The 115343-nt window shown below is 60.7% G+C and carries 105 protein-coding genes and 1 pseudogene (2 of these 106 only partly in view); 67 read left to right on the forward strand and 39 right to left on the reverse strand.

Going from position 1 to position 115343, the window contains the following annotated elements; genetic code table 11:
* The 4 genes from Tel_01595 to Tel_01610 form a co-directional block, all read right to left on the reverse strand.
* A protein-coding gene (locus Tel_01595; protein ID ALP51932.1) for a hypothetical protein crosses the window boundary here: on the reverse strand, positions 1 to 1327 show its 5' portion. Its footprint begins 203 nt before the window's first position; the window shows 1327 of its 1530 coding nt (coding positions 1-1327); it begins with the start codon at positions 1325 to 1327; its stop codon lies beyond the left edge, outside the window.
* A 221-nt stretch (positions 1328 to 1548) separates the two neighbouring features.
* Positions 1549 to 3102: a hypothetical protein gene (locus Tel_01600; GenBank protein ID ALP51933.1), complete on the reverse strand. Its 1554-nt coding sequence runs from the start codon at positions 3100 to 3102 to the stop codon at positions 1549 to 1551.
* Between the two features lie 70 nt (positions 3103 to 3172).
* On the reverse strand, positions 3173 to 5368 hold the full coding sequence (locus Tel_01605; GenBank protein ALP51934.1) for a hypothetical protein: 2196 nt from the start codon (positions 5366 to 5368) through the stop codon (positions 3173 to 3175).
* 260 nt (positions 5369 to 5628) lie between these two features.
* On the reverse strand, positions 5629 to 6519 hold the full coding sequence (locus Tel_01610) for a 2-hydroxy-3-oxopropionate reductase (GenBank protein ALP51935.1): 891 nt from the start codon (positions 6517 to 6519) through the stop codon (positions 5629 to 5631).
* Positions 6520 to 6610: 91 nt separating this feature from the next.
* Between Tel_01610 and Tel_01615 the strand changes: the two genes are divergently transcribed.
* The 5 genes from Tel_01615 to Tel_01635 all read left to right on the forward strand — a co-directional run bounded on the left by Tel_01615 (position 6611) and on the right by Tel_01635 (position 11867).
* Positions 6611 to 8677 carry a hypothetical protein gene (locus Tel_01615; GenBank protein ID ALP51936.1) on the forward strand — a complete coding sequence of 689 codons (2067 nt, stop codon included), beginning with the start codon at positions 6611 to 6613 and terminating at the stop codon, positions 8675 to 8677.
* 55 nt (positions 8678 to 8732) lie between these two features.
* Complete coding sequence (locus tag Tel_01620) at positions 8733 to 9212, forward strand: hypothetical protein (GenBank protein ALP51937.1); 480 nt, start codon at positions 8733 to 8735, stop codon at positions 9210 to 9212.
* Positions 9209 to 10069, forward strand: coding sequence for a hypothetical protein (locus Tel_01625; protein ID ALP51938.1), 861 nt, complete (start codon positions 9209 to 9211; stop codon positions 10067 to 10069). Before Tel_01620 ends, Tel_01625 begins: the two co-directional genes overlap by 4 nt.
* A gap of 19 nt (positions 10070 to 10088) precedes the next feature.
* On the forward strand, positions 10089 to 11315 hold the full coding sequence (locus Tel_01630) for a hypothetical protein (GenBank protein ALP51939.1): 1227 nt from the start codon (positions 10089 to 10091) through the stop codon (positions 11313 to 11315).
* Positions 11316 to 11465: 150 nt separating this feature from the next.
* Positions 11466 to 11867, forward strand: a complete 402-nt coding sequence (locus tag Tel_01635) for a hypothetical protein (GenBank protein ALP51940.1) — start codon at positions 11466 to 11468, stop codon at positions 11865 to 11867.
* Here the strand turns inward: Tel_01635 and Tel_01640 are convergent.
* Complete coding sequence (locus Tel_01640) at positions 11859 to 12299, reverse strand: hypothetical protein (protein ID ALP51941.1); 441 nt, start codon at positions 12297 to 12299, stop codon at positions 11859 to 11861. The genes Tel_01635 and Tel_01640 overlap by 9 nt on opposite strands.
* A gap of 135 nt (positions 12300 to 12434) precedes the next feature.
* Positions 12435 to 13307, reverse strand: a complete 873-nt coding sequence (locus Tel_01645) for a hypothetical protein (protein ID ALP51942.1) — start codon at positions 13305 to 13307, stop codon at positions 12435 to 12437.
* 429 nt (positions 13308 to 13736) lie between these two features.
* On the opposite strand from Tel_01645, the gene Tel_01650 reads away from it, so the two are divergent.
* The 3 genes from Tel_01650 (at position 13737) to Tel_01660 (ending at position 16622) form a co-directional block, all read left to right on the forward strand.
* On the forward strand, positions 13737 to 14237 hold the full coding sequence (locus tag Tel_01650; GenBank protein ALP51943.1) for a hypothetical protein: 501 nt from the start codon (positions 13737 to 13739) through the stop codon (positions 14235 to 14237).
* A gap of 341 nt (positions 14238 to 14578) precedes the next feature.
* Positions 14579 to 15556 carry a hypothetical protein gene (locus Tel_01655; GenBank protein ID ALP51944.1) on the forward strand — a complete coding sequence of 326 codons (978 nt, stop codon included), beginning with the start codon at positions 14579 to 14581 and terminating at the stop codon, positions 15554 to 15556.
* Positions 15513 to 16622, forward strand: coding sequence for a hypothetical protein (locus Tel_01660; GenBank protein ALP51945.1), 1110 nt, complete (start codon positions 15513 to 15515; stop codon positions 16620 to 16622). Before Tel_01655 ends, Tel_01660 begins: the two co-directional genes overlap by 44 nt.
* Before the next feature lie 155 nt (positions 16623 to 16777).
* On the opposite strand, the gene Tel_01665 is transcribed toward Tel_01660, so the two are convergent.
* The gene (locus Tel_01665; GenBank protein ID ALP51946.1) at positions 16778 to 20455 is read right to left on the reverse strand and encodes a methionine synthase; all 3678 of its coding nucleotides are present in this window, start codon (positions 20453 to 20455) and stop codon (positions 16778 to 16780) included.
* Between the two features lie 207 nt (positions 20456 to 20662).
* Positions 20663 to 21283 (reverse strand): MarC family transcriptional regulator, encoded by a 621-nt coding sequence (locus Tel_01670; GenBank protein ALP51947.1) that lies wholly within the window; start codon positions 21281 to 21283, stop codon positions 20663 to 20665.
* Positions 21284 to 21450: 167 nt separating this feature from the next.
* Between Tel_01670 and Tel_01675 the strand changes: the two genes are divergently transcribed.
* Positions 21451 to 22113 (forward strand): hypothetical protein, encoded by a 663-nt coding sequence (locus Tel_01675; protein ALP51948.1) that lies wholly within the window; start codon positions 21451 to 21453, stop codon positions 22111 to 22113.
* Positions 22114 to 22132: 19 nt separating this feature from the next.
* Here the strand turns inward: Tel_01675 and Tel_01680 are convergent, their stop codons facing one another.
* The 3 genes and pseudogenes from Tel_01680 to Tel_01690 form a co-directional block, all read right to left on the reverse strand.
* Entirely contained in the window at positions 22133 to 23329 is a 1197-nt protein-coding gene (locus Tel_01680) for an MFS transporter permease (GenBank protein ID ALP51949.1), read from the reverse strand.
* A gap of 51 nt (positions 23330 to 23380) precedes the next feature.
* Positions 23381 to 24385, reverse strand: coding sequence for a glyceraldehyde-3-phosphate dehydrogenase (locus tag Tel_01685; GenBank protein ALP51950.1), 1005 nt, complete (start codon positions 24383 to 24385; stop codon positions 23381 to 23383).
* A 23-nt stretch (positions 24386 to 24408) separates the two neighbouring features.
* Positions 24409 to 24752 (reverse strand): annotated as a pseudogene (locus Tel_01690) (ArsR family transcriptional regulator).
* A gap of 119 nt (positions 24753 to 24871) precedes the next feature.
* On the opposite strand from Tel_01690, the gene Tel_01695 reads away from it, so the two are divergent.
* Positions 24872 to 26767: an ABC transporter ATP-binding protein gene (locus tag Tel_01695; protein ALP51951.1), complete on the forward strand. Its 1896-nt coding sequence runs from the start codon at positions 24872 to 24874 to the stop codon at positions 26765 to 26767.
* A 5-nt stretch (positions 26768 to 26772) separates the two neighbouring features.
* On the forward strand, positions 26773 to 27549 hold the full coding sequence (locus Tel_01700; protein ALP51952.1) for a hypothetical protein: 777 nt from the start codon (positions 26773 to 26775) through the stop codon (positions 27547 to 27549).
* Here Tel_01700 and Tel_01705 read toward each other — a convergent pair.
* From Tel_01705 to Tel_01715, 3 genes are all read right to left on the reverse strand, one after another.
* The gene (locus Tel_01705; GenBank protein ALP51953.1) at positions 27544 to 28629 is read right to left on the reverse strand and encodes a hypothetical protein; all 1086 of its coding nucleotides are present in this window, start codon (positions 28627 to 28629) and stop codon (positions 27544 to 27546) included. The genes Tel_01700 and Tel_01705 overlap by 6 nt on opposite strands.
* 143 nt (positions 28630 to 28772) lie before the next feature.
* Positions 28773 to 30050 (reverse strand): pyridine nucleotide-disulfide oxidoreductase, encoded by a 1278-nt coding sequence (locus Tel_01710; protein ID ALP51954.1) that lies wholly within the window; start codon positions 30048 to 30050, stop codon positions 28773 to 28775.
* A 378-nt stretch (positions 30051 to 30428) separates the two neighbouring features.
* A complete protein-coding gene (locus Tel_01715) occupies positions 30429 to 30899 on the reverse strand; it encodes a hypothetical protein (GenBank protein ID ALP51955.1) in 471 nt (156 codons plus the stop codon).
* A 442-nt stretch (positions 30900 to 31341) separates the two neighbouring features.
* On the opposite strand from Tel_01715, the gene Tel_01720 reads away from it, so the two are divergent.
* Positions 31342 to 32658, forward strand: a complete 1317-nt coding sequence (locus tag Tel_01720) for a Fis family transcriptional regulator (GenBank protein ID ALP51956.1) — start codon at positions 31342 to 31344, stop codon at positions 32656 to 32658.
* 29 nt (positions 32659 to 32687) lie between these two features.
* Complete coding sequence (locus Tel_01725; protein ID ALP51957.1) at positions 32688 to 32927, forward strand: GTP-binding protein; 240 nt, start codon at positions 32688 to 32690, stop codon at positions 32925 to 32927.
* Between the two features lie 6 nt (positions 32928 to 32933).
* Here the strand turns inward: Tel_01725 and Tel_01730 are convergent, their stop codons facing one another.
* Both Tel_01730 and Tel_01735 read right to left on the reverse strand, forming a co-directional pair.
* Positions 32934 to 33137, reverse strand: coding sequence for a hypothetical protein (locus tag Tel_01730; protein ID ALP51958.1), 204 nt, complete (start codon positions 33135 to 33137; stop codon positions 32934 to 32936).
* Between the two features lie 53 nt (positions 33138 to 33190).
* Entirely contained in the window at positions 33191 to 33853 is a 663-nt protein-coding gene (locus Tel_01735; protein ID ALP51959.1) for a ribose 5-phosphate isomerase, read from the reverse strand.
* Between the two features lie 101 nt (positions 33854 to 33954).
* Here Tel_01735 and Tel_01740 point away from each other — a divergent pair, with 101 nt between their 5' ends.
* From Tel_01740 to Tel_01750, 3 genes are all read left to right on the forward strand, one after another.
* Entirely contained in the window at positions 33955 to 35466 is a 1512-nt protein-coding gene (locus Tel_01740; protein ALP51960.1) for a threonine dehydratase, read from the forward strand.
* Positions 35467 to 35491: 25 nt separating this feature from the next.
* A complete protein-coding gene (locus Tel_01745; protein ALP51961.1) occupies positions 35492 to 35782 on the forward strand; it encodes a hypothetical protein in 291 nt (96 codons plus the stop codon).
* 93 nt (positions 35783 to 35875) lie between these two features.
* Positions 35876 to 36781, forward strand: a complete 906-nt coding sequence (locus Tel_01750) for a hypothetical protein (GenBank protein ID ALP51962.1) — start codon at positions 35876 to 35878, stop codon at positions 36779 to 36781.
* Positions 36782 to 36784: 3 nt separating this feature from the next.
* Here Tel_01750 and Tel_01755 read toward each other — a convergent pair whose 3' ends face one another.
* Together Tel_01755 and Tel_01760 are read right to left on the reverse strand one after the other, a co-directional pair.
* Complete coding sequence (locus tag Tel_01755) at positions 36785 to 37243, reverse strand: EVE domain-containing protein (protein ALP51963.1); 459 nt, start codon at positions 37241 to 37243, stop codon at positions 36785 to 36787.
* Between the two features lie 20 nt (positions 37244 to 37263).
* On the reverse strand, positions 37264 to 37866 hold the full coding sequence (locus Tel_01760; protein ID ALP51964.1) for a hypothetical protein: 603 nt from the start codon (positions 37864 to 37866) through the stop codon (positions 37264 to 37266).
* Positions 37867 to 38429: 563 nt separating this feature from the next.
* Here Tel_01760 and Tel_01765 point away from each other — a divergent pair.
* A complete protein-coding gene (locus Tel_01765; GenBank protein ALP51965.1) occupies positions 38430 to 38843 on the forward strand; it encodes a hypothetical protein in 414 nt (137 codons plus the stop codon).
* A gap of 212 nt (positions 38844 to 39055) precedes the next feature.
* On the opposite strand, the gene Tel_01770 is transcribed toward Tel_01765, so the two are convergent.
* Both Tel_01770 and Tel_01775 read right to left on the reverse strand, forming a co-directional pair.
* Positions 39056 to 39370: a Z-ring-associated protein ZapA gene (locus Tel_01770; protein ID ALP51966.1), complete on the reverse strand. Its 315-nt coding sequence runs from the start codon at positions 39368 to 39370 to the stop codon at positions 39056 to 39058.
* Entirely contained in the window at positions 39360 to 39596 is a 237-nt protein-coding gene (locus Tel_01775; GenBank protein ID ALP51967.1) for a hypothetical protein, read from the reverse strand. Before Tel_01775 ends, Tel_01770 begins: the two co-directional genes overlap by 11 nt.
* 90 nt (positions 39597 to 39686) lie before the next feature.
* Between Tel_01775 and Tel_01780 the strand changes: the two genes are divergently transcribed.
* The 7 genes from Tel_01780 to Tel_01810 all read left to right on the forward strand — a co-directional run bounded on the left by Tel_01780 (position 39687) and on the right by Tel_01810 (position 46989).
* Positions 39687 to 40304, forward strand: a complete 618-nt coding sequence (locus Tel_01780) for a hypothetical protein (protein ID ALP51968.1) — start codon at positions 39687 to 39689, stop codon at positions 40302 to 40304.
* Positions 40304 to 41641, forward strand: coding sequence for a Xaa-Pro aminopeptidase (locus Tel_01785; protein ALP51969.1), 1338 nt, complete (start codon positions 40304 to 40306; stop codon positions 41639 to 41641). The genes Tel_01780 and Tel_01785 overlap by 1 nt, the downstream gene beginning before the upstream one ends.
* On the forward strand, positions 41638 to 42894 hold the full coding sequence (locus Tel_01790) for a 2-octaprenyl-6-methoxyphenyl hydroxylase (GenBank protein ALP51970.1): 1257 nt from the start codon (positions 41638 to 41640) through the stop codon (positions 42892 to 42894). Before Tel_01785 ends, Tel_01790 begins: the two co-directional genes overlap by 4 nt.
* 441 nt (positions 42895 to 43335) lie before the next feature.
* Positions 43336 to 44541, forward strand: coding sequence for a hypothetical protein (locus Tel_01795; GenBank protein ID ALP51971.1), 1206 nt, complete (start codon positions 43336 to 43338; stop codon positions 44539 to 44541).
* Positions 44542 to 44591: 50 nt separating this feature from the next.
* Entirely contained in the window at positions 44592 to 44993 is a 402-nt protein-coding gene (locus tag Tel_01800) for a hypothetical protein (GenBank protein ALP51972.1), read from the forward strand.
* A 74-nt stretch (positions 44994 to 45067) separates the two neighbouring features.
* Positions 45068 to 46486 carry a hypothetical protein gene (locus Tel_01805; protein ID ALP51973.1) on the forward strand — a complete coding sequence of 473 codons (1419 nt, stop codon included), beginning with the start codon at positions 45068 to 45070 and terminating at the stop codon, positions 46484 to 46486.
* Between the two features lie 71 nt (positions 46487 to 46557).
* On the forward strand, positions 46558 to 46989 hold the full coding sequence (locus Tel_01810; protein ALP51974.1) for a globin: 432 nt from the start codon (positions 46558 to 46560) through the stop codon (positions 46987 to 46989).
* Here the strand turns inward: Tel_01810 and Tel_01815 are convergent.
* The 4 genes from Tel_01815 to Tel_01830 all read right to left on the reverse strand — a co-directional run bounded on the left by Tel_01815 (position 46986) and on the right by Tel_01830 (position 50514).
* Positions 46986 to 47633: a hypothetical protein gene (locus tag Tel_01815; GenBank protein ID ALP51975.1), complete on the reverse strand. Its 648-nt coding sequence runs from the start codon at positions 47631 to 47633 to the stop codon at positions 46986 to 46988. The two genes, Tel_01810 and Tel_01815, sit on opposite strands and share 4 nt — an antisense overlap.
* A 139-nt stretch (positions 47634 to 47772) precedes the next feature.
* Positions 47773 to 48270, reverse strand: a complete 498-nt coding sequence (locus tag Tel_01820) for a hypothetical protein (protein ID ALP51976.1) — start codon at positions 48268 to 48270, stop codon at positions 47773 to 47775.
* Between the two features lie 82 nt (positions 48271 to 48352).
* Positions 48353 to 49816 (reverse strand): hypothetical protein, encoded by a 1464-nt coding sequence (locus tag Tel_01825; protein ID ALP51977.1) that lies wholly within the window; start codon positions 49814 to 49816, stop codon positions 48353 to 48355.
* On the reverse strand, positions 49816 to 50514 hold the full coding sequence (locus Tel_01830) for a two-component system response regulator (GenBank protein ALP51978.1): 699 nt from the start codon (positions 50512 to 50514) through the stop codon (positions 49816 to 49818). Before Tel_01830 ends, Tel_01825 begins: the two co-directional genes overlap by 1 nt.
* 262 nt (positions 50515 to 50776) lie before the next feature.
* Between Tel_01830 and Tel_01835 the strand changes: the two genes are divergently transcribed.
* The 3 genes from Tel_01835 to Tel_01845 all read left to right on the forward strand — a co-directional run bounded on the left by Tel_01835 (position 50777) and on the right by Tel_01845 (position 53910).
* On the forward strand, positions 50777 to 51781 hold the full coding sequence (locus tag Tel_01835) for a hypothetical protein (GenBank protein ALP51979.1): 1005 nt from the start codon (positions 50777 to 50779) through the stop codon (positions 51779 to 51781).
* An 88-nt stretch (positions 51782 to 51869) separates the two neighbouring features.
* Positions 51870 to 53405, forward strand: coding sequence for a hypothetical protein (locus Tel_01840; GenBank protein ALP51980.1), 1536 nt, complete (start codon positions 51870 to 51872; stop codon positions 53403 to 53405).
* 175 nt (positions 53406 to 53580) lie between these two features.
* Positions 53581 to 53910 carry a hypothetical protein gene (locus Tel_01845; protein ID ALP51981.1) on the forward strand — a complete coding sequence of 110 codons (330 nt, stop codon included), beginning with the start codon at positions 53581 to 53583 and terminating at the stop codon, positions 53908 to 53910.
* 68 nt (positions 53911 to 53978) lie between these two features.
* Here the strand turns inward: Tel_01845 and Tel_01850 are convergent, their stop codons facing one another.
* Entirely contained in the window at positions 53979 to 55244 is a 1266-nt protein-coding gene (locus tag Tel_01850) for a hypothetical protein (protein ID ALP51982.1), read from the reverse strand.
* A gap of 178 nt (positions 55245 to 55422) precedes the next feature.
* On the opposite strand from Tel_01850, the gene Tel_01855 reads away from it, so the two are divergent.
* From Tel_01855 to Tel_01895, 9 genes are all read left to right on the forward strand, one after another.
* On the forward strand, positions 55423 to 55950 hold the full coding sequence (locus Tel_01855) for a hypothetical protein (protein ID ALP54696.1): 528 nt from the start codon (positions 55423 to 55425) through the stop codon (positions 55948 to 55950).
* A gap of 335 nt (positions 55951 to 56285) precedes the next feature.
* Positions 56286 to 57230 (forward strand): hypothetical protein, encoded by a 945-nt coding sequence (locus tag Tel_01860; GenBank protein ALP51983.1) that lies wholly within the window; start codon positions 56286 to 56288, stop codon positions 57228 to 57230.
* The gene (gene gcvT / locus Tel_01865; GenBank protein ID ALP51984.1) at positions 57220 to 58314 is read left to right on the forward strand and encodes a glycine cleavage system protein T; all 1095 of its coding nucleotides are present in this window, start codon (positions 57220 to 57222) and stop codon (positions 58312 to 58314) included. The genes Tel_01860 and gcvT overlap by 11 nt, the downstream gene beginning before the upstream one ends.
* Positions 58315 to 58377: 63 nt before the next feature.
* The gene (locus Tel_01870; protein ALP51985.1) at positions 58378 to 58773 is read left to right on the forward strand and encodes a glycine cleavage system protein H; all 396 of its coding nucleotides are present in this window, start codon (positions 58378 to 58380) and stop codon (positions 58771 to 58773) included.
* Between the two features lie 92 nt (positions 58774 to 58865).
* The gene (locus tag Tel_01875; GenBank protein ID ALP51986.1) at positions 58866 to 60230 is read left to right on the forward strand and encodes a glycine dehydrogenase; all 1365 of its coding nucleotides are present in this window, start codon (positions 58866 to 58868) and stop codon (positions 60228 to 60230) included.
* A 2-nt stretch (positions 60231 to 60232) separates the two neighbouring features.
* Positions 60233 to 60730 (forward strand): thiol peroxidase, encoded by a 498-nt coding sequence (locus tag Tel_01880; protein ALP51987.1) that lies wholly within the window; start codon positions 60233 to 60235, stop codon positions 60728 to 60730.
* A 178-nt stretch (positions 60731 to 60908) separates the two neighbouring features.
* Positions 60909 to 62363: a glycine dehydrogenase gene (locus tag Tel_01885; GenBank protein ALP51988.1), complete on the forward strand. Its 1455-nt coding sequence runs from the start codon at positions 60909 to 60911 to the stop codon at positions 62361 to 62363.
* The gene (locus Tel_01890; GenBank protein ALP51989.1) at positions 62356 to 62718 is read left to right on the forward strand and encodes a diacylglycerol kinase; all 363 of its coding nucleotides are present in this window, start codon (positions 62356 to 62358) and stop codon (positions 62716 to 62718) included. Before Tel_01885 ends, Tel_01890 begins: the two co-directional genes overlap by 8 nt.
* Positions 62719 to 62732: 14 nt before the next feature.
* Complete coding sequence (locus Tel_01895) at positions 62733 to 63665, forward strand: sugar kinase (protein ID ALP51990.1); 933 nt, start codon at positions 62733 to 62735, stop codon at positions 63663 to 63665.
* Here Tel_01895 and Tel_01900 read toward each other — a convergent pair.
* Positions 63656 to 65614 carry a hypothetical protein gene (locus tag Tel_01900; protein ID ALP51991.1) on the reverse strand — a complete coding sequence of 653 codons (1959 nt, stop codon included), beginning with the start codon at positions 65612 to 65614 and terminating at the stop codon, positions 63656 to 63658. The two genes, Tel_01895 and Tel_01900, sit on opposite strands and share 10 nt — an antisense overlap.
* A gap of 69 nt (positions 65615 to 65683) precedes the next feature.
* On the opposite strand from Tel_01900, the gene Tel_01905 reads away from it, so the two are divergent.
* The gene (locus Tel_01905) at positions 65684 to 65875 is read left to right on the forward strand and encodes a hypothetical protein (protein ID ALP51992.1); all 192 of its coding nucleotides are present in this window, start codon (positions 65684 to 65686) and stop codon (positions 65873 to 65875) included.
* On the opposite strand, the gene Tel_01910 is transcribed toward Tel_01905, so the two are convergent.
* The 3 genes from Tel_01910 to Tel_01920 form a co-directional block, all read right to left on the reverse strand.
* Complete coding sequence (locus Tel_01910) at positions 65863 to 66489, reverse strand: hypothetical protein (GenBank protein ID ALP51993.1); 627 nt, start codon at positions 66487 to 66489, stop codon at positions 65863 to 65865. The genes Tel_01905 and Tel_01910 overlap by 13 nt on opposite strands.
* Entirely contained in the window at positions 66489 to 67088 is a 600-nt protein-coding gene (locus Tel_01915; GenBank protein ID ALP51994.1) for a LexA repressor, read from the reverse strand. The genes Tel_01910 and Tel_01915 overlap by 1 nt, the downstream gene beginning before the upstream one ends.
* Before the next feature lie 96 nt (positions 67089 to 67184).
* On the reverse strand, positions 67185 to 69023 hold the full coding sequence (locus Tel_01920) for a hypothetical protein (protein ALP51995.1): 1839 nt from the start codon (positions 69021 to 69023) through the stop codon (positions 67185 to 67187).
* A gap of 308 nt (positions 69024 to 69331) precedes the next feature.
* On the opposite strand from Tel_01920, the gene Tel_01925 reads away from it, so the two are divergent.
* The 8 genes from Tel_01925 to Tel_01960 all read left to right on the forward strand — a co-directional run bounded on the left by Tel_01925 (position 69332) and on the right by Tel_01960 (position 75016).
* The gene (locus Tel_01925; protein ID ALP51996.1) at positions 69332 to 69637 is read left to right on the forward strand and encodes a hypothetical protein; all 306 of its coding nucleotides are present in this window, start codon (positions 69332 to 69334) and stop codon (positions 69635 to 69637) included.
* Between the two features lie 9 nt (positions 69638 to 69646).
* Positions 69647 to 70324 carry a protein-L-isoaspartate O-methyltransferase gene (locus tag Tel_01930; protein ID ALP51997.1) on the forward strand — a complete coding sequence of 226 codons (678 nt, stop codon included), beginning with the start codon at positions 69647 to 69649 and terminating at the stop codon, positions 70322 to 70324.
* 99 nt (positions 70325 to 70423) lie between these two features.
* Positions 70424 to 70942, forward strand: coding sequence for a hypothetical protein (locus Tel_01935; protein ID ALP51998.1), 519 nt, complete (start codon positions 70424 to 70426; stop codon positions 70940 to 70942).
* A gap of 18 nt (positions 70943 to 70960) precedes the next feature.
* Entirely contained in the window at positions 70961 to 71188 is a 228-nt protein-coding gene (locus Tel_01940; protein ID ALP54697.1) for a hypothetical protein, read from the forward strand.
* A 26-nt stretch (positions 71189 to 71214) separates the two neighbouring features.
* Complete coding sequence (locus tag Tel_01945) at positions 71215 to 72018, forward strand: nucleoside triphosphate hydrolase (GenBank protein ID ALP54698.1); 804 nt, start codon at positions 71215 to 71217, stop codon at positions 72016 to 72018.
* A gap of 4 nt (positions 72019 to 72022) precedes the next feature.
* A complete protein-coding gene (locus Tel_01950; protein ID ALP51999.1) occupies positions 72023 to 73309 on the forward strand; it encodes a hypothetical protein in 1287 nt (428 codons plus the stop codon).
* Between the two features lie 240 nt (positions 73310 to 73549).
* Entirely contained in the window at positions 73550 to 74437 is an 888-nt protein-coding gene (locus Tel_01955; GenBank protein ALP52000.1) for a multidrug DMT transporter, read from the forward strand.
* 66 nt (positions 74438 to 74503) lie between these two features.
* Positions 74504 to 75016: a heat-shock protein Hsp20 gene (locus Tel_01960; protein ALP52001.1), complete on the forward strand. Its 513-nt coding sequence runs from the start codon at positions 74504 to 74506 to the stop codon at positions 75014 to 75016.
* A gap of 12 nt (positions 75017 to 75028) precedes the next feature.
* On the opposite strand, the gene Tel_01965 is transcribed toward Tel_01960, so the two are convergent.
* Positions 75029 to 75949 (reverse strand): hypothetical protein, encoded by a 921-nt coding sequence (locus Tel_01965; GenBank protein ALP52002.1) that lies wholly within the window; start codon positions 75947 to 75949, stop codon positions 75029 to 75031.
* A gap of 99 nt (positions 75950 to 76048) precedes the next feature.
* Here Tel_01965 and Tel_01970 point away from each other — a divergent pair, with 99 nt between their 5' ends.
* The gene (locus Tel_01970) at positions 76049 to 79861 is read left to right on the forward strand and encodes an ATP-dependent RNA helicase HrpA (GenBank protein ID ALP54699.1); all 3813 of its coding nucleotides are present in this window, start codon (positions 76049 to 76051) and stop codon (positions 79859 to 79861) included.
* Between the two features lie 259 nt (positions 79862 to 80120).
* Complete coding sequence (locus tag Tel_01975) at positions 80121 to 80972, forward strand: hypothetical protein (protein ID ALP52003.1); 852 nt, start codon at positions 80121 to 80123, stop codon at positions 80970 to 80972.
* 72 nt (positions 80973 to 81044) lie between these two features.
* Here Tel_01975 and Tel_01980 read toward each other — a convergent pair whose 3' ends face one another.
* Positions 81045 to 81428: a Co2+/Mg2+ efflux protein ApaG gene (locus tag Tel_01980; GenBank protein ALP52004.1), complete on the reverse strand. Its 384-nt coding sequence runs from the start codon at positions 81426 to 81428 to the stop codon at positions 81045 to 81047.
* A 129-nt stretch (positions 81429 to 81557) separates the two neighbouring features.
* Here Tel_01980 and Tel_01985 point away from each other — a divergent pair, with 129 nt between their 5' ends.
* From Tel_01985 to Tel_02000, 4 genes are all read left to right on the forward strand, one after another.
* Positions 81558 to 81905, forward strand: coding sequence for an arsenate reductase (locus tag Tel_01985; GenBank protein ALP52005.1), 348 nt, complete (start codon positions 81558 to 81560; stop codon positions 81903 to 81905).
* A gap of 2 nt (positions 81906 to 81907) precedes the next feature.
* A complete protein-coding gene (locus tag Tel_01990) occupies positions 81908 to 82996 on the forward strand; it encodes a hypothetical protein (GenBank protein ALP52006.1) in 1089 nt (362 codons plus the stop codon).
* An 18-nt stretch (positions 82997 to 83014) separates the two neighbouring features.
* Positions 83015 to 84004, forward strand: coding sequence for a serine/threonine protein kinase (locus Tel_01995; GenBank protein ID ALP52007.1), 990 nt, complete (start codon positions 83015 to 83017; stop codon positions 84002 to 84004).
* 279 nt (positions 84005 to 84283) lie between these two features.
* Positions 84284 to 84904 carry a hypothetical protein gene (locus Tel_02000; protein ALP52008.1) on the forward strand — a complete coding sequence of 207 codons (621 nt, stop codon included), beginning with the start codon at positions 84284 to 84286 and terminating at the stop codon, positions 84902 to 84904.
* A gap of 62 nt (positions 84905 to 84966) precedes the next feature.
* Here Tel_02000 and Tel_02005 read toward each other — a convergent pair whose 3' ends face one another.
* On the reverse strand, positions 84967 to 85779 hold the full coding sequence (locus tag Tel_02005; protein ALP52009.1) for a hypothetical protein: 813 nt from the start codon (positions 85777 to 85779) through the stop codon (positions 84967 to 84969).
* Positions 85780 to 85933: 154 nt separating this feature from the next.
* Here Tel_02005 and Tel_02010 point away from each other — a divergent pair, with 154 nt between their 5' ends.
* The 3 genes from Tel_02010 (at position 85934) to Tel_02020 (ending at position 88518) form a co-directional block, all read left to right on the forward strand.
* Entirely contained in the window at positions 85934 to 86233 is a 300-nt protein-coding gene (locus Tel_02010) for a glutaredoxin (GenBank protein ALP52010.1), read from the forward strand.
* A gap of 22 nt (positions 86234 to 86255) precedes the next feature.
* Complete coding sequence (locus Tel_02015; GenBank protein ID ALP54700.1) at positions 86256 to 87455, forward strand: phosphoribosylglycinamide formyltransferase; 1200 nt, start codon at positions 86256 to 86258, stop codon at positions 87453 to 87455.
* Positions 87456 to 87657: 202 nt separating this feature from the next.
* Positions 87658 to 88518: a hypothetical protein gene (locus Tel_02020; GenBank protein ID ALP52011.1), complete on the forward strand. Its 861-nt coding sequence runs from the start codon at positions 87658 to 87660 to the stop codon at positions 88516 to 88518.
* A 62-nt stretch (positions 88519 to 88580) separates the two neighbouring features.
* On the opposite strand, the gene Tel_02025 is transcribed toward Tel_02020, so the two are convergent.
* Complete coding sequence (locus Tel_02025) at positions 88581 to 89537, reverse strand: cysteine synthase (protein ID ALP52012.1); 957 nt, start codon at positions 89535 to 89537, stop codon at positions 88581 to 88583.
* 132 nt (positions 89538 to 89669) lie between these two features.
* Here Tel_02025 and Tel_02030 point away from each other — a divergent pair, with 132 nt between their 5' ends.
* Positions 89670 to 90359 (forward strand): hypothetical protein, encoded by a 690-nt coding sequence (locus Tel_02030; protein ALP52013.1) that lies wholly within the window; start codon positions 89670 to 89672, stop codon positions 90357 to 90359.
* A gap of 13 nt (positions 90360 to 90372) precedes the next feature.
* Here Tel_02030 and Tel_02035 read toward each other — a convergent pair whose 3' ends face one another.
* The gene (locus tag Tel_02035) at positions 90373 to 91053 is read right to left on the reverse strand and encodes a hypothetical protein (GenBank protein ALP52014.1); all 681 of its coding nucleotides are present in this window, start codon (positions 91051 to 91053) and stop codon (positions 90373 to 90375) included.
* A 6-nt stretch (positions 91054 to 91059) separates the two neighbouring features.
* On the reverse strand, positions 91060 to 91980 hold the full coding sequence (locus Tel_02040) for a transporter (GenBank protein ALP52015.1): 921 nt from the start codon (positions 91978 to 91980) through the stop codon (positions 91060 to 91062).
* 187 nt (positions 91981 to 92167) lie between these two features.
* On the opposite strand from Tel_02040, the gene Tel_02045 reads away from it, so the two are divergent.
* From Tel_02045 to Tel_02055, 3 genes are all read left to right on the forward strand, one after another.
* Complete coding sequence (locus tag Tel_02045) at positions 92168 to 93433, forward strand: hypothetical protein (protein ALP52016.1); 1266 nt, start codon at positions 92168 to 92170, stop codon at positions 93431 to 93433.
* A gap of 16 nt (positions 93434 to 93449) precedes the next feature.
* Entirely contained in the window at positions 93450 to 97427 is a 3978-nt protein-coding gene (locus Tel_02050) for a hypothetical protein (GenBank protein ALP52017.1), read from the forward strand.
* A 147-nt stretch (positions 97428 to 97574) separates the two neighbouring features.
* Positions 97575 to 100697, forward strand: coding sequence for a hypothetical protein (locus Tel_02055; GenBank protein ALP52018.1), 3123 nt, complete (start codon positions 97575 to 97577; stop codon positions 100695 to 100697).
* A gap of 3 nt (positions 100698 to 100700) precedes the next feature.
* On the opposite strand, the gene Tel_02060 is transcribed toward Tel_02055, so the two are convergent.
* Positions 100701 to 102923 (reverse strand): hypothetical protein, encoded by a 2223-nt coding sequence (locus Tel_02060; protein ID ALP54701.1) that lies wholly within the window; start codon positions 102921 to 102923, stop codon positions 100701 to 100703.
* Between the two features lie 183 nt (positions 102924 to 103106).
* On the opposite strand from Tel_02060, the gene Tel_02065 reads away from it, so the two are divergent.
* From Tel_02065 to Tel_02105, 9 genes are all read left to right on the forward strand, one after another.
* A complete protein-coding gene (locus Tel_02065; GenBank protein ALP52019.1) occupies positions 103107 to 103382 on the forward strand; it encodes a hypothetical protein in 276 nt (91 codons plus the stop codon).
* A gap of 193 nt (positions 103383 to 103575) precedes the next feature.
* Complete coding sequence (locus Tel_02070) at positions 103576 to 104769, forward strand: ammonium transporter (GenBank protein ID ALP52020.1); 1194 nt, start codon at positions 103576 to 103578, stop codon at positions 104767 to 104769.
* A 111-nt stretch (positions 104770 to 104880) separates the two neighbouring features.
* The gene (locus Tel_02075) at positions 104881 to 106242 is read left to right on the forward strand and encodes a hypothetical protein (GenBank protein ALP52021.1); all 1362 of its coding nucleotides are present in this window, start codon (positions 104881 to 104883) and stop codon (positions 106240 to 106242) included.
* Between the two features lie 73 nt (positions 106243 to 106315).
* Positions 106316 to 107335: a phosphate starvation-inducible protein PhoH gene (locus Tel_02080; protein ID ALP52022.1), complete on the forward strand. Its 1020-nt coding sequence runs from the start codon at positions 106316 to 106318 to the stop codon at positions 107333 to 107335.
* Positions 107325 to 107807 carry a hypothetical protein gene (locus Tel_02085; protein ALP52023.1) on the forward strand — a complete coding sequence of 161 codons (483 nt, stop codon included), beginning with the start codon at positions 107325 to 107327 and terminating at the stop codon, positions 107805 to 107807. The genes Tel_02080 and Tel_02085 overlap by 11 nt, the downstream gene beginning before the upstream one ends.
* Positions 107808 to 107840: 33 nt before the next feature.
* Positions 107841 to 108731, forward strand: a complete 891-nt coding sequence (locus Tel_02090) for a magnesium/cobalt efflux protein (GenBank protein ALP52024.1) — start codon at positions 107841 to 107843, stop codon at positions 108729 to 108731.
* Positions 108732 to 108863: 132 nt separating this feature from the next.
* Positions 108864 to 110378, forward strand: a complete 1515-nt coding sequence (locus Tel_02095) for a hypothetical protein (GenBank protein ID ALP52025.1) — start codon at positions 108864 to 108866, stop codon at positions 110376 to 110378.
* Positions 110379 to 110427: 49 nt separating this feature from the next.
* A complete protein-coding gene (locus Tel_02100) occupies positions 110428 to 110832 on the forward strand; it encodes a hypothetical protein (GenBank protein ID ALP52026.1) in 405 nt (134 codons plus the stop codon).
* 72 nt (positions 110833 to 110904) lie between these two features.
* Positions 110905 to 112977 (forward strand): polyphosphate kinase, encoded by a 2073-nt coding sequence (locus tag Tel_02105; GenBank protein ALP52027.1) that lies wholly within the window; start codon positions 110905 to 110907, stop codon positions 112975 to 112977.
* A 7-nt stretch (positions 112978 to 112984) separates the two neighbouring features.
* On the opposite strand, the gene Tel_02110 is transcribed toward Tel_02105, so the two are convergent.
* The 3 genes from Tel_02110 to Tel_02120 form a co-directional block, all read right to left on the reverse strand.
* Positions 112985 to 114505: a hypothetical protein gene (locus Tel_02110; GenBank protein ID ALP52028.1), complete on the reverse strand. Its 1521-nt coding sequence runs from the start codon at positions 114503 to 114505 to the stop codon at positions 112985 to 112987.
* 79 nt (positions 114506 to 114584) lie between these two features.
* Positions 114585 to 115325: a hypothetical protein gene (locus Tel_02115; protein ALP52029.1), complete on the reverse strand. Its 741-nt coding sequence runs from the start codon at positions 115323 to 115325 to the stop codon at positions 114585 to 114587.
* Positions 115322 to 115343, reverse strand: the end of a protein-coding gene (locus Tel_02120; GenBank protein ID ALP52030.1) for a hypothetical protein. It continues 1514 nt past the right edge of the window; 22 of the gene's 1536 nt are visible here — the last part of the coding sequence; its start codon lies off the right edge, out of view — the gene reads right to left on this strand; its stop codon occupies positions 115322 to 115324. Before Tel_02120 ends, Tel_02115 begins: the two co-directional genes overlap by 4 nt.

Consider the following 115343-nt stretch of genomic DNA (forward strand, 5'->3'; position numbering starts at 1 on the left):
GCAGTAACAGCGCGCCGGCTACGAGCAGGCCCATGCCGCTATCGACGGGAGAGTGGGAGACAGGCAATTCGGGCGCGTATTGCGCCAATGAGGCAGGTGCCGCGATGCCGTTGTTACCCGCCATGGCGCTCAGGATGCCCATGGCCGAATCGACATCCGCGGCACGGAAGAAGACCCAGGCCACCACCACCGCCAGGAAGGTGATCAACTGGGCCAGCTTGCGGCCCCAGAAACTGTGCGCTTCAACAGACAGTCCCAGGCGGCGGCGCAGCTCGCGCCAGCCGTGATTGATGATGAGATAGACGCCGTGCAGTGCACCCCAAATGGCGAATGTCCAGCCGGCCCCGTGCCAGATGCCCCCCAGCAGCATGGTGAGGAACAGATTGATAAAGCGTCGCCCTCTGCCCTTGCGATTGCCGCCCAGCGGGATGTAGAGATAATCGCGCAAAAAACGCGACAGGGTCATGTGCCAGCGGCGCCAGAAATCGATAATGCTGTTGGCCTTGTAAGGGGAGGCGAAGTTGAGCGGCAGACGGATGCCGAACAGCAGACCGATACCCATGGCCATGTCTGAATAGGCGGAGAAGTCGAAATAGAGCTGGACAGTATAGGCTAGTGCGCCACTCCAGGCCGCCAGCAGATCCAGCGAGGCACCGGCAGCCGCCGCGTCGAACTGAGGCGAGGCGTAGGCGGCCGCACTGTCGGCCAGCAATACCTTCTTGGCCAGGCCGATGCTGAAAATGGTCAGGCCCAGAGCGATGTAGCCGGCCTCAATTCTGCCGAGTTTGCTGAACTGCGGCATCATCTCGCTGTGATGCACAATCGGCCCGGCGATCAATTGCGGAAAGAAAGTAACAAACAGTGAATAGTCCAGCAGATTGAAGCGCTCCACCTTGCCGTAATAGACATCGATCAAAAAGGCGATTTTCTGGAAGGTGAAAAAAGAGATGCCGATGGGCAGTACGATGGTGGCCAGAAACAGCTCTGTATTAAATAGTGTATTGGCGTTATCGACGAAAAAATTGGCGTACTTGTAATAGCCCAGAGCGCCGAGATTTATACAGACGCCCAGGATCAAGAGTAGTTTGATACCGGTGCGTTTCTGTCTGCGCAAACGAACCATGCGGCTGGCGATGACAAAGTCGATCAGCATCAGCGGAATCAGCAACAACAAATACTGGGCGCTCCACCAGCCGTAAAAGGTCAACGATGCCAGGGTCAGCAGCAGGATAGAGCCGCGTTCCAGTCCCCGGCGGCGCAGCAGATGAAACAGCACCACCGTCAGGGGCAGGAACAGGCAAATGAATACATAGGAGTTGAATAACATTCTAGCCCACCATGATGCGCAAACGCCGGCTGATGTGCCGTGGCCAATCGCTGGGGCAGGACGATAATCGGCCATAGCCAAAGCACGCGCTGCGCTCGCGGGGCAGGCTCTTTGCGGTGGTGCGCGCGCTTGAATTGGCGACGGCCGGTCTAACGCGCGCGCGCCTGGCGGCTGACCGCTTCTGGACCCGCTGATAACTGCAATCTATGCCATACACTGCACTAGAAATAGACATAGACCTTGAGCTTGGTTTGGTTGTAGCGATAGGCCTTTGCTTCGCCAAGGCCCAGGTTGGCGCCTTCCAAGGTCAGTTCGAGCTGGGCATGTTCGATAAGCTGATAGCGGAGGGCGGTATAACCGCCCGCAATGTTGTTTTCCTGGACGGTCCCGAACCGGTCGATGGTTTGGTTGCCGGCAAATAACTCCAGTACGCCGGAAAAGCGGTCCTGCGATTGGCTGATGACGAACAGCAGCTTGTTGGTTGTGACGCGATCCGGATCGAAATAGCCGCCGCCGCTCTGTCGGTCGAAGCTCAGCGCCTCCCGCTTCAGCCCGACGCTCATCTTCGGCGGGCCGAAATAAAAGGTGTACAGCCCGGCCAGTTTGGCTTCGAGCGATTGGTTGTCATCGGAATAATCGGTGTGTTTGCCCTGCAACCGCAGACCCCATCTATCCGAAAACTGATAGCTGAGGGCCAGCTCGTGCGAAGTGCGCAGGACGGACGTCTCCAGCGCCCGTGGGGAATCATCGACCAGCTCACGCGTGGCGTTCAATACCAGCCAGGTTTGGGGCAGGTTTGCCGTGATGCTGATATTTCCCGTGGTGACAGGATCAATCAGATCAGCAGGGTGCGAGGCGCGGCCGATGCTTGCGCGCAGTTGTGCGCGGTCATGCAGGCGCATCAGCCCTCCCAGCGAGTGGTGTGTAACCTCGACATCACGCAGGCCGTCACTGCTGCTGATGCGGCCGGTCCTGAACCAAAGCCACGAAGTGGCAAAGGGGATGTCTACGCCAAGATAACTGCGTCGGTATCCTGCATGGTAGACATCCCGGTACTGTTCGCTGCTGAGCCAGACTCTTGGCCTGGCTTCGCGGCGCATCTGCCAGTCGAGATCATCGATGACGCTCTGTTCGAATTCACTTTCGGCCCGCAACTGGCTGCGGGCGGTACGGGCCGCCTCATAATTGGCGGTGGCGAGCAAGGAGCGGGCATAGCTCAGCTTGATGTCGAAGCTGTTATCAGTGCTCGCCACTTGTTGGTATAGGCCAAGCGCGCCTGCGTCGTCCCCCTGCCAGCTCAGGGCGTTGGCCTGGGTAATCAATACCTCCTTGTTGCTGTCTTCATGCTGCAGGAGTTCACGGCCGACTTTTGATGCTGCGATGGGTTGATTGTTCCAGGAAAGATACCGTGCCAACAACAGGCATGACTCACGCGTATTTTGTCGGCCGTCACACTGAGACTGAAGATTGCCGATGGCCGGGGTGATATCATTGACATTGGCCAGACGTCGGCTGATATCGGTCTGCGTTGCCGGCGGTAGATACACTTTCGCCAGCTCCGCGGCCTGTCGGTAGGCATTCGCCGCCTTTTGGTTTTCCTGGCGGCTGGCGTAATAGTCGCCGACCTGGACATAGAGCTTGGCGCGTAATGCGAAGACCGACGCGTTACTGTCCGCAGCCGTTGCAAGCGGCGCACACAAGAGCAGTGCAAAGGCAATACCGCAAATTCGCAGCCAGGGCGCTTGCATCCTGGCGCTGGTCACGACATCAGTCATGGTCTAGGTGCTGAACTGTCTAGGCTGCCTTTCCCTGCAGTTGGTCAGCGCATGAGAGGGCCTGAACTGTTTAGCCATACTTGCGTTCCTCGGTCGGAATCGCGCTGTCACCCTGTGCTGAGACCTCCGGCATCCGGGCCGCAGGTTCGGAAGATAGCGGCACCGGTCTGGTCAACCCCACCGTGAGGTCTTGCCAGCTTTCCCGATAGCCTACAAAGCTGCGTATGGCATAAAGCAGAAAGCTTGCATTAAGCGCGGCGAATAGGGCGTGCGTGATGTAGCCTTCATTGATATCGAAGGCTGCACCGAGGGTCCATTGCAGAAACAGCCCATAGGCGCAGACGATATATAGAGGCGCGGTGGCCGTGCGGCCCTGAATTTTCGGGGTGCGACCAAAGGGAATCTTTTTCTTAGTCAGGCCCTGCTGGATAGATTTGAATACGCCTGCCAGATTGACGGGGATCATCAGCAGGTTGAGCGCATAGACCTTAAACAAATCACGGTTGCGGTAACCGCACAGCACCAGGTCGCGGCCGTAGAGGAAAAAGTAGGGCGCGGCAGCCAGCGGTAACCAGATACTTTGGATGCTTTCGCTGAATGGAAAGGTCAGCATGACAATCAAGCCGATATTGACCGCTGCGATCGAGACCAGGTAGTGAATGCGCAGCAGGCCTTCATTGAGTTTGCCGAAGGGCTTGCGGGCGAGATAGCCCAGCAGCTTGGGCAGGATGATCAGGCCGCCGTTGGCCCAGCGTTGGCGTTGGATGCACAGGGAGCCGAAGTCGGGCGGCGTGGCGCTGTAGGCCAGGCGTTGCGGGTGGTTGTACAACGACCAGCCTTTGGCGGCGAGGTCGACGCTGGACTCCGTGTCTTCAATGACGGTGCGGTCTTGGATAAAGCGCTTTACCGTGTGCCCCCGTTCTTGCTCCAGTGTGACAATATCGTCGAGCGCTTCGCGGCGCAGCAGGGCATTGGCGCCGACCCAATAGGTGGCGTTGTATTGGGTAAAGCCCTGATGAATGATGTATTGCATATCGGTGGTGGCGCCGGCGATACGTTCCAGTTCGGACGGCGCGCCGGGGATGGCGCTGTACGGCGTTTGGGCCACGGCGATGCGTTCGTTGCCCGGTTGTTCCATGATGTGAATCAACTTGAGAGCGTATTCGGGCAACAACAGGCTGTCGGCGTCGAGGGTGATGAAGTAATCCGCGACGGGAACTGACAGCGTAGCGTGCTCGGCGGTGGTTTCTTCCAGGTGCAAGCCGTCTGCCGTCCGGACTTCGCGATAATGTTTCCCGTTCAGCCCGATGTAGCTGTTCAGGTTCATGGCCTTATTGGGCTCGTGGGACAGATTCTCGTAACGTTTGCGTTCGAAGCTGGTGATATCGCAACTGAATAGGCAGGCCAGGCGCTGATAATCATCAACGATTTGCTCTTCACTCAGTGGTGCCTCGGCTTCCAGCAATTGCTTGAGCTGTGCGCTGCGCGCCTGATGTTGTGCGGCCCGATCGACAAATATCTTTTCCACGAACAAGCGATCGGTATGATCGGTGATGTCATAGGCGCTCGCCTGAGCCTCAAACCAGTCGGCGGCTTCCTGCCAGAGAGTGACGAGCAGTCGGGTTTCGGCCTTGCCGTTCAAGCGGGCACGCTGGCGACGGGCACGGAAGGTCTTGATCGACGAGTTGAACATGAAGGCCGGACGCTGCAGCATGGCCATGATATGGGCGGGCAGTTCGCGCGCCTCGGCCAGATGCGCCGCATCGCCGGCGGTGTTGGGTTTGGGCGGATCATCGAGCAACAGGGTGACGCGACGCTTGGGATGTTCTTGCAAGGCAGCGGAGAGCAGTGTCTGGAAAATCACACGGCGTTCTTCTTTGTAGGACGGCACGAGAATGCTGAGCGCTTTGTCCGCGCTGCGTCGATAGCTGTGGTTGAGCGCCTGGGGCGGGATATCGGCCTGACATCGCAAGCGCTTCAGGTAACCCAGACGTGTGCTTTGATATACCAGACTGCCGTAAATCAAAAAGCAGACGATGAGCAAAAAGCCTGAATGTCCCGCCAGTTGCGCCCATTGTTGCTGTTCGAGCTGGGCAATGAAGACGGGGTATTGTTCCCAGGTCGCCATGCCCACGGCGAACAAGGTGAAGGTGACACATAACCATGAGAGAAAGATTTCCTTGCCTGCCTTCCACCGCTCTTCCTGAATGGTGGACAATACACTGTCAGGCGAATCAGCATGCGCCTGAAAGAACTGCTTGGACATCTCTTCTACCTACCTTCGGGTGGACCCGGTTAATATTTTTTTGTTAGCGCACTTCCCCCTTGGCGCACGCCGAGGGGGGGGCAAATTATAACAGTATTAATGTTGAATATTAATGAATACTGATATATGGCCTGGGAGATTGTGCGGGTATTCGCCGGCGGGGAATTACGCGCGCCCTGAGGTCAAGGCATAAGTCATTGAAACTAAACGGGTCGCGTGGGTTTGGGGTACCGGCTGAGGGCAGGTGACGCGGCGCGAGTCTAGGGTTTTATTTTCACTCGATTGGCGTTTTCCAATGGTTTCACCAGCGCCGCCGAATCGATTTCACCCAAGTCCGCATCCAGCAAGGCATCGAGATAACGGCTTACCTGTTCCGATCCCGGCAGTTTCAGGCCCAGCTGATGTGCCGTGTCGAGCACGATAGCCATGTCCTTTTGATGCAAGCGCGCCTTGAAGCCGGGTCGATAGTCTTCCGCCAGCATGCGTTGGCCGTGCGCTTCGAGGATCTTGCTGCCGGCGAATCCGCCCAGCAGCGCTTCCCTGACCTTGGCGGGATCGACACCGGCGGCGCGGGCGAGGATGAAGGCCTCGCCGATGGCGGCCATGGTCTGGGCCACCACCAGCTGGTTGCAGGCCTTGGCGATCTGGCCGGCGCCGTGGTCGCCGACGTGGACGATATTCGTGCCGATGCGCTGCAGCACGGGGAGCACGCGCGCAAAGACCTCGCCCTTACCGCCGACCATGATGGACAGGGTGCCGGCCTCGGCCCCTGCCGTTCCGCCGGAGACCGGGGCATCGAGCATGTCGATACCCTTTTCGTCAAGCTGGGCCGCAATGCCGCGTGTTACGTCCGGTGAGATGGTACTCATGTCGATGACGATGGTGCGGCGCGCGGCCCCTTCTATTACGCCGTCGGCGCCGAGGATCACATCTTCCACATCGCCGCTGGCGGAGACATTGGTGATGATGATATCGCAGTGACGCGCCAGTTCACGCGGACTGGAATAGGTGGTGGCGCCGGCCTCAATGAACGGCGTCAGCGCGGCCTCGCGTCGGGCATAAACCGAAACCTCATAGCCGGCCTTGATCAGATTGAAGGCGATGGGGCGGCCCATCAGGCCGAGTCCGATGTATCCAATCCTGCAGCTCATACGCATCCTCTGTCCGGCCCGGCGCCTCAGGTCCGATGGGCGCCGTCCGATAGTTATTACACATTTATATAGTGACTCAACTGCCACCCCAATGTCGAAACAGACGCGCACATTCCGCCCCGGCGGCCTACTGGCACTTGCCGCCATTCTCCTCACGCTTGGCCTGTATGCGCTCGGCAGTCTGACCACGCTGGAAAATATCACTTATGACTGGCGTATGAAAACCGTGCGTGGTGACACGGTCGCCCCCGAGGATGTGGCCGTGGTGTTGATCGACGAGGCCTCGCTGCGCGCCTTGGATCCCTTGGTCGGGCGTTGGCCCTGGCCGCGTTCACTGCATGCCGAGGTGATCGAGTTTCTCGCCTTGGGTAATCCGCGCGCCATTGTCTTCGATATCCTGTTCAGCGAGGCGGATGCCGGCATGGACGATCGGCGCCTGGCGACGGCGACTGCGACAGCGGGTAATGTGTTTCACGCCATGCAGCTGTATCGCGACAGTGAGGATGAGATCAACAGCGCCATGCGTGATCGGACACTGCCGGCGGCGGTGTTGCCGCATGCCATCGGCAGGGCGGAGGGCGGCGCTTACGACAACAATGCCTATACATTGCCCATCCCAGCGCTGTGGCCCGCCAGTGCCGGCCTCGGGACGGTGACCATGGAGCCCGATGACGACGGCATTTATCGCCGCGGTCGCCTGTGGCATGACTACCACGGCCGGCGCTTCGCTGCGTTGAGCGGTGTCGCCTTGCCGCCGGCCTTATATGAACAGCGCCCTGCGGCGATGCGCCTGAACTACTACGGCTATCTCGACAGCTATTCCATGAGCGGTGTGTTGGCCTCGGCGCAGCAACTACTCAACGGCGAGGTGGATGATCTTATCGTCGACCCCTTTGAGTTCGCGGGCAAGATCGTCTTCATCGGTGCCAGCGCGGTGGGCCTGGAGGACTTGAAGGCCACGCCCTTGGCAGCCAACACGCCGGGTGTGATGCTGCACGCCACGGCCGCCGCCAATCTACTGAGTGGCGATGTGCTTACACAGGTGCCGCCGAGCCTGACCGTGTTCATCGCTATGCTGGCGGCGGCGTTGGTGTGCTTCTGGGTACTGTACTTCAATGCCCTGTTGATTAAGGTTCTGTTACCCCTGCTTGGTGCCGCGCTTTACGTAGGGATTGCTGTGATTGCCTTTCGCCACAACCTGGTGCTGGAGATGGCCGCCCCCCTGCTGGCGATCGTGTTGGCGGCCGTATTCAGCTCGACCTATCTGCTGTTTACCGAAGGACGCGACAAGCGCCGCGTGCGCACCATGTTGAGCCAGTATGTGTCGCCGGCGGTATTGAGCAGCGTGGTGGATTCCTATGAGGAGCATCTCAGCGCCGAAGTGGGTAGCGACGAGGAGCTATCCATTTTGTTTTCCGATATTCGTGGTTTCACCAGTCTGTCGGAGGCCATGCCGCCGCACAGGGTGGTGGAGATGTTGAACCACTATTTTTCCGTCATGACCGAGGCCATCTTCGAGCAACGGGGCACCATTGATAAGTTCATCGGCGACGCCATTATGGCCTTTTGGGGGGCGCCGCTGCCCGAGCCGCGCCACGCCGAACTCGCCTTACAGGCGGCCATGGAGATGCATCGCCGCCTGGCATCGGTCAACCAATGGCTGGCGGCGCGGGATTATCCCGCCATCCAGATCGGTATCGGCATTCACACGGGCAGGGTGATCCTGGGCAATATCGGTTCGGTGCAAAAGCTGGATTACACCATCATCGGCGATAACGTCAATCTGGCCTCGCGTTTGGAGGGGCTGACCAAACAGTACGGTGCCGCCATCGTGATTTCCGAATTCACCTACCGCCAATTGCGCCAGCCCTTACCGTGCTACGTGCTGGATCTGGTGCGGGTCAAGGGCAAGCATGTCCCGATCCGCATCTTGGCCCCCATTCTCGAGCTTGACCCGGACTCGGCGGCACATCAGGCCGAGCTGTGTCGGCGCGCCTTCGATGCCTATGTGCAGCAACAGTGGGCGAGCGCCATCGAGTTGTACCAACAACTGAGCCAGGAAGTATTGGCCGACATCTTCATCCGGCGTTGCCGGGCCTACCAAGAACAGCCGCCGGCGCACGGCTGGGACGGCGTGTTTATCATGACCAGCAAATAAAGAAATTGTTGGCTGGGCCGATTTGTATCAACAGAATCAAAGTGGGAGTTCGGTGATGCGAAGCAGACTCATTCTGGCCCTGATGGCCCTCATCCTGGTCGGCAATCTGGCCCAGGCCGAGAGCGGCTATATTCGCGCCCGTGAGGCCAAGGTGGTCAGCGCGCCTTCGGCGGCCGCTGAATTGGTGATGGCGCTACCTAAGGGCACCGAAGTGGACATCCTGCAGCGCCAGGGGCGTTGGCTGGAGGTGCAGTCAGGTGGGCGGCAGGGTTGGGTGTCCGGTCTGCTGGTGGGCGATGAGCCGCCCATGAACAAGATCAATGTGCTCGGCGGGGAAGACGCCGGGACCTTGGGACAGTCGGCGCGCCGGCGCGCCTCGGTGGCGATTTCGGCCGCCGCCGCCCGCGGCCTGCGCAGTGACGAGCGTGCCCGGCAAAGCGACGCCGGCGTGGCGGATTTCGGCGCCGTACGCCAATTGGAGTCTATGGGTGTCTCGGAGGATGAGGCGGTGGAATTTATGGAACAACCGCATTGAAACATCATATCTTGCAGCCAGGGACGGCGGCCCTCGTGCTGTTTGCATTCACCAGCCTGATATCGGCGTGTGCGTCTGCCCCGCAAGGCGACGGCCAGGCGTTCCGTCATCGTGTCCACACGCACATGCTACGTAACACCAGCGCCGAGGATGTCCGTGCCGAAATCAACTTCGGTCGTGATGTGGCGGCGCGCGTGCTGGGGCGTTTTCCCCTGCTGAGAGACGCGCCGCTGACGCGCTATGTCAACCTGGTGGGCACTGCCCTCGCAGTCCAAGCCGGGCGGCCTGAATTGACGTTCCACTTCGCCGTGCTCGACAGTGACAGCGTCAATGCCTATTCCGCTCCCGGCGGCTATATCTTCATCACCCGCGGCGCCCTGGCCATGGCCGAGGACGAGGCCGAACTGGCCGCCGTGTTGGCCCATGAGATCGCCCATGTCAGTCAGCGCCACATCGTCGCGGCCTTGAATATCCGCGCCGGTGACGACAGCGGCGCCGCCGGCATGGGCAGGATGCTCAGCGCCGGCACCGATACCGCCCGGGTTGCCTTCATGCAGGCGCTGGATCAGGCGGTGAAGATTTTGTTTGAAAGCGGTTACAGCCAACAGGACGAATTGGAATCCGATCGCATCGCCACCTTGTTGCTCAGCGATAGCGGGCTTGATCCACTGGCACTGCGCCGCTATCTGGCGCGTGTCCACAGTCACAGCGATGAAGACCCGGCGCTCAATACCACCCATCCACCTTCGCAACAGCGCCTGCAGCGTCTTGATCGCCTGATCACGGAAGAAGGCTTGGCCGAGCTCGAGCTGGCCACAAACACAACAAGGTTTGAACGCTATGTCAAAATTCAATAGTACATGGACGTGGGTCGCCTTGGTGGCGGCGGGCGTGGCGCAGGCGGATGACAATCACTATATCAACATGCTGGTGGGCGACCGCGCCGCGGGCATGGGCGGCGCCTACACCGCGGTGGCGGATGACACCGCCGGACTGTTCTACAATCCGGCCGGCATCGTCTACGCGCCGGGCTCCAGCCTATCGGGCAGCATGAACGCCTATCAGGAAACCACTACCCGTTATGCGGCGGTGCTGGGCGGTGAATACGATTGGGAGCGCAGTTCCGGCACCTTGTTGCCCAATTTCTTCGGCATCGTCCAGCCCCTGGGCAAGGGCATGTTCGGCTTTTCCTATGCCGTGCCCAATTCCATCGAGGAGGATCAGGACCAGATCTTTCCCAATATCGCCACCAGCCTGGGTACCGCCCAGAGTTTCATCATCAATTTCAATAACAGCGACAACACCTATCAGTTCGGACCGTCCTATGCCTATCCGATTAGTGAGCGCCTGTCCGTCGGCGCGACGCTGTATTTTCACTATCGCCAGCAGCAGCGTATCAGTAACACCATCCTGACCTACTCGGGGGACCGGCTGTGGAGCAACGCCTATTACGAGCTGGAAGAGACGGGTGTCAGGCCGGTGCTGGGGATAAGCTGGTCGCCGCTGGAACAGCTCGCCCTGGGCGCCAGTGTCAGTCAGATCGATGTCTTCGACAGTGAAATCACCATGCATCAGGCCTGCCTGGGTGCCAACGGCGCAACGTATAGCGCCAGCAGTTTGTGTCAGTCGGGCGACATCCTGAACCATCAGGTCATCCATTCCACCCTTCAGGGTGAGTATCCCTTGAATATCAACGTGGGGGCGGCCTGGTTTGCCAGCGATGCCCTGCTGTTTGCCGCTGATCTCAAATACTTCGGCAGTGCCGGCAGTGGTGTCGAGGCCCGTGTCAGTGTGACTAATCTGGCCTTGGGCGTGGAATATTATCTAACCCCGCGTTGGGCCCTGCGCGGCGGCTTATATAGCGATTTTGCCAATACGCCTGATTTGCAAAGTGGATTTAGCGCCTATAATCAAGCGGAACATATCGATCTCTATGGGGTGGCGCTGAGTGTCGGCCACTTTACCCGTAACTCCTCTTTAAGCGTCGGCTTCAACTACGCCAGCGGCAGCGGTAAGGCCCAAATCGTCTCCGGCTCCGCCGTGCTGCAGGATGTGGAAATGGAAAGCCTGGGCATCTTTATGGCCGCTTCCTATACCTATTAAGCCGATCCGCCCGCCTTTCCCAGCTTTGTCTATGTTATGCGACTATTGGTCGCTGATGTTTATTTACGAACTTTATAATATGATTACACGGGTATCGGCGTCGGGTGGAACGCAGCGCAAACAGCAGGCAGGGCTGCCAGGAGTATCAGTATGGCGATTCAGGTTAATTATATCGACGGTGGCGTGGGCGTAGAGATTCTATTCTCCGGGTTTGTCAGTGGCACGGACATTCTGCGCTATCGTGGCGATTTGTATACACCGGAACGGCTCGACAAACAGCGCTACCAGCTCATAGACCGCTCGCAGTGCCAGAAATATTTCGTCAGCAACGGCGATATCAAACGTATCGCCGAGATCGATGCGCAAGCGGCCGCCATCAAACCGGGCATTGTCATCGCCATTGTGTCGCCCAGCGAGATGTTGCAGCGCGCCGCGGAGATATGGAAGTCCTACCTGGACAAGGCTGGTTTTGTCGTGGCGCTGTTCGACGATCGCAACGCCGCCATCGCCTGGATCGAATCCCGCCTGGGCGCAAAGATCCCGCTAGACTGAGGCCATTCTGATCCGGCTTGTCGCCTTGCTGATTTCCACCAGGCGTTGGCCGAGCAATACGATGCCGACAAACCCGCCTACCGAGGCCAAGGCCATGGCGGTGCCGACGGTGGTGCTGCCCTGGGTGAACAGATGGTAGCTCTGCACCCCGCATAAAAAGCCTATGAACAGGGCGATACCCAGGGCGAGGATGTGGTTGCTGCTGTCGAGTTGCGCCGCCTTGTGCTGGGTTAGGTTCTTCACCGCGTCGGCCAGTAAGATATCGTTCTGCAGTCTGCCGGCAACGATCACTTCGTCACCGTGGGCGACCTTGTCGGCCAGATCACGGTGTAGCCTTAGCTTGCCATCGCCCAGGAGGCACTCCACCGCGCCGCGTTGATCATCTACTGGCTGCAATCCGCTGACCTGCCCCCGTTTTATTTCAATGTGCATTCGATGTCCCGCTTTTATTGGTTATTCATTAGTGAGAGTATGGATCTAAAGACAGTCGCAGGGCGAATTAGTTCCCGCCGATAAAAAGGCGTCTGTCGGATTTAGTACAGATCCGGCGCTGCCGGCGGCGCGGGCTTAGGGCCGGTTTTCCAGGTAGGACCAGGGGTTATCGGCGGATTGGTCGAACAAGGCCTCCCAGTTGACGTCGCGATGGTCATAGCCACCGTCGAAGTATTGGTAGCTGCCGTTGGAGCCGCCCGGGCCGTCGCCGTCGGCGTAGGTGTAGCGGCCGCCGCTGACGGCGCTGGTCTGGACATCGGTGGCCATGTCGAAAGCGCCCACGTTCACGCCGTTGGCGTCGGTAACATCCATGCTGTTACTGATCAGGCCCGCCGTGGAGGCGTCGTCATAACCGCTGTTGCGCATATCGATGGAAAACGCCGCGGTGATCTCGCTGGTGCTGAGGGATTGGGTGATAAGAGCCTTGCGGTCGTAGCGGTCTTTCAGGTATTCCATGCGAATTTCACCGTCGCTGACGATCTGGCGAACCAGTACCCGCCTGGGATTGGCTTCGGCATTGGCGGTGTTGATGCCGGGGTCGCGGTTAAGTGGGTCGCGGCCGTTGCCGCCGGAGGTGCCGGCGAAGCCCAATACGCCGCCGTCGCCGCCGACCGCCGAACCCGAGCCGCCGGGAAAGGCGCGGTAGCCGGCCTCAATGAAGGTTTCTTGTATGAATCCGTCCGCCTCGTCACCGATAATCATATGGTAGAACACGTCGCCGGACTCCGGGTCGGCGACCAACTCGGGAAGCTGAAAGATACCCTCCGTCAGATACGGGGTCTGGCCCTCTACGAAGGAGGCGCCGTGAACACTATGGGTGACCATGATGGCACGGTCGCCCACGGGTTGAAAATTCAGACTGAATTCGGCCGTGGCCGGCGCCGCGACTGAGGTCAGCAGGACGCCGACAGCTAGATTGAATGATGCTTTGTAAGCGTTTCTTGTCATTTAATCTCGCTCACTGAATATGCGCGAGTAACACGACAACTCGCCCGGCATAAAAATGAATTCTATTTCATCCGCATAATTAACTGTAGCCCCGTTGTCCGTAAAATCAATTTTGTAACGCGACTTTCCATTTGACGGCAAGCTATATAACGCAGAGTTTGGGACAATGAGGCGGCGTTATTGTTCTAATATTGTTTCGATACCGTTAACCCCACGCAGTTAAAGTTACCATTCAATATGCGATAGATAAAGTGCTATTTGGCCGTGCAATTTCTTAACAGTATCGCGAGTATGGTAAAACAATGCGTATATCGCCAAGCCGCCGGCAGAGCCCTTGAATACAGTGCGCAGGCGCTGCGACGGGGGCCTCTATGGGGCCTGGCGTTGTTTGTCCTGTGTATAGGGCAGGCCGGCGCGACGGATAGGCATTTGGCGCTATATGTCGGCAAATACAGCGATGATCGCCTGGGCGACGTGCTGGTGAGCAAGCCCATTGATTATCTGGATTCTTATATGGTTACAGTCGCCCTGGGGCGCGCCTTTGCGTTTGCCAGCCCAAGCCACCAATGGGAATGGGAGGCCCAGCTGGTCAAGCATTTTAGCCGTCAGCATCATTGGGAGTTGAATGCCCTGGTGATTTATCGTTGGCAGCGTTTCCCCTGGCACAGGGTATTGCGTACCACGCTGGCGCTTGGTGACGGCCTGTCCTATGCCAGCGAAGTGCCGCCGCTGGAGGCGGCCAGCCATACAAATGAAGGCGCCACCCGCCTGCTCAACTACATCCTGGTCGAGATGACCGCTGCGCCGCCACAGGTCACGGATTGGAGCCTGGTCGTGCGGGTGCATCATCGTTCCGGTGTATACGGCCTGTTTGACGATGTGGAAGGTGGCTCCAACGTGATCGGTGTCGGCATCAAATTTCACTTCTGAGCATAATCGCAGACGCCTTGCGGGAAGGTCTCGCGCAGGCGCCGAATTTGAGGGACGTCAAAGCGGACCGTGCTAAAGGTCCCGTCCTGCAAGGCCCGGGCAACGGGCTGCACATACTGCACCCCCCGGCTGCTTAAACGCGCACCCGGCCAATACCAATAGGGCGCTCAACCAAAGCGTCAAAGCTATTCTTCCCATGGCGTCACAATAGCGCATCTATTATCAGCATTCCCGCATCGACACATGCGTATGTTCTGAATTACTTTCCGGCCCTTTGTCCCCGCGGTTGCGACCACGGCCCCTGGACTTGTCTTTCCGAAACCTCATCTATACTGAAACGTATGGAACCGAAGATTCGTATCGGGGTCATTGGCGTAGGCCGCTTCGGCATGAATCACGCCAACACCTATCGATCGATGCCCAACGTCGAACTGGTTGGCGTCGCCGACACTGATGCTCAGGCCGTCAGTCGTATCACTTCCCGGCTCGGGTGTGAGGGCTTCACCGAGCCTGAAAAACTGTTGCCACGGGTCGAGGCGGTCAGCATCGCCGTGCCGGCCATATTTCACCGCGCCATCGCCCTGCCCTTTATTCATGCCGGTATCCACATCTTGATGGAAAAGCCGCTGGCGGTGACCTATGAGGAGTCGCTGGATCTAGTGGCGCAGGCAGAGCGGGCGGGAATCGTATTTCAGGTAGGCCATCTCGAACGCTTCAGCGCCGGGGTCATGGCCTTGAGCCAGCGCCTACAACGACCACGCTTCTTCGAGGTCCATCGCTTGTGCAAGTTTGCCGAGCGGGCCATGGATGTGGATGTGATCCTGGATCTCATGATCCACGACATTGATATCGTACTGTCTTTGACCAAATCCCCGGTCACCAGCGTCTCTGCGTCAGGCACGCCGGTGGTGACCAATCATCTCGATATCGCCAACGCACGTCTGGAATTCGCCAACGGCTGCGTTGCCAATGTGACGGCCAGTCGCGTCTCCAACAAGAATCATCGCCGGATTCGGGCATTCGATCAGGCACACTACTATGCCCTGGACTATGGCGGCGAGGCGTTGGAAGTCGTGTCCGCCAGGCGCCAGGTGCGTGGCGGCGAGGATCTGTCATTCCAGACCGAACGCATTGCGATTCGCGCCCATCCCCCCTTGCTGGCCGAACTGCAGGCCTTCATCGATGCGGTGCGCCACGACAAAACACCCGTAGTGAGCGGGCGCGACGGCCTGGAGGCGGTGCGGGTGGCCGGCATCATCAAGCAGAAGATCGGCAATGAGCACTTCACAGCCCATTCCGTTTTTCCAGCTCACCCATGAATTCAAGGCCCTGGAGGCGGAATGGTTTGCCGCCATCCGCGCCAGTGGTGAGTGTGGCCAGTTCATCCTGGGGCCTCAGGTAGAGGCCTTCGAAAGGCGCGTCGCGACCCGGCTGGAGACGCCCTATGCCATCGGCGTGGCCAATGGCACCGATGCCCTGGTGCTGGCCCTGCGGGCATTGGCGATCGGGCCGGGTGACGAAGTCATCACCACCCCCTATACCTTTTTCGCCACGGTAGAGGCCATCCTCCAGGCGGGCGCTACCCCCGTGTTCGTGGACATCCAGGCCGATACCTTCAACCTGGACGCAAGCCAGATCCCCGCTCATATCAGCGCCAGGACCCGTGCCATCCTGCCGGTCCACCTGTTCGGCCACCCGGCCGATATGGAACACATCATGGATCTCGCCCGCGAGTATGATCTCAAGGTCATCGAGGATGCCGCCCAGGCCTTCGGCGCCACACTGGCCGACCGGCCGGTGGGCAGCTGGGGCCATGCCGGCTGTTTCAGCTTCTACCCCACCAAGGTGTTGGGTTGTTATGGTGATGGGGGGCTGGTCACGAGCCACCATGAGGTCCTGAACCAGGGTGTCCGACACCTGCGCACCCATGGCGCCAGCGCTCCCTTCATCCATGACGCGGTCGGTTACAACAGCCGTCTGGACGAGATCCAGGCGGCGCTGCTGAACATCAAACTGCGCCAGGTCGACCAAGCCATCGCGCAACGCCGATGGGTTGCGGAACGCTATGAGGCCTTGCTCGCCGATACGAATGTCATCTGTCCGAGCCGCGCGCTTGCCGGCACGCACGTCTTTAATCTCTACACCATCCGCAGTTCGAACCGCGCTGCCGTGCGCAGCGCCTTGAGCGAGAACCACATCGGCTCAGCGGTCTGTTATCCCCAACCGCTCCATTTACAAGCTGTGTGCCGAGCGCTGGGTTATGCAGCCGGCGATCTGCCGGTGGCGGAACGGGTCGCCACCGAGGCGCTCTCCCTGCCCATCTTTCCGGGCATGACAGGGGTGCAGATCGAACGGGTCTGCGAGGTGATTCGTCAGGTGGTATAGGCCCTAGTGGTTTTGTCCGCGCATGAACACCGATAAAACGCGAATAAAACATCGGCCTGCGCCGCGTCTTGATTGTGCCCGGCACAGGCACGCCGGCCTGCCTGACTGGCGTTTACACATCATCCGCGTTTATTGGCGTTCATTTGCGGACTATTTTAGTCGGCCTCGTAACCCAGGTTGGGCGCCAGCCAGTATTCCGCATCCTTCACGCTCATGCCCTTGCGCTGGGCATAGTCTTCCACCTGTTCGCGATTGATTTTGCCGACCGCGAAATAGCTCGATTCGGGATGACCATAATAGATGCCGCTGACCGCCGCGGTGGGCACCATGGCCATGGCCTCGGTGAGCCAGATGCCGGTGCTTTCCTTGACGTCCATCAGGTTCCAGAGCAGGTCCTTCTCGGTGTGATCCGGACAGGCCGGATAGCCGGCAGCGGGACGAATACCCTTGTATTGTTCCTTGATCAACGCTTCGTTGCTGAGCTGCTCGTCGGCGGCATAGCCCCAGAACTCCTTGCGCACCCGCTCGTGCATGCGCTCGGCGAAGGCCTCGGCCAGACGATCGGCCAGGGCCTTGAGCATGATGGCGTGGTAATCGTCGTGCTCCTTTTCATACTCGGCCACCCGTTCGTCGATACCGATGCCGGTGGTGACGGCGAAGCTGCCGATGTAGTCCTTTACACCGCTCTCCTTGGGCGCGACATAATCGCTCAGGCAGCGGTTGGGCTTACCCTCGGGCTTCTGCTGCTGCTGACGCAGGTTATGCAGGGTGGTCAGCACTTCCTCGCGGCTGTCGTCCGTGTAGACTTCAATGTCATCGCCGACGGCGTTGGCGGGATACAGCCCGATCACCGCCTTGGCGGTGAGCCATTTCTCTTTGACGATCTGACTCAGCATGGTCTGGGCGTCATCGAATAGCTTGCGTGCCTCCACGCCCTTGTGGGCGTCGTCGAGGATCTTGGGATAGCTGCCCTTCATCTCCCAGCTGTGGAAGAAAGGCGTCCAGTCGATGTAGTCCACCAGTTCGTCCAGCGGATAATCATCGAACACCTTGGTGCCGGTGAAGGCGGGTGCCTTGGGCTGGTAATCGGACCAGTCGATGGGCGTCTTATTGGCGCGCGCCTGTTCCAGCTTGAGCCATTTGGCAGCGGCCTGACGACCGGCATGACGTTCGCGCACGTCGTCGTAGTCCTGCTTCAGTTCGGCGGCGAACGCTTCGCGCAGATCGGTGGAGATGAGGCGCTGGGCCACACCTACCGCACGCGAGGCATCCTTGACCCAGACCACCGGCTGTTCATAGTGCGGGTCGATCTTGACCGCGGTATGCGCCTTGGAGGTGGTGGCGCCGCCTATCATCAGCGGGGTCTTCATGCCCAGGCGCTGCATCTCCTTGGCGATGTGGCTCATCTCTTCCAGCGACGGGGTGATCAGGCCGGACAGGCCGATGACGTCCACTTCGTGCTCCTTGGCCTTTTCCAGGATGGTGGCGGTGGGCACCATGACGCCGATATCGAACACCTCGAAGTTATTGCACTGCAACACCACGCCGACGATGTTCTTGCCGATGTCGTGCACGTCGCCCTTGACCGTGGCCATGAGGATGCGGCCGTTGCTCTTATTGGCGCCCTCGGCCTTCTCCGCCTCGATGTAGGGGATCAGGTGGGCCACCGCCTTTTTCATGACACGGGCCGATTTCACCACCTGGGGCAGGAACATCTTGCCTTCGCCGAACAGGTCGCCGACCACGTTCATGCCGTCCATCAAGGGCCCTTCGATGACATGGATGGGGCGGTCGAAGGCCTGGCGCGCTTCTTCGGTATCCTCCACCACGTAGGCATCGATGCCCTTCACCAGGGCATGTTCCAGGCGCTTGGCCACCGGCCAGCTGCGCCATTCCAGGTCCTCTTTCTTGGCCTCTTTGCCGTCGCCTTTGTACTTTTCGGCGATCTCCAGCAGGCGGTCGGTGGCGTCATCGCGGCGATTCAGGATCACGTCCTCGACGCCCTCGCGCAGCTCCTCCGGCAGGTCGTCATAGACCGCCAACTGACCGGCGTTGACGATGCCCATATCCATGCCCGCCTTGATGGCGTGATACAGGAATACGGCATGGATGGCCTCGCGCACCGTGTTATTGCCGCGAAAGGAGAAGGAGACGTTGGAGACCCCGCCCGAGATCATGGCGTGGGGCAGATTCTGTTTGATCCAGCGCGTCGCCTCGATGAAGTCGACGGCGTAGTTGTTGTGCTCCTCGATGCCGGTGGCGACGGCGAAGATGTTGGGGTCGAAGATGATGTCTTGCGGCGGCAAGCCCACCTGGTTCACCAGGATGTCGTAGGAGCGCTTGCAGATCTCGGTCTTGCGCTCGAAGGTGTCGGCCTGACCCGTTTCGTCGAAGGCCATCACCACGGTGGCGGCGCCGTAGCGCTGCACCAGTTTGGCGTGGCGGATGAATTCCTCCTCGCCCTCTTTCAGCGAGATGGAGTTGACGATGCCCTTGCCCTGGATGCGCTTCAGGCCGGCCTCGATGATCTCCCACTTGGAGGAGTCCACCATCACCGGCACCTTGGAGATGTCGGGCTCGGAGGCGGCCAGGTTGAGATACTTGATCATGGCGGCCTTGCCGTCGAGCATGGCCTCGTCCATGTTGACGTCGATGACCTGGGCGCCGTTCTCCACCTGTTCGCGGCAGACGTCCAGGCCGGTGTCGTAGTCGCCGTCCAGGATCAGGCGCTTGAACTTGGCCGAGCCGGTGACATTGGCGCGTTCGCCGACGTTGACGAACAGCGACTCGGGGCCGATGTTGCAGGGCTCAAGGCCCGACAGACGGCACTCCACCGGGATCTCGGGGAGCTGGCGCGGTGCGATGTCCTGCACCGCCTCGGCGATGGCCGCGATGAATTCGGGTGAGGTGCCGCAGCAGCCGCCGATGATGTTGAGAAAGCCGCTCTCGGCCCATTCTTTAATATGGCCCGCCATGTTCTCAGGGGTGTCGTCGTAACCGGTCTCGGCCAGCGGGTTGGGCAGGCCGGCGTTGGGGTGTGCGGACACGTAGCAATCGGCCACCCGCGACAGTTCTTCAACATACTGGCGCAGCTCTTCCGCACCCAGGGCGCAGTTGAGGCCGATGGAAATGGGCTTGGCATGGGCCAGGGAATTGTAGAAGGCCTCGGTCACCTGGCCGGACAGGGTGCGGCCCGAGGCATCGGTGATGGTGCCCGAGATCATGATGGGCAGTTCCTGGCCCACTTCATCGAAGACATTCTGCACCGCGAAGATGGCGGCCTTGGCATTGAGGGTGTCAAAGATGGTCTCGATCAGGATCAGGTCGGCGCCGCCCTCGATCAGGCCGCGGGTGGCCTCGCTATAGGCCTCCACCAGCTCGTCAAAATTGGTATTGCGCGCGCCCGGATCGTTGACGTCGGGCGAGATGGAGGCGGTGCGGTTGGTCGGGCCGAGCACCCCGGCGACAAAGCGCGGCTTATCCGGTGTGGCGACTTCGTCGCAGGCCGCGCGCGCCAGGCGCGCCCCGGCCACGTTCATCTCATAGGCCAGATCCTGCATGTCGTAATCGGCCATGGCGATGGTGGTGGCGCCGAAGGTGTTGGTCTCGATGATATCGGCGCCGGCCTTCAGATAATCGGTGTGAATCTCTTTGATGATGCCGGGCTGGCTCAGCACCAACAGGTCGTTATTGCCCTTCAGATCCGAAGGCCAATCTGCGAAGCGCTCGCCGCGATAGTCTTTTTCGTCCAGTTTATAGCGCTGGATCACGGTGCCCATGGCGCCGTCCAGGACCAAAATACGTTGTTTTAATAGGGATTCTATATTCGACATTATTCCGCCATAGTTTTTTGAAACGGTGCTTAGTCTAACACGGCCGTCAAGTGCCCCTGGTGTGCATTGGTGGCGCGGGGGGTATGATAACCGTGAAATTCGCTATATCGGGTGGGGAATCAGGTGCTGTTTTTGCCTGGTTTTAGCTGAGTGGTGGGGCTGATGCGTCCGCCGCCAGGGGGAAAGGGCGTCTGCCGCTTGGGCGCATCAGGACAGCAGTCCCTGCTTGATGCCGTCGAGGATGTACTGCACCGCCAAGGCCGCCAGGATCAGCCCCAGCAGACGGGTGACGACGTTGGCGCCCGTCTCGCCCAGGCGGTGGGCGATGTTGGCGGCGGCCAACAGGCAGGCCAGCATCAGCGCCATCACCAGGCAAATCACACCCGCCAGGCCGAAGCCGGCGGGGAAACCGCTGCTGTGCGAGGACATGAGCAAGACCGTGGTCATGGCCCCCGGCCCGGCGATCAGGGGGAAGGCCAACGGGAAGACGCTCAGATCCTCCTTATGTTCGGCCTCGGACTGTTCGCCGGAGGTGGTGGCGCGCAGGCCCGACTGACGCACCATGACCATGTCGATGGCGATCAGGAACAGCATCACCCCGCCGGCGATGCGAAAGGCCGGCAGGGTGATGCCCAAGACCTCGAGCAGGCGGGCGCCGACGAGGAAAAAGACCAGCAGGATGGTGCTGGCGAGCAGGGTGGCGGCCAGGGCCATGCGCCGCCGCGCCGCGTCGGAGTGGCGACGGCTGAGGGCGGCGAAGATCACCGCCACGCCGATGGGATCGGTGACGATGAACAGCACGACAAAGGTATTGGTCAGGGTTTCCATGGAGTTATTGTCGGTCTCTCTATGCCTTATCGACCTGCCCCGTTTAAAGGCTTATAGCAGAAACGGGGGGATGCTGTTTATCTATTTGAAAAATGATTGCTTTTTGTTTAAATTTAACGGTGGCTAAAAAACTATAGATGGCATTATTTTTAAGTGGAGCTATCAGGATGAGCAAAAAACCGGGCCTGAGAGAACGCAAATTCGCCAGAACCCGCTTGAAACTGGCCCGAGCCCTGGCCCGACGCCTGGAGCAGTCCAGCCTGGAGGAGGTGGCGGTACGCGACCTGTGCGAGGACGCCGAACTCTCCGAGGCCACGTTCTTCAACTACTTCCCGCGCAAGACCGACCTGCTCGACTACTACACCCGCTTGTGGATGCTGGAGCTCAACTGGCGCTGCCGTCACATCCAGGCGCAAGGCGTGGCGGCAGTGGCCGCCTGCTTCGACTTCATGGCCGCGGCGTTGCAGCAACAGCCCGGCGTGATGGGTGAGATCATCGCCCGTCAGGCGCTGCTGCGCGGCAAGCCCGAACCCGTCGAGATCGGCCTGGCCGAGCGCCAGATCGCCTATCCCGACTATGAAGGCATCGAAGAGCTGCCGGCGGGCGGTGTCGACAAGGCCTGGCTGCCGGCCCTGGAGCAGGCCGTGCGCAGCGGCGAGCTGCCGCCCAACGTGCACCTGCCCACCGTCATGGCGGGATTGGCCTCATTGTTTTACGGCGTGCCCCTGGTATTGCGTCAGAACAACTTTGCCGCCGTCTCCAGCATGTATCACCAGCAGCTCGCCGTGTTCTGGGCCGGCATCAAAACCACGGCCAGGGGCGCCGCTTAGCGCGCCTGTCTCACCGGCATCACGGCAGCAGACGCGGGCTCCGCGGCAGCCCGATGGAGAGCAGCGCCGCCGCCGCCACAAACAGGCTCGACGTCCACAGGCAGCCCTCCAGGCCGTACAGTTGATAGACGCCGCCCGAGAGCAGGGTGCCGATCAGCCGCCCGCCGGCGTTGGCCATGTAATAAAAGCCCACGTTCATGGCCACCTTGTCGCGATCCGAATAGGCCAGGATCAGGTAGCTGTGCACCGCCGAGTTCAGGGCGAAGACGATGCCGAACAGGATCAGACCCATCACGATCACATCGCCTGCCGGCAGTCCCGCCTGCAGGGCCAGCGCGATCCCGGCCGGAAACAGCGCCAGCACCACGGCCCACAGCAGGGCGGTGCCGCCGCCGGGGGCGCCGCCGTGGATCAGTCTGGGGGCGGCCGCCTGCACCATACCGTAGCCGATCACCCACAGCGCCATGAAGGCGCCGACCTCGGCAAAGCCCCAGCCCAGGACATCGTATAAGAACACCGGCAGCGCCACCACAAACCAGACATCGCGCGAGCCGAACAGAAAAAAGCGCGCCGCCGCGAGCCGGTTGATGGCGGCGATGTTGGAGAAGATCTGGGTGAATTTGGCCTTGGTCTTCATCTTGCCGACGGCGCTGGGCAGCAGCGCCATGGTGATGAGCAATACCAGCAGCAGCGCGCCGGCCAGGGTCGCCAGGGCGCCGCGAAAACCGGCCAGCTCCAACAGCAGTGCACCGACGAAAAAGCCCGCCCCCTTGAGCGCGTTCTTCGAGCCGGTGAGCACGGCCACCCATTTGAACAGTTGCGAATCGTTGTCGTCGCTGGCAAAGGTTTTTACCGAGGCCTTGGCCGACATCTTGTTGAGATCCTTGGCCACGCCGGAGACCGCCTGGGCGATCATGACGTAGACGACCGACAGCCAGGCGTCCGGCACGGTCAACATGGCCAGGGCGCAAATCTGCAGCGCCATGCCGATGTGCATAGTCTTATTGAGGCCGATGCGTCCGCCGAGCCAGCCGCCCACCGCATTGGTGACCACCCCTGCCAGCTCGTAGAGCAGAAACAGGGAGGCGACCTCGAACGGTGTGTAGCCCAGCGTGCTGAAATAGAGCACCACCAACATGCGGATGGCGCCGTCGGTGATGGTGAAGGCCCAATAGCCGCCGGTGACGACCAGGTAGTTGCGCAGTGCTGCTTGCATCTCGAACTTTTCGCTAGATACCCCCTGCCCGAGGGAGGGGGAACTCAGGTGTTATTTGAGGGACGCGGCCACCTTCTGCGCCAGCTCCATCATGCGGTTTACATAGCCCCACTCGTTGTCATACCAGGCCAGTACCTTCACTTGGGTGTTGTCGATGACCATGGTGGAGAGCGCATCCACAATGGAGGAACGCGGGTCGTCCTTGTAGTCGATAGAGACCAGCGGCCGTTCCTCGTAACCGAGGATGCCTTTCAGCTCACCCTCGGCCGCGGCCTTGAAATAGCCATTGATCTCTTCGACGGTGACCGGCCGCTCAGCCTCGAACACCAGGTCGGTGAGCGAACCGTTGAGCAGCGGCACGCGCACCGCCAGGCCGTTCAGTTTGCCCTGAAGCTCCGGGAAGATCTTGGTGATCGCCTTGGCCGAGCCGGTGCTGGTGGGGATCAGCGACTCGCCGCAGGCGCGGGCGCGGCGCAGGTCCTTGTGGCCCTTGTCGACGATGGTCTGGGTGTTGGTGATGTCGTGAATGGTGGTCATGCAGCCGTGCTTAATGCCCACATGTTCGTGCATCACCTTGATTAGCGGCGCCAGACAGTGGGTGGTGCAGGAGGCGGCGCTCAGCAGGTGGTGTTCGGCGACATCATAGAGATGGTCGTTGATGCCGTAGACCACATTGAGCGCGCCTTCGGTGGGGGCGGCGACGATCACTTTCTTCACCCCTTGATCGAAATAGGTCTGCAGCGTCTCCGGCTGCTTGTGGTGTTTGCCGGTGGCCTCGATGACCATATCGCAGCCGGACCAGTCGCTCGCGCTGATCGCCTTGTTGCTGCTGTGGCGAATCGTCTGGCCGTCGATCAGCATCATGTCGCCCTCGGCGGCGCACTCCGGCCCCCAGATGCCGTGCACCGAATCGAACTTGAGCAGGTGGGCCGAACCGGCGGTATCGGTGGCGATCTCGTTGACCTGTACCACCTGGTAGTCGGGCTTGTCCCAGCCGGCGCGCAGCCCCAGGCGGCCCATGCGGCCGAAGCCGTTGATGCCTATGCGAATGGTCATGGTTTGCTCCTCGTCATTGAATGTCAGTTGCAGCAGATGTCTGCCGCGCGCCGCGAGAGCTCGGCCAGCGCCCGGCGGTCGTCGCAGAAGGGGTGGGTAGCGGCAATGCCCGTCGCGGTGGTGCGCAGCAGCTCTATGACCCAGGCCGGCAGCTCGGCGTGGAGGCGGTAATGGTCCACAGTCCCTCCTTGCGGTCGCTGACCAGCCCGCTCTTGCGCAGGGCGCCCAGGTGGTGGGAGATCTTGGGTTGCGGCAACGCCAGGGCGTGGCCCAGTTCGCAGACGCACAGTTCGCCCACATCCAGCAGCATCAGGCTGCGCAGCCGGGTGGTGTCTGAAAGCGCCCTGAAGAGTTGATCGGTATCCATGGTAAAGTCACTATATCTACGAAGGTCGATATATTAGATTTGCTTTGTTACCGCTTAATGACAGTTCAGTTGCACCCCGATTCCCAGTACCATAGGCCGCCTCAATTTCAGGAGTTTCCATGGCCTTAATCACCCTACGTAACGTTGTCGTCAGTTTCGGCGGTGCGCCGCTGTTGGACGGTGTCGATGTGCAAATCGAGCGCGGCGAGCGCGTCTGTCTGGTGGGGCGCAACGGCGCCGGCAAGTCCACTCTGATGCAGGTGCTGGCCGGGCTGATCACGCCCGACGACGGCCAGATCGAGCAGGAGCAGGGCCTGAAGGTGGCGCGCCTGACCCAGGAGGTGCCCCACGATATGCACGGCGCCATCTATGATGTGGTGGCCGCCGGGCTGGGCCAGCAGGGCGAGTTGTTGTCGCGCTATCACCAGGCGGTGCAGCGCCTGGCCACCGACCACTCCGATGCCGCCATGGCGGACCTCGAGCGGGTCCAGCACCGTCTGGAGGCGGCCGGTGGTTGGGAGATGAGCCAGCAGGTGGATACCACGCTGTCGCGCCTGCAATTGAATGCCGATGCCGAGTTCGCCGAGCTGTCCGGCGGCCTGAAGCGCCGCGTGTTGCTGGCCCGCGCCCTGGTGGACAACCCTGATCTGTTGCTGCTGGACGAACCCACCAACCATCTCGACATCGCGGCCATCAACTGGTTGGAGGAATTCTTTCTCAATTACCGCGGCACCCTGTTGTTCGTTACCCATGACCGCATGCTGTTGCAGAAACTGGCCACCCGCATCATCGATCTGGACCGCGGCCGCGTCACCTCCTGGCCCGGCGACTACGCCACCTATCTGCAGCGCAAGCAGGAGATGCTGGAGGCGGAAGAGACCGCCAACGCCCTGTTCGATAAAAAGCTGGCCCAGGAAGAGGTCTGGATCCGCCAGGGCATCAAGGCGCGCCGCACCCGCAACGAGGGCCGCGTGCGGGCATTGAAGGCCTTGCGCGACGCGCGCGCCCAGCGGCGCGAGCGCCAGGGCACGGCCAACATTCAGACCCAGGCGGCGGAGTCCTCGGGCAAGATCGTCATCGAGGTGGAGGGTGTGAGTCAGCGTTACGGCGAGCGGGACATCCTCAGGGGGTTCTCCACCACTATCCTGCGCGGCGACAAGATCGGCATCATCGGTCCCAACGGCGCCGGCAAGACCACGCTGCTGAAGATCCTGCTCGGCCAGCTGGAGCCCCAGCAGGGCAGGGTCAAGGTCGGCACCAAGCTGGAGGTGGCCTATTTCGATCAGCACCGCGCCCAGCTGGATCAGGACAAAACCGTCATCGACAACATCAGCGACGGCCGCTCTGAAGTCACCATCAACGGCAAACCGCGCCACATCATCAGCTATCTGCAGGATTTTCTCTTCGCCCCGGAACGTTCACGTCAGCCGGTGCGCTCACTCTCCGGCGGCGAGCGCAACCGCCTGCTGTTGGCCAAGCTGTTCACCAAGCCGGCTAACGTCTTGGTGCTGGACGAGCCCACCAATGATCTCGACGTCGAAACACTGGAACTGCTGGAAGAATTGTTGATCGATTATCAGGGCACCGTGCTGCTGGTGAGCCACGATCGTGAGTTTATCAACAACGTGGTCACCGGCACCCTGGTGTTTGAAGGCGACGGTGTGGTGAATGAATATGTGGGTGGCTACGACGATTGGCTGCGCCAGCGCAACTCCGATTTGCCCCAACCGGTCGCCCGCAAGGACAAACCGAAACAGGGCACCAAGCCGAAACCCAAACCGGCCAAAAAACTGAGCTACAAGGACCAACGCGAACTGGACCTGCTGCCGCAACAGATTGAAACCCTGGAGAACGAGTTGGTGCAGATCCAGCAATCACTGGCCGATCCCGATCTCTACCAGCAACAGCCTGACAAAGCGCATGAACTCGACGCGCGCATGAAAGCGCTGGAAGCGGAGCTAAGCCACTGTTACGCGCGCTGGGAAGCGCTTGAAGCCCTGCGGCAAGCTCTGTAATCGTCATGAATCGCCTGCAACGCTGGTGGCAACAGCGTTTCCTGCGCCGGCATCGTATCCCACTACACCTTTGGGAGCATTGCCTGGCGCAGTCGGAGTTATTGCAGCGTCTCGATCATAAGCAACGCCATCGGCTGCGTGAACTCGCCAGCCATTTTCTGCATGAGAAAGCGATTGTCGGCGCAGGCGAAATTGAGCTGACGGATGAGATGCGCGTGTGGATCGCCGCCCAGGCCTGTCTGTTGATTTTGAATCTCGACCTGGATTACTTCAGCGGCTGGCACGAGGTGATTGTCTATCCAGATGCCTTCGTCGCGCGTCACGAGCATCATGACGAGGCCGGTGTGGTACATGAGCTGGAACGTGAGTTGGAAGGCGAATCCTGGCAGCAGGGGCCGGTGATCCTGGCCTGGGCGGATGCCCGCCCCGGCGTCCGGCCATACGGTCACGGTTCCAACGTCATCCTGCATGAATTCGCCCATAAACTGGACATGCTCAACGGCGCGGCCAACGGCATGCCGCCCTTGCATGCACAGATGTCGCGCAGTGACTGGACCGATGCTTTGTCACAGGCATATGCGCATCTCTGTGCGCAATTGAATGCGGGCGGGCAGGTGGCCATCGACCCCTATGCCGGCGAAGATCCGGCCGAGTTTTTTGCCGTCATGAGCGAGACCTTTTTTGAACTGCCCCAGGTCTTGTTTGAGAGCTATCCCGAGGTGTACCGACAATTCGGGCTGTTTTATCGACAGGATCCGCTGCGGCGGCTATTGAACCTATAAACGATGCGCCTTGTTGAGATATTGCTCGCTGGCCATTTCCTGCAGGCGGCTGGCGGTGCGTTGAAAGGCGAAGCCGTGGCGTCGGCCGCTGTAGATGTCTGCGGGCTTGACTGCGGCGCTGATGATGGTCTTGACGCTGTGGTCGTAAAGGGCGTCAATGAGATGAATAAAACGTTGCGCGGCGTCGTCCTTGGCCTCGCTCAGTTGCGGCACGTCGCTGATGATGACGGCGTGATACGCGCGCGCGATCTCCAAATAATCGACCGATGAACGCGGTGTTTCGCACAGGGCGGCGAACTCGAACCAGGCCACGTCGTCGCTGACGGCAACGGTGTTGATTTCGCGTTGATTGATATTCAGTTTGGCCGCCATGGTGATGGTGTGGGGGGCGAGGGATTGGAATTGCTGTTGCAGCAGTTGGGTCACATCTTTGCCCGTGTTGATATGAAAGGTGCCGGTGCGTTCCAGTAATTCGCTGCGGTAATCCAAGTCGCCGTCCAGATGCAGCTCATCCGTGTAGTGTTTGATCAGTTCGATGGCGGGCAGGAAGCGTTCGCGTTGCAGGCCGTTTTTGTAGAGTTGGTCGGCCGGGACGTTGGACGTGGTGACCAGGGTGACATTGTTTTGGAACAGCGCCTTTAAGAATCCAGCCAGCAGCATGGCGTCGCCGATATCGTTGACGTGAAACTCATCCAGGCACAGCAAGCGGATGTTGGCGGCCAGCCGTTCGGCGATGACCTGCAACGGGTCGGGCGTCCTGGGCAGAGTCTTGAGTTCGGCGTGAATGCCCTGCATAAAGCGATGAAAATGGACGCGCTGTTTTTCGGTGAAGGGCACGGCCTCGTAGAAATGATCCATGAGATGCGTCTTGCCACGTCCCACGCCGCCCCAGATGTAGAGGCCGTGTACAGGTGCCGGGCTGCGCTTTAAGAGCCGGTCGATCAGGCCGGCCCGGGGCGGTTCCGTCACCAGGGCCTGATACAATTGTTGCAGCCGTGCGATAACCTTGCGCTGGGCCGGGTCAGCCCTAAAGCCGGGTTTTTCGAATTCAACTGGATTGTCAATTGCGGTCGCAGGCATCAATGCGGCGTGACGAGTTTATTTTTATAGTTATCGGCGCGGTCCATCAAAATATAATGCCTGATCCGGGCGGCGGACGGCTACGGCGCCACGGAAAAGACGGCACCCCGATGTGTCGGGGAGCCGCGCGTGGATGTCGCCAATTACTTTTCCCGCAGGCGCTCGATGCCCAGGGCCTTGAGGACATATTTTTCGTACAGCGGTTCCGATGAGCCGCGCTTCATTTTGCGCAGGAAATATTTTTCAAAGGCCACCTTAGCCACGTGCACCCATTTGCCTTTTTTCATCCAGTTGACATTGCGGGGCGGAATTTGCGGCAGGGCAACGAAGGCGGCGCCGGTGTCGCCCATATCGGCTAAACAGATGGCATTCCACGTGCCTTTGTGGCTGGGCTGCTTGCCGGATAGCTCTGCTTCGATGTTTTGCACAATGGCGCTGACCATGGACTCGATCATATAACCGGTCTTGGGTGTGCCGGTGGGCACCGGCGTGGCCTCCACCGGTGGAATGGCGATACATACACCGGCGGAATAGATGTTGGGAAACGTGGGGCTGCGTTGGTATTCGTCGACGATGACGAAGCCGCGCGGGTTGCACAGCCCTTCCACATTGGCCACCGCATCGACCCCCTTGAAGGCCGGCAGCACCATGGAGTAGTTGAATTCCAGTTCGTGTTCCTTGATCACCTCGCCCGCCTCGTTGTGTTCGGCGACAAACATCTTGCCCGCCGCCACCCTGGTGATCTTGGCGTTGGTAATCCACTTGATATGGCGGTTGCGCAGTTCCGATTCGATCATGCCCTTGGAGTCGCCCACCCCGCCCAGGCCCAGGTGACCGATGTAAGGCTCGGAGGTGACGTAGGTCATGGGTACCTTGTCGCGGATCTTGCGTTTGCGCAGGTCGGTGTCGAGGATGAAGGCGTATTCATAGGCCGGACCGAAACAGCTAGCCCCCTGGGCCGCGCCGATAATGACATGGCCGGGGTCCTGGGTAAATTTCTGGTAACCCGCCCAGGCCGCTTCGGCATGGTCCGAGGTGCACACCGAGTGGGTATGGCCGCCGTGGGGGCCCAGGCCTTCGATCTCTTCGAAGGCCAGCTTGGGGCCGGTGGTGATGAGCAGATAGTCGTAGTCGAGACTGTCGCCGTTGGCCAGTGCCAGGCGCTTGTTGGCGGCGTCGATTTTTTCCACCGCGCTGGCGATGAAGTCGATGCCTTTCTTCTCAAGATACGGGCGGATGGGAAAGGTGATGTCATCACGTGTGCGCCAGCCCACGGCCAGCCAGGGGTTGGAGGGGACGAACTGAAAATAGTCTACTGCGTTGACGACGGTAACCTTGTGCGCCTTGTCCAGCTTCTCGCGCATTTCATACGCCGCCGGCATGCCGCCGGTGCCTGCACCCATAATGACGATATGTGCCATGATCTTCTCCTCTGTTGACTACACCCTTGGCGACCAAAACCCGTTTGTTGTTATGCGGGGGCTTGTTCGGCTGTAGAGCATCTTATGCTTTTAACCACAGGGCATTGATGATGGCGACGGCGACCGTCAGGCCGCGTCCCGGTATCCGGTTGAAATACCACATACATCTCCCTCCCCACTCACTTAAGGTTTAGTACATTGAGCGGCATTTGCCAGCCGCAGTCGTGCCGCCCGCTTTGCCCCGCAAGCGATACGCGTTTTTTGTAGATTTGTTTGCCGCCATAACGCAGGCCCATCTCTTGATTATCATCAGCCACGATCTTGAGGCTCTACACTACGCTGTTCTCGGTCGCCGGTCTGTTTTTTGCGCCATGGACATCACATGCGCTCGAAGCGGTACTTAATGCTGACTGCACCGCGCAGATCGCCCTGCCGGTAACCGGTGGCGGCATCGAAGGGGTACTGCTGTTTCAGGATGGCGTGTACCGGCGCCGGAATCTGCCCTACCGGGCCGTGGCAGGTGAGGCAGCGCGCTTGTGTGCCGATCGCCTTCATGAAGCGAAAATAGCGACCGTTCGGCTCCGCCACGATCTCGGCGTGGCTCATTTCCTTAAACGACTCCCCGGCGGCGGCGCGCGCCTGAAACTGGGTCAACACCTGTTGTTCCCAGGCGTCGGGCATGCCCAACATGGGGTTGCGCACACGGGTGCCGACACGGGTTATGCGCCAGCCGTTTTGGCGTGACAGCTCGCCGGCGATGCTGGGCGCCACTGCGCTGCAGACCTTGATGGCCGCCACCGGCCCCTCTTGTTTCATGGTCTGTTGCAGGGTGCGGCCCAGGGTCTGCATGAAGGTTTGGGCGATGTGTGCCGCCTGCTCTGTTGGCTGCGCCGGTTCCGCCGCGCCGGCTGCGGCGCCGGCCAGTAGTGCGATCGCAGCAGCGCTGCGGATAGAGTGTTGTTTAGTTATCACCTGCCTCCGACAAATACTATAGATACGGGATGGGCCGGTGACGGCGGTTGAGACTTGATAATGAGGGATAAACCGTCGCCGACCGGCCCCGCAACCTCCTGTTGCATCCCTTGCTATCGCAATCTTGGTGCCAGGTTTGGCATCGGCGCCGTACGCGCCGGGCGCGGGGTTTAACGTATTGTTTTAATCGGGAATTGTGGCGGGCAGGCAAACGGCGCAGTGGGCTGCCAAGGCGGCGAGGGAATGAAAAAGGCACAATTGTGTGCCATATTTGACATACATTTGATAAGACGCATGCCATTAATGGCGGGCTCAAACCATGAACGACGCGCATCAACAACTCCCGGATATCGCCACCCTGCTGAACGGTTTTCAAGATCCCGCCGTGGTCATCGGCGCCGATTACCGCATCCTGGCGGCTAACCAGGCCTATCGTGACAAACACGGCGCCATCGGCGGCCCGGGGCGCCGCCACTGCTACGAGGTCTCGCACCGTTTTTCGCGCCCTTGCGACGAGGCGGGCGAGACCTGCCCGCTGCGCAACAGTCAAGCCTCCGGTCAGCCGCAACGGGTGCTGCATCTGCACTACACCGCCCGCGGCGAGGAGCACGTGGATGTGCAGACCCTGCCCTTGCGCGATGAGTCGGGTGAGCTGCGCTGGTTTCTGGAAATCATGCGAGCAAGCGAGGTGGCCGGTAACGGCCGCGACGGCGCCGGACTGGTGGGCCGCTCAGCGGCCTTCACCCGCATGCTGGCGCTGGTGGAGCGGGTCGCCTCCAGCGAGGCGGCGGTGCTGCTGCAGGGTGAATCGGGCAGCGGCAAGGAGCTGGTGGCCAAGGCCATCCACGCCGCCAGCGCGCACGCCGCCGGGCCGTTCGTGCCGGTGGAGTGTTCCGGGTTGACCGAGTCGCTGTTCGAGAGCGAGCTGTTCGGCCACGAGAAGGGTGCCTTTACCGGCGCCCAGCAGCGCAAGATCGGTCTGGTGGAGGCGGCCGCCGGCGGCACCCTGTTCCTCGACGAGGTGGGCGACATTCCCTTGCCGTTGCAGGTCAAGCTGCTGCGCCTGCTGGAGACCGCCAGCTACCGCCGCGTCGGCAGCGTCGAGCCACGCCAGGCGCAGTTTCGTCTGGTCTGCGCCACCCATCGCGACCTGAAACGGATGGTGGCAGCGGGCGCCTTTCGTCAGGATCTTTACTACCGCATCAACACCTTTCCCATCCCGCTGCCGCCGCTGCGCGAGCGCGGCGAGGATGTGGCGCTGTTGGCCGACATGTTGTTGCAGCGCAGCGGCGCTCAGACAGCCAAGCGGCTTCATGCCGATACCCTGGCCTGCCTGCGGCGTTATGATTTCCCCGGCAATGTGCGCGAACTGCGCAACATCCTGGAGCGCGCCACTCTGTTGGCCGATGGTGACATGATCCTGCCCGAGCACCTGCCACCGGAGTGTGTCACCGAGCCGTCGTCAGTGCCGCCGGGGTTTGCCGGTGAAGTCCAAGCGCTGGCCGAGGTGGAGCGGCGTTATTTGCAATGGGCAGTGGCCCGGCATCGTGGCGACAAGCGCAGCTTGGCGCGCCAACTCGGCCTGAGTGAGCGCACCTTTTACCGCAAGCTGAAACAGGTGCAGAATGGAGACTGAGGTTTATTAATGAACCAAAGGAAGAAAAAATGCCCATCGAAAAACATGACCTGATCCATGAACTGCCTGAATATCGCGACCGCATCCATGAACTGAAGGTGAGCAACGAGCGCTTCGCCCAGCTGTTCGACGAGTACCACGAGGTGGATCACGAGATTCATCGTATCGAGGAAAACATCGAAACCACGTCCGACGACTACCTGGAGGCGCGCAAAAAAGTACGCCTGGCACTCAAAGACGAGTTATTGGCGATGTTGAAAGGTGCGTAGGGCGCGTTATTTGCGCATGAAAAACCACAGGATCAGACTCAGCACGATGCTGACGATGATCGAGGTGGTGATGGGAAAGTAAAATTTGAAGTTTTCCTTCTCCACGGCGATATCGCCGGGCAGGCGGCCGAGGCCGGATTTCTGCAACAGCGGCCAGAGCACGCCGAGCACGATGAGCACAACACCGATGGTGATGAGAAGTTTCTGCATATTCACAATCGACAAAGCGGGAGCGGAAGGGTTCCGCCCCGCATGGCCCGACTTCAGGTGATGGTCTTCACGCCGTCGGCGGTGCCCAGCAGCAGCACATCGGCGGGACGTTTGGCGAACAGGCCGTTGGTGACCACGCCGACGATGTTGTTAAGGGTCTGCTCCATCTCTACCGGGTTCATGATCTTAAGGTGATGCACGTCGAGGATGATGTTGCCGTTGTCGGTGACGAAGCCGTCGCGGTAGACCGGCTCACCGCCCAGCTTGACCAGCTGGCGCGCCACATAGCTGCGCGCCATGGGGATCACCTCGATGGGCAGTGGGAACTTGCCCAGCACATCCACCCGCTTGGATTCGTCGGCGATGCAGACGAACTTCTCCGCCGCCGCGGCGACGATCTTCTCGCGCGTCAGGGCGCCGCCGCCGCCCTTGATCAGGTGCAGGAACTTGGTCGATTCGTCGGCGCCGTCCACGTAGAGCGGGATATTGCCGGCGCTGTTGAGGTCGATCACCTCGATGCCGTGGCCGCGCAGGCGTTCGGCGCTGGCCTCGGAGCTGGCGACGGTGGCGTCGATCTTGCCCTTCATTTTGGCCAGGCCGTCGATAAAATAATTGGCCGTCGAGCCGGTGCCGATACCGACGACCATGCCGGGCTCCACATATTCCAGCGCCGCCGCGGCGACCTGTCGCTTCATTTCGTCTTGTGATAAGGCCATGACTTACCCCCGTCTGTGTAGAAAAAGTTGATTCATGATACCGGCACTCCTGACATAAGTCACCGCTATGAAGTTACCTAAGAAGCTGCTAATTTAGCGCCATGCCACAGAAATATATCGAAAAAATCCTCCGGGCCCGGGTCTACGACGTGGCTCAGGAGACGCCGCTCGACCTGATGCCGCGGCTGTCGGCGCGTTTCGACAACCACATCCTGCTCAAGCGCGAAGACCTGCAACCGGTGTTTTCCTTCAAACTGCGCGGCGCCTATAACAAGATAGTGAATCTGCCGGACTCTGCACGTGCCCAGGGTGTGATCGCCGCGTCGGCCGGCAACCACGCCCAGGGCGTGGCGCTGGCGGCGCAGCGGCTCGGCATCAAGGCGGTGATCGTCATGCCCAAGACCACCCCCGCCATCAAGGTGGCGGCGGTGCGCGCCTTCGGCGCCCGCACGGTGCTGCACGGCGACGCCTATGACGATGCCTATCATCACGCCGTGGCACTGGCCGAGCAAGAAGGCATGAGCTTTGTTCATCCCTATGACGATCCCGATGTGATCGCCGGCCAGGGCACAGTCGGCATGGAAATCCTGCGTCAGCACCCCGGCGCGTTGGATGCGGTGTTCGTACCCGTGGGTGGCGGTGGGCTGATCGCCGGGGTGGCGGCCTTTATCAAATACGTCTATCCGCAGGTGAAAATAATCGGCGTGGAGCCGGAGGATGCCCCCTCCATGCACCAGGCATTAAAGCATCATCGCCGCGTCATCCTGGATCAGGTGGGCATCTTCGCCGACGGCGTAGCGGTGCGCCAGGCCGGCAAGGAGCCCTACCGCATCGCGCGCAAGTGCGTCGATGAGGTAATCCTGGTCAGTTCCGACGAGATCTGCGCCGCCATCAAGGATATCTTCGACGATACGCGCTCCATCGCCGAACCGGCGGGGGCGTTGGCGGTGGCCGGGGTCAAGAAGTACATTGAGCGAGAGGGCGCCACCGGCCAGACCCTGGTGGCCATCGACAGCGGCGCCAATATGAATTTCGACCGTCTGCGCCACGTCTCCGAGCGCGCTGAACTGGGCGAGCGTAACGAGGCCGTATTGGCGGTGACCATTCCGGAAAAGCCCGGCAGCTTCCGTCGTTTCTGCAACACCATCGGCAAGCGTGGCGTGACCGAATTCAATTACCGCTACGCCGATGACAGGGACGCCCATGTCTTCGTCGGCGTGCAGTTGGGCGGCAGCGAGGATGCCCGGGAAGAGCTCATCAAGCGTCTCACCGACAAGGGCTACCCCGTCATCGACATGAGCGATAACGAGATGGCCAAGCTGCACATCCGCCACATGGTCGGCGGGCGCGCCGAGGTCGGCAACGAGCTGCTGTACCGCTTCGAATTCCCGGAGCGCCCCGGCGCCCTGCTGGAGTTTCTCACCCAAATGGGTCAGGGTTGGAACATCAGCTTGTTTCACTACCGCAATCACGGCGCCGCCTATGGCCGGGTATTGGTGGGCATGCAGGTGCCCGACGGGGGTAAAAACCCGCTGCAGGCCTTTCTCGACGAGCTGGGCTATACCTATGTGGAAGAGACCGACAACCCGGCCTATAAACTCTTTCTGCGCTGATCGTACAAGTCGGGTTCTGGCAGCGGTGGTGTTGCTGCAGGCCGCGACGGCACACGCGGATAGCATGCGCTGCGGCAACCTGCTGGTGCTCAGTGGTGATCGTCAGGCGCGCGTGCTGGAGCGTTGCGGCGACCCCGACACCATCGAGAGCTCACAGCGTTTTCTCCGGCGCGATAGCCCGTTCAGCAAAGACAAGGTGATCCACGAGGTCAACACCGAGCGCTGGTATTACGATTTCGGCGGTGGCTCGCTGCCCAAGGTGCTGACCTTCGAAAACGGCATTTTGACCCGTATCGACATTGCCGCCGGACACTGACGCCGGGATCGTGTGCCGCTGAATTCGCTACAGTTGCGGCGGCCATGTGCCGATCATGTGCGTATCGGTGGGCGCACGAGCAGGCGAACCAGTATGTTGGATTTTTTCAAAAACAAAGACCGCGGAGGCGGCAAGGGTGACGATCGGGTGTTGGACGGTCGTATTGTTTGTCGGTTAATGCGCCATTTCCCCGTGGGCGCCAAAGTCAGCTATTACCCCGAGTATCGCCAAGAGCTGCTGCTCGATACCGTCATCATCGCCTATGCCATTAATGACGAGATTGTGTATTCCAGCAGTGATTTGAATTGCGATGATACCAGTGGCACGTTGACGTTCAGCGATCAGGGTAAGGCCCATAGCTTCAGGAAAATCACTGCCTTCAGGATCATCGTGCCGGTATTCAATCAGAGCGAGGTCAAGCTTGACTACGCCCGGCGCGAGGCCTTGCTCAAGACCGGCGGTCTGGTCAAGGGCAATACCATTACCCTGATGGGCGAGCATAAAGGCGGCCAGGTGCCGGTATTGGATACCGGGGTGATTAAACGCAGCATACTGAAAGAGGGCGTTTACGCCGGCCAGACGGTCGCCTTTCTCGAGGTGGACACCGACTCGCTGATGCTGTCCGATCAACGTGCCCACCTGCGGCTGCAGACCCATCTTCCCGCCACCATCCAAATCAGTCGCCGCGGCGAGACCGCCCTGATCAACGGCGTGATGGCCGATTTCTCCGATCGCTCCCTGCGTCTGATCGTAGATGCTGAATTCAGCGACGAGGTCCTGCCCAAAGAAAAAGACCGCGTGGTGGTGTCATTCAACATGCCGGGAAAATCTGAGCACGTCTCCTTGGTGGGTGATGTATTTCGCGTTGCAGAGCGTGCCCTGGTGGTAATGCTGACCGGCTGTGTGGAAAAAGGCCGGATCGTCGCCCTGGGCCAGATCGAGATACTCAAGATCAAGGCGAATCTACTGCAGCACAGCGGCACCAGCCTGTTCAGATAAAGGCTATTCCAGCCCGAGAATCAACGTCCACTCCTGTTTGCGCACGGGCATGATGGAGAGACGGTTGCCGCGCCGTACCAGCGCCATCTCCTCCAGCCCGGGTTGGTGCTTGAGTTCGGTCAAGGTGATGGTGCGCTTGAGCTTACGCTTGAACTTGATGTCAACCATGAACCAGCGAGGCGTTTCTTCGGTGCTCTTGGGGTCGTAGTATTTCGATTCCGGATTCCAGGCGGTGAAATCCGGATAGCCTTCCTTGACCACCTCGGCAATGCCGACGATGCCCGGTTCCTTGCAGTTGGAGTGATAGAAGAATACCTGGTCACCCTTTTTCATTTCGTCGCGCATCATGTTGCGCGCCTGATAATTGCGCACACCGTCCCAGTGTTCGGTTTTTTTGGGCATCGCCTTAAGATGATCGATGCCGAAGACGTCGGGCTCGGATTTCATCAGCCAGTAATTCATGTACAGCTCCGCATTTGTTTTTAGAGATTGAGCCGGCGCACATTGTAGACCGATTGCTCGGTGACGATGGCGTCCAGGGGGACATCCCAGGGTTGTTGTGGCAGTCGCTCGACTTTCTGAAATTCAAAGGCCACCCCCACCAGGCGCGGTTTGCGCCAATGACGGCGTCGATGCAGGAACTCCAGCGTACGATCATAATAGCCCTTGCCCATGCCCAGGCGATTGCCGTGACTGTCGAAGGCCACCAAGGGCATCAATACCAGATCGAGGCCATAGCTGCGCGTGGTCTCGTGCAGGGGGGTGACCGGCTCGCCGATGCCGAAGCGATTCGTCACCAATTCGTCCGCTGCGGCATAGGGCGCGAACCAGAGCTGGTTGATGTTGGGCCTGCCGATGACGGGTAGGTGCCAGCGTTTCTTGCGGCGCCAGGCCAGTTGCATCAGCGGCGTCAAATCCGGTTCGCCGTCATTGCTCAAAAAGCCGGCAATACGTAGGCTGTAGCAAAACAGATGGGTGTGGGCGACATTGGCGGCGATAGAGCGGCTGGCATCTTGCCGCTCCGCTTCGCTTAACTGCTGACGCCGAAGGCGAATCTGTTTGCGGATGGTGGCGCGCGAGCTCACGGTCGGTGGCGATGGCTTAGTCTGCTGCAGGAAAAATAAATGACATCCTCCGCCTGTGCCGTTGGGGCATTAGACCTTGAACCAAAGGTTCAAGTGGGAACTTGCGCGGATCATTAGGCTTTCCGTCGTGCGGACATGCACACAAATCCAACAGCCCCGTTCCCATGGGTTTGCATTAAGGCTCAAAGGTTACTTAGCCCGCTTACAAACACCGCAGAGGATGCCATCACCGATTATAGTAAAGCAAAACCGTTAGCAGCTCAAAGATTGTTCCGCCATGGAATAATTGAGGAAAACATCGACGCTGCCGGAATCTGGGATAAAATAACCCGTTTCGATCAAATGGAGTGAAGCGCCAGTGCGTAAATGGCCATCGCGCGGCAGGTTGTGGCTGGACGTTGTTATGGTATTGGCGCTGGTGGTACTGGCGGTGTTGCTGTACCGGCTGACACCGGCGCAGACCCAGTTGGCGCCCATATTCGACGATTTGGAATTGCTCGCCGCCGCGCCGGCACCGGCGTTTTATCGTGATCTCGAGTTTTATCGATGGTTGGAGCGCCGCGATGCTCAGGATTAGTGCGCTGAGCGCGCTGTTGCTGGTCGCCATGAGCGTGGCGGCACAAGCGCCCTTACCCTGGGAACGACTGAGCCCGGCGCAGCGGCAATTGTTGCAGCCCCATGCCGAGCGCTGGTCGTCTCTGGCCCCGGCCCAGCAGCTGCGCTTGTCTCGGGGGGCGGCACAATGGCTGGCCTTGACCCCCGCACAGCGCCACCGCGCGCAACGCCGTTTTCACGATTGGCAGTCCTTGCCCGCCGAGCGCAAACACCTCATCCGCCGGCAGTTCGAACGCTTCCAGCAGCTCCCCACCCGGGAGCGGGCCCGGCTGCTGGAGCGCGCCGCGTGGTTTCAAGGTCTGTCTGAGGCGCGGCAAAAGGCGTTGCGCCGGCAATGGCGGCAGCGTGATGACGCACCGTAATTTTCTAGCCCGGATTTTTCACCCTTGTTCGTAACGAGACGGTTCAAGGGTGCGGCATGGCGGATTTTATTCGACCGAGGCGCGCGCCGGGCATACTTGCCAGTCTGTCGAGCACGCCGACCGCGCAAAAGCCAGTCAGGAGGTGCCATTGAGCCGTGGCAGTAGAAGGGTGGTGGGAAGGAAATCCGGCTGGCGAACTCGGGGGCGGTGATTTAGATCTCGATCTGGCGCGCGCTGGAGAGCGCCGCCTCGATCTTGCTTTGTAGGTTCTTTACCCGGGCGCTGAGGGTGTTATCGATCTTGTCGCCCTGGCCCTGTTTCTGCATCAGTTCGTGGGTGATATTGAGGGCCGCCATGACGGCGATGTTGTCGCTGCCGGTGGTGCGGCCGCGGTCGCGGATCTCGCACATTTTCTCGTCCAGATAGGCAGCGCTTTGCAGCAGGGCCTCGCGTTCCTCCGGCGGGCAGGCGACGCGATATTCCTTGCCCAGGATAGTGAGCACCACCGGCTTGGGCTCATTGGCCATATTCTTGTTCCATATTCTTCAAGCGCATGATCATGGACTCAACCCGGGAGCGCGCCGCCTCGTTCTTTTTCATCAGGCTGGCGCGTTCCGACATCAGACTGCCGTGCTGCTCGCGCAGGGCCTGATTCTCGCTTTTCAGTTGATGGCATAGCTGGATCAGCTCATCGACCCGGAATTCGAGGGACTTGAGATCCTGCTCATGACTGCGTGATTGATCCTGACTCATAGTCCGCCAATATAGTGGGGTGCGGCCTTATGGTCAACGGCTGGGGAATGTTACTATTGCGACAATTTCCCGCGTAACGAGGACCCCGCCGTGACTGTTGTACCCCCCGCCTATGATGAAGTGGCCGCGTTGTTGTCGGCCTACGGCGATGCCTTCGGTGCCGCTGAATGTCACGGCATGCTCTGCGCCATGGCCAGTTGTCAGCCCGGGCTGGACGGTGACAGCTGGGCGCGGCGCATGTTGGGCGGCGAGGTGGAGGCCGTGCTTGAAGGTGAAATGTCCGGTGGCGCTGAAGTCGACAGCGCCGACCGGGAGGCGCTCAGCGCCTTGTACGACGACACGGTCAGGCAACTGGCCGATCCCGAGCTCGGCTTTCAACTGTTGTTGCCGGATGACGAGGTCTCGCTGCAACAGCGCACCGCCGCCCTGGCCAGCTGGTGTCAGGGCTATTTGTACGGCCTGAGTTTAGGCGGCATCAAGGACTTCCAGGGTTTTTCCGAACCGGTACAGGAGTTCGCCCGAGACCTGGCCGAGATCGCCCGTCTCAGCCACGACGAAGAGGACGATGCCGCCGCCGGCGAGAGCGCCTTTCTCGAAGTTTCCGAATATGTGCGCATGGGCGTGCTGATGTTGCGTGACGAGTTGCTCAACGAAGGCGGCGAGGGCCCCGAATCCCCCGGCGCCCCCGAAGACGTGGTGTTGCATTGATGCGCGCCGGTGAGTTCAGTAAACGCCGCCAGCGCCTGCTGGCCATGCTCGACGCGGACAGCATCGCCATTCTGCCCGCCGCGCCGGCGCGCACCCGCAGTCGTGATGTGGAACACCCGTATCGTCCCGACAGCGACTTCTATTATCTCAGCGGTTTCCCCGAGCCCGAGGCGATTGCGGTGCTGGTGCCCGGCCGCCGCCAGGGTCAGTTCATTCTGTTCTGCCGTGAACGCGATCCCGAGATGGAGACCTGGAACGGCCGCCGCGCCGGGCTGGCCGGGGCGGTGGAGCGCTACGGTGCCGACGACGCCTTTCCCATTGCCGACGTGGACGACATCCTGCCGGGCTTGATGGAGAATAAAGAACGGGTCTATTACTCCATGGGCACGCACCCCGAGTTGGATCAACGCATGATTGAATGGCTCAACCGGGTGCGCCAGAAGGCCCGCGCCGGCATCCACGCGCCGGGCGAGTTCATCTCCCTGGATCACCTGCTGCACGAAATGCGCCTGATCAAGAGTGCGGCCGAGATCCAGGCCATGAAAAAGGCGGCCAAGGTCTCCGCCGCCGCCCACTGCCGCGCTATGCAGGCATGCAGGCCGGGCATGATGGAGTACCAGCTCGAGGCCGAGCTGTTGCATCACTTCATGGTCAACGGCTGTCGCCACCCCGCCTATCCCGCCATCGTCGGCGGCGGTGAGAACGGCTGCATCCTGCATTACACCGAAAATGAATCCGAACTCAATGACGGTGACCTGCTGCTCATCGACGCCGGCGGCGAATACGACAACTACGCCGCCGACATCACCCGCACCTTCCCGGTCAACGGCACATTCACGGCGGCGCAAAAGGCCCTCTACGAAGTCGTGCTCAAGGCGCAATACGCCGCCATTGAACAAGTGCAACCGGGCAAGCACTGGAACGCACCGCACCTGGCGGCGGTGAAGGCCCTGACCAAAGGGCTGATCAAGCTCGGCATCCTCAAGGGCACGCCGGCCAAGCTGGTCAAGGAAGAGGCCTACCGCCGCTTCTACATGCACCGCACCGGCCACTGGCTGGGTATGGATGTGCACGACGTGGGCGACTACAAGGTGGACGGCCAATGGCGCGAACTGGAGCCGGGCATGGTGCTGACCGTCGAACCCGGCCTGTATATTCCCGCCGGCAGCAAAGGGGTGGCGAAAAAATGGTGGGGCATGGGTATCCGCATCGAAGACGATGTGCGCGTGACCCGCACCGGCCATGAGGTGCTGAGCTCGGGCGTTCCGAAAGAGGTGGACGCGATCGAGGCGTTGATGGCCGGTGAAACGCAGCGCCGCAGGCGACCGGTTGCATGAGCACGGATTACGACATCCTCGTCGTCGGCGGCGGCATGGTGGGTGCCACCATGGCCTATGCCCTGAGTCCCCTGCCGCTGCGCATCGGTGTCATCGAGGCGGTGCCGTTCAAATCGGACAGCCAGCCCAGTTACGACGACCGCGCCATCGCCCTGGCCTACGGCTCGGCCAAAATTATCGCGACCATGGGGCTGTGGGACAGGCTCGCCGACAGGGTCAGCCCCATCAAACAGATTCACGTCTCCGACCGCGGCCACTTCGGCGTGACGCGCCTCGACAGCGCGGCGGAGAAGGTGGAGGCGCTGGGCTATGTGGTGGAGAACCGTGTCGTCGGCGCCGTGTTGGCGCAGGCGCTGCCCAAGCTCGAGAATGTCGAGCTGATCTGCCCGGCCACCGTGACCCATGTGGATCTCATGGCGGACGGCGCGCATGTGAGCATCCACGGCGAGGACGGCGCACGGCAACTCAGCGCCAGACTGGTGATCGCCGCCGACGGCGGCAATTCGGTGGTGCGACAATTATTGCAGATTCCAACCCGCAGCTGGGACTACGGCCAGACCGCCGTCATCGCCAACATCACCCCGGCGCGCCATCATCAGGGCGTGGCCTATGAACGCTTTACCGACAGCGGCCCGGTGGCCCTGTTGCCCAATGCCGGCGCCGACGATCCCAAGCGTTGCAGTCTGGTGTGGACCGTGCGCAGCGGCGACGCAGAGCGCCTTCTGAATCTAAGCGCCGCTGACTTTCTCGCCGAGCTGCAGCAGCGTTTCGGTTACCGCCTCGGTGAACTGGAAAAGCTCGGCCGGCGCCATGCCTACCCTCTCAAACTGCTGCGCGCCAAACAGCAGGTGCGGCCGCGCCTGGCCTTGATCGGCAATGCCGCCCACACCCTGCACCCCATCGCCGGGCAGGGCTTCAATCTGGGACTGCGCGACGTTGCCGTGCTGGCCGACGTGCTGGCCGACGTGCTGGCTGAGGCCTGCGGCAAAGGCGAGGATGTGGGCGCGGCTGCCGTGATGCAGCGCTACGCCGACTGGCGCCGCTGGGATCATCGCAAGGTGATCGGCTTCACCGACACCCTGGCGCGCTTGTTCAGCAATCCCCTGGCGCCGGTGGCGCTGGCGCGCAACATCGGACTGTGCGCCGTGGATATCGTGCCGCCGCTGAAGCGCGCGCTGACGCGTCAGACCCTGGGGCTGGCGGGTAAGCTGCCACGCTTGGCGCTCGGTTTGCCGTTACAGAAAAACGAGTAACGCAATGGGCGGGGTTGCCTACCGCCCATACCGCCTGTATTTCACCCATGGTGAATCGTCTTGTGGTTCAGTGTGATGCGGAGCATGAGCCGATAGTCTTCGCGCACCGGCGCTCAGCCAAACCGGACGCGTTGGCCTGGCCCCGTACCGACAACCAACGCGCGTGCCGGTGAGGCGAATTTAATCCTGGCCTCTCACTCTTGCAGACGGGCTGACGTCGGGGCGCCCATGCGGGCTATTTGATCCCCTCCCCAGTCTGACTCGGCCCCGTTTCGCGCCCAAATTTTTCGTCCTTAGATGATGCCGCAGGTGTTCGTCGTCGTCTTCTTCGCCTAGGATAATTGACGGGGCTGACAGCGGCCTTGGCGCACGGCTGCGCGCCCCGGTCCAGGGGTGCGGGCATGTTATGATTCCGCCCCCAATCGAGGAGGTCCTAGCGGTATGTCAGAGCAATATGATGTGGTCATCGTCGGCGGCGGCATGGTGGGCCTGACCCTGGCCTGCGCCCTGGGCGGGTCGGCGCTGCGGGTCGCCGTGGTGGAGGCCGGTCTGCCCGCGCGCGACTGGCCGGAACACAGCATCGGCCTGCGCGTCTCGGCCATCACCCATGCCACGCGCCGGGTGTTCGGCGCCGTCGGCGCCTGGGAGGCGATGGTCGAACGCCGCGTCACCGCCTACGGCGAGATGCATGTCTGGGACGCCAGCGGTGACGGCGCGATCCACTTCGATGCCGCCGATGCGGGACAAGCCTCGCTGGGCTACATCCTCGAAAACCGCGTCATCCAGGCCGCCCTGTGGGCGCGCGCCGAGCAGTTCGACAATGTCGATCTGCTGTGCCCGGTGCGTTGGCAGCAGTGGCAGGATGCCGGAGAGCGTCTCCACATCAGTCTGGAGGACGGGCGCGAACTGGGCACCCGCCTGCTGGTGGGGGCCGACGGCGCGCGCTCGGCGGTGCGTGAACGGGCCGGTATCGAGACCCAGGGCTGGGGCTATGATCAGCACGCCCTGATGGCCATCGTCAAAACCGAGAAGCCTCATCTGCACACCTGTTGGCAGCGCTTTCTGCCCAACGGTCCGCTGGCCTTCCTGCCGCTGCATGATCATTACAGTTGTGTGGTGTGGTCGACGACGCCGGCGCAGGCCGCGCAACTGCTGGCCTTGGAGAAACAGGATTTCGCCCGCGAATTGGCCCAGGCCTTCGAGCAACGTCTCGGCGCCGTCACCGAGGTGCGTGATCGCGGTAAGTTTCCACTGCACCTGCAGCATGCCGTCGACTACGTCAAACAGCGGATTGCTCTTGTGGGCGATGCCGCCCACACCATCCATCCGCTGGCCGGCCAGGGGGTGAATCTGGGCGTGCTCGATGCCGCGTCCCTGGCGGAGACCGTGCTCAGTACCCAGGCCACCCGTCGCGACATCGGCGCGCTGCATAACCTGCGCGCCTACGAGCGCTGGCGCAAGGGGCAGAATGTCACCATGATGCTGTCCATGGACGCCTTCAAACGCCTCTTCGGCGCGCACATGGAGCCGGTCAAATGGGCGCGCAATATCGGCCTCAGTGCCACTCACAATCTGCCGCCGGTGAAGCGCTTTTTCATGGATTACGCCATGGGCAACCGGGGTGACCTGCCCAAGCTGGCGAGCTGAGCGCGGCACGCCGATTATCCTGCTCTATGAGTTTCCCCCTGCCGCGACGGATGCTCGTGCTGATGCTGGCATTGGCCGCGGTCCCTGTCCTTGCCGACGGCGCCCGCAGTCCGGAGGCCTTGGCCATGGCCTTTGTCCAGGCATTTCGCGCCGGTGATATCGACGCCCTGATGAGCTTGCACTCCCATGATGACGTTCACGACCTGCCGCGCGTGCGCGGCGCCTGGCGCAGCCTGCTGCGCGATTACCGGCTGGCCGGTTACCGTGTCGCCGATCTCAGCGGTGCCGAGCGGGCGCGTTTGGCCGAAGGTCAAAGAAATCCCACCCTATTGCCGATAAGGAAGTTGGTAGCACAACTGAACGCCGCGCACAGCGGTGAGCAGCGGGTGCTGGAACGCTATATCGGTGCCGAAAACGGCCGTTTTTATTTTGTCACACCTGATGCCCGGTGAGATTCAGCCGCCGGTCTAGGCCTTGTCCAAGGCGGCATCGGGCGCGATGACCGCAACACTGGCAAGGGGACGGGATGGACGCTTTTCTCTCGGGCAAAAAAATCAGCATCTTGGCGATGATGATGGTATGCGCACTGGCGGCATGCTCAGGGGTGAATAAAGCGCCGCGCATGATGTCGGCGCAGGCGTATTACCAACAGGGACTGCAACAGCTGGCGCAGGTCGATACCGCCGCGGCCGCCCAGACCCTTGAGGAATTGAACATCAACTATCCCTTTCACGCCGAAACGGGCGAGTTGAATGTGCGCTTGATCAAGGGCTATTACGAGGCCGGTCAGGCCGATGCGGCGATCGAGCAGGCCGACCGTTTTATCGCCATGTACCCCACACATAAAGACATTGCCTACGTCCACTATCTGGCCGGCATGGCGAACTACGCGCGCGGCCGGCGCGACATCTCTATGGATGTGACCACCAGTGACCCCGGCTATGCCAAGGCTGCTCTGGCGCGGTTTCGTACCCTGGTGGAATGCTGCGACAACACCGAGCACGCCTTCAATGCCAAACAGTACATCTATCACCTGGAGAGCATGATCTCCCTGTACGAACTGCGCTACATGGAGTGGGATTACGATGCTGGTCGAATCGATGCCGCCGCCCAGCGCGGTATCAGTCTGCTGGTCAGTTATCCCAATAGCATCGCTGCCAAGCGCGCCCGCATGATGCTGGAAAGCGACAACTTTCGCGCCTACCGTGCCGGGATCAACCAGGCCATTCGCGAGGCCCATCCCGTCGTGCCGGTGGCGGAAATGGCCCCCGTCGAAGCACCTGCGCCGCGCTTCACCATCCATGTCGCCAGCGACAACAGGCTTGCCGACCTGGAGCACAGGGTGACGAAGATGGGACTGGCGGGTGAGGTTGACTATTACCGTCATGAAGAAGGCAGCGAGGTCTATTACATTGCCGGCTTCGGCACATATGCCGCGCGCGAGGAGGCGAAGGCGGATCGCTTGCGCGTGCGGGTGCGCACCGAGGTGCCCGACATGTGGGTGCGCAGTCTGGATAACAGCCGGCTGGTGGAAGACGTGGCTGCGGTAAAACAAGCCGAGACACGCGCGCGCGCCAATCGGCCAAGCCCGAGCTTCACCCCGGTCGCCCTGAGCTCGGTGGCGAAAACGCAAACGCCGGCGCCCAAGCGCCAGGACAAAGCGGAGCCCAAACCAGTCGTGGCAGAGAGTTTTTATGCCGTCCAAATGATGAGCTACAGCGCGGCGGAGCCTCTGAAAAAGGCCGTTCAGTCGCTGGAGCTGGATGACGATGTAGGCTTGTATAGTCACGTCGTGAAGGGCGAGACCTACTTCATCGCCCTGTACGGCCATTACCCCGACTGGTCGGCCGGAAAGGAAGGCCTGGCGGACCTGGAGCGGCGTACCGGTAAATCAGGTTATTGGCTGCGCAAGATCGACGGCAGCAAGGTGCGGCCGGTCGAATAGTCGCGCCGTTGCGCCCTGACGCCGCCATGTTGGCCTATGCTAGATAGGTGATGGCGTAGTTGAGGTGCGGCATGGCGGAGAACCCGACTCTATTCGCGGCCCTGGGCGGCTTGCCGACCCTGCAGCGGGTGCATAAGACCTTCTACGACAAGGTCTATGCACACCCCTGGCTGGGTCGGTTTTTTGAGGGCCATAATCAAGCCTCGATCGAGGCGCGTCAGACCCAGTTCATGGCTGAAAAGATGGGCGGCGACACACCCTATTCCGGCAAGGACATGCGCATGGCCCACCGCCAGATGTATATCACCCCGGAACTATTCGAGCTGCGCCACCAGCTGTTGCGCCAAGCGATCCAAGAGGCAGGCGTGCCGCATGACCTGGCGCGGCGCTGGCTTAAGATCGATGCCGCCTTTTATCGCCACATCGTCAAGGGCTCCATCGAATCCTTCTACGCCTATACCTGGACGTATGAAACGCGGCTGATCGTGCCCAAGCCGCGTTAGATGGCGGGCAATGCATGCGGGTCTCTCACCCGAAACCAGCCGGCGATGCTGTAGCGATCGCGTTGGGTGATGGCGACCTGGTGGGGAATGGCCTCGCTGGTAAAGCACACCAGAGTGCCGCCCAGCGGCGCCACCGCGGCGATGACCTTGTCCTGAGCGAAAATCTGCAGCTCGCCGCCGTCCTGTTCACGCCAATCAGGATTGAGATAGGCGACGAGGCTGATGCGCCGCAGGTTATTGTTCTGGAAACTGTCGAGGTGTTTCTGGTAACCGGTGCCGGGCGGGTAATGGGCGAAGTGGGCCTCCAGCTCGGTGAGGCCGAGAAACAACTGCCGGTTGATGTCGTGCTGCAGTTGCGCCATTTGGTCAAGAAAGTCGTGCTCAGCGGCGCTGGCGCCGCTGAGCCAGTGAATGGCATCGCCGCGAATGCTGCGCCGCCGGGTGCGTTGGGCATCCTTGCCGATATGGGCGGCGCGCAATCGATCCTGCTCTGCCAACGCCAGCAACGCCTGCTGCAGGGACGTGACCAGTTGAATATCCAGATAGTGAGGATTGACGCTGTAGCCCTGTTGCACCAGGTCCTCAATGATTTTCTGGCGCTTTAATTGAGCTGAGAGCTCGTCGGGGAGCTGAAGGTTTTCCATTTAGGCGGTGCCGGCACAGCCGCGGGCTGCGGTGCCGAAATTATCCTCGAAAATGGAAACCTGTCCAGCGTTTTTGGCGGCACTGCCCGGACGCGCGCGAAGACAGGCCTGCTGCCGCGATCCCGATGGGATATGCGGGCTAGGCCTGATCCGGGATGAATTTCAGCGCCAGGCCGTTGTTGCAATAACGCTTGCCGGTAGGCTCGGGGCCGTCATTGAATACATGGCCCTGGTGACCGCCGCAACGGGCGCAGTGGTATTCGGTGCGCGGCAGAAACAGGCCGAAATCCAGTTTGGTCCCCACGGCATTGGGCAAGGTCTTGAAAAAGCTGGGCCAGCCGGTGCCGCTGTCGTATTTCATCGCGGCGGTGAACAGGGGGAGTTCGCAGCCGGCGCAGACATAAGTGCCCTCGCGTTTTTCATTGTTGAGCGGACTGCTGTAGGCGGGCTCGGTGCCTTCCTCACGCAGGATACGGAATTGCGCCGGGGTCAGACGTTGGCGCCACTGCGCGTCCGAGAGCTCCAGTTTTTCGATGCGGTGGTTCTGCATCGACATCGCGTCGTCCCGGGCGCGTACCGTTAACACGGGGCTTGCGGCCAGCGCCACGGTAGCCAGAAGGAATTTGCGTCGGTTCATGTCTCTGTCCTGTGGGAAAGGTTCATGGAGCTATTATGCTATTCATTTGGACCAAAATCCTCACCAAAAGGTCACGGCTTCATCAAGCTTTTTGCGGCAGTGAGAATGTTAAGCAGGTGCCGCGACCGGGTTCGCTTTCGGCCCGGATGTGGCCGCCATGCAGTTCGATGATACGTTTGACGATGGCCAGGCCGAGGCCGCCGGGGGCGCGCTTGCCGGTGTCACGGCCCTGGAAAAAACGATCGAAGACCCTGGCCAGTTCGGCGGCGGCGATGCCCGGGCCGCTGTCCTGAATCCGGACCTCACAGTTATTATCGACACGGCGCAAAGTGACTGTAATTCGGCCGCCGTGGGGAGTGAACTTAAGGGCGTTGCCGAGCAGGTTCTCAAACACCCGCGCGATAAGACCGATGTCACCCCAGGCGATCAGGTTTTCGGAGACGACGTCCAGGCGTATGGTGGTCCTGTTTGCCGCGGCCGGCAGCTGGAATTTCTGCAGCACCGCATCGTGGGCCAGTTCGGCCAAATTAAACGGCTCCCGTTGCGGCACGCTTTCTTGGGCCTCGAGCCGGGCCAGCTCGAACAGCTCGGCGATCAATTGATTGAGACGGACGCTGCTTTGTAGCGCCTGCTTGAGATAATGATCGCGCGCCTGTTGGTCCAGTTGCTCACCCTTCAATTCCAGCGTTTCCAGATAACCGTGCAGGATGGCGACCGGGGTACGCAGGTCGTGGGAGACGTTGGCCACCAGTTCGCGGCGCAGGCTGTCCTGCTGTTTCAGTTCATCCAGTTGGGTGACGATGCGCCGGGCCATCTGGTGAAAGGTGCGGCCGAGGCGGTCAATTTCGTCACGGTTTTTGGTGGCCGGGGTGAGGGCGTTAAAGCGGCTGAAATCACTTTGGCGAAACGCATCCATCTCCGTGCTCAGGCGGTCGAGGCGTTGCGTCAGGCGCCGGAATAGCCACAGGCCGGTAATCATGCCTGCCACCAGGCTGCCGCTTAGGGCCCAGCCGGTCTGCTTCCAGATGATGCTCTCCTTGATGAATTGTTCGGCATTGTCGTATTGCTCGCCCAGCAACACGACGTAGAGATAGCCCGCCGGGTTTTGCGCGCTGGGCACCGGTGTCACAGAAAAGATTTTTTGCCGGTCATGACTGCGCGGGTCGTCACCCAGCAAGGGCAATTCCTCGCCGCGCAGAAAGGCCTGAATCGGTGTGAGTGAGACCGAGCGACGCTTCACCCTGCCCGGATCGGCGGAGTAAGAGAGGATGTTGCCGTTGAGATCGAGCAGGTAGATCTCGATGCTGGGATTGATGACCATGTACTCCATGAAGGTCGCCTGTAGCGCCGTCTCGTTGATGCGTCCCGATTCCACCAGGTTGCGGTCGGCCACCAGATTTTTGGCGAGATCGAGATGGAGCGTCTGGTCGGTCTCTTGCAGATAGTATCGGGCCGCCGACAGGCTGAGCAGGGTGTAGAGCACGCCGACGCTGAGCAGCAGTGCCACCAAGGCTAAGGAGAGGCGGGCGTAAAGGGTAGGCAGCATCAGGCCTGGTGCTCATTGAATTTATAGCCTACGCCCCACACCGTCATGATGTAGCGCGGCTTGGCCGGATCGGCCTCGATCTTGCCTCGCAGGCGGTTGATGTGGGAGTTGACCGTGTGTTCATAGCCCGCGTAACTATAGCCCCAGACCTGGTCCAGCAGTTCGGCACGGTTGTAGACGCGGCCGGGACGCGCGGCAAAGTGCAGCAGCAGATCAAATTCCTTGGCGGTTAGCTCGATGGTCTTGCCCGCCAGGGTGACGCGATGCTTGTCGGGCTCGATCACCAGCTCGCCGCACTGTAACCGGCCCTGCGGCGCGACGCTGTGGAAGGCGTCCAGGCGGCGCAGTTGGGCCTTTACCCGCGCCAGCAGTTCCGGGAGGCTGAACGGTTTGGTGAGGTAGTCGTCGGCGCCGATCTCCAGCCCCAGTACCCGGTCCAGTTCCGATGATTTGGACGTGAGCATGATGATCGGCACCCGCGGGTCGTCCAGGCGCAGCTGTTTGCATACCGCCAGGCCATCCATTACCGGCAGCATGAGATCGAGGATGACCAGGTCGTAGTCTTTGTCGCGAAAGCGTTGCAGGCCGCTGCCGCCGTCAGTGGCGATGTCGGCCTGACAGTGAATGTCCTTCAGGTGCAGCCGCACCAGATCGGCGATTTCCGGATTGTCTTCGATGATCAGGATGTTGTGTTGCATGACGGCTCTCTCATTCGGTGTGTTGCGGGACGCGCTCAAACTTAGTCGGGTGCCGGGCTAAAACCTTGCGTATGTGTGGTTTCAGCGCGTCCCTGCGGCTGGGCGCACGTGGGCGCACTATAGACGCCGGGTGTTCACAGCCGGGTGGCGCAATTGTCACAAATCCTTCACAGCCGAAAAAAAAGTCGCAGGGGCATTGCAAGCCAGAATGAGAATAATTATCATTATTCAAAATTCTGACACTCAATTAAGGGGTATACACATGCTGAAGACACGAGTTTTGGCCCTGCTTGCCGGTCTGGCCACGGCATCGGTTTCCGGCTTCAGTTGGGCCGCCGAGGAGCTGGTGGTGTATTCGGGGCGCAAGGATAAATTCGTTGAGCCGGTGGTGGAAAGATTCACCCAGCAGACCGGCATCAAGGTGCTGCTGCACTCGGGTGAATCCACCGCGTTGCTGAACAAGATGCACATCGAAGGGGCGCGCACCCAGGCCGATCTCTACCTCAGCAACGACGCCGGTAACTTGCAAAAGGGCAGCGAGCTGGGTCTGTTTCAGGCCCTGCCGGGATCGTTGGTGGATGCGGTGCCGGCCAATCTGCGCGCTGCCGACAACAGCTGGGTCGGCCTGTCGGCCCGCGCCCGGGTATTGGTGGTGAATGAGGATGCCAAAGGGCTGGATTGGGTGACGTCGGTGTTCGATCTGGCCGATCCGCGCCTGCAAGGGCGCCTGGCCATCACTACCAGCGCCAATGAAAGTTATATCGCTGGGGCGACGGTCTACATGGTCGAGGCGGGCGCGGACAAGGTGCGCGACTGGCTCGAGGGTATGAAGGCCAATGTCGACGGCCAGGTCTTCAATAAGCACAGCAAGATCGTCAGCGCCGTGGCCAACGGCCAGAAAGACATCGGTCTGGTGAATCACTATTACATCTACCGCCACCTGGCCCAACAGCCGGGTGCCCCGATTCAGGTCCGCCTGCCCGACCAGGACGGCATGGGCGTGGCCTGGAACGTGGCCGGCGTGGCGGTGAGCAAACACAGCGATCAACAGGCGTCGGCGCAGAAGTTCGTCGAGTTCGTGGTCTCGCCCGAGGGGCAGAAGATCTTCGCCGAGGTGAATCGCGAATACCCCACCGTGCCGGGCGTCGCGGCGGCGCCCGAAGTGCCGGATGCCGGTAGCTACAAGGTCGCCGATGTGCCGATGACAAAGTTGGGCGAACTGCGTGACGCGACCATAGATCTGATCGAGTCGGTAGGCATGCCTTAGTCCGGCCGCTGCGCTTTTCTCCGCGTGTCGCGAAGGGATAAGCTGGTGAGAAATGCGGGCTAGAATCAGAATCGGGTCGCTTAGCTCCATGGCCGGGATCGTCGTGTTGACCGCGACGGTCCCGCTGTTGTTTGTGATCTACAGCAGTCTGCAGCTGTCCGCCGCGGCCTGGGCCGGTCTGTGGAGCAGCCGCCTGCCCGGATTGATGGGCAACACCCTATCGCTGGCCCTGGCGGTAGTCGTGCTGTGTTTGCTGCTGGCGGTGCCCAGCGCTTGGCTGACGGCAAGGCGCGAGTTTGTCGGGCGCACGCTGGCGATCTGGCTGCTGGTGCTGCCCCTGACCATTCCCACCTATGTCTTCGCCCATATCTACACCGTATTGCTGGAGCCCGATGGCTGGCTCGGGCGGGTCTGGCAGGCCGTGGCCGGCGAGGCGGCGGTGATCGACATCTACGGCCTGGGCGGCGCCGCCGTGATGCTGGCGCTGGCGACCTTTTCTTATGTGTTTTTGCTGGGCTACACCAGTCTGGTGGATGCGCGCCAGAGCCTGGAGGATGCGGCGCGCATCCACGGCGCCTCGCGTTGGCAGGTGTTTGCGCGCGTCACCCTGCCGCTGATGCGCCCCGCCCTGGCGGCGGGGCTGGTGGTGGTGGTATTACACACCCTGTCGGACTTCGGCGCCGTCAGCATGCTGCGCTACCAGACCTTCACCCTCAGTATCTACCTGCAGATGAGCGGCCGTTTCGACTACCACGCCGCCGCTGGATTGAGCCTGATCCTGGTCAGCATGAGCCTGGCCTTTCTGGTGTTGGAGCGCTTTTTCCGCCGCCAGCAGCGCTACTACGCCGGCGCCCAGAGCCGCTTCGTGCACCGCAAACCCGCCAGCCGCGGCGAGACCCTGCTGATCTGGGTGTGGCTGGGATTGGTTTCCCTGTTCGCCTTCATTATCCCGTTGTGTTGGATGCTGGTGTGGAGCTATGACGCCCTGCTGCGCGACATGATCGATACCCGATTTTGGGGCTATGCCTTCAACACCGGAATAGTATCGTTCACGGCGGCGACGGTGGCGGTGTTTCTGGCCCTGCCCATCGGGCTCTACCATACCCGCGCGCGCACTTGGCTGAGCAATATTTACGTGCAACTGTCCAGCATTGGTTTCGTGTTGCCGGGGCCGGTGGTGGCGCTGGGCGTGATCTCCTTCGTCATCGCCGTAATGCCGAATTTTTACGGTGGCTTTGCCGCCCTGATCATGGCCCTGGTGGTGCGCTTCCTGCCGCTCGCCATTCAGTCCCAGGAGGCGGCGCTGCAACAGCTGACGCCCAGCATCGAGCAGGCCGGCCGCATCCACGGCGCCGGTCCCTTGGAGAATCTGTGGCGCGTCATCCTGCCCATGATCCGCAACGGCATGGTCACGGCCTGGGTGTTGGTGTTTATCGACGTGCTCAAAGAGTTGCCGGCGACCCTGATGCTGCGCCCGGTGGGCTTCGATACCTTGCCGATCCGTATCTGGATCGAGGCCAGCGAAGAAATGCTGGAACTGGCCGCTCCCGCCGCCCTGGTGTTGGTCGTGGGCACCTTGCCGGCCCTGTGGATCATGATGCGCAGCCATGCCGTTAGGCATTAACACGCTGATCTGATTGATGATTGTCAATGCCTCTGCGGCCGTGGTCGGTATCATGAGTATAATCGCTCGCCAAGCTGGCACAGCGCTTGTTTTTGCTAGTCGGCGGGCGTATGTTTTTCCAAGAAGGTCTGAAGGAATGACCCGACAGACACCGTAGACACAAGGAGAGAACGAAATGAATACCAAGATTACGCGTGCTGCGATGGTTTCAGCGGTAGTGATGGGGATGGCCGGTTGCGCCAACATCAGCAACGAAGAGCTCGAACAGTTACGCGGCGATGTCAATGCTGCCGCCAGCAATGCGGAAGAGGCCAAACAGATGGCGGCCGATGCCAATGGCACGGCGCGTGACGCCAAACGCACCGCCGACCAGGCGCTGCAGACCGCGAATGAGGCCAAGCGCATGGCCAGTGACGCTCAGCAACAGGCCTCCGAGGCCCAGACTACGGCCGATGACACGGCCGAAAAGACCGAGCGCATGTTCAAGAAGAGCATGAGTAAATAGCGCGACGAGATGTTCGCGGTTGACGCCGGGCCGGCATGGGGACATGTCGGCCCGTATTTATGTCCGCTTTATATTCGAGGATTGCAGTAGCGATAACCGTTGAGTGTGGTGCCAGGCAACGGAAAACCGGAAACGTCGGTATGACTGCGGATGGTCTCACCCGTGGCGAGAGCGGCATCGCGTGCTGCGAACGGTCCGATAAGCAAGTGGCAGAGGCGGCCGTTAGTGACCAGGCTGGTTGAGATATCGTCCGGCAGGCGGCCGATGCGCTGAGCGATCATGTTGGCGTTGCCGACCTTGCTGAAGGCGCCAAGTTGCAGCCACCAGGTTTCGCCCGGGGCCAGGGCGGGAAAGCGCGCCGCCACCGTGCGCAGCAGCGACTCTTCGGCGCGCGTCGCCAGGATCTTGGTCGGAATGCCCTGCTGCTGTTCGGCCGCCAGGCCGGCCATGGCCCAACTCATTTCATCAAGGATGATATTGCTGGTATTGATCACGGCCGCCACCATGGTGGTGGTATGGCCGGAGTCTGGCGCCAGGTGTTGCTCCTGCAAGGGTTTGTGGGCTTCCACATACAGTTCGTCGGCGCGCCAACCGGCCTTAAACGGCTGGTTAATGATGCGCACCGGCGTTCCCTTGGGGACGCGCGCAAACAGCGTCTCGATATCGCCGGGATACATGCGGATGCAGCCATGGCTGACGCGCATGCCGATGCTGAACGGACGATTGGTACCGTGGATCAGATAGGACGAGGTGCCCAAACGCATGGCGTATTCCCCCAGCGGATTGTCGGGCCCGGGGGGCACGATCGCCGGCAGCGGGTCGCCGTCGCGGGCATGTTCCTCGCGAATTGACCGGGGCACCACCCAGCTGGGTTGAGTCCTTTTCTCGCCGATGCGGGTCAGGCCCATGGGCAGGTTGCGTCCTTCACTGCCGATGCTGATGGGGTGGGTGATCACCCGCGCTTGTTCCCCGGCCTGTGGTTCGGGGTAGTAGTACAGGCGCATCTCGGGCAGATTGATGACGATGCCCTGGCGTGGGGCGTCAGGGAGGATGAACTGGGTCGGCAGGGTGATCCAGGCGCCCTCCTGGGGCAGCCAGGGGTCGATGTCCGGATTGGCGGCGATGATGGCATTGTGGCCCACGTCGTGGCGCAGCGCCACATCGAGCAAGGTCTCGTCGCGAGAGGCACGCACCGCTGTCAGCTCGCCGATAAGGTGCTCGCCGGCGGACGGCATGGGATAGGTGCCCGCCGGGGCGGCTGTTGCCAAGCACAGCAGGAAAATACCCAGATAGACCGCAAGCGCTATGCTGGGATGGCGGTCGGGGTTGTTCAATTCTTTACTATTCAATGGATTAGTGTGGCGCATCAAAAACCGAGTGTATACGGGGTAAATGTGGGCCCCGTTGCTGACGATAATCTATAGTAGGCGAGAGGTGATTCAAACACTGCCTCACGGCCTGGAATTATCGAGGTTGAAGACATCCATGATACACCGTGTGACCCTGCTGCTGATGCTTTGTTCGTTGCTGCCGCTGCAAGCGCCGGCGCAAGACGAGGTCGAGCCTTGGGTCGTGATCGATACCCGGCAGCAGGCCCTGAAGGTGATGGTGGGCGATCATATCGAGCAGATCTTCGCCGGCATCTCGGTGGGCCGCGGCGGGACCGCAAAGCAGCGTTTCCAGGGCGACGGTCGTACCCCGAAGGGGGTATTTCGTATCGGCTGGATCAATCCGCGCAGTAAATATCACCTGTTTTTCGGTCTCGACTACCCCAATCTGGATCACGCCGAACGTGCCTTTGCCAGCGCCCAGATCGATTTCGACACCTATTACCAGATCAGCTCGGCGGTCCTGCACGGCCAGACCCCGCCCCAGAATACGCCCTTGGGGGGCTATATCGGTATTCACGGGCTGGGTTCAAATGATCCCCGTATCCACAAAACCCTCAATTGGACCCAGGGCTGTATTGCGCTCACCAATGAGCAGATCGAGCAGCTGGCGCGTTGGGTGAACGTGGGTACTCGCGTGGTGATTCTCTAATCGCGCGCCGCTTCCCGGTCCACCCTTTTCGCTTTCAGACTTGGATTTACCCGCCCGAATCGGTATAGTTAGCCGTTCAACCCGCACCGTCTGGGGGAGAGAGTTCTCTCAATCGAGGACCGCCGAAGGCGCAACCCGCCCGGAATCGCTCAGGCTTCAGGACCGCAGACGGTGGTTGACTCTGGAGAGCGGTCCCGCATTGACAGCGGGGTCCACCGAAGGGGTTAGTTCCGTCAGCGGAGCTTAAACTCTCAGGTTACCGGACAGAGGGGCGACAGATAAATTCTGAATTTATCTGTCGCCCTTTTTGTTTTTCAACAGGTAGCGATTCCGAGATGAGCCAAAGCAGTTACATCCCCGTCTTCGACCATTCCGGCCGGTCCAATGTCAGCCGCATGCCGACCTGGATCCGCCAGCAGTTGGGCGGTGAGGCCGCCTACGGCAAGACCGCCGGCGCGGTAAAACGTCAGGCCTTGCATACGGTGTGCGAGGAGGCGCGCTGCCCCAACCGAGCCGAGTGCTGGAGCCGCGGCACCGCCACCTTCATGCTGCTGGGCGATACCTGCACCCGCGCCTGCGGCTTCTGCAACGTCAAGACCGGTCGTCCCGACGGTCTGGACACGGACGAGCCGCGCCGCATCGCCGCGGCGGTGGCGGGCATGGGCTTGGACTACGTGGTGCTGACCTCGGTCAATCGCGACGATCGTGCCGACGGTGGCGCCGCCATCTTCGCCGAGACCCTGCGCCTGCTGCGTCAGCACAAGTCCGATATCGGCCTGGAGATTCTCACCCCCGACTTTCAGCAGGACCAACACCTTGCGATCGAGATGATTTGCAAAGCCGTCAACGGCGGTCAGTTGGTCTGGGGGCACAACGTGGAGACGGTGCCAGAGTTGTACAAAGAGGTGCGCAAGGGTTCCAAGTACGATCGGTCCCTGGATCTCTTGGCGCTGGCCGCGGTGCAGCCCGGAGTCGAGGCCAAATCGGCCCTCATGCTGGGGTTGGGTGAAAGCCGTGACCAGGTGCTGGCGGTGCTGCGCGATCTGCGTGACATCGGCGTGACGCGGGTCTCGCTGGGCCAGTATCTGCGTCCCAGCCGTTATCATCTGCCGGTCAAGGAATATCTGTCACCGGACAGCTTCAGCGAACTCGAGCGTGAGGCCCGCGCCATGGGCTTCGCCTGGGTCAAGGCCGGGCCCATGGTGCGTTCGTCCTATCACGCCGAAGAGGGCCACCCCGGATCATCGCAATCAAAGAAGGGATTCAATCATGCCAAGTAATACCCCGCTCTACGATCAGCATGTCGCCTGCGGCGGCAAGATGGTGGATTTCGCCGGTTGGAACATGCCGCTCAACTACGGCTCCCAGCTCGAAGAACATCACGCCGTGCGCAACGACGCCGGCATGTTCGATGTCTCCCACATGACTGTGGTCGATCTCAAGGGGGCGGGTGTCAAAGCCTTCCTGCGCCGGCTGCTGGCCAACGACGTGGACAAGCTCAAGCTTAGCGGCAAAGCGCTCTACAGCTGCATGTTGAAAGAAGACGGCGGGGTCATTGATGATCTGATCGTCTACTATCTCGATGATCAAAACTTCCGCATGGTGGTCAACGCCGCCACGCATGACAAGGATCTGGCCTGGATCGAACAGCAGGCGGACGGTTTCGACATGGACATCACCGAGCGCACCGACCTGGCCATGATCGCCGTGCAGGGCCCCAGCGGCCGCGCCAAGGCTCAGGCGGTGATGACGCCGGCGCAGGCCGAGGCCGCCGCTGAGCTGAAACCCTTCGTCGCGGCGGACGTGGAAGGTCTGTTCATCGCCCGCACCGGCTACACCGGCGAAGACGGGTATGAGATTATGGTGCCGGCCGGGCAGGCCGCCGAGTTTTGGCAAAAACTGCTGGCGCAGGGCGTGCGCCCCTGTGGCCTGGGCGCGCGTGACAGCCTGCGCCTGGAGGCGGGCATGAACCTCTACGGCACCGACATGGACGAAGGCATCAGTCCGCTGGAAGCGGGCCTGAACTGGACCATCGCCTGGGAACCGGCCGAGCGCGACTTTATCGGGCGCCGGGCCTTGGAGGAACAGCGTGGCAAGAACGGTCTGGCGAAATTCGTCGGCCTGGTGCTGACGGACAAAGGCGTGCTGCGCGGCCATCAGACAGTGCTGTGGAACGGCGACCCGGCGGGCGAGACCACCAGCGGCGGCTTTTCGCCCACGCTGGGCACCTCCATCGCGCTGGCGCGGGTGGCCGCCGAGGTGGGCGACACGTGCCAAGTGGAAGTGCGTGGCCGGCAGCTGGCCTGCAAGGTGGTCAAGCCGCCCTTCGTGCGCCACGGCAAGGCCTGTGTCGAGATCGATTAAATAATCAAGCCGCAGCGTGCTGCGAACACATAACCCGGAACAGACAAAAAGAGGATCGGAACAATGAGCGATATCCCCGCAAATCTGAAATACACCCGCAGCCATGAATGGGTCGAGGTGTTGAGCGACGGCACGGCCAAGGTCGGCATTACCGATCATGCCCAGGAGTTGCTCGGCGACATGGTCTTCGTCGAAGTGCCCGAGGTGGGTGCGGCGGTGGCGGTGGGCGAGGAGTGCGCCGTGGTCGAGTCGGTCAAGGCCGCCTCCGACGTTTACAGCCCGCTTACCGGCGAGGTGGTGGCGGTCAACGAAGAGCTGGCCGACAGTCCCGACCTGGTGAATCATCATCCCTACGGTGACGGCTGGCTGATGCAGATCAAGCTCAGCGAAGAGGGCGAGCTGGACGAGTTGCTGGATGCCGAGGCCTACGGCGAAGTGGTCGCCGAAGATGAGCACTAAATAGACCGAAGGGGAGAATATGACCCCCTTTGGCGATTCCGCCAATCAATACCACGACACCCGTTGATTAATATTTAAAGCTGGATTAAGCGATGCCATTCATTCCCCATACGGAACACGATGTAAACGAGATGCTCGACGCCATCGGCGTCGCCAGCATCGAAGACCTATTCGATGAAATCCCCGCCGAGCTGCGCATTGGCGGGCTGAGCGACGCCATCCCCGCCGGTCTCAACGAGATGGACGTGGCGCGGCTGATGCGCCAGCGTGCCGCCGGCGACGCCCAGGGCCTGAGCTTTATCGGTGCCGGTGCCTATGAGCACCACATCCCCCAGGCGGTGTGGGATATCGCCACTCGCGGCGAGTTCTACAGCGCCTATACTCCCTACCAGGCCGAGGCCAGCCAAGGCACCTTGCAGGTGCTGTACGAGTATCAGACCATGATGGCCAGCCTCAACGGTCTGGATGTCTCCAACGCCTCGCTCTATGACGGCGCCTCGGCGCTGGCCGAGGCCGTGTTGATGGCGGTGCGGGCGCATCGCAAATCCAAAGCCAAACGCATCCTCATGCCGAGCACGGTGCATCCCGCCTATCGCGCGGTAGTGAAGACCATCGTCAAGAATCAGGGCATCACCATCGAAGAGCTGCCCTATTGCAGCGCGGCCGGCAAGACCCTGGTGGAGGCGTTGAAAACATTCGAGGGCGACGACATCACCGCCCTGGTCATCCCCCAGCCCAACTTCTTCGGTGTGTTGGAAGACGTGGACGCGCTGGCCGGCTGGGCGGCCGACAACAACAGTCTGGCCATCGGTGTGGTCAATCCCACCGCGCTGGCCCTGCTCAAGCCGCCCGGCGAGTGGGGTGAAAAGGGCGTGGACATCGCCTGCGGCGAAGGTCAGCCCCTGGGGATCCCGCTGTCCAGCGGCGGACCCTATTACGGCTTCATGTGCTGTAAGCAGGCCCATGCCCGTCAGCTGCCGGGGCGCATTATCGGCCGCACGGTGGACCTCGACGGCAAGCCCGGCTTCGCCCTCACCTTGCAGGCGCGCGAACAGCATATTCGTCGTTCCAAGGCCACGTCCAACATCTGCACCAATCAGGGCCTGATGGTGACCGCCTCGACCATTTATATGGCGCTGATGGGGGCCGAAGGTCTGGAGCGGGTGGCGGCGCAGAGCATGGCCAACAGCCGGGCATTGGCCGATAAGCTGTGCGCCCTCAACGGCGTCGAGCGCGTCTTTAGCGGCACGGCCTTCCACGATGTGGTGCTGCGTTTGCCCCAACCGGTGGACCAGGTGCTGGCGGCCTTGGCCGACAAAGGCATATTCGGCGGTTATCCCATGGGCCGCTGTTATGCCGAATTGAATGACTGCATCAGTGTCAGTGCCACCGAAACCAAGACAGACGCCGACTTGGACGCCTACGCTCAGGCCCTGACCGACGTGTTAGGGGCGTAGCCATGGCCACAGTCGCTTTGCAAGGCCAAACGGTGCACACCATCGGCGAGCTGCCCGAAGTGGGCAGTGCGGCGCCGGACTTCAAGCTGGTCAACAGCAAATTGCAGGACAAGACCCTGGCGGACTACGCCGGCAAGAAGGTCTTGCTGAATATCGTACCCAGCCTGGATACCCCCGTCTGCGCCCTGTCGACCAAAAGGTTCAACCAATTGGCTGAAGGGCGGGGGGATGCGGTGATGCTGATGATCTCCTCCGATCTGCCCTTCGCCCAGAGCCGTTTCTGCGGCGTGGAAAAACTCAAAAATGTGCAGCCGCTGTCGCTGATGCGTTCGCGCAAATTCGCCAAGGACTACGGTGTGTTGTTGATCGACGGGCCGCTGGCCGGCATCACCGCCCGTGCCGTGGTGGTGATTGATGCGCAGGGTAAGGTGGTGCATGCCGAGCTGGTGGATGATATCGCTAACGAGCCGGATTACGATGCGGCGATGAAGTGTTTGTAAGACTTAAATTGTATGTACCGCAAAGGACGCGAAGGTACGCTAAGGTTATTTGCAGTGACTGCCTGTACTCTGCCGGAGTGGCAGAATTCACACCAAGCAGCAAGTGTTTAGCTTTGCGCGCCTGTGCCTCCTTCGCGGTAAATATTTCTAACACCCGAAATTAAACAGAGAGCTGTATATGCTGATTTTCGAACAATCCCGCAGTGGCCGCGTCGCGGCCGGACAGGTACCCGCCAAGGTGGAGGTGTCGGGCATTCCCGAGAACTTGCGCCGTACATCGCGCCCGACCCTGCCCGAGGTTTCGGAGATGCAGGTGGTACGTCACTACACCCGGCTGTCGCAGCAGAACTTCTCGATCGACACCCAGTTCTATCCACTGGGTTCGTGCACTATGAAATACAACCCGCGCATCTGCAACGCCATGGCGCTGCTGCCGGGCTTTGCCGGGCGCCATCCCGAGGCGCCGGATGCCTGCGGCCAGGGCGTGATGGCCTGTCTCTACGATCTGCAGGAGATGCTGAAAGAGATCACCGGCATGAAGGCCGTGTCCTTGATCCCGGCGGCCGGGGCCCAGGGCGAGTTCGCCGGCGTGGCCATGATCCGCGCCTACCACGATGCCCGCGGTGACTCGGCGCGCAGCGAGATCATCGTCCCCGACGCCGCCCACGGCACCAACCCGGCCACGGCGGTGATGTGCGGCTACAAGGTGAAGGAGATCCCCACCAAAGACGACGGCGATATCGACATCGAGGCCCTGAAGATGGCCGTCGGTCCCCAGACCGCCGGCATCATGCTCACCAATCCCTCCACCGTCGGGGTGTTCGAGCGCAAGATCAAAGAGATCGCCCAGATCGTCCACGACGCCGGCGGCCTGCTGTACTACGACGGCGCCAATCTCAATGCCATCCTGGGCAAGGTGCGCCCCGGCACCATGGGCTTTGACGTCATCCACATGAATCTACATAAGACCTTTTCCACGCCGCACGGCGGCGGCGGTCCCGGTGCCGGGCCGGTGGGCGTCAGTGAGCGTTTGATTCCCTTCCTGCCCATCCCCATGGTGGCCAAGCAGGGCGACGAGTTTCGCTGGCTGACGGAGCGGGATTGCCCGCAAAGCATCGGCCGCCTGTCCGCCTTTAACGGCAACATCGGCGTTCTCCTGCGTGCCTATGTCTATGCGCGTCTGCTGGGTCGCGAAGGTATGCATCGGGTGGCCGAATACGCCACCCTCAACGCCAATTACATGATGGCGCAGCTGAAAAAGGCCGGCTTCGACATGGCCTATCCCGAGCGCCGTGCCACGCACGAATTTATTTTGACGTTGAGGAAACAGGCCAAGCAGCACAACGCCACGGCCATGGATTTTGCCAAGCGCTTGCTGGACTACGGCTTCCATGCGCCCACCACCTACTTCCCCCTGTTGGTGCCGGAGTGTTTTTTGATCGAGCCCACCGAGACCGAGGCCAAGGACGTACTGGATGGCTTCGTTGCGGCCATGGCCAAGATCAAGGCCGAGGCCGAGCAGGACGTGGATCAACTCAAGGGCGCGCCTTACACCTTGCCTTCCCGTCGACTGGACGATGTGCGTGCCGCGCGCGAGCTCGATTTGACTTGGAAGGAAGAGGTGAGTGGCTAAACCCGGGAAGACCGGAATCGCCCGTATCATCGCGGCGACCGGTTATTCCTGGAACGGACTGCGTGCCGCCCTCAAATACGAGGCGGCCTTTCGTCAGGAATTGCTGCTGCTGGTGATTCTCGTGCCGGCGGCCCTATGGTTGGGCGATAACGGCATTGAACGTGCCTTGCTGATCGGCAGTTTGTTGTTGGTGCTGATGGTCGAGCTGTTAAACTCGGCGGTCGAAGCGGTGGTGGATCGCATCGGTCATGAGCATCACATGCTGGCCGGGCGCGCCAAGGACATCGGTTCCGCGGCAGTGTTCGTGGCCTTGGTCAACAGCGCCGTTATCTGGTTATTAATTTTATTTGAGTAATAAAGGAAAGAGATATGTCTGCACTGATTTGTGGTTCCTACGCCTTCGATAACATCATGGTTTTTCACGATCGATTCAAGAACCATATCCTGCCCGACAAGGTGCACATGCTGAATGTCTCCTTTCTGGTGCCCGATATGCGGCGCGAATTCGGCGGTTGCGCCGGCAACATCGCCTATAATCTGAAATTGTTGGGCGGCGAGCCCCTGCCCATGGCCACGGTCGGTAACGATTTCGAGCCCTACGCCCAATGGCTGGAAAAATGCGGTATCGCCTCTGACCACGTCAAGGTCATCCCGGACGCCTTCACCGGTCAGGCCTTTATTACCACCGATCTGGACGATAACCAAATCACCGCCTTTCATCCGGGCGCCATGGGGTTTTCCCACGAAAACAAGGTGGGCGATGCCGAGGGCGTCAAGCTCGGTATCGTCTCGCCCGACGGCCGCGACGGCATGATCGAACATGCGCGCCAATTCGCCGAGCTGGACATCCCGTTTATTTTCGATCCCGGTCAGGGTATGCCCATGTTCGATGGCAACGATCTGATGCGTTTTGTCGAGCAAGCCACCTGGGTCACCGTCAACGATTACGAAATGCAACTGCTGCAGGATCGTACTGGTAAGTCGCCCCATGAATTGGCCGAGCACGTCGAGGCGTTGATCGTCACCATGGGCGCCAAGGGCTCGCATGTCTATACCAAGCAACATCGCCTCGAGATTCCGGCGGCCAAGACCGAACAGCTGGCCGACCCCACCGGTTGCGGTGATGCCTATCGCGCCGGGCTGCTGTACGGCTTAATGCATGATATGGATTGGGAAACGACCGGACGCATCGCATCCTTGATGGGCGCCATCAAGATCCAGCATCACGGCACCCAGAATCACAGCTTTGACCGGCAGGCTTTCGACGATCGTTTTAACGAGGCCTTTGGGTATTACCTCTGAGGCGGGGCGACGCTGTTTATTTTCAGCAGTCTGAAGATCAGATCGAGCAACTGTTCCGACGAAAAGGGCTTGTGTAACCGGCCCTGAATACCTGAATGGACGAGGCCGGCCGCTGCGCCGGCCTTCTCATTTGTGGTGCAGAGAATGATGGGTAACTCGGGGCGCAGCGCCAGCAGCTGGCTGGAAAATTCCAAACCCGACAGCGACGGCATGGCCTGGTCGACCACCACGCAGTCGCATCGCTCCGGCGCTGTTTTGAAGCGCGCCAGCGCCTGGTAGGCGTCGGAATAGACTTCGGTTCTAAATCCGCGTGACTGCAACACTTCGCTCTGCAGTCCGGCGATGGATTCATCATCCTCCACGATTAAGATACACGCGCCATGGCCAAGCCGACTTTCCTGCAGCGGTTGGCGCGCATCCGCACGCGCGCCCGGCTGGGTGGGCGCAATGGGCAATAACAGGCGCACTGTGGTGCCATAGCCGACTATGGCGTCGACCAGGATATGGCCTTTGTGCTCGTGCACCATGCCGTGCACGGTCGCCAGTCCCATGCCGTTGTCTTCGCGCTTGCTGAAAACGGGGTCAACGATCTGGTCGAGTAGATAAGGCTCGATACTTTCTCCGTCGACGGCGACCGAGATCTCCACATGGTCGCCGTCGAATATTTCGCGGCAGGCGCTGCACTTGGTCTGGTAGCAGCTGACTCGGTTGACGCCGATGGTGATAGTGCCGCGCCTCTGGTCCAAGGCGTTACTGGCATTGAGGCAGACATTGAGCAAGGCATGATGTAATTGGGTCGGGTCGATTTCGACTTTGGGGATATCGGCTTCGATAGCGACGTTGAGTTCAATGGTCTGGGGTAAAGACGATCGCATCACCTTGGCGAGTTCCTTCACCAGCGGCGCCGGGTTTAGGGCGATGTCTTCGCTGGCTTGGCCACGGGAAAAGGCCAGCATTTGCGTAATTAGATCGCGCGCCTTTTCGCCTTCCATGACGACTTCGTTGAGATAACGGGCAATCTCCTCTTCGCCCATTTGGGTGACTGCATCCAGGGCCAGGTCGGCATATCCCAGGATGCTGGCCAGAATATTGTTGAAATCATGGGCGATACCGCTGGTGAGTCGTCCCAGCGCTTCGATCTTTTGGGCCTTGCGGATTTCCTCGTAGAGGCGCGCCTTTTCCTTCTTGGCGCGCGCCTTTTGCGTAATGTCCTCGCCCGAGCTGAAGACGCCGCATATCTGGTGGTTGGTGTCGTAGTGCAGGACATTGTGCCAGGCGATTAGATGTTGTTCACCGTCGGCACCGATGACTGCACTCTCATAGTATTCGATTGGCTCGCCGTCGCCCTTCATTAACTGACGGAAGACGGCCAATGCCTCAGCCCGATGCGTTTCGGGAACGCATGTTTCAAACCAGTTGCGTCCCAGCAATTGTCGTCTGTCATAACCGATGACTTTACAGGCCTGACAGCTAATCACGGAAATATTGCCCTCGGTGTCCAGCCCCACCATCATGAAGCGAGTCACATCAAGATAACGGCGTGCCAGATCGCGCTCTTCGCACGAGCCTTTTTCCAAGCCCGCCTGCTTGCTGATATCCGTGACAACCGACATCAGGCCGGTGAGTTCGCCGTTGTCATTGCGCAGATAAGCCCAATCGAGCCGAACAGGCAGTGGGCTGCCGTCCTTACGCCGGCCGGTAATGTAATAAGGCGTGGGCTTGGGCCGCCGGGCGATGATATCGGCCAGCTTAATACGTGCGTGCTCGCGCTCTTGCGGGTGGTACATCAAGTCGAAAGCGTTCATGCCGGTGAGTTCGCCGGTTTCATAGCCAAACATCTTTTGATTATTGGGGCTGCTGTAGGTGATGACCCCGTTGAGGTCGATTTCCGCTACACCGCCGCTGATGGCCGAGAGCAGTGAGTCGAGGCGTTGCTCGCTGGTTGTCATTGTAGAAACCTGAACTGTCTAGAGGGGGCTCTCTAAAAATCCGCTGAAGCCGCGCGTGCGGCGTTGCAAATGGACTCAAAATGCTCGTTTACTGTCGCTAGACTCTGCTTTTGCGCCCATGTGCGCCTTGCCATCATCGGCTTGATCGAATTTTTTATAGATGCCCTAAAATCACCTGATGACAACGATATCACGGCGCGGGGGGATGCGTGCAATCAGACCGCGGTGGCGCAGATTCGGGGCGTTGTTCAGCCTGTTTGAAACAAGCGGGCGGGTTCGATAAAGATGCCGGAGGCGACTCGATTGCGGCGTTGCTCCAACAGTTCAACATACAGCCCCTGCCGCTCTGTGGGGGTGACGCGCAGACGCAGACTGTCGATGCCGGGCTGCTCAACGGCCCGTTCCGGGCGGAACAGCAGGCCACAACTGTTGCCCGCCAGGGCCGCGCCGCGCAAGTCCTGCATGGCATGACGGTCGGCGTGATTGACCCAGCTGAGGACCGTGGCGCAGGTGCCGGCACGTAAGGCATGTTCCACGGCCCACAGACCGTTGCTGGTGGCATGGGGGTGAATCATCAGCACCTGGCCAAGGTCGATGCCCTCGGTTTGAAGTTCGGTCCTGGTGGGGGCGTTGGGCGGCGCAATCATGGCGAGCCAGCGCTTGGCCTGGCTCAGACGCGCCAGCGCCGGCCAAACCAGCGCCAGCGCCGGACGGCTGTCGTGGCTGCAGAAGATTTCAGTAATTCCACCCACCGGCCAGCCGCCCTGGGGCAGCATCACGTCTAACGCGGGATAACCGCTGCTGATGGCCGCGGACATGGGGCGGGCAAGGCCGCCGGGCTGGGAAAAGTCCAGACTGAGATTGACCGGGGGCATTATTCGGCCCCCTGGCGAATTACGCCGACGGCGATACCTTCGATAGCCAGCGACTGCTTGCGCAGATCGACACGAATCGGCTCGAAATCGGGATTTTCGGCCACCAGGGTGACGATGTTGCCGCGCTGTTTGAAGCGCTTGACGGTAACGTCGTCATCAAGCCTGGCGACAACGATCTGGCCGTTATGCGCTGTGGGGTTCTGGTGCACGGCCAGCAGGTCGCCGTCGCGGATGCCCACATCGCGCATGCTCATGCCGTGGACGCGCAGCAGGTAGTCGGCTTGCGGATGAAACATCTGCGGATCGATCTTGAGATGGTCTTCTATATGTTCCTGTGCCAGCAGGGGTTCACCGGCCGCCACCCGGCCGACCAGCGGCAGGCCGTTATCGGCCAGCAGGCGGATGCCGCGCGATGCGCCGGACATGAGCTCGATCACGCCCTTGCGCGCCAAGGCCTTGAGGTGGTCTTCGGCGGCATTGGCGGAACGAAACCCCAGCGCCTCGGCAATTTCGGCGCGCGTCGGCGGCATGCCGGTTTCGGCAATGAAGTCGCGAATCAGGTCGAGGATTTGCTGTTGTCTGGCGGTGAGCTTTTCCATCTTGGCGCATTCCTGAGTATCCATACAGTGTGCTGTAAGTATACACAGTGATGCGCCGGGTGCAAGCCCCGTGTACCGGGATGTTGCCGCTGCGGGCTAGTTCAAAAAACCGCGGGTGGCGGGGTCGATAACCGCCTTTTTCGGGGCTGTGGGGGCGACGGGTGCTTCGACGTCGTGCGGCATAATGGTGGTGGGCTGCAACTGCAGAATCTCGCCGTCCATGGAAAGATAAATATCCGATTCGATCAACATATCGCTTTCTGTAACCTCAGCGGAGGATCGTTGGGGCTCAGCGCCGCTGGTTGGCGTGTCGGCAATCATCGGGGCGGAGCGCGGGGTAGCGGCAGGCCGTGTGATTGGCGGCGTCACGCGGGTTTGCGGGGTGACGGCGGTTGGGTTTACGGGAGGCTGGGATGCTGCCAGCTGAGTCAGTTTATCCAGCGAAAAAGGGCTGCTCGCAAACAGCGCGCCCAAGCCGATGACGGTGGCGCCGATCAGGGTGTTGCGCAGCCCATGGCGTTGACGCGCGGGGGTGGCGCGCGCTGCATTGGTGTCCTGTTTGTGCGGCGCCGCGTTGCCGGGGGGCTTCGCCTTTATGGCGTGGGGCTTGGTTTCGGACACCACCGCCGGCTGGGCCAAGACCTGCGTCACCCGGGTTTTTTCCACCTGGTACACGGCGGCGCTGTCGGCAAAACTGTTATCCGATACTTCGTCCACCGTCGAACCCCAGTAGTCAGCCAGTGAGCAATACGTATTGCCCTGTTTGGTTTGGCTTACAGGCGCATCATCCGTTTCCTGGCTGGGCTCATTCGCCGGCGCACTGTCGGCCGTATCGCCTGTGGTCGCTTGCGCGGTTTCTTCCGCGGCAGGTGTGTTCATCTCGCGCAGTGCCAGATGCGGAATGGCACTGGCCAGGCCGCCGTCGAGTATAAAGGCGTCAAAGCCGTGCTGATTGAGTAGGAACGCCGCTACCGAACTGCGGCTGCCGTCATCGCAATAGACGATGTATTTGCGGTTGTGTTTCAGGCCTTTGAGCTTGAGGCGCAATACCGGCATGGGGATGTTGACGCTGCCAGGGATGCTCATGGCCTTGAACTCGTCCTGCAGGCGGATATCGATAAACAATCCGCCGGTGGCGGCCATGGCCTGGGCCTCATCCCAGTTGATGGCGCTGAGCAGGGGCTCGGCCAGCAGTTCGGCGAAGTCCTGTTTTGACAGGCGCATCAAGGTGCCGTCTTGCTGCATGGTGACGGTGGCGGCGCGTGCCGAGGTGGTGAGCAGGGATTCTTCGCCAAAGGCGTCGCCGGCACCCAGCTCGGCCAGTTTGATGGGACGTGCGCCGGCATCGGGCGTGCGCGACACGGTGGCGCGGCCTTCTTTGATGACGTAGTAAAAGTCGTCGTCAGCGTCCTGCGTTACGACGCGTTGGCCGGCGCGGACGTGTACTTCGTTCATGCGCTCTAGCAGGGTGTTGATTTGGGATTCGGAAAAACGCAACAGGCCGCGCGATTGCAGCAGGCGGTTCATCCAGGCGTGATCCTGGCCGGTGTCCATTTCATTGACCACATAGGCGTTGGGGTTGGTCCAGTTGAGGAACAGGTCGAGCATGTCGGCATCAAAGCTGATCAATACCGATTCTTCCAGGGCCCGGGCGGATACCTGGCCGGGCAGATGGCGACCGATCGGCTGATAGGCCTCCTGGCTGCCGCCTTCGATAATGGTTTTGTGATTGGCGCCGCGCAGCTCAACCTTGCCTTTAAGCAGGTAAAAGACCTGCTTGTCCATGTCGTCCTGATTGAATACCGGGGTACCGGGGGAAAGTTGGATGCTGATCGACGTGCGCAGCAATTCCTGAGCGTCCGCATCGCTTAATTTGCCCAGCGGGGCAAATTTTCGCACCTCAGTGCTGCTGATCATTTGGGCGGCTTGCTTCATGCTGTTCTCCGTAACGTGGCCTGAGCGTCACTATTTAGATTATGGCTCGAGGCCGAAAAGTAGCTTTATTCGCTAATGTTTTCGGTATCTTATTTGGATTACTTAGCCCCGAGTGTGAGCCCTGTCCCAGTTCCTATGTGAAAGGGTTGGCGAAAACCGATTAAATACTCGCGCCGGCATGTTTAACGGTCGTTTCGGCGTGCTCTATACATTGCTGTGTGAATTTTCTAAGCTGGGTGATACGCATCCCGCGTGCAAGATAAGGCGTGTTCTTTGAACCTGCGCGACGCAGGTAGGGAGGAAACATTATGTCGGAGCTTGCAGTTGTAATCGGTGGCTGGTATCAGGCGCCCGGCGGCCAGATTTTTGAAGTGGTGGCCCTGGACCCTGACGAGCAGAGCATCGACATCCAGTATTTCGACGGCGAGGTGGAAGAGCTGGATTTTGACACCTGGGAAGAGATGGTGTTGGAAGAGGCCCAGCCGCCCGAAGATTGGACCGGTGCCTTCGACGAAATCGAGCGTGACGACCTGGGGTACAGCGATACCGCCATGCGTCCGGAAAACTGGTCCGGCGCCCTGGGCGCCCTCGACGCCATGGAGTCCGAGGACTAAGCCAAACCTATGTCGACCCTGCAGGATTTGATTGCCGATATCAAGGCCGAGGCAAAGAGCGCGGCCTCATGGACCGGGGATACCGTCATCAGCGAACGGGTGTTGCGCGTGATGGCCGAGGTGCCGCGTGAAGAATTCGTCCCCCCCGAACTGCGGCACTCCGCCTTTGAAGACCATCCCCTGCCCATCGGTCATGGACAGACCATTTCCCAGCCCTATATCGTCGCCTTGATGACGGAGTTATTGCAGCTTACGGCCGATGATGTGGTACTCGATGTGGGCACCGGTTCAGGCTATCAGGCCGCGGTGTTGTCACGTCTGGCGAAACAGGTCTACGGCCTGGAGAATGTCGCGGCCTTGGCGCGGGAGGCCCGACAACGCCTGCGGCACCTCGGTTACAACAATGTCGAGGTCGCCTGGGGCAATGCTTTCGCGGGCTTGCCGCAATACGCGCCCTTCGACGCCATCCTGGTGGCCGCCGCGCCCGAACGGATTCCCGCGGCGCTGGTGGAACAACTGGCGCCGGGTGGCAGATTGGTCGTGCCGGTAGGCGCGCGTTACTACGGCCAGGATCTGAGGCTGGTGCGCAAGGACGCCGGGGGCGAGATCACGGTCAAAAGCATCTTGCCGGTCGCCTTTGTGCCCTTGATTGATCAGATCCTGAACGATGAGGCAATCTCGCCCTGAGCGCCGACCGCCGGCAATAGTGTTGATTAAATTAAAGTAATCCCCCACGCTGCAGGATAATAAAGGCATGACAGGGCAATCGGCGGCGTGAGACACGGAATGGCAATCGAAAAAAACCCCTTTGATGGTCTGGAACTGCTGGGTTCCGGCACCACCTTCAGCGCAAAGATCGGCGATATGTTGGAACGGGCCGATATGTTCCGGGACATGACGCGCCAGGAGGTGGATATCTTCGCCGGGTATGTGCAGGCCTATAACGCCCCGGTGGGCGCCGAAGTCTTGCACGAAGGCATGCGCGAGAGTTACATGTTCATCGTCGCTCAGGGCCGGCTGGATATTTTGAAACAGACCGCCGATTACGGTGAAAGCAGGAAGATCGCCACTGTCAGGGCGGGCAAGACCATCGGCGAAATGTCGCTGCTCGACGGTCTGCCCCATTCCGCCACCGCCCGGGTGGTGGAGCCCGCCGTGCTGCTGCTGCTGACCAAGAGCCGCTTCGAGCAGGTCGTCGCCGAACAGCCCGAAGTGGCCTTGAAGATGATCCGCAAAATGGCCACGCTGATGAGCCTACGTCTGCGCCAGACCAGCGGTGTGCTGATCGATTACCTCAAGAGCTGATTGTATTCATTTGCACGCGTGGCCAGTCGCAAACTACACGTCATTCTGCATATCTCCGCCGACGAGTATTTGAAATTCTACAGCGGGGCTGCAAGCACTGTCGTGGCCACGACGCGCAACGGCCTGAGCATCGAATTCCCCGCCCATATCCTACGCCCGTATGTACGCCACGATGGCATTCACGGCGAGTTCGTGATTGAATTCGATGACAACAATAAGTTCGTTGCCATCGATAAGCTTCAATAATCCATCAAGGTGAATCAATGAATCAGATGCAGCGCCTGCTTGAGGTGATGGCCGCCCTGCGTGATCCGCAGCGTGGCTGTCCGTGGGACCGGCAGCAGACCTATCGCACCATCCTGCCCTACACCCTGGAAGAGGTCTACGAAGTGGCCGAGGCCATCGAACAGAACGACATGGCCGCCCTGCGCGAAGAGCTGGGTGATCTGCTGTTCCAGATCGTCTTCTACGCCCAGATGGCCAAAGAGGCGGGCGAGTTCGACTTTGCCGACGTCGCCCAAGAGATCGGCGACAAACTGGTGCAGCGTCACCCCCACGTCTTCGCCGATGCGGATATTGCCGACGCCGAGGCCCAAACCAGTGCATGGGAGCAACACAAAGCGCGCGAACGCCACGCCAAGGCCGCCGCTGAACAGCGTGACCCGAGTGTGCTGGACAACGTCCCGCAGGCCCTGCCGGGGCTAATGCGCGCCATGAAACTGCAGCGCCGCGCCGCCCGAGTCGGCTTCGACTGGCCCGATGTGGAGCCGGTGCTGGCCAAGATCGAAGAGGAGCTGGCCGAAGTGCGCGAGGTGATGGCCAACGGCGCCGATCCGGACAAACTGGCGCACGAGGTCGGCGACCTGATCTTCGCCTGTGTCAATCTCGGCCGCCATGCCGGCGTCGAGCCGGAAACGGCGGTGCGCGGCGTCAACCGCCGCTTCGAAAACCGCTTTCGCCGCGTTGAGCAACTGGCGCGGCAGCAGAACCAAACCCTGGCGCGGCTGTCTCTGGAAGAGATGGAAACATTGTGGGACCAGGCCAAAGCCGAGGAGGCGACAGCGCGTGAGAACTAAGATATTGAAACTGTTATGGCTGACGCTGCTGTTGCCCACGCTGGTTTGGGCCCAGGATGACACACTGCACATCGTCTACTCCGGCAATATCGACGGTGAACTGGAGCCCTGCGGCTGCAGCATCGAAGGCAATTCCGGCGGTATCCTGCGGCACTCCACGACCTTGAAAAAGCTGCGCGACGAACATCCGGGCCTGTTCGCCCTGTCCGGCGGCGGCATGGTGGTCAGCATGGTGCCGCAGGACAAGCTCACCGGCGAATACATCCTCAAGGGGTTTGCGACCTTGGACTACGATGCCGTCGCGCTGCAGTGGAACGATCTGGCCTACGGGGTGGAATTTGTGCGCGACCGCGGCCTGCCCTGGGTGGCCAGCAATTGGTCCGGCGACGCATTTGCCGACGCCAAACAGATCAAGCGCGACGGACATACACTGTTCTTCTTCGCCTGGATGGATCCCGCCCAATCGCCCCAAGCCGCCATGCAGGGTGAACACAAACCGGTCAGTGATGACTTGGACGGCCTCGCGGCCCGACTGCAACAGGCACAGCAGCGAGGCCTTACCGTGCTCTCCACCACGTTAACGATGGAGCAGGCCCGGGCCCTGCCGCTGCAATATGTCGATATCCTGCTAATCCGCGCCGCCTACGAAGAATTCGGCCAGCCGCACATGCGCGACGGTACGCTGGTGCTGCAGCCGGGCTCCCGCGGCATGCGCCTGGGGCAGCTGACCCTCAGCCTGAACGAACAGGGACGCATCGCGGACTTCCAGCACCGGGTCATCTCCATGCCGCCGGCGGTGGCAGACGATCCGGCCTTGCTGGCCTGGTACGAGGAATACAATGCCACGGTCAAGGCGGCCTATCTCGAACGGGTCAAACTGCGCAAGGCCATGAGCTCGGGCGAAAGCCCCTTCGTTGGCGCAGAGCGCTGCCAAAACTGCCATCAGCAGACCCATGACATCTGGCGCGAGAGCCTGCACAGCGACGCCTTTTACAAGCTCGAACAGGTCAACAAGGCCTTCGATCCCGCCTGCATCAAATGCCATACCGTTGGCTTCGAACAGGCGGGCGGATTTATCGACACCGACGCCACGCCGCACCTGATGAATGTGCAGTGTGAGAATTGCCACGGCGCCGGGCGTGCCCATGCCGAGTCGGCGGGTGTCGAACCGTTGGCCAATCAAGATTGGCAACCCGAGCGCATGTGCGCCCAGTGCCATGTGCAAAAACACAGTCCGGCGTTTGATTTCGACAGCTATTGGCCGCGCATCAAGCACCCCGTCGTCAAATAGGGCTTGACAGTGCCCGCTGAATGAATGCAAATTAAAAACCATGATCGACTTCAAGGCAAAACAAAACGTGATGGCACGCGTATGTGTGTGGCTGCGACTGCACGCACCGGCGTCTGCGCGCTTTGGAGAGCTTGATTGGTGGTAACGTAATTTAATCAGCAGTTTTCTGAAAGGCCGCAGATTTGCAAAAAATCTGCGGCCTTTTTCGTTATGGGCATGTGAAAATAAACAGGTGAAATCATGTCGGTACCCGCCGCGTTTACGGGCATTATTCTGATTTGGGCCACCACGCCGCTGGCCATCAAGTGGAGCAGCGAAGAGGCCGGTTTTCTGTTCGGCCTGACCGCACGCATGGTGCTCGGCGCAGCGATCTGTGTCGCCCTCATCGCCCTGCTGCGCGTGCCGTTTCACTGGCACCGTGATGCGCGTCACACCTATCTCGCCTCCGGGCTGGGGCTGTACGGCGCCATGATGTGTGTCTATTGGGGTGCGCAATACATCAGCTCCGGGCTGGTATCGGTGGTGTACGGCCTGTTGCCCATGGTTACCTTCTTCGTCGCCGCCTTGGTGTTGGGCCACTCCCTGTGGCAGCCGGACAAACTGCTCGGTGCGCTGCTGGGGTTCGCCGGTTTACTGGTCATCTTTCAACCGCAGGACAGGGTCAGCGCCGCGGCTGCGTTGGGGATCGCTGCGGTGTTGGCATCGGCCACCATCCACGCCCTGAGCATGGTGCGCATCAAGCAGATCGGTGCCGATCTGCACGCCCTGTCGGTGACCGGCGGCGGACTCATGGTGGCGGTGCCGTTGTATGTGATCACTTGGTTGCTGTTCGACGGCCATCTGCCCACCGCCGTATCGGAGAAGACCGTATCGGCGATTGTCTATCTGGGGGTGATGGGATCGGTGGTGGGGTTTGTTGCCTTTTATTATGCGCTCAAGCACGTCTCCGCCAACGCCATTGCCTTGTTGACGCTGATTACCCCGGTATTGGCCTTGAGCCTGGGGCACTGGCTCAACCATGAGCCGCTGCAGCCCGAGGTGATCGCCGGGGCCGCCTGCATCCTGTTGGGCCTGGCGCTGCACAACTGGGGCGATAAATTTTTCGCTCGCAATGAAGAAGCCCCTTGAATTCGTGTGGCGATGTACCAAAGTTATTAACAAGGTGAATCGTCACAACACATTCAGGAGGTGACTATGGCCAAAAGCGAAAAGAAAGATGTGGCTAAATCAGGCGGTCAGGAATTGCAAAGCGGCGCCGGGCGCGGCCTGTCTCCGTTCGAGGATATGGAGCGCATGTTCGAGACCTTTTTCGGCCAATCCTGGCCGCGTCGTTTTATGCGGCCCTTTGAGATGGATTGGGGCAACCTGCCCGCACCCTTCGAGGGACGTACCCCCAAGGTGGATGTCATCAACCGCGATAAAGAGGTGGTCATCAAGGCCGAACTGCCGGGCGTGAAAAAAGAGGATCTGGACATCTCGGTCTCTGATGACAGCGTCACCATTCGCGCCAGCACCAAGCACGAGCGCAAGGAAGAGGAGGGCGAATACTACCGCCGTGAAACGAGCAGCGGTGAATTCGTTCGTACCCTCGCCCTACCGGCGGAGGTGGACGGCGCCAAGGCCAAGGCCGAGTTCAAGGACGGCGTGCTGGAGCTGACCGCGCCCAAGGTGGTGGCTTCCAAGCGCCATAAAGTCTCCGTTTCTTAAAATGAAGAGGCGCTAAGACCCGACCGGGGTAACCCGGTCGGGATTTTTTGACCTCTGTTTTGCATACGCCTCCAGTGTTTCCGCCAGGCCGACGGTGACAAAGGTCAGGCATTGGTAATCGATCTTTTCCGGCGTATCACGCGGCGAGTTATAAAACGGATAGCGGTAAAGCGAGGTGTCCGACACCATAAAAGCATGATAGCCGTTGAGCCAGAAAGGGCTGTTGTCGCTCCACTTGACCCAAGGCAAAAAGTTAGGTGCGATCATCGGCTCGCATAGCAGGCTGCAATGTTTCTTGAAGCACCGGGCAAAGCGGTGCATGGTGCGCATGGACGCCAGGTTCGAGGTCATGGCGACAAAGTTGGCCTGCTTGGGATAAAACGCGCCCATCAGTGCGGGATAGAGTTGGCTGCCAAGGGTGTTGTTATAATATCCCAGTGATTCAAGAATCACCGCGCTGCGAATGTTGTCACTCCGCTGGCGAGCCTGGTGGGCGTAGATCCAGCTGCCCGACTTTTCGGTGCCATGGAACGGTGGTTTCTCATTGGTCAGTGCCACAAAGCGCACGCTCCGGTCCGGATCGACGCGCGCAAAATAGCGCGATAACTCCAGCAGGGCGGCGATGCCGGAGGCGTTGTCGTTGGCGCCGGGACAGTCCTTGGCGCTGTCGTAGTGGGCGCACACCAAAATGATGTCATCGGGGGATTTGACGCCGCGCCGCGTCACCTGAAGATTTTCAACATCCTTGCCCCGTGCCTTAAACGCCTGGCGCTCGACCTCGTAGCCCATGGCCAGCCATTGGCGGCTGATATAATCGGCCGCCTGTTGTAAGGCGTGGTGCCTGCCGGTATGGCGCTCGCCGATCTCGCCGGCCAGGCTCTGCACGTGGTATTTGAGGATGTTGGTACAATCCGTCTGGTTGATGGCTGACATGTCGCCTCCCTGGCCGCGTCACCCGCACTATAGTAAGTTTTCCGAGACAGTATTGTGAAGTTCGACCCGAAAACCCTATCCAAATCAATCGACGACTGCCTGTTGGTCGATCGCCGGCGGTTGCGGCGTCGGCTGCAACGCCTGCAGCGGGACGATCAGGCCGGGCTTACGCGCTTGGCGGCGGACATCGAGGCCTCGGTGCACAAACGGCAATGCCGCCGCGACAAGCTGCCTGTACCGACCTATCCGGACGCGCTGCCGGTCAGTCAGCGGCGTGACGAGATCATCGCCGCGCTGCGCGACCATCAGGTGATTATCGTCGCCGGCGAAACCGGCTCGGGCAAGACCACCCAATTGCCCAAGATCTGCCTCGACGCCGGGCGCGGTATCGACGGCCTGATCGGCCACACCCAGCCGCGTCGCCTGGCCGCACGCAGCGTGGCGACACGCATCGCCACGGAATTGGAGAGCGAACTGGGCTACGCGGTGGGTTATAAAGTGCGTTTCTCCGACCGCACTCGCCCGGAGAGCTACATCAAACTCATGACCGACGGCATCCTGCTGGCCGAGAGTCAGGCCGACCGTTTTCTCAATCAATACGATACGCTCATCATCGACGAGGCGCACGAGCGCAGCCTCAACATCGACTTTCTGCTCGGTTATCTGAAACAGCTGCTGCCCAAGCGGCCGACGCTGAAAATCATCATCACCTCGGCCACCATCGATACCGAGCGCTTTGCCCAGCACTTTGACGATGCCCCCATCATCCAGGTCTCCGGCCGCACCTATCCGGTGGAGATGCGCTATCGCCCGCTGCAGGCCGAAGACGAAGATACACAGGATCGCGACCTGCAACAGGCCATTCGCGATGCGGTGGATGAACTGGCCGCTGAAGGGCGGGACGATGTGCTGATCTTTCTGCCGGGCGAGCGCGAGATTCGCGAAACCGCCGAGAGCCTGCGCAAACATCATCCGCCCCATACTGAAATTTTGCCGCTTTATGCGCGCTTGTCCGCCGCCGAACAGAATCGCGTGTTTCAACCCCACAAAGGCAGACGCATTGTGCTCGCCACCAATGTGGCCGAAACCTCGCTCACCGTGCCCGGTATTCGTTATGTCATCGACCCGGGCCTGGTGCGTATCAGTCGTTACAGTCATCGCACCAAGGTGCAGCGCCTGCCTATTGAAAAGATCTCCCAGGCCTCGGCCAATCAGCGTGCCGGGCGTTGCGGCCGCGTCGGCCCCGGCATCTGCATCCGGCTCTATGCGGAAGATGATTTCAACTTACGGCCTGAGTTTACTGAGCCGGAGATCAAACGCAGCAATCTGGCCGCCGTCATCCTGCAGATGAAAGCGCTCAAGCTGGGCGATATCGAACAATTCCCCTTTGTCGAGGCGCCCGAGCAACGCATGATCGGCGACGGCTACAAACTTCTGGAAGAGCTCGGAGCATTAACCCGCAACAAACAGCTGACCCCAACCGGTCGCCATCTGGCCAAGCTGCCGGTGGATCCGCGCCTGGCGCGCATGGTGCTGGCGGGGCGGGATGAAAACTGCCTCAGTGAAGTGTTGGTCATCGCCAGCGCCTTGAGCGTGCAGGAGCCGCGCGAACGGCCCCACGAAAAACAACAGGCCGCCGACGAAAAACACGCCCAGTTCAAAGACAAGGACTCCGACTTCATCGCCTATCTCAATCTGTGGCGCGCCTATCACGAACAGGCGCACCACCTCAGCAATAACAAATTGCGCAAATGGTGCAAGGAAAATTACATCTCCTACCTGCGCATGCGCGAATGGCATGACGTGTATGTCCAGCTGAAATGCCTGGCCACCGAACAGGGCGGCAAACTCAATCAACAGGCCGCCGATTACGCACAGATCCATCGCGCCTTGCTGGCCGGATTATTGGGTAATATCGCCAACAAAAACGACAAACAGGAGTATGTGGGCGCGCGCGGCATCAAGCTCAATATCTTTCCCGGCTCGGCGCTGTTCAAGAAACAGCCCAAGTGGATCGTGGCGGCGGAGCTGGTGGAGACGACGCGCATGTACGCCCGCAGCGTGGCCAAGATCGAAGCCGAGTGGCTGGAACAGGTGGCCGGGGAGTTGTGCAAGCGCAGTTGGTTTGATCCCCACTGGGAAAAAAAGGCCGCGGCGGTGATGGCCTACGAACGGCTGACGCTGTACGGCTTGATCGTTAACCCTAAACGCAAGGTTCACTACCATAAGATCAATCCGGCCGAGGCGCGCGAGTTGTTCATCCGCGGCGCGTTGGTGGAGGGTGACTTCAACACCTGCGCGCCGTTCTTTCAACACAACCGTGAATTGGTGGAAGAGGTCGAGGCGCTGGAGGCCAAGTCGCGCCGTCGCGATGTGTTGGTGGACGACCAGGCGCTGTTCGAGTTTTACGACAAACGCATTCCCGAAGATGTCTGCGACGGCCGCCGCTTTGAAAAGTGGCGCAAGCAGGCCGAGCGGAAAGAGCCGCAACGGCTGTTTCTGAATAAACAGGATTTGATGCTGCACGGCGCCGGTGATGTGACCGCGGCGCAATTTCCCGACACCCTGGAGGTGGCCGGCATGTCATTGCCATTGAGTTATCACTTCGAGCCCGGTCACGCACAAGACGGTGTCACCGTTAGCGTGCCGCTGCCGGCCTTGAATCTGTTAACACCGCAACGCTTCGAGTGGCTGGTGCCCGGTCTGCTGCATGACAAGCTGTGTCAGTTAATCAAGTCTTTGCCCAAGTCCCTGCGGCGCAACTTCGTGCCGGTACCCAACTTTGCCGACGCCTGCCTGCATGTGTTGGCGCCGTCGGACGACGCTTTGCTGGAGGCGTTACAGCAACAGTTGTTCAAAATGACCGGCGTCAAAGTCACCAGGGTCGATTGGGATCTGGACAAGTTGACCCCGCACATGCTGATGAACTTCAAGGTGGTGGACGATCAGGGTGAGGTGGTCGCCATGGGGCGCGATCTGGTGCAGCTGCAACAACAGCTCAAAGGCGAGGCGCAACAGAGTTTCGCCGCCGTGCCGGTGTGGGAGGGCGAGCGTGAAGGCATCACTACGTGGGGTTTCGGCGAGCTGCCGCAGCAGATCGAGTTCGAGCGTAACGGCGTGCAGCTGCGCGGTTATCCTGCACTTGTCGACAATAAGGAGAATGTCGCCATCAAGCTGCGCGACACCGAACAGCAGGCCGAACGCGAAACCGGTCAGGCGTTGCGCCGTCTGGTAATGTTCGCCTTGCCGGACAAGATCAAGTATCTGCGAAAGCACCTGCCCAATCTGAAGCAGATGTGTCTCTACTACGCGCCCACGGGCAAGTGTGAACAGCTGCAAAACGACCTGGTGGACGCCGTGATCGATCAGACCTTTTTTGGCGCGGATCTGCCCCGCGACGAACAGGCGTTTAAGCAAGCGCTGGAACACGGCCGGCAGGCGCTGATGAATGTCGCCAACGAGCTGTGTACCTTGGTGAACGACATCCTGGCCGAACACCACCGCTTGAACAAAACCCTCAAGGGCAATCTGTCACCGGCCTGGCTGCACGCCGTGCCGGATATACAAGAGCAGCTGGCCCATCTTATCTATCCCCGCTTTATTCAACACACTCCGGCCGAATGGCTGCGTGAATACCCGCGCTATCTCAAGGCGGTCAATCTGCGCCTGGAGAAACTGGGCAGCGGCGCTGCGGCGCGCGACCGGGCCGCCACCCAGGAGCTGAAGCCGCTGTGGCAGGCCTATCTTGAACGGCGCGAAATCCATCGGCAGCAGGGTATTGTCGATCCGACGTTGACGCAGTACCGCTGGATGATCGAAGAGCTGCGCGTCTCCCTGTTCGCCCAAACCCTGGGCACCAAAATGCCGGTGTCGGTGAAACGCCTCAAGCAACAGTTCGCACAAGTTATTTAGTCATTCCATTGCGATATCGGGAAAACGCGCGGCGGCGTATACTCTCAGGTACGGGGGCTTGGGGTGTTTGCCGGTGCCCGGCGATGCATGTCGAGGCAGACCGTGCCGCCGCGCGTGTGGCTGCGCGTTGCTCGGTTTTAACACGAGTTCACAATGCCGTGATTGGCCGAGTGCAGGGGCGGTAGGTATACTTCGCCGTGGTAACGGACGCGGTCTCGCTGGACCTGTAAACCTTAAAAAACCAATAAAGGGTGATCAGATGGACGAACTGGAAAACATGGAAAAGTATTACGATCAGGCCATCGAACTTGGCATGGTATACGGCCCGAAGCTGGTGCTGGCCATACTGACCCTGATTATCGGTCTGTTCGCAATCAAGATGTTCGTGAAGGGCTTCGACAAGGGCATGACGCGCGCCAAGGTCGAAGATACCTTGCGTCATTTTCTCGCCGGCTTGGTCGGTGTGTTGCTGAAGGTGCTGTTGGTGATCAGTGTGGCCTCCATGGTGGGGATCGCCACCACATCGTTTATCGCCGTGCTGGGCGCCGCCGGTCTGGCCATCGGCCTGGCGTTGCAAGGCAGTCTGGCCAACTTCGCCGGCGGGGTCATCATATTGCTGCTCAAGCCATTTAAAGTGGGCGACTGGATCGAGGCGCAGGGCTTTGTAGGGGGGGTGGCCGAAATCCAGATTTTCAATACCGTGCTCAAAACCGGTGACAACCAGCGCATCATTATCCCCAACGGCGCCTTGTCCAACGGTACGATCAAGAACATCACTGCTGAGCCCACCCGGCGGCTTGATTTGAAGTTTGGCATCGGCTATGACGACGATATACTCAAGGCCAAGGGTATGCTGCGCGATCTGCTTGAGGGCGACGAACGGGTGTTGAAGGAGGATAAGACGGTCGACATCTTTGTTGCCGAACAGGCGGATAGCGCCATTATTTTGTTGGCGCGCGCGTGGGTCAACGGGGGCGATTACTGGCCGCTGCATTTCGATATGCAGGAGAAGGTCAAGCTGGCCTTTGATCGCGAGGGTATTTCCATTCCCTATCCGCAACGCGATGTACATCTCTACAACGCGTCCGCGGTCCAGGCGGTCGCCAAATAAACAGACATAGACCACGCCGCAGAGCGTGGTCTATTACTCTATAGGACTGATTAAATTCTTTAGCGCTGCCCGTCAGTTCAAGCTGCCGGGCACCGACAGGGTGAAGGGTTCGACGGTGGCCTTGAAGTGGCTGCCGTCGTCGCAGGCCATGTCGTAATAGCCTTGCATGGCGCCGACGGGTGTTTTCAAAATAGTGCCACTGCTGTACTGAAAACTTTCGCCGGGTTTGAGATAGGGCTGTTTGCCGATCACCCCTTCGCCGTGAACCTCTTCGACCTTGCCGTTGGCATCGGTGATATGCCAGTGGCGATGAGTCAGCCGGGCCGGCGCCTTGCCGGTGTTGTTGATGGTAATGATGTAGGCGAAGACAAAACGATCGGTTTCCGGTTCCGACTGTTCTTCGATGTAAAAGGCCTCGGCGGCAACTTCGATTTGATTGTGATATTTTTGGCTCATGGGCGTTATTTTAGCGCAAATCCGGGCGGCCCGAATATCCCGTTGTTGCGCCAGGTTATTCCTTAAAAATATATGGGAATTGTGCCGCGCACGGCCGAGCCGAAAACCAGCTGGCTATGGAGACCTTGCATGAGTGTTGTCATTTACCACCATCCACGCTGCAGCAAATCACGTCAGACCCTGCAGTTGTTGCAGGACCAAGGCATTGAGCTGGAGGTGATCGAGTATCTCAAGACGCCGCCCTCGAAGACCCGCCTGAAGCAAATCCTGACTATGCTCGATCTGACACCACGCCAGCTGATGCGGCGCAAAGAGCCGGAATATACGGCGCTGGGCCTCGATGACGAGTCCCTGAGCCGGGATCAGCTGATCGCCGCCATGGTCGAGACCCCCAAACTGATTGAGCGCCCCATCGTCGTCAAGGGCGACAGGGCCGCCGTCGGTCGGCCGCCGGAGGCGGTACTGGCGATTCTGTAACAATGCAGGATGTGCTGACAAGCAAGCGCGTATTGCTGGTGGACGATATGTCCACCGTGCGTAAGTCCCTGCGCCGCATGTTGTCCGGTTTCGGCATGGAGGTGCTCGAGGCGACGGATGGCGAAGGTGCCTTGCTGCTGGTGGCCGATGAGCATGTGGACCTGTTTCTGCTCGATATCCACCTGGCCGGCATGGACGGTATGGAGCTGTGCCGCCGCCTGCGCCAGATGGAGCGCTTCGAGTACGCACCGGTGTTGTTCGTGACCTCGCTGCCCGAGGCGGAGATCGGCCGGCATGCCTTCGATGTGGGCGGCGATGATATTATCGCCAAGCCGGTGTCGCCAGCGGTGCTGCAGGCGCGCCTGCGTACCCATCTACAGCGCCGTGAAGATGCACGCCAACTGCACTTGTTGCGCAACAACCTGGATCGTTACGTGGATGCCCGCACCCGGCGCATGGCGGAGCAACAGGCGCGTAACGGTCAGGTGTTGAAACCGGAACGGCGCGAAGTTTGCGTGCTGTTCACCGACCTGCGCAGTTTTACTCAGCTGTCACAAGAGATGGAGCCGGAGAGCTTGTTCGCTATCCTGAGCGAGCATCTCAATGCCCAGGTGAAGTGTGTCTACCGCTGTGGCGGTTATATCGACAAGTTCAGCGGCGACGGCGTCATGGCCGTGTTCGACGGTCCCGGGATGGCACTCAACAGCTGTCTCTGCGCCCTCAAAATCATCGAGCAGGCCTGTCTCAAGGCCAGCGGCGACGCCGCCGCCCTGTACCAGGTTGGCATCGGTATCCATTGCGGCGAGGTCATGATCGGCAATATAGGCATGGAAAAGCAGCTCGATTACACCGTTATCGGCCCCACGGTCAATCTGGCGGCGCGCCTGTGCGGCCATGCCCGCGCCCTGTCAGTGGTGGTTTCCGAGGCGCTGCGCCGGCAGGTGCAGGACGAGCCGCAGCTGCGCTTTTCCGAGCCGCTGGAATTGCAGATCAAAGGCGTCAAGGCGCCGGTGCTGGCTTACCAGCTAACGGCGGGGGAGAAGCGCAGCAAGATCTGCCCGATCGACGCGCTTGATGCCCTGCGGCGCTGATTGGCATACAATCGCCGCATGTCTGAATCCCTTCAACCTTATGCCGGGCTCGAGCCCGATGTGGTGCTCGACGCCGTGGAAAGCCAGGGCTGGCTCTGCAACGGGCGTTTGCTGGCCTTGAACAGCTACGAAAACCGCGTATATCAGATCGGCCTCGAAGATGCGCCGAACCTGGTGGTCAAGTTCTACCGCCCGCAGCGCTGGGATGACGCCGCCATCTTCGAAGAGCACGCCTTCAGCCACGAGCTGGTGGACAACGAGGTGCCGGTGGCCGCGCCGTTGCGCAACGAGCACGGCGACACCCTGTTCCGCTATCAGGACTACCGTTTCGCCCTGTTCGAGAGTGTCGGCGGCCGCCATGCCGAACTGGATAACGACGACCACCTGCGTCGGCTGGGACGCTACCTGGCGCGTATCCACATGGTCGGCCGCGCCGCCCGCTTCCAGCATCGCCCGCGCATCGAGGTGGAGCGCATGGCGGTCAGCTCGTATCAATATGTGCTGGAACACGGCTTCGTGCCCGAGGCCCTGCAGGCCGCCTATCGCAGCGTCGCCGAAGATGTGGTCGTACGCCTGCGTTCGGTCTTCGAGTCCGCCTATGATCTGCGCTACCAGCGCCTGCACGGTGACTGCCACGTCGGCAACATCATGTGGACCGACAAGGGGCCGATCTTCGTCGATCTGGACGACTGCCTCAGTGGCCCGGTGATGCAGGACCTGTGGATGTTCCTGTGCGGCCACCACTCCGAGCAGCAGCGGCAGTTGAGTCTTTTGATGGAAGGGTATGAGCAGTTTGCCGAATTCGATCCATCTGAGTTAAGTCTGGTCGAACCCTTGCGCGCCATGCGCATAATGCATTACTCCGCCTGGCTGGCGCGCCGTTGGCGCGATCCCGCTTTCCCGGCGGCCTTTCCCTGGTTTGAGCAGCCGCGTTACTGGGAAGAACAGATACTCTCCCTGCGTGAGCAATTGGCGGCATTTGATGAGCCTGGTTTGGCGCTGATGTAACGTCGCCTGGGGGCGATGCCGTATGTCCTTACGGCAAGGCGCTGGGTGAAGTGGTGGTGCGAGCACGCGCCGTTTAATGGCGTAGGCTATGATATATGCGCCGGTCTGATTTTATCGTCGCTGTATCGATTGCTATCCTGGTTTTGCAGGCGTCGGGGCGATGGTAGGCCAGTCGTGGCCGCGTGCGTCTATGCTGCGGTTGGACAACGGGTGCTAACTGTGGTTGCCCATGCAGGTCTGATTGATTCGGGTGGCCGTCTTTGTTGGGGAGGATGAAACATGAAACGTTTGCGCAAAGGCGTGGTGCTGTTGTTATTGTCCATGCTCTTATCCGGCAATGTCCTGGCGGCGACTACAGGGCTTGAGCAGCAGGCCGGCTTCACCAAGCTTCTCGAAGATTTTAGAGAGTATAAAGTCATCTACGAGACGAGGTTGGGTCGAGGCGCCAATACTGCCGCCATGGGCCTCGATAATAAGGCCACTCCTGAACAGCTACAGCAGATGGAGGACGGGGCGATGGAGTTGGCGGCCAAGGGCAATTACAAGGCGGCCGGGGAGGTCCTGGTCAAGGCCAAGGAAATTATGATGACGGCCCTGGTCGGCATGCTTGAACAGCACGCCGCGCGACAGAGCGGCAGTTTCGCCACCGAGGCGGAGCAATACCAATATGAACTGGCGCGCTACCGCAACTTCGAGGAGTTGGTGCCCTTGGCCAAGGAGCGCATGCGCCCCACCAAAGAGTCCGTGCAATTAGTCAATGGCTTGGTGGAAAAGGGAAAAAAATTCAGAATGGACGCCGACCAAGGGGCCGACCAGGGCGACTATGCGAGGGCGGTGCTGGATATGCAGAGCGCCACCCGCCAGATTCGGCGCGCCTTGATTGTGTCCGGGATTCGCTAGCCCGGCATTTTCACCACAAACGGTGGTAAAAACACGGCCCGGCGTCCTGCCGTTGGGGCGTTTCAGCTCAGCCGGCGTTGTTCGGCGCGCAGGCTGCGGATCATCTTCATGATCGTATCGGTATCGAACGGCTTGTCGCAAATGCCGGAGACGCCGGCCTGCTGTACCGCCGCCAGGCGTCTGCCGTTTTCCTCACTGGTGACCATCAGGATGGGGATGCTGCGCTGCAGACTCTTCCCGCGGATATGGCGGGTCAGTTTCTCACCGTCCATCTCCGGCATGTTGTAATCCGTAAAGACCAGGTCGAAGAGGCTATGGTCCAGGATTTCCACCGCCTCCAAACCGTTCTCCGCCTCGGTGATCTGTTTGATGCCCAGGGCGCTCAGCACCCGGCGGATGTGTTTGCGCGCCAGGGGACTGTCGTCGACCACTAGTACTTTCAGCTCTTCCAATTCGTCTTTGCCGAGCGCGGGGCTGGGGCAGTCCATGAAACGGGTGGTGCCCACCAGCGCCTTGCGCAGATCGGCGCTGGAAAAGGGCTTGGGCAGGATGGCGACAATGCCCGCCTGCCGGATTGGGTCAAGTTTGGCGAAGGCGGTCTCGGTGGACACCAGCATGAAGGAGATATCCTCGAGTGCGGCATCGCCACGCATGGTTTCAATTAAGCCCGTGGCGGTCATGTCCGGTAAATACATGGAGCTGGCCACCAGGTCGGGCGGCGATTTGCGCATGCTGGCCAGGGCCTCGGCGCCGCTCTCGCAACAGTCGATATTGCGCACGTCGAGGCGTTTGAGCTGGTCCTCGATAAAGCGCGTGGATGTGATCGACGGCTCGACAATCAGGATGGAAAGGTGTTTGATGGCGTCAGAATCCATGTGTCTTTCTTGTATTGGGACACGGATTTTATCGGCCGAAACAAATGCTTATTTAGGGGAAATGCGCCGGTTTTTGTTGGTTTCGGCGGGTCTGTTGAAGCCCTTAGCGCAACCTGATAACGTGCAGGACCCCGTTCAATATTCAGGTGGATGTATGCCCCCGACTGATCAAGCCGTCCAGTCCGGCACTGCCAAGGTGGAGATCTATACCCGGCGCTATTGCGGCTATTGCGTCCACGCCAAGCAGCTGCTCGAAGATAAGGGCGTCGACTATGTGGAATACGCGGTCGACGCTGCGCCGGAGCTGAGGCAGGAAATGATGCGGCGCGCCCCCGGGGCCTATACCGTGCCGCAGATCTTCATCGACGGCCAGGCCATCGGCGGCTGCAACGAGCTCTACGCCCTGGAGCGTGACGGCGAGCTGGATGAGCTGCTTGCCCAATCCCAACACTGACAAACGACGCGAGGAAGCGGGCATGAAAATCGGCACCCCTTTGTCACCCGGCGCGACGCGCGTCATGCTGCTGGGCTGCGGTGAGCTGGGCAAGGAGGTGATCATCGCCCTGCAGCGGCTGGGCGTGGAGGTGATCGGCGTCGATCGCTATGCCAACGCCCCCGGGCAGCAGGTGGCCCATCGCAGCCATGTGATCGACATGACCGACGGCGCCGCCCTGCGTCGCCTGATCGAACAGGAGCGTCCCCACCTGGTGGTGCCGGAGATCGAGGCCATCGCCACCGCTACCCTGGCCGAGATGGAGGCTGAAGGTTTGGCCGAGGTGATCCCCACCGCCCGCGCCGCCCAGCTGACGATGAATCGCGAGGGCATTCGCCGCCTGGCGGCCGAGGAGCTGGAGCTGCCCACCTCCAAGTACGCCTTCGCCGCCAGTCTCAACCAGCTCAAAATGGCCGTCGACGGCGGCATCGGTTATCCCTGTTTGGTGAAGCCGGTGATGTCCTCTTCGGGCAAGGGGCAATCCTTGGTCGAGGGTCCGGAGGATGTGGCCGGGGCCTGGGATCGGGCCCTGTCCGCCGGACGCGTCCAGGGCGGTCGTGTGATTATTGAATCAGTCATCGATTTCGATTTTGAAATCACCCTGCTGACGGTGCGTGCGGTTAATGCCGACGGTGAAATCGAAACCTATTTCTGTGACCCCATCGGCCACGTACAAACCCAGGGCGACTATGTGGAAAGCTGGCAGCCGCAGCGCATGAGCCCGGCGGCCCTGGACCAGGCGCGCCGGATCGCGACCGCAGTCACCGCCAATCTGGGCGGTCGCGGCATCTTCGGCGTGGAGCTGTTCATCAAGGGGGATCAGGTCTGGTTCAGTGAAGTCAGCCCGCGGCCCCATGATACCGGCATGGTGACCATGGCCAGCCAGTATCAGAACGAGTTCGAACTGCATGCCCGCGCCATCCTCGGTCTGCCGGTGGACACCCGGCTGCGCAATCCGGCTGCCAGCGCCGTGATCTACGGCGGCCTGGATCAGCCGGGCATCGCCTTCACAGGACTGGAGCAGGCGCTGCAAGTGCCGCACAGCGAGATCCGTCTGTTTGGCAAACCCGAGGCCTTTGTCAAACGGCGTATGGGCGTGGCCCTGGCCGCCGGCGAAGGCGTCGGCGAAGCGCTCAGCCGGGCCAAGCAGGCGGCCGCCTTGGTCAAACCGGTGGCGGGTTAACCCCGTTCGATGTCTTCCCCGTGCGACAGGAACGTCGATCGTCACTATGGTGCATCATGGATGCGCTGATCCCCGTGTCCTCTTGAGCGCGACCGGCGCGGCGAAGACGCCTTGAGTGTGTTTGCCGCCGGGCTAAAAAATACCGTTTTTCGGCCGATATTTTCCTAAGCACGACAGCATTCGCTACAGGCCAGGAGCAGCTATGAGCAAGCAAGCCAGTGATCTCGTCAAAGGTATCGCCAAACTCGCCTCACTCCCCGAAGTGTGTGTCCGGGTCAATGAGCTGGTGGACGATCCGCGCAGTTCGGCGGCCGACATCGGCCGGGTGATCAGTCGCGATACCGCCCTGACCGCCCAATTGCTGCGTATGGCCAACAGCGCTTTTTATAATTTTCCCTCCAAGGTCAACAGCATTTCCCGCGCCATCACCGTGGTGGGGGAGCGCGAGCTGCGCTATTTGGTGCTGGCCCTGTCGGCGGTGCGTACCTTCTCCCAGATTCCGGTGGAAATAATCAACATGGCCAGTTTCTGGCGCCACAGTGTGTATTGCGGCGTGCTGGCGCGGCTGGTGGCCTCGCACTGTCACGTGCTGCACGCCGAGCGCCTGTTCGTGGCCGGTTTGCTGCACGATGTCGGTATGTTGGTGATGATGAACCGGGCGCCGGAGCAGGCCAAGCAGGCCCTGAGCCGGTCCGAGCAAGAGGGGAGGGAGTTGCCGCAGGTGGAGCGTGAACTGTTCGGTTTCGATCACGCTGACGTCGGCCAGGCCTTATTGCAGCAATGGAGTATTCCCGCCGCGCTGTGCGAGACGGTGGGTTGTCATCACGATGTCGGCAGAGCCGAAGAGGCGCGTCTGGATGCGGCCATTGTCCACATCGCCAATGTCATGGCGAATCGCGCCGAATTGCCTGCCGACCACAGCGGCCCCGTGCCGCAAGTCGACGCGTTGGCCTGGCAGATTACCGGCTTGAATGAAGAAAAGATTACCGCAATCGGCGACGAGGCGGGACCGCTGTTCGCCGAGTCTTGGTCCATGATCCAGCCGATCGTGCGCCACGCTTAATCAAATATAGTTTCCGTTGTAGGCACAGAAGCGGGGATGGGTCCAATACCCATTCCCATTTTTTACGCCTCGATATCCTGGAACAAGATAGACGACAAATAGCGTTCTCCCGAATCGGGCAGGATGGTGACAATGGTCTTGCCGGCGAATTCGGGATCGAGCGCCAGGCGCCTGGCCACGGCCACCGCCGCACCGCAGGAGATGCCGGCCAAAATACCCTCTTCGGCGGCCAGGCGCCGGGCGTATTCGATGGCCTCCTCGTTGCTGACTGTTTCCACGCGATCGACCAAGTCCAGATCCAGATTGGCGGGCACGAAACCGGCGCCGATGCCCTGGATCTTGTGCGGCGCGGGTTTGACCTCCTTGCCGGCCAGAGTCTGGGAAATTACCGGGCTGGCCTCGGGCTCCACCGCCACCGAAATGATCTGTTTGTTCTGGGTTTTCTTGAGATAGCGTGACACGCCGGTGATGGTGCCACCGGTGCCGACCCCGGCGACGATGACATCCACCTTGCCGTCGGTGTCGCGCCAGATTTCCGGGCCGGTAGTCTTTTCATGGATCGAGGGATTGGACGGGTTGCTGAACTGCTGCGGCATGAAGTATTTATCCGGATCCTGGGCCACTAGTTCTTCGGCCCGGGCAATGGCGCCGGGCATGCCCTTGGCGCCTTCGGTCAGTACCAGTGTGGCGCCCAGGGCCTTCATCACCTTGCGCCGTTCCACGCTCATGGTTTCGGGCATGGTCAGGGTGACGGGATAGCCGCGCGCGGCGGCGACGAAGGCCAGGGCAATGCCGGTATTGCCGCTGGTGGGTTCGATGATCTCCATGCCCGGGCGCAATACGCCGCGCTCTTCGGCGTCCCAGATCATGGAGGCGCCGATACGACACTTGACCGAATAGGCCGGATTACGGCCTTCGATCTTGCCCAGCACCGTGGCCTGGGTGTCGCCGATGATATTGTTGATTTGCACCAGCGGTGTGTTGCCGATGGACTGCGAATTGTCTTTGTAATAGCTCATCCCGATCTATCTCCCAGTTGCTTAAATGTGGCATAGTGTGCCGAATTCTTGGGTGCAGACAGCTTAGCCCAGGGCGCGGGTCGTGGCTAGTCGGGGAGAATAATCATGCAAAGATTGATGGCAGCAAGTGTATTGGCGCTGGCCGCAACGGCGGTGGCGGCGGATGACCTGGACAACATCGGCAATCTTAACCAAAGCCAGTTCGACGGCCTGTCCCAGGACCTGGCCGCCGCCTTCAGCTATAAGGCGGGCGCCTCGGCGGAAGCCCTTGGGGTCATCGGTTTCGACGTGGGCGTGGCGGTCACCTCCACCGACCTGGAACACCCTGACGCTTGGACCGCGGCCATGAGTTCGGGCGACACCATCGATACCTTGATCATACCTAAGCTGTATGTGCAAAAAGGCCTGCCCTTTGACATCGACGTGGGCGGCTATTATTTCACCGTGCCCGATTCCAACATCGACGCCTGGGGCGCCGAGATCAAGTATTCCATCATCAGTGGCAATGTGGCTTTGCCGGCGGTGGCGCTGCGCGGCAGTTTCACCACCCTGGATGCCGATGATCAGCTGGAGCTGGACAGCCAAAGCGTCGATGTGAGTATTTCCAAGGGAATACTGATGCTGACGCCCTACGCCGGCATCGGCCGGGTGTGGGCTGAGAGCACGCCCAAAGCGGGGTCGGGCCTGCAGACGGTGGACATTTCCGAGACCCGCACTTTCATCGGTGTGACCCTTCATCCGCCGTTGTTCAACCTGGCCTTGGAGCGCGACTCGGTGGGCGGGATCGTGTCTTACAACCTCAAATTTGGCTTGGCGTTTTAAGGCCCGCCGGCGACTAAAAATATTTTCCGAAATAGATGCGCCCGCCCTGGCGGGCACCGCCGCTGGCCTCGATGCCGACGACGCCGCGATCCGCCGTTTCCAGAATTAGACCGGCGCACTGGCCGCTGTCATCGCGGTTGTCCAAGTCTTGCTGTGAAGCCGCCGTACCCTTTAATTCCTGCTCAGCCTCCACGCTCAGAGCGAATACACAGCCGTAGAATTTGAAGCCACCGCCCAGGCGCAAGCTGGCCCACAAGCGTGCTTCGCCCTGGGTCCAATCCAGTTCCAGGGTGTCGCCGCCCACTTCCTCGCGGCTGTCGTAGTAGTTGTATTCCAGATCGAGCCCGGCCTGCAGTCGGTTACGTTCTGCGGTGCGGCTATTGAACCCCAGGCCGGCGTAATAGCCGGAAGGGTCGAAATTTAACGCCGTGCTGTCGTATTCATGCTCCGCTCCGAGACGTCCCAAACGCAGCGCCAGTCCAATCCATGGCGTAACGTGCTCGCGATAGCTGAAGCCGAAGCTGTTGGCTTCCAGGCGGGTGCCCCCTTCCAGCGGGATGCGCTGTTGTTCGAACTCCAGTTCAAAATAGAAAGGATACGCGCTGCTGGCTGTGACCGCCGTGGGTAGGATGCCGGCGGCGAGACCCAGGCATAAGGCGACGGTGGGTTTTTGTAGGTTATTCATGCGTTCCATTGCTCCTTAACTCGCCCAGCTAAACCAGAGTGGAATGGTGACCAGGCTGACGCTGGTGGTGACGGTCACCGCCAGGGCATAAAAGCTGGTATGCAGGCCGTAGCGGTCGCATAGCACCAGACCCAGCACCATGCTCGGCAGGGCGGCCTCGAGGATGGTGCCGGTCAGGGTCGTACCCTCCAGTCCGATATTCGTTGCGACAAAGAGGGCCACCAGGGGCATGATGCCCAACTGCAACAGCACCACGGGCAGCAGCAGGGGCAGGGTGTGGCGGCGCCAGGCCGACCATTGCAGACTCATGCCCAGGGAGATCAACATCAACGGAATCACGGCAATGCCCAGCATGCCCAGCCATTCGTCCAACCATTCGGGCATGGGCACGCCGGCGAGATTGAGTGCCACCGCGATCACGGCCGCCCATAGCGGTGGGACCCGCATCAAGGTGTCCAGGGGGCGTGATTGATGCGGGTGCTCACCGTGGGCCGAGGCCACTAGAATGCCCAAGGTCAGCAATATGGGGGTGCAGGCGAACAGGTCGTACTGAATGGCGATCGAGCGCGCCTGAGGTCCCAGCAGTTGTTCCAGCACCGGTAGCCCCATGTAGGTGGCGTTGGGAAAGGCCGCCGCCAGGATCAAGGCCCCGGCGGTGGGTTTGGAGCAGTGCTTAAAGCCATAGCGATACACCAGCCAGGCCAGCAGCATGCAGACCAGAATGCCGCTGACGGCAGTGGCCGAGATGCGCAGCGAATCCAGCCCCAGGGGCGAACTCCACAGCACGTCCAGGACCAAGGCCGGCAGCAGCAGGATGTACACCAGGCCGGTGAGCGAGGTGCGCGAGGTATCGGCGGGGATGCCCAGCGGGGTCCAGATGCGCCAGGCCACACCGCAGGCGATCAGGGCGGCCATTTGGGTGAAGATATCGAACATAGATTCTGATTGTTGTTGTAAAGAAACAGCCGCTTGAATTGCCGCCGATTGTAGCATTGCGCCGCCGGGGCGCGGCAATGGAGATATTCCGTACTTTGCCGATAAATCCTGAAGTATGTCTCATTAAATCAGGTGGACGCAGAAGGTGTGGTTAAGGACGCTGAGCGCCTTGGTGCTGGCAGGGAGCATGATTGGTCATGCGTATGCCGCCGACTCACTCGCCGCGTTGGTGGCGCAGGGTCAGTATCAGGTCGCCTATGAACAAGCCCTGGAGCGGCAGCTGGAGCTGGCGGGCGAACCTCAATTCGATTTTCTTTTTGGTCTGGCGGCGTTGGAAAGCGGGCATCCGCAGCAGGCCGTGTTCGCGCTGGAGCGGACGCTGGCGGCCGTGCCCCAGGATCACCGCGCCCGGCTGGAGTTGGCGCGCGCCTATTTCGCCCTGGGCAATTTCGAACAAGCCCGGTCGCTGTTTAATACCGTGCTGGCCAGCGACCCGCCCGCGCAGGTGAAAGAGAACATTCAACGCTTTCTCGAGCAACTGGCCGAGCGCCGCAAACTGCGCGATCACCAACTGAACGTTAGCACCGAGCTTAAGCTGGGTTACGACAGTAATATCAGCAGCGGCACCACGCAGCAGGCAGTGGCCACCGTGATCTTTCCAGCATTGCAGCTGAGCGAGACCAGCCGCGAGTTGGGCGATGAATTCGCCGAGGTGAATGCCGGCATCAGCTATCTCAAATTGCTGCGCAAGGACATGGGCTACTTCGTCTCCGCCTCACTCAACGAGCGCCAGAACAGTCATTACAATCTCTTCAACACGCGCCTGATGGGGCTCAGCGGCGGATTTGTCTATCAGGCCAAAGGCCATAGCCTGCGCCTGCCGCTGCAGTATCAATACCTGCAATATCACGACGCTAACGGCGATCATTCTCGCACCAGTGCCGGCCTGGGGGTGGAATGGAGTCTGGGCGACCGCAGCACCCGCTATGTACTGTTCAGCCAGTGGGCCCAGCAGCGTTATAGTGCCGGCCAGGAGTCCCGCGACGTGGATCTGGCCCTCGCCGGCGTCGCCGTTTCCACTGACATCGCCATGCTCAAGACCGGCCTGAGCGCTAGCGCCTATTACGCCGATGAATCCCCCCAGACCACGGGCAGCGAATACTTCGGCCGCGCCTATGGCGGCGTGCGTCTGGTGGCCACCTGGCGTCCCCATAGCGCCCACAACTTTGAGCTCGCCCTCAGCGCCCAGCAGGTGGAGCACGACGCCGTCCAACCCTTGTTCGGCAAGCTGCGCGAGGATGACTATCGCCAGGCCGCCTTGGCATGGCACTGGCGTTTTGATCCCCGCTGGCGTTTTAGCATGGGGCTGAGTCACACCCGCAACGACTCCAACCTACCCATCTATACCTACCAGCGCGCGCAGCAGTACCTCAGCTTGCGCTTTGATTACTGACAGGGACGCTGACCGCATGCAGCGAAATCTGAAACCGGGACTGGCGCTGATACTGGTGTTGGCCTCGTTTCAGCTATCGGCGGTGGAGCCGGCCGGTTTTGTGTTGATGGCCACGGGGACGGTCGAAGCCGTGCAGACCAATCAGCAGACGCGGCCGCTCAAACGGCGCTCGCCCTTCTTCCCCGGTGAATCCCTGAGAACCGGTCCCGAGGCCAAGGCCCAGGTACGCTTTCGCGATGGCTCGCTGATCACCCTGCGGGCGCAGACCGAAATTCGCCTCGACGAATTCCGTTTCGACGAACCGTTCAAAGGCGAGGACAAGAACATTTTCACCCTGGTCAGCGGCGGCTTTCGCACCATTACCGGCAAGATCGGCAAGCAGAAGCCGGACAACTATCAAATGAAGAGCTCGGTGGCCAGCATCGGTGTACGCGGCACCACCTATGAAGTGGTGCTGGCGCAAGGTCTAAACGTGGCCGCCTGGCAAGGCTCCATCGTGGTGGAAAACCAAGGCGGGCGCATGACCCTGGGAGCGGAGGGACGCTACAACTTTGCCGTGGTGAGTTCTCCCCGCAGTGCGCCGCGCGGCAGCATGAAACCGCCGCCCGCCATCGCCAACGAACAACGGCAAGCAATCCAAGAGAGCGAGGACGACGCCGCTCAGGAAGAAGGCGCCGCGCCGGAAGAACCCAGTGAGAGCGAGGACAGCGCCGCGGACGATCAGAGCGAGGACAGCGAAGGTACGCTGGCCGAGCAGATCAGCAATGACGCCGATGACCCCGCCGACGCGCCCCCTGTGGTGACGGTCAGTGATGTAGATCCGGCGCCCGAGGCGTTAGAAGCGGAGCCGCTTCCCAGCCCGATCCCCGATCCCATCCTCACGCCGGTGCCGGAGCCGACACCCACGCCTGACCCCGATGTCGATCAGCGCCTCCTCGACGTCACTCTCGACCGGGTCGGCATGGCCGTGGTGGAGGGCACGGGTTATTCCCAAATGCTGGCCGGCGGTCAGGCCGGGCAGGACGGCAACGCCGCCTATCACATCGCCGACAACGGCCTGGACCCTGCCGAGACCGGTTTCGCCACCACACCGTTTATACAAGTGCTGACCCAGGGCCAGGCGCCGCTGGGCAACAACATGAGTGTCAACATCGACGCCAATCACAGCGTCACTTACGGTGTGTGGGAGGCCAGCGCGGGGGCGCCGGCGCAGTTACGCACCGATGCCGCCGACGCCGCGGTATTCACCGCCATCGACCAGCCTATCTATTGGGTGGTAACCGATTTGAGCGCCGACACCGTGGTTGCCGGCCGTAGCGGCCAGATTGATTACCGTCACGTGAGCGGCTTTCTCGGCGGCGGCAGCGGCGGTGCGGTGAATGATGTCTATATGAATCTGAGCGTCAATTTCGACACCCTTGCGGCGAGCGGCGAAGTGAATATCTATACCGCCAGTGAGCTGTGGCAGCTCAGCCTGAGCGGCAGCCTGAGCCAGCCGACGCTGGATTTCACCACGCTCACGGGTGATGTCAACGGCAGCGCCGTGCAGGGCGAGTTCAACAGCCTGTTCAGTGGCGCCAACGCCCAGGCCCTGGCCAGCAGTTTTGATCTGGAGAAGGTGGGCGATCCCAACACCTACGTCTCGGGCGTGGCGGTGGTGGACGATAGCGCGGTGGGGGATCTGCGCCTCAGTCCGGCCGAACAGACCAGTCTGGACCGGGTTGGCATTGCGCTGCAGGTCAACGGTCAAGCCGGTGCCCATTGGTTCATCGGCCCGTCCACGGCAGGCGCCTTGAATGACGGCCCCTTGATGACGCACAACGGGGTGTCCCCCGGCGATCCCGCCTTTGCCAGTGCGCCACTCGCGCAGGTGCTGCGGGACGACATCGCTTACCTGAGTTCCTCCTATGAGGCCTCCACTGTGCCGGTGAGTTGGGGCACCTGGCAAACCGATGTGCAGGTCCAGCTCTCCGCCTTCGATCCCAATGACAGCGTGACCCTGACTGAGCCGGTGCGCTGGATGAGCGTGTTGCCCAGCACCAGCGGCGTACTGGCGGGCAAGAGCGGTGTGGCGCGTTTCGCCCCGATTTATGCCGAAGCGGTGGATCACAATGCCAATGCCTTTCTCAAATTCTTCCTCGGCCTGGAGGTGGACTTCGACCTGGCCCAGTTCCATGGCTCCGGCGTCTACGAGACCCCCGCCAACGATGCCTGGCACTTCTTTTTCGACGGCAACATTACTGGACCGGAGCTGGGGTATACGACGCTAAATGGGGTGCGTCGCGACAGCCTGGGCAACGAGCTGGCCATCGACGGCGCGTTGAGCATGCTATTCACCGGCAGCGCGGCCGAGGCCATCGCCGGGGCCTATGAGTTCGAACTCAGCAGCGACAGCACTCAATACATCACGGGCAATTTTCTACTGGGCCAGGATCTGCGTCTCAGCAGCACCGAGGTGGGCAGCCTGGACCGCTACGGTGTGGCCATGACGTCGAGCGGCGCCGTCGGGGCGGACTGGTTCGTCGGTCCGGCCTCGAACGGTAACCTGGGCGATCCCCTTATCGCCGAGAATTTCGCCCACGCCGGCGATCCCCACTTTCACGACTTGCCGTTGGCCGAGATCCTCAAACGCGGCGCCACCACCACCCAGATCGTGCAAAGCGATACCAATTTTCCGGTGAGCTGGGGCATTTGGAACAGCGGCGCCGAGTTGCACACCGATCCCGCCAACCCGGGCCTGGTCAGCACCCTGGCCGAGCCGGTGGTGTGGATGACGGTGCTGCCGAGCGCGGAGTCGGTGGTATTGGGGCGTACTGGGCGCGGCTTTTATTTCGCACGCCAGTGCTGCGCCGGCTTCGGCCAGACCGACACCGGCTACGGCATCGATACCCTGTCTTTCGATCTGGGGCTGGATTTTGATAGCGGGCAATTTAAGGCGCGCTTGTATGTCTACGAGCCCGACACGGATTTCTGGAATGTACTGTTGGGCGGCCACCTGCTCGGCACCGAGCTGCAGGTCGACAGTCTGGATGCGGTGAATTCGTATTACGCCAATTATTCAGACGCTCTGGGCAATACAGCCGTGGACGGCGAGTTCAGTCTGGTGTTCACCGGTGCCGGCGCCGAGGCCCTGGCGGTGGCCTATGAGCTCGAGTCCGCCGCCGACAGCAGCTACTACCTTCAGGGCGCCTTCGTTGCCGGGCAGGATGTGCGCCTCGCTCCCGGCGAGCTGAATGCGATGCAGCAGGTCGGCGTATTGGCGGGTTGGAGCAATGGTTTCGGCATGGCGACCACGGCGCCCATGTCGCCGGTGTTCGCCCACGACGGCATGGGCAGTTATCACCCCGGCGATGCCTGGTTCGAGCTGGCCTCGCTGCAAACCGTATATCGTCAGGGCGGCGCTGCGGAGGACATGTTGGGGGGGCACGCGGTGGCGGGCGACCCGGCTTTCCAGGTCAACTGGGGCCGCTGGAATGCGGCGGCAGGTACGCCGGCCACCTATCAGGGCGATCCGGCCGATGCCGCCAGCCAGGGCGATATCACCACGCCGCTGTACTGGCTGACCCTGGCGCCCACGCCGCTGGATACCCTGGCCGCCAAGACCGGCCAGCTCAGCTACAACGCCCCGGTGAGTGTGATCGGCGCTGGGGTGGACGGGGACGTCAATCCCGCCAGCGTCTCTTTTGCCGCCACGGTCGATTTCGACACCGGCGCCTTGAACAGCGGCAGCATGCATGTGGAGCATTTGGGCGGCCAGAGCTGGGATATGAATTTCAACGCCGCGCCCGGTTCCATGACCCCCTCGGGCGCCTTTCAATATGTCTCCGCAAGCGGTCTCTACGATGGTGCCACCAGCGCCAACGGCAGCATGGATCTTATTCTCACCGGCGCCGCCGCCGACGGCCTGGCGGGGCGCTTCAATTTTAACGCCAATCCGGGTGTCGCCAAGGATATGAACGGGGTCTTTCTGGTGTGCCAGAGCGGGGGCTGTTAATCGGCGCTAAGCCCTTGTTCTAACAGCGCCTGTGCGCCTGGCCCAGCTGTGATCGGCGTCACAGTTTCGGCCCTGAGGGTGCGTTCGTCTCAAGTATATGTCGATAACCTAATATAGGTTCCTCGAGCCGTATAGGAGGCGCGCACTATGAACGATCTATCCCACCTGTTGCGGGGCATCATCATCGCCCTGTTGTTGATGGCTCCGGCCTGGTTGCTGGCCGCAGAGCCGGCAGGCTATGTGTTGATGGCCACGGGTGAGGTGGTAGCGGTGCAGCCCGATAGTGAAGTGCGGACGCTGACGCGCAGGTCGCCGTTCTACTCCGGCGAGTCGCTTAAGACGGGTGCCGATGCCAAGGCCCAGGTGCGTTTTCGCGACGGCGCGTTGATCTCCTTGCGCCCGGATACCGAGATCCGCATCGATGATTTCCGCTATCAGGAAAGCGACGGCGGTGAGGACAAAAACATTTTCACCCTGATCAATGGCGGCTTTCGCACCATTACCGGCAAGATCGGTAAGAAGAATCCCAAGAATTATCAAATGAAGAGTTCGGTGGCCAGTATCGGCGTGCGCGGTACGAACTATGAAGTGGTGCTGGACAAGGGCCTGAATGTGGCCACCTGGCAGGGCACCATTGTGGTGGAGAACGCGGCCGGGGCCATTACACTGGGCGCGCAAGGGGTGTTCAATTTCGCCCATGTGGCCGGGCGGACTGCGAAGCCGCTGGGGCTCATGACACCGCCGCCGGTGATCGGGGAGAACCCCGAGCTGTCCACTGGCCAGGGTCCGGATGAAGGTGATACGGACCTCGAGAATGAGGAATCTGAGCCGCTCGCTAACGCCCCAGCCCCCGATGACGGCGAGCCTGTTCCGAATAGTCTGAGCCATTCAGATCCCGCTGAGCCGGCGCCGACACCGATCAGCCTGGAACAAGGCAGCTTCATTCCGGAGCCGGTGATCGATACCGGCGACCAACGCCTGCAGGGCGTGAGCCTCAGCCGTGTCGGCATTGTGCAAAAGGTGGATGCCGTCAGCGGTTTCGACTACCTGGTGGCGCCCTCGGGCGAAGATGCCAACAGCGCGCCGGTATTCGCCGATGTCGGCTTGTCGCCCGACGATCCGAATTTCTATAGCGCCGCCGCCAGCGAGGTACTGCGCCAGGGCAGCGCACCCTTGGTGGCGAGTTACGACGCCCCCGCCCTGGGCGTGAGCTGGGGCATCTGGGACGGCAATGCCCAGCCCGCCGAACTGGCCACCGACGCCAGCGATGCCAGCATCGCCACACCGATCAGTCAGCCGGTGCACTGGCTGACCGTGACCGCCAGCGACGCCACCACGGTCAGTGCCAAGACCGGCCGGTTCAGTTTCCGCAATGTGCTGGCCTTCGACGGGGTCGGCAGCGACGGTAGCGTCACCGGCCTGTATGTGGATCTGGGGGTGGATTTCGACAGCGCCAGCGTGGCCGGTGACATGCATGTCCATACCGCCAACGAGCTTTGGGATGTGGACTTGAGCGGCACCGTGAGCGCGCAGGGTTTAAGCATCAACAGCGTCAGCGGCTCGGTCAACGGCACACAGAGTGTCACCGGTGTCGCCGAGTTGATGTTTGTCGGCAGCGCGGCCGAGGCCCTGGCGGGCATGGCCTCGTTTGAGGCGGTGGGCAATGCGGCGGTCTACCTCGACAGCATGTTCCTGGTCAAAAACGATGTGCGTCTCGGCGGTCTGGTGCTGGAGCGGGCCGGCATCGTGCTGGAGTCCAACGCCCTATCTGGCGTGCATTACAGCGGCGGCCTGGCGGCCGTTGGCACGCCGGTGTTCGCCGACAACGGCCTGTTGCCCGGCGACGCCTTGTTCGATGTGGCGGCCATTACCGATGTGATCAGTCAGGGCGGGGCAACGCTCATCTCCAGCTACGATGATCCCAACTATGCCATCAGCTGGGGCATTTGGAGCGGCGCGACGCTGCAGACCGATCCTAATGACGCCACAGTGACGAGTAATCTCAGCGATCCCGTGGTGTGGATGAGTGTGTTGCCCAGCGATGATGTGGTGCTCGCCAGTCGCAGCGGCGGCGCGTATTACCACAGCGCCCCCGTCTCGCCGGCGACCCAGGGCATCAGCAACGGCGGGCTCGGCATCACCAGCCTCAATGCCGACTTGAAAGTGGATTTCGACATGGCGCAGTTCAAGGGCGCCTTGTCCCTGATGACCAATCCTTCAGACAGCTGGGATCTGAGCTTTGACGGCAACCTGGTCGGTGCGCGCCTGGAGGTGACCGCCATGAGCGGCACGTACAGCGGCGCCGGCGGCAGCGGCGCGGCCAGCGGCAATCTTTTCATGGTGCTCAGCGGCAGCACCGATCCGAACGCCATCGCCGGCGCCTTCGACCTGGAATATGCGGCCGATCCCAATTATTACGTACAGGGAAATTTCATCGCCGCGCGGGATTTACGCCTGGGTTTTAATGAGGCGCCGCTGGACCGTGTGGTGCTGGGGGCGCTCGGCAGTTCGGGGTCCAATGCCACCCTCATCGGTCGCGCCAGCGGCGGCACCAGCCCGGTGATCGGTCTGAGCAATTATTATTTTGATCCCGCCCAGCCGGCGTTTTGGTTGGAAGAGGCCAGTGACATTATCAAGCAGGGCGGCACGCCTGATCTGGTGGCAGCCCAGACCACTACCAGTTATCAGGTCGGCAGTCCCGATCCGGCCTACGAGGTGAGCTGGGGGGCCTGGAACGGCCAGGCGACGGCGCTGAACAAACAGACCGACCCGCTCGATCCCACTGTCAGCACGGCGGTGAATTCGGATCTGTTCTGGATCACTTTCATGCCGACGGCCATTGATGGCGGTACCGGGACCCCGGGTGGCAAGACCGGCCAGGTAGTGTACGACCAGACCGCGACCAACTGGGTGGCGGGCAGCACCAGTACCGGCGCGATTAATAACAGCTCGTTTTATTTTTCCGCCAATGTGGATTTCGATACCGGCAACGTGACCTCAGGCACCATGGGCTTTTCCGACGCGTCCAATACCAACTATTGGAATGCCTCCTTCACGGGCACCCTGAACGGCGCCGAGTTGCAGATCAGTTCGCCGCTGGTGTACTACAATTCGGATACCGTCAATCCCGCCGCGGCTGAGATGAAGGGCATGCTCACCGGCCCTCAGGCCGAGGGTATCGCCGGCAGTTTCGATTTTGACTATATGGCCGGCACGGCCACCGCCGAGGGCGTGTTCCTGAGCAACTGCGCCGGCAATACCGGCTGCTAGTGATTATTTTTCGCGCCGCTCATACACCCCGTCCCATTGCGGGCCGGGGGGGCGTTGTCTGAGTTCGGCGATGCGCTCCAGATAGAGTGGATAGAGGCGGCTCGCGGGCTGCTGCAGCAGCAGTCGGCGCAACAGCGCCTCGGCTTGATCCCAGTCCTGGGCGTAATACGCTGTCAGCGCCGCCTCGTGCTGTGTCAGCGTGTGCAGTAGGGCGGGTGTCGCCGCATCCCGGCTGCACAGCGGTTCGAAGACCGCCACCGCAGTGGTCTTGCCCTTCACCTTGACGCGATCGAGCTGACGAAACAGAAACGCGTCCTGTCCCGCCTTGGTGAATTCGCTGACCACCAGGCCGACGCCGTAGAACTTGGTCAGCCCCTCGATGCGTGAACCCAGATTGACGTTGTCGCCCAGCACCGTATAGGCGCGGCGGTAGCTCGATCCCATGTCGCCCACATTCATCAGGCCGCTGTTAAGGCCGATGCCGATATTGATTTCCGGATAGCCTTCCGCCGCCAGAATGGGCTTGAGCTCGGCGGTTTTTTCCAGCATTTGCAGGGCCGCGCGCAGGGCGTGTTTGGCATGCTCCGGGTCGCTCAGGGGGGCGCCCCAGAAGGCCATGATCATGTCGCCCACGTATTTGTCGATGGTGCCCTGGTGCTCGAAGATGATCTCGGTCATGTGGGTGAAGTAGCGGTTGAGCAGGCTGCGCAGGGCCTCCGGCGAGAGTTGTTCCGACAGGCCGGTAAAACCGCGGATGTCGGCGAACAGCACGGTCATCTCGCGGCTCTCGCCTTCGAAGCCGAAGCTCTCCGAGGTCTGCGACATGGCGTCCACTAACTGGGGCGGCACATACTGGCCGAACATGTTTTTCAGCTGCACCCGCTTGCGCGTTTCGTACAGTAAACCGTAGCTGATGTTGACCGCCGCTAGGGTCAGGATCAACAACAGTGGCCAGGCCACCGCCAAGGCCAGGCCCTGAGCCTGCCACAGCCAGAAGTTGCCGTAAGCCACTCCCGCCGCGGTCAGCAGGCTGGTGATGAGCAGCGGCAAGGGGGCGAGACGGGGCAGCAGCAGCGCCAGCAGCAGGCCGATGGCCAGGGTGGCCATGAGATTGGCGCCGTCGGCCCAGGCGGGCTCGTAGGGAAAATCGTTGTCGAGGATGCTGCGCACCATGTTGGCGTGCACCTCCACGCCGGGGTAGATGTTCTCCACTGGCGTGGCCACCAGGTCGGAGATGCCGACCGCAGTGGCGCCCACCAGCACGATGGTGCCCGCCAAACGGGCCGGGTCATAGTCGCCGTGCAGGATGTCGGTGGCCGAGATGTAGGGGAACTGCCCCGCCGGGCCGCGGTAGGGCACCAGGGCGAAGCCCAGGCCGTCGGTGGGAATGGTGGTGCCGCCCAGAATGATCTTTTCCACTGCATCGATGTTGCCGATGGGGGCGGTCTTGATCTCCACCTGTTCCAGGAACAGATAGAGCTTGGCCAGATTCAGCGACAAGGAGCCGTACACCTGGGTGCCGTGGCGGATCAGCATGGGGGTGCGGCGGATGATGCCGTCCGGGTCCGGCCAGGTGGTGACAAAGCCGCTGGAATAGGCGGCGTCTTGCAGCAGCGGCACGCTGGCGGTGTAGTTGGGCATGGCCTTGATGCCGGAGCGACGCACCTGTTCAGGCGTCAGGCTGAGCAGGGCCGGCGGCAGCTCGCCCAGCGGCGCGCTGTCTTCCTCGTGGAACAGATAGCCGAGCGTGACATCGCGCCCGTCCAGGCTTTCGGCCAGGCGGTGGTCGTTATCGAAATGGGGCAGCAGGGCCTCCAGGTTGCGTATCAGGGCCGCATTGTCCGGCTGATCCGCGGCGACCCGTGCCAGCACCGCTGCCGCCTTATTGCGCTCCGGCTCAGAAAAAATGATGTCGAAGCCCACCACCACGGCGCCGCCCGCGAACAGGCGTTCGGTGAGGGCGGCGATCTTGTCGCGCGGCCAGGGCCAACGGCCTTCGGCGGCCAGGCTCTTTTCGTCGATGTCGATAATCACGATGCGCCGGTCCAGGGCCGGGTCTTGCGCCAGGGCGCCATTCAGCCTGAGATCATAAGCCATTGATTCAGCGCGTTGTTTTAAGGCTTTGAGGAGGGGGATATCGGCAAACTGGGCCCAGCCGAACACGATGCTGACAGCAATGCCCAAGAGCGTCGGCAGCGATTTGGCGGTGAAAGGGTTTTGGCTCATGCGCATCTGGTCGAACGTGACGGGTTCTACACCCTTGGGTATCGGCCAAGTTTAAAAATATGTGATTGAATTCTTTGGCATATTGCAATTGAGCCCGGCGCCGCTTAGGCCTATACTGCTGATCAATCTGGCTTTTTGTGCCGAGGAGGTGCAATGGAGCGTCGCTGGAGTAGGCGCAAGCAAGTGATACAGGACGTTCTGCTACGCCGCGAAGGCCTGGGGGTGCTGCGTTGCGAAACCCGTGATATCAGCTTTGAAGGGGCCTGTATCGAGACCGGTCTGATCTCTGTGCCGGCCTCGATCGAGATCGAATTGATCTTCACCCATGATGACCAATACACCGCCGAGGTGGTGCGCATCGGCGCCCAGGTGGTGCGCGCCTATGGGCATGGTATCGGCGTCAATTTCCAACACTATTACGACGGTTCGCATCGGTTTCTGCTAAAGCTGCTCGATTAATGCTTGGGTGGTGTTGGTGCAGCAGCGCCCCGATTGAGGGCGCCCACAACACCGATGCACCAACTAAGTGCTTTTTGTGCCCGGTTGTTGCCGCTGGATTATTATAAATTGCTGATTTTATTGGTTCGCACAATATTGGTGCGGTTCTTGCTGAGAATGTCGCCACATTTATTCATGAGTCAGAGGAGCACAGATGGAAGCCTTTCAAAGCGGTAGTGACGTCTTGTTTTTGTTGATGGGGGCGGTGATGGTGCTGGCCATGCATGCCGGTTTCGCCTTTCTCGAGGTGGGCACGGTGCGGCACAAGAACCAGGTGAATGCCCTGGTCAAGATCATCGGGGATTTCGCCGTTTCCACTATCGCCTATTTCTTTATCGGCTACAGCCTCGCCTACGGCATGTCGTTTTTCGAGGCGGCACCGACGCTGACCGAAAAGAACGGCTATGAGTTGGTCAAGTTCTTCTTTTTGCTGACCTTCGCCGCGGCCATCCCGGCCATCGTCTCCGGCGGTATCGCCGAGCGCGCCCGTTTCAATCCCCAGTTGGCGGCGACCTTTCTGCTGGTGGGCTTCATCTACCCCTTTTTCGAAGGCATCACCTGGAACGGCAATTTCGGTGTCCAGGCCTGGCTTGAAAGCACATTCGGCGCCGGCTTCCACGATTTTGCCGGCTCCATCGTGGTACACGCCATGGGCGGCTGGATCGCCCTGTCCGCCGTACTGCTGCTGGGGCCGCGTCACGGTCGTTACGGCAAGGACGGGGTGATGTTCGCCCATCCGCCCTCCAGCATTCCGTTCCTGTCGCTGGGGGCCTGGATTCTGACCGTGGGTTGGTTCGGCTTCAACGTCATGTCGGCCCAATCGGTGGAAGGGGTCAGTGGATTGGTGGCGCTGAATTCGCTCATGGCCATGGCCGGCGGCGTGCTGGCGGCCCTGTTCGTGGGGCGCTACGACCCGGGGTTCGTCCATAACGGTCCCCTGGCCGGCTTGGTGGCGATTTGCGCCGGTTCTGACGTTGTCCATCCCTTGGGTGCCCTGTTCATCGGCCTGGTGGCCGGGGCGCTGTTCGTCTGGACCTTCACCCTGACCCAGAATCGTTGGAAGATCGACGATGTCTTGGGTGTCTGGCCACTGCACGGGCTGTGCGGCGTGTGGGGCGGTCTGGCGGCCGGCGTGTTCGGCGCCGAGGCGCTGGGCGGCATGGGCGGTGTCAGTTTCATGTCCCAGCTGCTCGGCACCTTGCTCGGTGTGGTGGTGGCCTTCGGCGGCGGCTTGATCGTCTACGGTGCATTGAAACAGGTAATCGGTCTGCGCCTGAGCCAGGAAGAGGAGTACGAGGGGGCCGATATCAGCATTCACAAGATCGCCGCCAATCCCAAATACGATTAGCCCGGCGCGGCGTCCAGTCCGGCTCCAAGCCCGCCGCCGGCGGGCTTGCTGGTTGTGGCGGGCAAAAAAATGCTAAAATTCGCCACCCTTTTGCGTATTGAGCACTGAGCGATGGAACAAAAGCTTTATATCAAGACCTTCGGCTGCCAGATGAATGAATACGATTCAGCCAAGATGGCCGACCTGCTGCACGAGTCGCACGGCCTTGTGCTGACCGATCAGGCCGACGCGGCGGACGTGTTGTTGCTCAATACCTGTTCCATCCGCGAAAAGGCGCAGGAGAAGGTGTTTTCCCATCTCGGTGTGTGGCGCGAGTGGAAACAGGCGCGCCCGGACCTGGTGATCGGCGTGGGCGGTTGCGTCGCCAGTCAGGAGGGCGCGGCGATTCGCAGCCGCGCGCCCTATGTGGATGTCGTATTCGGCCCCCAGACCCTGCACCGCCTGCCCGAGATGATCGACGCCGTGCGCCGCGAGCGGGCGCCCATGATCGATATCTCCTTTCCCGAAATCGAGAAATTCGATCGCCTGCCCGAGCCGCGTGCCGACGGCCCTACCGCCTTCGTCTCCATTATGGAAGGCTGCAGCAAGTATTGCAGCTTCTGTGTCGTGCCTTATACCCGCGGCGAGGAGATCAGCCGCCCCTTCGACGATGTCATCGCCGAGGTCGCCGCCCTGGCCAGGCAGGGCGTGCGCGAGGTCAATTTGCTGGGGCAGAACGTCAATGCCTATCGCGGCGTGATGCATGACGGCGAGATCGCCGACCTGGGCCTGCTGATCCACTACGTCGCCGCCGTCGACGGTATCGACCGCATCCGCTATACCACCTCGCACCCGCTGGAAATGAATGACAGTCTGATCCAGGCCTATGCCGAGGTGCCCGAGTTGGTGAGTCATCTGCACCTGCCGGTGCAGAGCGGTTCGGACCGCATTCTGGCGCAGATGAAGCGCGGCCATACGGCGTTGGAATACAAGTCCATCATTCGCCGCCTGCGGCAGGCGCGCCCCGATATCAGTATGTCATCGGACTTTATTATCGGTTTTCCCGGCGAGAGCGACGCCGATTTCGCGGCCACCCTGCAGCTCATCGAGGATGTGGGTTACGACCGCAGCTTCAGCTTCATCTACAGCGCCCGCCCCGGCACGCCGGCGGCCAATCTGCCTGACGACGTGCCCCATGCGGTGAAGCAGGCGCGCCTGGCGCGGCTGCAGGCACGCATCAATGAAATGACCATGGAAATCAGTCAGTCCATGCTGGGCACGGTGCAGAAAATCCTTGTGGAACGGCGCTCTACCAAAGACGCCGCCATGTTCGCCGGCCGCACCGAAAACAACAGGGTTGTAAATTTCGCGGCGGAGAACGATATTATAGGTAAGTTCGTCAATATTCGGATTACAGAGGCGTTGCCCAACTCGCTGCGCGGTGAATATATTGAGATGGCTGAATCAAAATCGAACGTGGCCCGCTGCGCATAGTTTGTTCGTGTCGCGTCAGACCCCCACCCATGTCAATTTCCCAGGATAAAAGGCTTCAGGCTATATATACGTTTTGAACGGACAATCCACATCCTCCGATTTTCTCCTTGAACCCGTCGATAACCAGCGCTTGGCCAATCTGTGTGGCAAGTTCGATGAACACCTGCGTCAGATGGAACAGCGCTTGGGCGTGGAGATCAATAATCGCGGCAACCTGTTCCGCATCATCGGTGACGACAAAGCCCCGGTACAAGTGGCCGAGCACTGTATTCGTGAGCTGTATGCCACCACCGACAGCGACGTGGTCACCCCCGAAGGCGTGCATCTGATGCTGCAGCAGCAGGCCGGTGATATCGAGACGGACGCGCCGCCGGCCGAGGTCAAAGGCGTGGAGACGGCGGTGGTCAAGACCCCGCGCGCCGTGATCAAGGGACGTGGCACCAACCAGCTGCGTTATCTGCATAACGTGCGCAGTCACGACGTCAATTTCGGCGTCGGCCCGGCGGGCACCGGTAAGACCTACCTGGCCGTGGCCTGCGCTATTGAGGCCCTGGAGCAGGAGCAGGTGCAGCGCATCATCCTCACCCGACCCGCCGTGGAGGCCGGTGAGCGGCTCGGCTTTTTGCCCGGCGACCTGGCGCAAAAGATCGATCCCTATCTGCGCCCCTTGTACGACGCCCTGTATGAAATGTTGGGCTTCGAGCGTGTCGCCAAGTTAATGGAGCGGCACGTCATCGAGATCGCACCGCTGGCCTATATGCGCGGCCGCACCCTCAACGACGCCTTCGTGATTTTGGACGAGGCGCAGAACACCACGCGCGAACAGATGAAGATGTTCCTTACCCGCATCGGCTTCAACTCCAAGGCCATCATCACCGGTGATGTCACCCAGGTGGACCTGCCGCGCGGTGTGCACTCCGGTCTGCGCCATGCAGTGGAGGTATTGGCCGGTGTCGACGACATCAGCTTCACCTTTTTCAAGGCCAAGGACGTGGTGCGCCATGCCCTGGTGCAGCGCATCGTGCAGGCCTATGACGCGCATGACCGTAAGCAGCCCGCTGACGGAAACCCAGAGAAAAAGAATGAACATTGACCTCGATGTTCAGTATGCCGTCAATGAAGACGACGGCGAGCCTCCCAGTCCGGGCTTGATCCGCAATTGGGTCGAGGCGGCGCTGCAGGGGCGCCGCGATGAGGCCGAGCTCACCGTGCGTATCGTCGCGCCGGATGAGATCCGTCGGCTCAATCGCGACTATCGGCACCAGGACAAGCCCACCAACGTGCTCTCCTTTCCCTTCGATCCACCCGACGGCATCGATCTGCCCTTGCTGGGTGATGTGGTGATCTGCGCCGCGGTGGTGGCGCGCGAGGCGCATGAGCAGGGCAAGAGCGAGCAGGCCCACTGGGCCCACATGGTAGTCCACGGCGTACTGCACCTGTTGGGCCATGATCATATCGAGGAAGGCGAAGCCGAGCTAATGGAAGCCCGGGAACTCGAAATATTGCAGGGCTTGGGCATTGCCAACCCCTATGCAGACACAGAGCCGCAGCAAGCGGCCGATTAAACACAGCTATCATTCACACAGGAAAAGATGACAATGAACGAAGATCGATCGAGTAGCAGCCCGACCTCCCGCTCCTGGCTCGAACGCCTGGGGCAGGTGTTGTCGGGCGAGCCCAAAGACCGTTTCGAGTTGATTGAATTATTGCGCGACGCGCAGCAACGCCAGCTGTTGGACATAGACGCCCTGGCCATGATGGAAGGCGTCATGCAGGTGTCGGAAATGCAGGTGCGCGAGATCATGATCCCGCGTGCCCAGATGGTGGTGGTGCAGCAGGACATGGCCCTAGATGAGATCCTGCCGGTGATCACCGAGTCGGGCCATTCGCGCTTCCCCGTCATCGGCGAAAACCGTGACCAGGTGGTCGGGCTGATCCTGGCCAAGGACCTGCTGCCCTATTTCATCGCCGAAAACGATGAAGACTTTTCCGTGCGCGATGTGTTGCGTCCGGCGGTGTTCGTGCCGGAAAGCAAGCGCCTTAACGTGTTGCTCAAGGATTTTCGCGCCAATCGTAATCACATGGCCGTGGTGGTGGATGAGTTCGGCGGCGCCGCCGGTCTGGTGACGATCGAGGACGTGGTGGAACAGATCGTCGGCGAAATCGCCGATGAGCACGATATTGAAGAAGACATTCACATCAAGAGGCAGAATGACAATCGTTACATCATCAAGGCGCTCACGCCGATTGAGGATTTTAATCAATACTTCGGCGCCGAATTCAGCGATGAAGAGTTCGACACCATGGGTGGGTTGGTGATGCAGGCCTTCGGCCGCATGCCGGTGCGCGGCGAGATCGTCTCGATCGATCAATATCGCTTCAAGGTGTTGAGCGCCGACAGCCGGCGCATCTATTTATTGGAAGTGAATATCGTGTCTGAGCAGCAGCACGAAATACCGCAACCCATGGCGCAGGATCAAGGCGGCTGAGTCAGTGCCGTGTACCATGGAAGGTGGGTTTAGTGTGTGGGTGTCGAGGTGTATCTGTCTGTCTCCGCTCTGCGCTGCGCGTGTCGTGGCTGAATTGTCGCTAGGCCAGTGCCTGTGAATCCACTTACGCGGGTGTTCATGCGTTTGACCCACGGCTGGCGCGGAGATCTGTTGGCCTTGGTGGCCGGCGTTGCGACCCCGTTGGCCTTCGCGCCCATCGCTTGGTGGCCGCTGGCCGTCCTCACCACGGCCGTGTTGCTGGCGGTGTGGTTGTTTTCCGCGCCGCGCCGCGCCGCCTGGCGCGGCTTTCTCTACGGTCTCGGCCTGTTCAGCGTCGGTATCAGCTGGGTCTTTATCAGTATTCATTACCACGGTTATGTGGACCTGGGGCTGGCGCTGTTGCTGACCCTGTTGCTGATCGTGGTGATGGCTATGTTCCCCCTGTTGCTGGGGGCCTTATTGGGGCGTTTGTTTCCGCAGGGCTTCGAGACCCGCGCCACACGCTACAAACTGCTGCTGGTGTTCCCCGCCGCCTGGGCCTTGATGGAGTGGACGCGTGGCTGGTTCTTGACCGGTTTCCCCTGGCTCAGTCTGGGCTATAGTCAGACCGATTCGCCGCTGGCAGGCCTGGCGCCGCTGGTGGGGGTTTACGGCGTATCCTGGGCGGTGGTGTTCAGCGCCGCACTGCTGGTGGGACTGTTGCTGGACAAGGCCGGGCGGATATTCTATAGCGCCATGCTGGTCCTGTTGTGGCTGGTGGCCGGCGTCCTCAATGACGTCGATTGGACCCGCCCCCACGGTGCGCCGCTGGATGTGGCCCTGTTGCAGGGCAATATTCCCCAAGACCTGAAATGGCATCCGGACGTGCGCCGCCCGACCATCGAGCTCTATACCGAATTGACACGCCAGCATTGGGACGCCGATCTGATCGTCTGGCCCGAGACGGCCCTGCCGGCGTTTTATTACGAAACCGAGAGCTTTCTGAACGATCTCGAGGCCGAAGCGCAACAGTATGATACGGATATGTTGATCGGCATGCTCACCCTTGATAAGGACAAGCGCCGGTACTTCAACACCATGATGAGCATCGGTACGCAGCGCGGCCAGTATCACAAAAATCATCTGGTGCCGTTTACCGAATACCTGCCGCTCAAATCCATCCTCGGCGGGCTGGTGTCCTTCATGCAGGTGCCCATGTCCGACTTCAGCAAGGGCGGCGCCGATCAGGCGCCGCTCAAGGTGGCCGATCAATACGCCGGTATCTCCATCTGTTTTGAAGACGCCTTCGGCGAAGAGATCATCAACGCCCTGCCCGAGGCGACCCTGCTGGTGAATGTCAGTAATGACGCCTGGTTCGATGATTCCTGGGCGCCGCCGCAACACCTGCAAATGGCGCGTATGCGGGCACTGGAAACCGGCCGACCCATGTTGCGTGCCACCAATACCGGCATCAGCGCCGTGATCGATGAAAAGGGCCGCATCATCGAGCGGGCGCCGCAGTTTCAAGTGGCCAGCATCAGCGCCACCATTCAGCCGCGTACAGGAATGACCGTATATGCCGTTACAGCTAACTGGCTGGTGGTTGTGGTGGCGCTATTATTGATCGGTGTATCATTTTGGCGCTTGAGGCGGGCGCCCGTTGAATAGATAACGGGGTGCTTGATGGGTATGTGGAGCGACAAGCGGAAAATAGGGTATGGCCAAAACGATCAAAATCACCCCGGAAAATAAGTGCAGTTTCTGCAAGGGTTCTATCTGTTGCACCTATGTCACGCAACAGATCGACACGCCGCGCTCCATGAAGGATTTCGATTTTATCCTGTGGCAGCTGTCGCATCGCGATGTGCAGGTCTACAAGGACGAAGATGGCTGGTTTCTGTTGTTCAATCAGCCCTGCCGCCATCTTCTGCCGGGGGGCGGTTGCGGCATCTACGAGCGGCGCCCACGCATCTGTCGTGAATATGACAATGACTTTTGCGAATACGATGTGCCGGCCCAGGAGGGCTTCGAGTTGTTCTTCGAGGATGACGCGGCCTTGGACAAGTACTGCCGCAAGCGTTTCAAGAAGTGGGACAAACGCTTCAAGAAATGGGGGGTCTAGCGCCGGCGCTTGTCATAATTCTTCGGCCTTCACTGTGCTAAGATCGAGACATTGCCAGGCCATAGCGTCACCATGGAAGAAATCGATCTTAAGCAACCCGAGTTTTATATCAACCGCGAGCTGAGCCTGCTCGAATTCAACCGTCGCGTACTGGAACAGGCCAAGGACGAGCGTGTGCCCTTGCTGGAGCGCGTGCGTTTTCTGTGTATCTCCAGCACCAATCTGGATGAGTTTTTCGAGGTGCGCGTCGCCGGGCTGAAGCAAAAGGCCGGGCTGGGCGCTGTGGAGAGCGGGCCGGACAACATGTCGGCGCCCGAGGTGCTGAAAGAGGTCAACCTGCGCGCCCACGATCTGGTCGATGAGCAGTACCGCGTCCTCAACGACATCATGTTTCCGCTGTTGGAACAGCAGGGCATTCGCTTCATCCGGCGCGATGATTGGAATACCTCGCAAAAGCGTTGGCTGCGCAGGTTCTTTAACGATTCACTGCACCCGGTGTTGAGCCCCATGGGGCTGGACCCGGCCCATCCCTTTCCGCGCATCCTCAATAAGAGCCTCAACTTTATCGTCGCACTCACCGGCAAGGACGCCTTCGGCCGCAACAGCGGCCTGGCGGTGATCTCGGCGCCGCGCTCCCTGCCGCGGGTGATCCAGTTGCCTGCCGACGAGACCGACAGCGGGCCCTACGATTTCGTGTTTCTCTCCTCGGTAATGCACGCCTTCGCCGACGTGCTGTTCCACGGCATGAAGGTGGAGGGCCTGTATCAGTTCCGCGTCACGCGCAACAGCGAGCTGTTCGTTGACGAAGAGGAAATCGACGACCTGTTGCGCGCCGTTGAGGGCGAGCTGCTGACGCGCAACTACGGTGACCTGGTGCGCCTGGAGGTGGCCCACAACTGTCCCCAGGAACTGGTCAAGTTTCTCGAGGACCAGTTCGTGTTGGCGGATACTGACGTCTATCAAGTCAATGGCCCGGTCAATCTCAACCGGCTGGCCGAGGTCTGCGATCTGGTCGACCGCCCCGATCTAAAGTATCCCTCGTTCACGCCGCGCCTGCCGCAGCAGCTGGCCAGCAAGGACGTCTTCAAGGCCCTGGTCAAGCGCGATGTCTTGCTGCATCTGCCGTTTGAATCCTTTCTGCCGGTGATCGATTTTCTGCGCCAGGCGGCGGAGGATGCGCATGTGCTGGCCATTAAGCAGACCCTGTATCGCACCGGGCCGCAGTCGGCCGTGGTCGACGCCCTGGTGGCCGCCGCCCACGCCGGCAAGGAAGTGACGGTGGTCATCGAGCTGATGGCCCGTTTCGACGAAGAGGCCAATGTCGCCCTGGCCGCGCGCCTGCAGCGTGCCGGCGCCCACGTGGTCTACGGCGTAGTGGGGTACAAGACGCATGCCAAGATGATCCTGGTGGTGCGCCGTGAAGGCAAGCGCCTGCGTCACTACGTGCATCTGGGCACGGGTAATTATCATCCACGCACCGCGCGTATTTATACCGATTACGGTTTAATGACCTGCAACAAGGCTATCGGTCAGGATGTGCAAAAGGTCTTCAACCAGCTCACCAGCCTGGGCAAAGTGGCCAAGCTCAACCGACTGTTGCATTCACCCTTCACCATGCACCAGGCCATGTTGGATAAGATCGAGCGCGAGATCGTTCACGCCGGCGCAGGCGGGGGCGGGCGCATTATCGTCAAGGTCAACGCCGTGATCGATCCGCAATTGATCCAGGCCTTGTACCGCGCCTCGCAGGTAGGGGTGGAGATCGATTTGATCGTGCGCGGCATGTGCCGTTTGCGCCCCGGTATTCCCGGCGTTTCGGACAACATTCGGGTGCGCTCGGTGATCGGCCGCTTTCTGGAGCACACGCGGGTATTCTATTTCGCCAACGGCGGTGAAGAGGAAGTGTATGCCTCCAGCGCCGATTGGATGGAGCGCAACATGTTTCGCCGCGTGGAGGTCTGCTTCCCCATCGAGAACAAGACGCTGCGCGAGCGCGTCAAGCAAGACCTGGCCTGGTACCTGAAGGATAATACCCAGGCCTGGATGCTCAGCGCCGACGGCAGTTACGCCCTGCCGCAGATGGACGAGGGGGAAGAACCCTTCTCGGCCCAGCAGGCCCTGCTCAATGAATTGGCGGAGAGTTAAGAAGCGCTTAGCTTTGGGCTTCCTGGCACAGGCGTAGTTCAAATCCCGCATTGGCCAGGAAGCACTTTTCCTGTTCCAGGTCCGCCTGGGTGAGGGGGTGTTGTTGCAGCCAGGTGTCGTCCAGGCACAGTTCAAGGCTGGTTTTGTTGCTGAGTTTCAGCGTGAACGCGGGCAGAGGGGTGTCGCTGCGGCCGCGATGCAGGATCACCGCCAGACGTAAAATCACCGACAATCGTTTGACCGGTTTGCTGATGCGCTTGGGGAGTTCCTTGTAGAGTTTGAGTGGCGGTTTGCGCCGTTGGCTGCGCACGATGGCGGCGAGAAAGCGCTGCTCCTGTTGGGAAAATCCTGCCAGGTCGGAGTGTTCAATAATGTAGGCGGCGTGATGGTGATGACGGTTGTGGGCGATATCCAGGCCGATTTCGTGTAACTCCGCGGCCCAGCCCAGCCACTGTTCGGCCTCTTGGTAATCCAGCCCCCACTCGAGCGTCACCTGCTGCAGGGCATCGAGGGCGGTTTGTTTAACTCGCTGCGCCTGCCCGGCGTCGGCATGGTAGCGCTGCGCCAGATGGGCGATGCTGGAGTCGCGCACGTCCTGGTCTTGCAAACGACCGATGAGGTCGTGCAGCAGGCCCTCGCGCAGGGCGCGGTCCGAGACCTCCATCTCCTTGATGTCCAAGGCCTCGAAGGTGGCCAGCAGGACGATGGCGCCGCCGATAAACACGGGCGCGCGCTCATCGGCCAGCCCGTCCAGTTTAATCTTGTCGACACTGTCGAAGCTGCCCAGTTTCTCGATCAGTTTTTTCAGGCCGTCCAGGGTGATGGTGTCGCCGCTCCAGCCGGCGGCGCCGAGCACCTTGCTCACTGAGCGGATGGTGCCGGAGGCGCCGATGGCCTGATCCCAGCCCACTTTCAAAAAACCGCTGACATGCGGTTCCAACTCGGTGAGGGCGAAGATGCGCGCCCTGTCGATGCGCTTGGGTGTGATGCCGCCGTCGGGGAAGAAATTGCGGCTGACAGTGACACAGCCCATTTCCATGCTTTCCATGTACACCGGGCCCCTGTCGTCGCCGATGATGAGTTCGGTGCTGCCGCCGCCGATGTCCATCACCAGGCGGCGTTGACCCGTCACCGCCAGGCTGTGGGCGACGCCGCGATAGATCAGGCGCGCCTCTTCCACCCCGGAGATGATGTCGATGGGATGGCCCAAGGCCTCTTCCGCTCGCGCCAGGAAGGTGTATGAGTTGTTGGCGTTACGCAGGGTGTTGGTGCCCACGGCGCGCACGCTGCCGGGCGGGAAGTCGGCCAGGCGTTGGCCGAATTTACGCAGGCACTCCAGTGCCTGCTCCTGGGTCGCCGCATCGATGTTGTTGTCGGCATCGATGCCGCTGGCCAGGCGGATGGCATCGCGGATACGGTCGATCACCGCGACCTGGCCGTCCTGGATGCGCGCCACGATCATGTGAAAACTGTTGGAGCCAAGGTCGATGGCGGCGGCGGTGTCGGGAGTCGCTCTTGATCTGGGCACGGTAGGCGTCGCGTCGCTGTGATTATGTTGCTGGCAGTGTACCGGCTTTTCTGTGTTCAGGTAAACACAGCGCCAACGCCTAAAAAATGATGCGGTTAAGCTCCTGCCACAGGGCGCCATAGGCCTGGGCGGCGCGACTGGCCGGGGCGATGCAGGCGGGTTGGCGCGCCACGCCCATGCGTTCAATCTCGCTGATGTAGGGGATGCGCGCGCTCAGGAACAGGGTCAGTGTCTGCGGCGGTTGTTCGATGATCAGGCGATGCATCTGGCGGCGCCTGTCGACCATGGAGAAAAAGGGGTGCAGGCGGTCCGTGGGCAGGTCTTCATTGCGGAAATGGTCATAGATCTGTTTCAGCGTGCGCAGCGACAGGGTGGTGGGGATGGTCGGGATAAGCAACATGTCGGCGGCGCGAAAAATATTTTCCGACACCAGCGAGATGCTCGGTGCGCAGTCGATGAACACCAGATCGTAGTCGTCACTCAGGGCTTGCAGCAGCTTGGCGATGCGGCGGGTCGGGTGCTTGCGCGCTTCCAGTATCAGATCCAGGTTGCGACTGGAGAAATCCGCCGGCAGCAGATCGAGCATGGCATAGTCGGTGCCTTTAATATGGTCGTCCAGGTCGCCCTTGGGTTTGACAAGGCGATCCACGCCGCCCTTGACCTTGGCCTTGATGCGAAAATAATAACTGGCCGCTGCCTGCGGATCCATGTCCCACAGCAGGGTGCGGTAGCCGCTGCGGGCGCTGAGGTAGGCCAGGTTGACGGCGCTGGCGGTCTTGCCCACGCCGCCCTTGATATTGTAGAGGGCGATGGTCTTCATGGGTTAAACAGCGCTTTG

It is taken from the genome of Candidatus Tenderia electrophaga, assembly GCA_001447805.1.
Lineage (GTDB): Bacteria > Pseudomonadota > Gammaproteobacteria > Tenderiales > Tenderiaceae > Tenderia > Tenderia electrophaga.

Coding starts and splice junctions, on each gene's coding strand:
- Tel_01600 (ALP51933.1), bottom strand. CDS start 3,102: ATGACTGATGTCGTGACCAGCGCCAGGATGCAAGCGCCCTGGCTGCGA.
- Tel_01605 (ALP51934.1), bottom strand. CDS start 5,368: ATGTCCAAGCAGTTCTTTCAGGCGCATGCTGATTCGCCTGACAGTGTA.
- Tel_01610 (ALP51935.1), bottom strand. CDS start 6,519: ATGAGCTGCAGGATTGGATACATCGGACTCGGCCTGATGGGCCGCCCC.
- Tel_01615 (ALP51936.1), top strand. CDS start 6,611: ATGTCGAAACAGACGCGCACATTCCGCCCCGGCGGCCTACTGGCACTT.
- Tel_01620 (ALP51937.1), top strand. CDS start 8,733: ATGCGAAGCAGACTCATTCTGGCCCTGATGGCCCTCATCCTGGTCGGC.
- Tel_01635 (ALP51940.1), top strand. CDS start 11,466: ATGGCGATTCAGGTTAATTATATCGACGGTGGCGTGGGCGTAGAGATT.
- Tel_01640 (ALP51941.1), bottom strand. CDS start 12,299: ATGCACATTGAAATAAAACGGGGGCAGGTCAGCGGATTGCAGCCAGTA.
- Tel_01645 (ALP51942.1), bottom strand. CDS start 13,307: ATGACAAGAAACGCTTACAAAGCATCATTCAATCTAGCTGTCGGCGTC.
- Tel_01655 (ALP51944.1), top strand. CDS start 14,579: ATGGAACCGAAGATTCGTATCGGGGTCATTGGCGTAGGCCGCTTCGGC.
- Tel_01660 (ALP51945.1), top strand. CDS start 15,513: ATGAGCACTTCACAGCCCATTCCGTTTTTCCAGCTCACCCATGAATTC.
- Tel_01665 (ALP51946.1), bottom strand. CDS start 20,455: ATGTCGAATATAGAATCCCTATTAAAACAACGTATTTTGGTCCTGGAC.
- Tel_01670 (ALP51947.1), bottom strand. CDS start 21,283: ATGGAAACCCTGACCAATACCTTTGTCGTGCTGTTCATCGTCACCGAT.
- Tel_01675 (ALP51948.1), top strand. CDS start 21,451: ATGAGCAAAAAACCGGGCCTGAGAGAACGCAAATTCGCCAGAACCCGC.
- Tel_01680 (ALP51949.1), bottom strand. CDS start 23,329: ATGCAAGCAGCACTGCGCAACTACCTGGTCGTCACCGGCGGCTATTGG.
- Tel_01685 (ALP51950.1), bottom strand. CDS start 24,385: ATGACCATTCGCATAGGCATCAACGGCTTCGGCCGCATGGGCCGCCTG.
- Tel_01695 (ALP51951.1), top strand. CDS start 24,872: ATGGCCTTAATCACCCTACGTAACGTTGTCGTCAGTTTCGGCGGTGCG.
- Tel_01700 (ALP51952.1), top strand. CDS start 26,773: ATGAATCGCCTGCAACGCTGGTGGCAACAGCGTTTCCTGCGCCGGCAT.
- Tel_01705 (ALP51953.1), bottom strand. CDS start 28,629: ATGCCTGCGACCGCAATTGACAATCCAGTTGAATTCGAAAAACCCGGC.
- Tel_01710 (ALP51954.1), bottom strand. CDS start 30,050: ATGGCACATATCGTCATTATGGGTGCAGGCACCGGCGGCATGCCGGCG.
- Tel_01715 (ALP51955.1), bottom strand. CDS start 30,899: ATGCAGACCCTGGGCCGCACCCTGCAACAGACCATGAAACAAGAGGGG.
- Tel_01720 (ALP51956.1), top strand. CDS start 31,342: ATGAACGACGCGCATCAACAACTCCCGGATATCGCCACCCTGCTGAAC.
- Tel_01725 (ALP51957.1), top strand. CDS start 32,688: ATGCCCATCGAAAAACATGACCTGATCCATGAACTGCCTGAATATCGC.
- Tel_01730 (ALP51958.1), bottom strand. CDS start 33,137: ATGCAGAAACTTCTCATCACCATCGGTGTTGTGCTCATCGTGCTCGGC.
- Tel_01735 (ALP51959.1), bottom strand. CDS start 33,853: ATGGCCTTATCACAAGACGAAATGAAGCGACAGGTCGCCGCGGCGGCG.
- Tel_01740 (ALP51960.1), top strand. CDS start 33,955: ATGCCACAGAAATATATCGAAAAAATCCTCCGGGCCCGGGTCTACGAC.
- Tel_01750 (ALP51962.1), top strand. CDS start 35,876: ATGTTGGATTTTTTCAAAAACAAAGACCGCGGAGGCGGCAAGGGTGAC.
- Tel_01755 (ALP51963.1), bottom strand. CDS start 37,243: ATGAATTACTGGCTGATGAAATCCGAGCCCGACGTCTTCGGCATCGAT.
- Tel_01765 (ALP51965.1), top strand. CDS start 38,430: ATGCTCAGGATTAGTGCGCTGAGCGCGCTGTTGCTGGTCGCCATGAGC.
- Tel_01770 (ALP51966.1), bottom strand. CDS start 39,370: ATGGCCAATGAGCCCAAGCCGGTGGTGCTCACTATCCTGGGCAAGGAA.
- Tel_01775 (ALP51967.1), bottom strand. CDS start 39,596: ATGAGTCAGGATCAATCACGCAGTCATGAGCAGGATCTCAAGTCCCTC.
- Tel_01785 (ALP51969.1), top strand. CDS start 40,304: ATGCGCGCCGGTGAGTTCAGTAAACGCCGCCAGCGCCTGCTGGCCATG.
- Tel_01790 (ALP51970.1), top strand. CDS start 41,638: ATGAGCACGGATTACGACATCCTCGTCGTCGGCGGCGGCATGGTGGGT.
- Tel_01795 (ALP51971.1), top strand. CDS start 43,336: ATGTCAGAGCAATATGATGTGGTCATCGTCGGCGGCGGCATGGTGGGC.
- Tel_01800 (ALP51972.1), top strand. CDS start 44,592: ATGCTCGTGCTGATGCTGGCATTGGCCGCGGTCCCTGTCCTTGCCGAC.
- Tel_01805 (ALP51973.1), top strand. CDS start 45,068: ATGGACGCTTTTCTCTCGGGCAAAAAAATCAGCATCTTGGCGATGATG.
- Tel_01810 (ALP51974.1), top strand. CDS start 46,558: ATGGCGGAGAACCCGACTCTATTCGCGGCCCTGGGCGGCTTGCCGACC.
- Tel_01815 (ALP51975.1), bottom strand. CDS start 47,633: ATGGAAAACCTTCAGCTCCCCGACGAGCTCTCAGCTCAATTAAAGCGC.
- Tel_01820 (ALP51976.1), bottom strand. CDS start 48,270: ATGAACCGACGCAAATTCCTTCTGGCTACCGTGGCGCTGGCCGCAAGC.
- Tel_01825 (ALP51977.1), bottom strand. CDS start 49,816: ATGCTGCCTACCCTTTACGCCCGCCTCTCCTTAGCCTTGGTGGCACTG.
- Tel_01830 (ALP51978.1), bottom strand. CDS start 50,514: ATGCAACACAACATCCTGATCATCGAAGACAATCCGGAAATCGCCGAT.
- Tel_01835 (ALP51979.1), top strand. CDS start 50,777: ATGCTGAAGACACGAGTTTTGGCCCTGCTTGCCGGTCTGGCCACGGCA.
- Tel_01840 (ALP51980.1), top strand. CDS start 51,870: ATGGCCGGGATCGTCGTGTTGACCGCGACGGTCCCGCTGTTGTTTGTG.
- Tel_01845 (ALP51981.1), top strand. CDS start 53,581: ATGAATACCAAGATTACGCGTGCTGCGATGGTTTCAGCGGTAGTGATG.
- Tel_01855 (ALP54696.1), top strand. CDS start 55,423: ATGCTTTGTTCGTTGCTGCCGCTGCAAGCGCCGGCGCAAGACGAGGTC.
- Tel_01860 (ALP51983.1), top strand. CDS start 56,286: ATGAGCCAAAGCAGTTACATCCCCGTCTTCGACCATTCCGGCCGGTCC.
- gcvT (ALP51984.1), top strand. CDS start 57,220: ATGCCAAGTAATACCCCGCTCTACGATCAGCATGTCGCCTGCGGCGGC.
- Tel_01870 (ALP51985.1), top strand. CDS start 58,378: ATGAGCGATATCCCCGCAAATCTGAAATACACCCGCAGCCATGAATGG.
- Tel_01875 (ALP51986.1), top strand. CDS start 58,866: ATGCCATTCATTCCCCATACGGAACACGATGTAAACGAGATGCTCGAC.
- Tel_01880 (ALP51987.1), top strand. CDS start 60,233: ATGGCCACAGTCGCTTTGCAAGGCCAAACGGTGCACACCATCGGCGAG.
- Tel_01885 (ALP51988.1), top strand. CDS start 60,909: ATGCTGATTTTCGAACAATCCCGCAGTGGCCGCGTCGCGGCCGGACAG.
- Tel_01895 (ALP51990.1), top strand. CDS start 62,733: ATGTCTGCACTGATTTGTGGTTCCTACGCCTTCGATAACATCATGGTT.
- Tel_01900 (ALP51991.1), bottom strand. CDS start 65,614: ATGACAACCAGCGAGCAACGCCTCGACTCACTGCTCTCGGCCATCAGC.
- Tel_01905 (ALP51992.1), top strand. CDS start 65,684: ATGGACTCAAAATGCTCGTTTACTGTCGCTAGACTCTGCTTTTGCGCC.
- Tel_01910 (ALP51993.1), bottom strand. CDS start 66,489: ATGCCCCCGGTCAATCTCAGTCTGGACTTTTCCCAGCCCGGCGGCCTT.
- Tel_01915 (ALP51994.1), bottom strand. CDS start 67,088: ATGGAAAAGCTCACCGCCAGACAACAGCAAATCCTCGACCTGATTCGC.
- Tel_01920 (ALP51995.1), bottom strand. CDS start 69,023: ATGAAGCAAGCCGCCCAAATGATCAGCAGCACTGAGGTGCGAAAATTT.
- Tel_01925 (ALP51996.1), top strand. CDS start 69,332: ATGTCGGAGCTTGCAGTTGTAATCGGTGGCTGGTATCAGGCGCCCGGC.
- Tel_01930 (ALP51997.1), top strand. CDS start 69,647: ATGTCGACCCTGCAGGATTTGATTGCCGATATCAAGGCCGAGGCAAAG.
- Tel_01935 (ALP51998.1), top strand. CDS start 70,424: ATGGCAATCGAAAAAAACCCCTTTGATGGTCTGGAACTGCTGGGTTCC.
- Tel_01945 (ALP54698.1), top strand. CDS start 71,215: ATGCAGCGCCTGCTTGAGGTGATGGCCGCCCTGCGTGATCCGCAGCGT.
- Tel_01955 (ALP52000.1), top strand. CDS start 73,550: ATGTCGGTACCCGCCGCGTTTACGGGCATTATTCTGATTTGGGCCACC.
- Tel_01960 (ALP52001.1), top strand. CDS start 74,504: ATGGCCAAAAGCGAAAAGAAAGATGTGGCTAAATCAGGCGGTCAGGAA.
- Tel_01965 (ALP52002.1), bottom strand. CDS start 75,949: ATGTCAGCCATCAACCAGACGGATTGTACCAACATCCTCAAATACCAC.
- Tel_01975 (ALP52003.1), top strand. CDS start 80,121: ATGGACGAACTGGAAAACATGGAAAAGTATTACGATCAGGCCATCGAA.
- Tel_01980 (ALP52004.1), bottom strand. CDS start 81,428: ATGAGCCAAAAATATCACAATCAAATCGAAGTTGCCGCCGAGGCCTTT.
- Tel_01985 (ALP52005.1), top strand. CDS start 81,558: ATGAGTGTTGTCATTTACCACCATCCACGCTGCAGCAAATCACGTCAG.
- Tel_01990 (ALP52006.1), top strand. CDS start 81,908: ATGCAGGATGTGCTGACAAGCAAGCGCGTATTGCTGGTGGACGATATG.
- Tel_01995 (ALP52007.1), top strand. CDS start 83,015: ATGTCTGAATCCCTTCAACCTTATGCCGGGCTCGAGCCCGATGTGGTG.
- Tel_02000 (ALP52008.1), top strand. CDS start 84,284: ATGAAACGTTTGCGCAAAGGCGTGGTGCTGTTGTTATTGTCCATGCTC.
- Tel_02005 (ALP52009.1), bottom strand. CDS start 85,779: ATGGATTCTGACGCCATCAAACACCTTTCCATCCTGATTGTCGAGCCG.
- Tel_02010 (ALP52010.1), top strand. CDS start 85,934: ATGCCCCCGACTGATCAAGCCGTCCAGTCCGGCACTGCCAAGGTGGAG.
- Tel_02015 (ALP54700.1), top strand. CDS start 86,256: ATGAAAATCGGCACCCCTTTGTCACCCGGCGCGACGCGCGTCATGCTG.
- Tel_02020 (ALP52011.1), top strand. CDS start 87,658: ATGAGCAAGCAAGCCAGTGATCTCGTCAAAGGTATCGCCAAACTCGCC.
- Tel_02025 (ALP52012.1), bottom strand. CDS start 89,537: ATGAGCTATTACAAAGACAATTCGCAGTCCATCGGCAACACACCGCTG.
- Tel_02035 (ALP52014.1), bottom strand. CDS start 91,053: ATGGAACGCATGAATAACCTACAAAAACCCACCGTCGCCTTATGCCTG.
- Tel_02040 (ALP52015.1), bottom strand. CDS start 91,980: ATGTTCGATATCTTCACCCAAATGGCCGCCCTGATCGCCTGCGGTGTG.
- Tel_02045 (ALP52016.1), top strand. CDS start 92,168: ATGATTGGTCATGCGTATGCCGCCGACTCACTCGCCGCGTTGGTGGCG.
- Tel_02050 (ALP52017.1), top strand. CDS start 93,450: ATGCAGCGAAATCTGAAACCGGGACTGGCGCTGATACTGGTGTTGGCC.
- Tel_02055 (ALP52018.1), top strand. CDS start 97,575: ATGAACGATCTATCCCACCTGTTGCGGGGCATCATCATCGCCCTGTTG.
- Tel_02060 (ALP54701.1), bottom strand. CDS start 102,923: ATGAGCCAAAACCCTTTCACCGCCAAATCGCTGCCGACGCTCTTGGGC.
- Tel_02070 (ALP52020.1), top strand. CDS start 103,576: ATGGAAGCCTTTCAAAGCGGTAGTGACGTCTTGTTTTTGTTGATGGGG.
- Tel_02075 (ALP52021.1), top strand. CDS start 104,881: ATGGAACAAAAGCTTTATATCAAGACCTTCGGCTGCCAGATGAATGAA.
- Tel_02085 (ALP52023.1), top strand. CDS start 107,325: ATGAACATTGACCTCGATGTTCAGTATGCCGTCAATGAAGACGACGGC.
- Tel_02090 (ALP52024.1), top strand. CDS start 107,841: ATGAACGAAGATCGATCGAGTAGCAGCCCGACCTCCCGCTCCTGGCTC.
- Tel_02100 (ALP52026.1), top strand. CDS start 110,428: ATGGCCAAAACGATCAAAATCACCCCGGAAAATAAGTGCAGTTTCTGC.
- Tel_02105 (ALP52027.1), top strand. CDS start 110,905: ATGGAAGAAATCGATCTTAAGCAACCCGAGTTTTATATCAACCGCGAG.
- Tel_02115 (ALP52029.1), bottom strand. CDS start 115,325: ATGAAGACCATCGCCCTCTACAATATCAAGGGCGGCGTGGGCAAGACC.